A 90,699-nucleotide genomic window follows, 5' to 3' on the forward strand; every position below is an offset into this window, starting at 1 on the left:
TATTTTCCCAGCTCAGAAGCACCTTTCGTCGCTTTAACACACCCGGCGGGCGCCACCCTCATGAAAACCCCGGGCTAGCAGGGCGGCCATTTCGAATTTCCATCGCGTCTGGTTCTGAGCCCAGGTGACCGCCCAAGCCGTGGGCACGCGGGCCCCGGGTATTCTGGAAGGGATGAGTGAATCCCCAGAATCTCCCCAGCCTCCGCATGTCCCGCGCCCGGTAACGCCCGGTACCCAGGCGTCTTTCGGCACGTACGGCGGCAGGCCGGTGAGCTTTGTGCGCCGCGGAACCCGCCTCCAGGGGCGCCGTCAGACGGCGTGGGAAGAGCACTCGGACCGGTGGGCGCTGGACGTGCCCCGGCACATCGCGAACACGTCGGTCCACCCGGACTACACTTTCGACGCCGAGGCCGAGTTCGGCCGCAAGGCACCGCTGATTGTGGAGATCGGTTCGGGGCTGGGCGATGCCATCTGCCACGCGGCCGAGGAGAACCCGGACACGGACTTCCTGGCGGTCGAGGTCTATACACCGGGGCTGGCCAACACCATCATCAAAATCAACAGCCGCGGGCTGAACAACGTCCGGGTGGTGGAAGCCAACGCGCCCGAGGTCCTCGCCACCATGCTGCCGGCAGGATCCGTCAGCGAGCTGTGGGTGTTCTTCCCCGATCCCTGGCACAAGTCACGGCACCACAAACGCCGCCTCATCCAGCCGGAGTTCGCCGAGCTGGCAGCACGGGCACTCACCAAGGGCGGACTGTGGCGGGTCGCCACGGACTGGTCCAACTACGCTGTCCACGTCCGCGACGTCCTCGCGGACTCTCCGGACTTCGAAAACCTCCACACCGGCGAGCGCCACGGGCCGGAAAGTCCGCTCACCCAGGTGTGGCAATCCGGCGTCGAAACTCTCGTGGGCGGCGCGCCCGTCCGCGAAGGCCGGGCGCCGGTGAGTACCGCGCATACAGGCCCCAACGAGGGTGTTGATGAAACGGGCGGCTGGGCGCCACGCTTCGAAGGCCGGATCCGCACGAGTTTCGAGGCGAAGGCCCACGAAGCAGGCCGGCTGATCTTCGACCTCTGCTACCGCCGGCGCTGAGCCACGGAAACTGGGTAGCAGCAGATGCCGTTTTGAGCCGTCATAACGACACTTAGTGCTACTCAGTTGGGGTCAGTTCACGCTGATGGAGGCGACGATCTCCTTGAGCATCCCCAGCCGCGGCTCGATCTCCGGGTTCACGTACGGCCAGATCACCACAACACCGATGAAGCGGCTGTTCTCCCAAACACCCACAGTGGCCGCGACCCTCGCCTCGCCTGCCGGATCCGTGTATCCAACCACGACGGCGTACGAGGACTTACCGGGTACGTTCAGTTCGCCTTCGGTGAGGATGGTCCCGGCCCGGTCTTCAAGGTAGAAGCCTGACATCAGGTGTGCCCAGCCGTTAGCCTGTGCGGCGCCGGTCACGGAGGTGTCGTCCTTGATGACCGTCACCAGGACACCGCCCAGCAGGCCATACTGCTCGGTGTTTGGCCCGGCGGCGGAGTCCTCCAGAACCTGGGTGTGCTCGGGGAAGTCTGCCGTGAATCCCAGCGGGGACTCGATATGAACTGACATGGTTGCTCCTTAGCGGTAAGTCTTGGCTGGGCTGGCTGGAACGTGCTGATCCGGCACGGGTCGTCAGAGCTTCTCGAGCTTGGTGTCGTTCGGGACCTTATAGTACGTGGACACGTTGGTGGTTGCCTTGTTCTCGGTTTTGACCTCCACCTCGCCGGCCTTGAGGTCAACGCCGAACTCGTTGGACGCTGTCACCACACTGTTCACCTGGACTGTGGCGGAACCTGCCGCGTAGAGCTTGGCGGCGTCGTGGCCGGCCGCAACCGTGTCTCCCAACGCCATATTGCGCAGGTAGCTATCGATCACAGGCGCGTTCTCCGGCGAGTACTCAACGTTGATCTTCACGGTGCCCTGAGTGCCCACTGTCACGCTGGACTCAGCCTTTGCGCCCTGGAGGTCGGCACCCGCGCTGGCGCCCTCCGCAACCGTGCCCTCCATGGATACGGCGACCGATTCCATGTTGCCGTTCTTATCCAGGTTCACTTCCAGGCCGCCCTTGCCCGAGGCCTCGAACACCTTGCCGTCAAGGTCCAGCTTGCCCTGGGCCGACACCTCGGCGCTGGCGGTGGCCGTGCCGTCCGTCAGGTTCCGCTCGTAGGCAAGATCCAGCTTCGCCGAGCCCGAAGCCGGGCCGGATTCACCTTTGGCTTCGAGGGAGAGGGTTCCTTTGGCTTTGTCGTCGTGGCCGGTGGAGCCGTTGTCGTCCGCAGCATCGTTGATGGTCTCCAGAATGTAGCCGGGCGGGTTGCCTGCCGCGTCCTTGATCTCACCGACGCTGTCCGGCGGGAGATCCGTATAAATCTGGTTGCGGGCGGCCATGGCCTCTTCCAGGCTGCCGAATTTATACTCGCGCGAGGCCTCTCCGTTCAGCGTGACCCCTGCCGTGCCGGTGGTGTCGTTCACCCCTACGCCCACGTTCCCGTAGACCTTCATGGTGGCCGAACCGTCTGCATTCTCTACGACGACGGTGCCCACCTCCGCGCCGGCGTGGAACCAGGCAACCCGGGCATCAAGGGAGGCCTTGCCAGACTCCGTGTATACAGGAGTTTCCGTCTTGGCGAGTTCCCGGAGGTGGGCGCTCGCCTGATCCTGGGCGGACTGGGGAATCCCGCCGTCCATCCTCATGAGGTCCTCGGCGAACGGGCCGTTCTCGTCTTCGCCTTCGATCAGGTATTTCCGGTCCGCCTCGGACAGGCTGGCCCACCACTTGGCTTGCTCTTCCGGGCTGGCCTTGAGCATGTCATCCATGCCCTGCATCAGCTCCTGGCGATGGGCCTCAGCCGCTGCCGCCTTCGCTACCTGTTCCTCCAGCCAGTTCTGGGCGCGGCTGCCCAGGTCCTTAATCTTGTCCAGGACGCTGGTCCCGCCACCGCCACTGCTGCCGCCGCCGGTCGCGGCAGAGGACTGTTCCTGTTCGTTTGCGTGCTGCAGGAGCAGCTTGGAGTTGTGGCGGAGGCTGGATGCCACTCGCTCCAGGCTGGGGCGGTGGTTGCCGGACCAGTCCTGCCGGAACAGCTCGCCGTCGGCACCCTTCCATGGCGCGGACTGGATCTGGCCCTGCAGGGAGCTGGCCCGGCTGCTGAGCAGCGCGGCCGCCTTGTCAACGGCCCTCGCCAGCTCCCGCAGCTGGCTGACGTCCGCGCCGTAAAAAGTCATGGTGTCTCCCCCGGAGAGTATTAAGAGTTAGTTCTATCGCTGGACATATCGTCGCATGGTGGCAATTCTCCCGCGATGGGGAACACTCCCCATCGCCGGGCACACCAACGCACACGCAGTTAATGTCGGTCCGCGGTGCGCAAAAGTTGGTACTGTTCGCGGCCGGCGTCGCGTGGCACGATTGGGGTTGTGCGGGGGCACACAAATCTGCGCCCGAGCGGCGCTGGCCCGAAGGAAGCGCCATCAAAAGAGAACTCAGAGACGCCGCAGACGCGGCGGAGGACGTCACCAACTCACGCGCACTGGAGTTGCTGGCGAGGGTGGGTTTCGCGGTAAGCGGCCTATTGCACTTCCTGGTGGGCACCATCGCAATCCGCCTCGCCATGGGCGGTTCGGGTAATGCTGACTTCAGCGGTGCTGTTTCCGAACTGGCCAGCCAGCCTGCCGGGCCGTTCCTTCTGTGGGCAAGCTTTTCCGCCTGCGCGGCACTGGCCATCTGGCAGGCCAGCGATGCCGTCTTCGATTACAACCGGCTGCCCACTAAGGACAAAGTCGGTAAGAAGGCCAAAGCGGCAGCGCAGGCCGTGGTGTTTGCCGGGCTCGCCGTGACCCTGGCCAGCTTCGCCATGGGCACAGGGTCCGGGGGCGACAACCAGCAATCAGCGAGCGACCTCACCGTCGCCGTCATGAAGGCTCCCGGCGGCGTAGCACTGCTGGTCCTCGTTGGTCTGGGCATGGCCATCACCGGGATCATCTACGGCATCCGCGGCATCAAGAAGACCTTCGAGGAACACCTCACGATGCCCGTTTCCAGCTCTGCCCGGACGGCCGTCTCAGCCTTGGGCGTGGCCGGCTACGTCGCCAAGGGCATAGTCCTGCTGCTGACCGGGATGCTCATCACCATTGCCACCCTGCAGGCCCATCCGGATGAATCCACGGGCCTGGACGGTGGACTCAGGGCCCTGCGCGAACAGCCCTTCGGCGTGTACCTGCTGGCCGCCGTGGGCGCCGGCCTCATCTGCTACGGCGTGTTCATGGTGGTGCGGGCCCGCCTTGCCAAAATGTAGGGGGCGCCATCTCCGGGGCCCCGGTCTACCCGCCCCACCCGGAATACCGGCTTCCGGTTAGGGTGGGTCCATGCCCCAGGTACGCGCCGAACGCCTTATCAGCCTCGATCCGGAGACAGTCTTTGCCCTCTCCCAGACCACCGGCGCGTTCCGGCTCCAGTGGGACCCGTTCATCTCCTCCCAAGGATTCCTGGACGGCGCAACGTCCGCCGGAAAGGGCGTCCGGACACGGACCGTGTCCCGCCTGGGCCTGGTGATGGTGAGCGAGTACGTTTCCTATGCGCCGCCCAGGAACGTGGGTATGACCATGGTGTCCGGACCGTGGTTCTTCGGGAATTTCGGTGGCGGCTGGCGTTTCACCGCGGACGACGGCGGCACGCGCGCCGTCTGGAAGTACACCTTTTCGTGCCGCCCGGCCTGGTTGCGGCCGGTGGCGGAGCGGATGGGCGCCTGGCTGCTGGGCCGTGAGATCAATACGAGGATCGAAGCGTTTGCCCGGGCCTGCGAAAACCCAGCCCTGGTAGCCGAGTTCCAGGCCCTCCAAGCGCCGTAACCACAGCGCCGTAACCACAGAGCCGTAATCACAGCGCCGTAATCTCCGGCAAAGAGATCACGGCACAGGCATCACGGCACCGTAATCACAGCAACGGCGCGCTGGGTTTCGTCCCGCAGTTCCAGGCTGGCGATGCTGGCCAGCTGAACGGGAGTGGCGCCCATGACCTTCACCCTCCCGCTCGGCGTCGCGGTCCAGGCACATGCCCGGTCCTCGCCGCCGTCGCGGTCCCGGATCCAGAGCGAGAGGGTTCCGTCCAGCGGCAGTTTGCTGCCGTTCACGGCCAGCTCGGTGCCCCATGTTTTCCGGGCAAGGTCGATACTGAACTGCAGGCCGTTGCCGGACTGGACCGAGTAGCTGGCGTCCGGCTCCGGCGGCTGGCTGAGCAGCGGGGCCGCGGCCACCCCCAAGGCGAGGGACGCCGCGGCGACGGCGCCCACCACGGCCGCCCACCGCCGTCGTAATTTACGACGCCGGGTGGCCAGTTCATCCAGGACCGTGCGCGGCACGGAGCTGGCTGGCTCGGGCGCCACCCCGGGGCGGGCGCTCCCAGTGAGCGCCACCGCGTCCGGGACGGGAAGCGCATCCAGCAGGGCCGGTAGGCTTTCAAGCTCGGCGAGTTCGGTCCGGCAGTCCGCGCAGTCCTTGAGGTGGGCTTCGAAACGCTGCGAATCCGCGGGGTCAAGCCCGCCGAGCACGTAGGCGCCCAGCAGCTGGTGCAGCTCAGAGGCGTTCACCGCTCCACCCCCATCTCATCGAGGATGGTCCGCAGGGCCCTAACGGCGTAATAGGCCCGGGACTTCACGGTTCCGCTGGGGATGTTCAGCTGCACGGCGGCCTCGTTGACGGTGAAACGGCGGTAGTGGAGGGCGACAAGGACATCGCGGTGTTCGGTACTGAGCCGCAGCAGCGCCTCTTCCATCAGCACGCGGTTCAGGAGTTCATCCACGCGTTCCACGGCCTCGGCGGGATCGGCGAGTTCGCGTTCCATCACTTCGGCGGGACGCCTTTGGGCTTTGCGGTAGTTGTCGATCATGATGTTCCGCGCTGTACGGAACAGGTAGCTGCGGAGGCTTCCGGTGATGTCCGGGGCCTGCTGCCAGACGCGCAGCACGGTCTCCTGGACCACGTCCTCTGCCAGCTGTGGGTCGCGGGAGGCGCTGAGGACAAAACGGCGCAGGGCGGAGCCGTGTTCGCGGTAGATCGCGGCCACCACGTCCTCGTCCAGCGGCATGCCGCCCTCCTGTCCCTAATCCGGTCTGCGGTTACAAATGCGCGCCTACAACGACGCTGAAGCTCCGTGCACTCATGCGATATAACGTCGGCGGACGGAAAACGGTTCACTTTGAACCATTCTTCACCCTGGTGCGTCGTACCGGTTAGCGTTCGGTGAGCTACGCCGGGCCCCAGACGAGGAGCATCCCATGAAACAGCATTTGTGCACAGGTCTTGCCGCAGCGGCTCTCCTAGCCGCACTTTCCGGCTGCGGCGGCAGCCCCGGAACCACCACCACCACTCCGGCGGCCACCAGCCCGGCGGCCACGTCCGCCGCCCCGACCGCCGGCTCCCCCACCGCAGCGGCCGCCGTCGACCTCAAGACAGCATCCTCCAGCGCCGGCAACATCGTGGTGGATGCCGCGGGCATGAGCGTCTATTTCTTCACCAAGGACGTGAAGGATTCCGGCACCAGCGCCTGCACGGGAGCATGCCTGACCGCGTGGCCACCGGTCCTCACCACCGCAGCCAAGCCTGCCGCCGAAGGCGTCACCGGCACACTCGGGACAATCACGACGCCGGACGGGGCCAAGCAGGTGACCCTGAATGGACAGCCGCTGTACTACTTCGCGCAGGACAAGAAGCCCGGCGACGTGCTGGGGCAGGGCGTCAACGGCGTCTGGTACCTGGCCACGCCGGCCGGGGAAATGATCCGGACAGCGGCGTCAGGCTACTGATAGTTCTGGCTACTTGACGGTTCTGGCTACCGACAGTTCTGGCTACTGGCGGTTCTGGCGCTTACGGATCGACCGCCTACGGACGAACCGCCTACGGATTGACCGCTTAAGGATGGAGGCCGGGCAGCGGGACTGGAGGCGTGGCCGGCAGGGGCAGAGCCGGGGGCTGTCCCTGGCCGTTCAGCGGCCCACCCGGCATACCCGGTGTGACGTTTTCGGGGAGGGGAAGGTCTGGCAGGGGCACTGCCGGCGCTGAACCTGAAGGGGCCGGAGCGGGCTCCGTGACCTGGCTGGAACCGGATCCCGGTACGGCCGGAACCGGCTCAGTGTCAGCCGTCCCAGTGGATCCTACGGCAGGGACGGCGGGCTGGCCCGGTCCCGGAGCCGGGGTCTCCACCGGCGCGGGGGCAGGCCCGCCGCCAACGGTGGACACGAAGGATGTAACTGCGTGGTTGACCTGGCCGAGGGAATCCCGGATCCCCTGGTCGGAGGCCACGGCAACGGCGCCGCCGGCCGCCAGCGAGACGGCCACGGACAGGGTGGTGAGGGTGATCCTGCGCTTGGCACGACGGCGGGCGGCAAGCTCGTCGGTGGCCGCCGTGACCTGGCCGGTTGCCGCGGCTGGGGCTACGGCGGGCTCTGATTGAGGGGATGCCGCCACCGCCAGGTGACGGGTCGCTGCCGCGTGGCTCGGTCCAGGCGTCGGGACAACAGTCTGTGTCACGGCAGGAGTCTGTGTCACTGCAGGCCTCATAAGCGCGGCAACCGCATCGGAAGGTACCGGCTGCTCGGCTGCGAGCGCCCGGAGCTCCAGCAGGACGGGACGGAGGCCGCCGTCGTCGTCCAGCCCTGCCTCCAGCAGCAACCGGTCAACAGACGCGTCCTCGCGGGAACCGTTGCGTGAGCCTGCGGTATCACTCATGATCTGCCTGGTTTCTTCTAAGAGTCTGGTCCTTGAGGTTTTGCAGCGCCCTGCGTTGGAGCTGCTTGATGGCACCCTGGGACTTGCCCATGATGCCGGCCACCTGTTCGATGGAAAGGTCCGCCACCACCCGCAGTGCCAGCACCTCGCGGTGTTCATCGGCGAGGCCTTCAAGCAGGGCAGCCGCGCCGCCGCTGTGGCCCAGGGCGTGGTCCTCCGCGGACGCCGTGCTGCGCGCGTCCTGCAGGGGGTCGTACGGAGTGAAGTCCGGCCGGCGTTCAACCCGCCGGTAGTAATCCACCATCCGGGCGTGGGCGATGGAGAACACCAGCGACTTGGCGCCCTGAAGGCCGCCGGTCAGCTCACCAATCTTGGGGAAAAACGCCAGGAACACATCCTGGGTGACAGCCTCGGGATCATCCACCCCACGGGCCTTGAGGTAACCCAGGACCGCTCCGGACAAGGTTCGATAGACAGCGCCGAAGAGCACAGCCGGATCAGCACCGGCTGTGTCTGCAAATGTATCTATGTCTTCTTCGGCCAAAGTGTCTAGCACCAGTGGCTCCTCCATCCCGGGCAGCGTAGTGGCTCATCCCGGTATTCGGCGCGGCGTGCTCCGCTGCTGTCGGTCAGCTGCGGTCGGTCAGCTATCTGGCTGCCATGTGGACTGCGGGAATCCGGTCCGTCCGGAGCCGGTTCCCGCAGTCCACACTAGCTGAGCAGGTCCTAGTGGCCGGAAACGGCGGGAACGTCTACAACGTCGCCCGGTACGGCGGGAACAGCAGGAACGGCGGGAACGGAAGGCTCGCCGTCGACACCCGGAACTGCCGGCACGGCGGGAACGGCAGGAACGGCGGGCAGCTCGGGGCGCTCAGCCTTGATGGCGGCAGAGCCCTCGCCAGCAGCGTCGGCGTCGGCGGAAGCGGCACCCTTCGCGACGACGTCGGCGCAGAAGGCGTCAACGTTGGTTTCGCCCTCGGCGGCGATGACCAGCGACGAGAAGCCTTCGGAGGCTTCGTTCAGTCCACCGTTGGTGAAGGCGGTGCAGAGGCCAAAGGCTGCGGCACCTGCTGCGTCCACTGCGGTGCCGGCGGCGACGGAGGCGTTGGCCTCGGCTGCGACCTCATCGTCGGAGACGGCTGCTTCGCCAGTTACTGCTGCATCACCGGAAGCGTTTGCGGAAGCCGACTCGGTGGCGTCAGCGGCCAGCTTGGGAGCCGGGGCGCCGAGCAGTTCGTGGGCGGTCTGCTGTGCATCGGCCGGGAGGGCGCCGGAAGCAGCTGCGACGCCGGTTCCACCGACGGCCAGGGTGCCCGCGGCGAGTACTCCGGCGGCGATTTTGCTGGTGGCGAGAACAGTGAACAACGACATATGACACTCCAAAACCTAGAGAATAATTCAGATCCGGCTCCGTGAGGAACCTTTCACCCCCTTCATCGCTGGCCGGACCGGGAAAGTTACGGCGCCTCCCAATTTTCTTTTCCAGGGCCCGGCTCCGGCCCATGGACCGCACTAGCATCGAGGCATGGCGACCAGTCCGGAACAGCAGAAACCGGCCAAGACCTGGCAGACCATGGTGGACAGCAACAAAGCCCTGCTCCTGCGAAAGACGGGGCACGACGTCGGGTACTGGGCCGAGCAGGCACGCTCCGCGGGCATGAGGAACGACGCCGAGCTCCGCCACTTGATGCGCGACGAGCACGGCGTCACGGGCTATGCGCAGTACGCCGTCTCGTGGGAGCTGTTCGGCTATCCCGAAGCCCACGACGGAAGTTCGCCCAGGTCACCCGGACCACCAACACCGCCGTGGACGTCGCGCTGCGCCTGGACACACTCCGCCTCGACGCAGCCGCCGGAGGGCGCTTGGAAGCCCTGAAGGCCCGGGCCGACGATCACTTCGACCGCCGCGTCCGGCTCACGTCTGCGGACCAGGTGGACGAGGAACTGCTGGAAATCCTCGCCAGGGCGCTGGACCAGAACACCTAACAGCTGGAACGACGGCGGGCCGGGTCGCCGGAAAACTTCCGACGACCCCGGCCCGCAGCCGTGGTGAGGGACCTACGCGTCGATCATCTCGTCGTCGTCCGATTCCTCGAACTCAACGGCGGCGACGATTTCCTGGGTCTCCGGGTTGATCATGAACGCCTCGTCGTCGTCCTCGACCATGATGAAGTCGCCGTGGTCCGTGGTGAAGTGCCAGGCCAGCGTCTTCTCGCCGTCGTGCATGTAGTTGGGGTCGCCCATGGTGATCTTCTGCAGCGCATAGCCGGCGATGTCGCACAGTTCGCGGATGATGACCTCGAAGTCCGGGGCGTCCTCCAGCGCTTCCTCGTCGGCCGCGGCTTGGCGTTCCTCCAGGTTGGGGATGAGCGCCACCTGACGCTCGATGTAGGCATCGAGCTCTTCTTCGTCGAGCACCAGCAGGCCCTCCTGGGACAGGAGCCAGGCGGCGTTGAGCGCCGTGATGTTTTCGGTTTCAAACAGTTCCTCGAACTCGCCGTCGAGCTCTTCGATGGTGCGCACGGCGTCGTTGGACTCTTCCTCGGTGTCCAGGTCGCCGTCGAGGTAGCGCTCTTCGTCTTCGTCGGACAAGGCATCAAACGCCGCAACGGTCCGGTTGAAGAGTTCCAGGTGGGCGTTTGCGCCCATGCCGGCGAGGCCCTCGCGGATGAGCGGGTCCACTTCGTCGCGGTCCGCGGTGAACACGTACTGGGCGAAGCCGCCCTCCAAGGACTGCGTGACGTAGAAGTCAACGTAGTAGCTGCCGAGCGCGGCGGGCGCGATCTCGCCGGCGTCGAGCAGTTTCCCGTACATGGCGTTCACCACATAAACGTTGCCATCTACGACCTCCTCGCTGCCTGCTTCGATGCTGGCCTGGGTCAGGACGACAGGGTTCTGGCTCTTGGTCATGGGATTCCTCACTGCTGAATGCCGGGTGCTGCTTGGGACACTTTCACGCTACGTCGGCGCGGGCGGCGCCGTGTTGAGGCGGAAGTGAACGTCAGGCGAAGTTTCAGGCTCCGGCCGGGCGAACTAAGATGAAGCAGATAACCTCCGATCGGACACGGCACCCCCGTGGCCAGCTGAAAGTAGCGCGCACCATGCCATCCCAACCGGACGAGAGTGCGGCACTGGCAATACAGACCCCCGCCATTAACGACCGCTCCCTCGCGGCCGGGTTGGCGTATGCCATGGGAAGCCGGGTTTCCGGAATGTCGTTCGACGCCGCCACCGGGCTGATGCTGGGCAAGGTCCGGGGAGGTGCCGACGTCCCGTACTCCACCACGGCCAAGCTGGTGCGGAAATCGGGCGGCTGGAGCTGCACCGTGGGTGTCTGCAGCTGCCCCGTCCGCAAGGACTGCAAGCACGTGGCCGCGCTGCTGTTCGCCGCCGAGGACAACCCGGCCATCCGCGTCCAGCTCCTGGCCCCGGCTGAAGTGTCCCGGCTTTCCCGCCAGCCCGCCAGCCTGGACCTGGCCGACTGGGAGCAGGCACTGAGCCCGCTCATTTCGCAGCCGGGCATCACGCAGTCCATCAGCGGCATCCCGCTGGCCCTCCAGTTCGAGATCGAGGAACCGGCGCCGCACTTCTCCTACACAGGCCGCCGCGACCCGCTCCGCAGCGTCCGCCAGCTCAAGGCCCGGCCCGTGATCATGGGCGCCAAGGGCAAGTGGATCCGCGGCGACGTCTCCTGGAACACGCTGAGCTACCTGAACTTCCGCCGCGAATGCAACGAGGCGCACATCGAGTGGATGCAGGCGTTCCTGGCCGCACACACCGCGGCCGCCAACCGGGTCCACAACTCCTCCGCGCTGTGGCTGGGCCTGAACACGTTCGCCGGGAAGAACATGTGGGGCCTCCTCACCGACGCCAAGAAGATCGGCCTCGCCCTGGTTCACAGCCGCGGCACCGCGCCGGTGCGGCTCGCGGAGTCTCCCGCCGCCGTCGGGCTTAATTTGAGCCGTTACGGCTCACCCGTGCGTGGGGACGCTGCGGCTCCCGGCGCAACGCACGACGACGGCGGGCTGGAGCTCGCGCCCACCATCACCGTTGAGGGGGAGGACGTTGATCCGGCGTCGGTGGGGACCATTGGCCGCCCCGCGCACGGCATTTTCCTGACCACGGGCGGGGAGGCGCTGCCCGGTGTTTCCGCGGAGAATGTGATCACGCTAGCGCCGCTGGAAAACGGGCTGAGCGAGGAACTGCTGACGTTCGTCACGGCCGGCAGCACCCTGCACATTCCGGCGAAGGATGAGACGCGCTTCCTCACCGGCTTCTACCCGAAGCTCAAGCAGGCAGCCCGGGTCACGGCGACGGATGAGTCGGTGGCGCTCCCCGCCCTGGCCCTCCCGACCCTTTCCCTGCTGGCCAACTACGGCGCGGACCACCGGGTCCGGCTGCATTGGGAATGGCACTACAAGTCCGGAACCCTCGTCACGGCCCAACCGCTGTGGCGGCACCCCGGCGACCACGGCTACCGCGACGACACCGCCGAGGCCCGCATCCTGGAGGGCATCGGCCAGCCGTGGAACGTTGTTCCGGCCCTGGGCGAATCGGCCACCGGCGGCTGGGGCACGCCCCGACTGTCCGCGTCCGCCGAACTGAGCGGGCTGGACACGCTGGCCTTCACCGAGGACGTCCTGCCCGAGCTCCGGAACGCGCCGGACGTATCAGTGGACACTGCCGGGGACATCGCCGACTACCGCGAGGCCGAGGAAGCGCCAGTCGTTTCCATCTCCACCAAGGCCACCGAACAGCGCGACTGGTTCGACCTTGGCATCCAGATTTCTTTGGAGGGGCAGCCGGTTTCTTTTGCCGCCGTATTCTCCGCACTGGCCGCGGGCCAGACCAAGATGCTCCTGCCCAGCGGCGCCTACTTCTCGCTGGACCTGCCGGAGCTGCACCAGCTGCGCGCCCTCATCGAGGAGGCCCGCTCGCTGCAGGACAACAAGGACGCCCCGCTGCAGATCAGCCGTTTCCAGGCCGGGCTCTGGGACGAGCTCGCGCAGCTTGGCATTGTCGATGAGCAGGCCGCCGCCTGGCGTGAGGCCGTGGGCGGGCTGCTTGAAGGCGGGATCAACGGGCTGCCGCTGCCTCCCTCGCTCAATGCCGAGCTGCGGCCGTACCAGCTGGAGGGCTACAACTGGCTCAGCTTCCTGTACCGGCACAGCCTCGGCGGGATCCTCGCCGACGACATGGGCCTCGGCAAGACCGTGCAGGCGCTCGCCCTGATGTGCGCCGCGAAGGAGCAGGCTGCGCCTGTGCCTGAGGGGGCTGATTCTGCCGGGGCGCAAGTTCCGGCGCCCGACGGCGTGACTCCTTTTTTGGTGGTGGCCCCCACCAGTGTCGTGGGCAACTGGGCGGCGGAAGCCGCACGCTTCGCTCCCGGCCTCACGGTCCGTATCGTGAGCGAAACCTTCGCCAAAAATAGCCAGGACGCGGCCGTTGAACTCGCCGGCGCGGACATCGTGATCACGTCCTACGCGCTGTTCCGGATCGACTACGACTCCTATGCCTCCAAAACCTGGGCCGGGCTGGTGCTCGATGAGGCCCAGTTTGTGAAGAACCACCAGTCCAAGGCCTACCAGTGCGCCCGGAAGCTGCCCGCGGCGTTCAAGCTGGCCATCACCGGCACCCCGCTGGAGAACAACCTCATGGAGTTCTGGGCGCTGACGTCCATCGTGGCACCGGGCCTGTTCTCCAGCCCCAAACGGTTCGCCGAGTACTACCAAAAGCCGGTGGAAAAGAACGGCGACAAAGGCCAGCTGGACAAGCTCCGCCGTCGCGTCCGTCCGCTGATGATGCGCCGCACCAAGGACCAGGTCATCCAGGACCTGCCGCCCAAGCAGGAGCAGATCCTCGAGGTGGTACTGAACCCGCGCCACCAGAAGGTCTACCAGACACACCTGCAGCGCGAGCGGCAAAAGATCCTGGGCCTGATCGAGGACGTGAACAAGAACCGGTTCACTATCTTCCAGTCACTGACCCTGCTGCGTCAGCTCAGCCTGGACGCGTCGCTGGTGGATCCGTCGCTGTCCGGCGTCCGCTCTTCGAAGCTGGACGTGCTGTTTGAGCAGCTGGAGGATCTGGTCGCGGAGGGCCACCGGGCGCTGATCTTCAGCCAGTTCACCGGTTTCCTCGGCAAGGTCCGCGAGCGGCTTGTGGAGGAGAAGATCGAGTTCTGCTATCTCGACGGCGGCACCCGGAACCGTACCGACGTCGTCAACGAATTCAAGAACGGCAGCGCGCCGGTGTTCCTGATTTCGCTGAAGGCCGGCGGCTTTGGCCTGAACCTGACCGAGGCCGACTACGTTTTCCTGCTGGATCCCTGGTGGAACCCCGCGTCCGAGGCGCAGGCCGTGGACCGGACGCACCGGATCGGGCAGGCCCGGAATGTGATGGTCTACCGGCTGGTGGCCAAGGACACGATCGAGGAAAAGGTCATGGCCCTGAAAGCCCGGAAGTCGCAGCTGTTCGCGGATGTCATGGAAGGCGACGCCCTGTCCAGCGGGTCGATCACGGCCGAGGACCTCGCGGGCCTGTTCAAGGACTGAGCGCGGTCAAAGCCTAAATGCAGGCTGCCAGGATACCTTCGATCGCGTCCCGCTCGGCCTGGGTGACCCACAGGCTGTAGTTGGCCTTCACGGCGGTCTGGCGGGCTACGTATTCGCACCGGAACGCCTTGTTGGGCGGGAGCCAGGTGGCCGCATCCTTGTCGCCCTTGGCGCTGTTGGTGGGCCCGTCGGCAGCCATGAGGTTCAGGGGATCGTTGGCCAACTGCCTGCGCTGTTCGGCGCTGAGCTGCTGGGCGCCCTTCTGCCAGGCGTCGCTGAGGGCAACCACGTGGTCGATCTGGACGGCGGAGCTGGTGGTGTTGCCACGGACAAAGTCGATGGTTGTTCCTGTGTATTTGTCGGCCAGCGTACCGGCCACAACGACGCAGTTCTGCGTGCCGGGCTTGAACATCTCGCCGACGAGGTCCCTGGCGAGGATGTCGTTTCGGGTATCGCAGCCGTTTCGGTCGACGTCCGCCCACGCGGGTCCGAATTCCTCGCGGGTGTAGCCGGTCTTGGGTGCGCGCCCCTTCACCGGGATGGTCTCCAGCTGGGCGAGGGCCGTTGCCACGTCGGCTGGGCTCACAGATGATTCGCCGGAGTTGCCCGACGGCGGTGCTTCCCTGACCGCTTCGGACACCTTGTTTGCGGCCTGCGTTGCGGCCGAGACTGCGGCGTCACAACCGGTGAGGGCGCTGGCGAGAAGCAGCGTGGTGAACAGCGTCAGTGCTTTGGTGGCGGCAGAGCGGTTGATCTTTATGTCCTTCAGGAGTGCGGCGGAGGTGAACACGCTACTAGCGCGGGGGCGTTCTGACCTGTCATGCCGGGTGTGGAGTCTGTCACCCTAAAATGTCGTACCCCCTCGACATGATGGAGGTATGGACAACACGTCAGCGGCAGAGATTCTGGAGACCATCGCGGCCTCTGCTCTTCAGATGGCCGGTGTGCTTCGTGGGGCGGCCGTGGATCCAGCAGCCAGCCCGGCTGCAACTGGTCCGGCTGATTGCCCTTCAGCACCTGGTCCATCCGCGATGTGTTGGGACCTGGCTCGCCGGCAGGCTGAGCTTTGCCTGACCGTCCTGTCGGGGACCGTGGGGATGGAAGCCATGTTCGCCGCCGTGAAGGTCCATGCCGCCAGCGGTTACGACGACGCCGCCCAGTCCGTCGCGGCGCCCATCACTTCCCCTCAGGAGCAGACCGCCCAGGACATGGGTATCGTGGCCGAGGTCGCCTGCGCCCTGACCGTCAGCGAACGCACGGGTGACGCGCTGCTGGGCGAAGCACACCGCCTGACCACCGCTCTGCCATTGACCCTCGCCGCCCTGGAAGCAGGGACCATCTCGTGGCAGCACGCCCGGATCATGGTGGACGAAACCCTCAACCTGAATCCTGCCGCCGCGCACGCGTTGGAGGCGCACTTCCTGGATCCCGTCGCACCCAACCCGGCGAGGGGTGGCCCGGCCGGGGAGATGATCCCGTCGCGGTTCCGCGCCAAAGCCCGGACCTGGCGCGAACGCCACCACCCGGACAGCATCGAAAAACGCCACACCCGCAGCACAGCGGACCGGCGGCTGGAGTACTCCCCGGACCGTGACGGCATGGCCTGGCTCTCCGCCTACCTCCCGGCCGATCAGGCCTCCGGGATCTGGGACCGCGCCACCACCGCCGCCCGCGCCCTGCAGGGACCCAGCGAGTCCAGGACCCTCACCCAGCTCCGCGCCGACAGCGCCGCGGCTTGGCTTCTGGGCGGGCATGCCGATCTGATCTTGTCACCCAAGGCGCAAGTCCTGGTCACGGTGCCGGTGTTTGCGCTGATGGGCCTGACCGATGAACCCGCGATGCTCGACGGGTACGGGCCCATCCCGCCGTCCATGGCGCGGACCCTCGTCGCCGACGGCACCGAATCGTTCCACCCCGTCCTCACGGACCCCCGCGACGGAGCCCCGCTGGAAATCGGCCGTGACAGCTACCGGATCCCCAAAGCGATGCGCCAATGGCTCAGATTGCGGGACGGGAAGTGCCCGTTCCCCGGCTGCAGCACCCACTCCCTCGACAACGAAGCCGACCACCTCCTCGCCTGGGCCCACGGCGGCAGCACCGGGATCAGCAATCTCGGCCAGCCTTGCCGCCGACACCACCGGCTCAAACACACCACACCCTGGAAACCCACCACGGCGAGTTCCACCGAACCACCCGGCTGGATTTCACCCACAGGCCGCCACTACGCCAGCGAACACCCCGACTGGGAACCACCAATCTGGCCAAACCAGATAGTGGACCAACTCCCCCATAAGGAACCTGGCCCTGCCCTGCCCGAATGCCATCTGCCGGCAGACCCAGAGCCGGAGCGGAAATGGCTGCGCCGCCTCCAAGAACCAGACCCGCCACCGTACCCGTCCGTACCCGACTTCCTCTGGCTGGCACAGCAGCCTGGGGCCGGTGCAGCACCTCCAGGCCCCTGCGCTAACACCGGCTGAGCCCTGTCACGCAGCCGGGAAGCAGCTGCGGGAAAGCACTTTCCCGCATATGCTGTACGAATTCCGACTACGCAGCCACCTGGAGATTCCCGTGCGCACCGAAGCCACCGCTTCAGATTCAATCCGTGAACCTGCAGCATCCAGCGTCTCGCCACTCAGGGCTGATGCCTTCAGGACTCCCTACCGGGATCCCATCTGGGACGGCCCCACAGATCCCGTCCTGGTGCCCGACCACTTGACCGGCGACTGGGTGCTTTTCTACACGCAGCGACGGGCCACCGAAACCGAGCTGACCGGCGTCGAGTGGGTCCACGGCACGGCAATCGGGGTGGCCCGCTCGTCCGATGGCGGACTCAACTGGCAGTATCAGGGCACGCTGGACGGACTGGTCCCGCCAGGAACTGAACTGCCCGCCACACTCTGGGCGCCCGACGTCGTCCGAATCGGCGATCAATGGATCATGTACCTCACAGTCCTCGGCGGAGTCCGGACTGACTGGACCGGCAACGCCTCGATCGTCCAATTGACCAGCCCGGACCTGGTCACGTGGGAGTTCCTCGGTTCCATCGACCTGGAGTCTCCGCGGGTCATCGACGCGGCAGTGGCCCTTTGCGGAGACGGTCTGCACCGGCTCTGGTACAAGGATGAATCCCGGGGATCAAGCACGTACAGTGCGGTAAGCAGGACCCCGGCAGATCCGTCGTCGTGGGTTCTTGAAGGCCTGACCATCGCCGGGCGACCGCACGAAGGACCCAAAGTCTTCAAGCTCGACGGGCACTTCTGGATGATCGTGGACGAATGGCGTGGCCAGGCGATCTACCGGTCCGAGGACGCCTCAGGCGGCTGGACGCGGCAGGAGAATTCTGACGGGCTCATCCTGACGGCACCTAAAACGGCCGACGGCGGTCCAGTAGTAGGACGGCACGCGGACGTGGTGCCGCTGGAGGCCACGGCAGACGGGAAGGAGCGGGCGCTCATCGTGTACTTCACCCATCCGCACTGGAACGGCGAGGATATCGACGGCATGACAGCGGACCCCAAGAGCCACCTCAGCCACATTCGGGCCGCTGTGCTGGAAGTGCAGGACGGCACCTTGCTCTGCTCACACAGCTGATCCGCCTCGTGCAGGGCGGCGATGTCTCGACCGCCGCAAATGCGTGGTCAAGAAACTGCCGGCATGCCGTCAGATAAGCCCCTGCGCGAGCATGGCGTCAGCCACCTTGACGAAGCCGCCGATGTTGGCGCCCAGCACGTAGTTGCCGGGGTCGCCGTACTCGTCCGCGGTTGAAGCGCAGCGGTGGTGGATGCCCACCATGATCTCGGTGAGCCGCTGTTCTGTGTGCTCGAAGGACCAGGAATCCCGGCTGGCGTTCTGCTGCATCTCCAGCGCCGACGTCGCCACGCCGCCTGCGTTCGCGGCCTTGCCCGGCCCGAACAGCACGCCGGCATCCTGGAACACCGAGACAGCATCACGGGTGGAGGGCATGTTGGCGCCTTCGCCTACGGCAACCAGGCCGTTGCGGACCAACCGCGCGGCAGCATCGCCGTCGAGCTCGTTCTGCGTGGCGCAGGGCAGCGCCACCGTTGCGTCGACATCCCACACCGATCCGGCTTCCACATAGGAAACGCCGGGGCGGCGCACTGCATAATCCTTCAGGCGTCCGCGTTCAACTTCCTTGACCTCGCGGAGGAGCGCGACGTCGATTCCCGCCTCGTCCACGATGTAGCCGGAGGAGTCGGAGCAGGCCACCACGCTGGCACCGAGCGTCTGCGCCTTGGCAATGGCGTTGATGGCCACGTTGCCGGAACCCGACACCACCACGCGCTGCCCGTCGAAGGAGGACCCACGGGTTTTCAGCATCTCCTGGGTGAAGATGACGGTGCCAAAGCCGGTGGCTTCAGGCCGTACCAGGGAGCCTCCCCAGGACATGCCTTTCCCGGTGAGGACGCCGGATTCGTAGCGGTTGGTGATGCGCTTGTACTGCCCGAAGAGGTATCCGATTTCACGGCCGCCGACGCCGATATCACCGGCCGGCACATCGGTGTACTCGCCGATGTGGCGGTAGAGCTCGGTCATGAACGACTGGCAGAACCGCATCACTTCGGCATCGCTGCGGCCGCGCGGGTCGAAGTCCGAGCCGCCCTTGCCGCCGCCGATGGGCATGCCGGTGAGGGCGTTCTTGAAGATCTGCTCGAAGCCCAGGAACTTCACAATGCCCAGGTAGACAGAGGGGTGGAAGCGCAGGCCGCCTTTGTAGGGACCAAGGGCGGAGTTGAATTCGACCCGGAAGCCACGGTTGATCTGCACGCGGCCGGAGTCGTCGGTCCACGGGACGCGGAAGATGATCTGGCGTTCGGGCTCGCAGAGCCGCTCCAGGATGGCGGCTTCGAGCAGCTCGGGGTGCCGGTCGTGGACAGGGCCCAGGCTCTCAAAAACCTCAGTCACCGCCTGATGGAATTCAGCTTCACCAGGGTTCCGTGCCAGTACCGTATTCCGGATGGCCTCAAGCCGAGCGTCCACGCCGTCTCCTCAAATTCAACAGTTATTCCACTTCATGGTAGCAAAATTTCATTTTACGGAATCTAAAGCGACGAATATCACAGTCTTCAACGGCTGACCGGCTGCTGGAGCCAAGGCCTTGTTGGTGTTTGGCCCAGCCTGTCGTTGAATTCCTGGGCTTCCCGGTAGTAATCCAGCAGGCTCAGCCGGGAAGCGGCTCCCGGGTCCAGGATGACAACTGCCCGGCGGTGCAGCTGGAGCACCGACGCGGGGCAGTGGGCGCTGACCGGCCCTTCCACCATGGCCTGGACGGCGGCGGCCTTGTTCTCCCCCATCGCCACCAGCACTGCCAGTTTGGCTTCGCGGATGGTCCCCAGACCCTGCGTCAGGCACAGCCGCGGAACATCGCCGTCGGAAAAGAACCGCGCGTTGTCAGCCCGCGTGGCCCCGGCGAGGGTCTTCACCCGGGTGCGGGAAGCCAGTGACGATGTCGGCTCGTTGAAGCCTATGTGGCCGTTGGCGCCGATGCCCAGGACCTGGATGTCCACACCCCCGCCGGCGGCGATGGCTGCGTCATAACGGTCAGCCTCGGCCACCAGGTCCGGCGCGTCCCCCTGCGGGGTAAAGAGCCGTTCCAGGGGCAGGTCCACCTGGTCGACGAACTCCCGCCGGATGGTGGAGTAGTACGACTGCCCGTGCTCCGGCGGCAGGCCCGCGTATTCGTCCAGCGTGAAGCCGGTGACCTGGCTGAAGCTGAGCTGCTCCTCGCGGTGCCGCCGGATGAGCTCCTGGTAGGTGGATCGCGGGGAGCCGCCGGTCGCCAGCCCCAGCACTGCCGGTCCCTGCCGGACCTGGGCTTCGATGATGTCCGCCGCCCGGGCTCCTACGTGATCGGCGGACTCACACAGAACTATCTGCACGGTCATTCCTTTCCTGCGTTTGTGGCGTGCCGGCGCGGTATGCCTGCACGAGTTCAAGTTCTTCGGTGGTCACCAGCACGTCCGCCCGGCATCCCGCGGCGATGGCGCCGACCCGGGCGGCGCCCCGGTCCAGGCCCATCAGCCGCGCCGGAGTGGAGGATGCCGCGACGACGGCATCGGCCAGGGGAACGCCCCAGTCAACGCAGCGGCGGACGTTCTCCAGCAGGTGGCTCGTCGCGCCGGCGATCGCCCCGGGACCGGCGTCGGGACCGGCGTCGGCGGTTCCGGCCAGCCGCGCCACCCGGTCCTGGACCAGCACGTCCAGGCTGCCGAGAGTGTAGTGACCGTCGGACATCCCCGCCGCCGCCATCGCATCCGTGATAAGAGCAATGGAGCGGGGTCCCACCAGCCCGAAGACCATACGGACGATCTCCGGGTCCAGGTGCACGCCGTCGGCAATCAGTTCCAGCACCATCTGCCCGGGTGACTCCTCGGCCGCCTGCAGCAGGACCGCGATGGGTCCGGGCGTGCGGTGGCCCAGCGGGGGCATCCGGTTGAACAGGTGCGTGGCCGACCACGGGCCGCCAACCCCACCGTTTGCGCCGCTCAGGACTTCCCGGGTGCGGGAAGCCGTAGCGGCGGTGTGGCCCAGGGAAGGCACGACGCCGTGATCCCGGCAGAGCTGCACCAGCTCGGCAAAGTGCGGGGTTTCCGGGGCAAGAGTCAGTGACCGCACGGTCCCTCGTCCCGCCTCAAGCCACTGCTGCAGGAGCGCCGGGTCGCCGTCGATGATGGCTGCCGGGTCCTGGGCCCCACACATGCTTGTGGTGATGAACGGCCCTTCCAGGTGCAGGCCGGCCAGGGTGCCGTCCTGCACCAGGTCCCGCAGCACCTCGATCTGTTCCAGCAGTACGTGCGACGGCGCCGAGACCAGCGAGGCGAGTACAGACGTCGCGCCCTGCGATGCGTGGTGGCCGGCAGCCAGGCGCGCGCCGTCCGCATCCGCGGAGAAATTGTGCCCCACGGCACCGTGGCAGTGCACGTCCACGAGTCCGGGCAGGATGAGCGGCACTCGCCGGAAGTCGGACCCGAAACCTTGCGGCAGATCCGCCGTCGGGCCGCACCACACGATGTTCCCGCCGGCCATCACCACGGTGCCGTCGTCAATCACCGCAGCACCGGGGTGGCCGGTGACGAGGCGGCCCCGCAGACCCATCACGCCGTCGGCCCCGCCGCCCCGGGCCGGCAAAAACTCAGCTGGCATCGGCTTTGGCCATTGAGCCGTTCTCGTCGTTTTCATCTTCGCGGCCCATGGTGCGCAGGTTCCAGCGACGGATCACAAAGCGGAACACCACGTAGTACACGGCGGCGTAGCCCAGTCCGATGGGGATCAGCCAGAGCGGATTCTGTGCAATGCCGAAGTTCAGGACGTAGTCGATCGCTCCTGCTGAGAATCCGAACCCGTGATGGATGCCGAGGAAGTTGACCAGCATCATGGACGTCCCGGTCAGGAAGGCGTGGACGACGTACAGCGGCCACGCCACGAACATGAACGAGAATTCCAGCGGTTCGGTGATCCCGGTGAGGAAGGCCGTGAGGCCGGTGGAGAGCATGATGCCGCCCACGATCTTCTTCTGCGACGGCTTGGCTTCCTGCCAGATGGCGAGGGCGGCCGCGGGCAGGGCGAACATCATGATGGGGAAGAACCCGGTCATAAAGACGCCTGCGGTGGGGTCCCCGGCGAAGAACCGGTTCAGGTCGCCGTGGGCGCCGTTGTAGTCGCCGATGATGAACCAGACGATGGAGTTCAGGATGTGGTGCAGGCCCAGCGGAATGAGCAGCCGGTTGAGGACGCCATAGACCCCGCTGCCCACCACGGTGTTGTCCGCAACCGTGTTGCCCACGGCCGTCAGCCCGTTATTGAAAAGCGGATACAGCAGCGCCATGGCCACGCCGATCACGATCGCGGCGAAGGACGTCAGGATGGGCACCAGGCGGCGGCCCGCGAAGAAGCCCAGCCAGTCCGGCAGGGTGGTGCGGTGGAAACGCTGCCACAGCAGCGCCGTCGTCAGGCCCATCACAATGCCGGCCAGCACGCCGTAATTGATGACGGGATCCTTGCCGCCCTCCGGGGCCGCTCCCAGCACCAGCGGGGCCATGACCTTGAAGACGTTGGTCAGGACCAGGTATCCGACGACGGCGGCAAGGGCCGTGGAACCGTCACCCTTTTTGGCGAAACCGAAGGAGATGCCGACGGCGAAGAGCAGCGGCAGGTTCTCGAACAGGGCGCCGCCGGCGGCGCCGATGACCTGGGCGACGGTGGTCAGGGATTCGAACCTGCCCAGCAGGTCGTCTTGGCCCAGGCGCAAAAGCAGCGCCGCCGCGGGGAGGGCGGCGATGGGGAGCATAAGGCTGCGGCCGAAGCGCTGCATGTTCTGCAGCGCTTTTCCGCTGACCTTGCCCTTGCCTGGTGCCGGGGCGGCCAGTGGGCCGGCCCCGGCGGAAGCTGATGGGTTTTCCGTGGTCATAATGTTCCTCGTCTCGAAGAGGGTGGTGCTTGTGCGGGGATGCTTGATTCAGTAGAGTCTAGCTAACTGGTTATAACCAGTGACAACCATCACTGTGAAGGGCGCCGGCCTCAGTTGTCAACCTCAAGCCGTAAAAAGCTTCCGGCCCGGCGTCATTCACCGCGAAACGAACTCAGGAGTGGACATGTCCAAAGCAGAAATCATCCTCGCCGCCCTTGGCGGCGCCGATAACGTCGAAGAAATCGAAGGGTGCATCACACGCCTTCGCACCGAGGTGGTGGACTCCTCCCGCGTTGACGAGGCCGCCCTCAAGGCCGCGGGTGCCCACGGCGTCATGATGTCCGGCACGGTGGTCCAAGTGGTTGTGGGCCCGGAAGCCGAAAGCCTCGCCGAAGACATCCAGGACCTGATGTGAGCAGTCCTGATGTGAGCAGTCCCGAGGTGAGCACGCCTGACGCGAGCACGGAAGCGCCGACCCAGGTCATCAGCGTTGTCTCCCCCCTGCCGGGCCGGCTCATTCCCCTGAACGAGGTCCCAGACCCCGTGTTCGCCAAGGGACTTGTGGGTGGCGGCGCCGCCGTAGTCCCCGACGACGACGCCGGCGTCCTCACCGCCGTCGCACCGCTGGACGGCCGAGTCATCAAGGTCATGCCCCACGCCTACATCGTCCAGCACGCGTCCGGGCCCGCCGTGCTGGTCCACGTCGGCATCGACACCGTCGGCCTGAAGGGCGAGGGCTTCACCGTGCTCGCGCAGAAGGGTGATCAGGTCCGTGCAGGGGATCCCATGATCACCGTGGACGTCACACTGGTCCGTTCAAAGGACCTGAGCATGTGCAGTCCCGTGGTGATCCTGGACAGCGCGGCGGACGCCATCGAACCTCCGGCCTCCGGTGGCCGCGTGGAAGCAGGCGGCCACCTGTTCAAAATTCCCGGAAGATAGGAGACATGGATACGGCAGGGGAACTCAAACACGTCTGGGTCCGCAGGCAACTCCAGGACCTGGTGGCCACCACAATGCGGCCCGGGGACGCCCTGCTGGGTGAGCGGCAACTGGAGGAGCAGTTCGGCGTCTCCCGCATCACGGTGCGCCGCGCCATTTCGGACCTGGTCCAGGACGGCGCGTTGGTGCGGATCAAGGGGAAGGGCACGTTCGTCTCCCACGGGCTGGTGCGTTCCACCCTGCACCTGGCCTCGTTCAACGAGGACATGCGGGCAGCCGGATTCGAACCCAGCACACGGGTCATCAACGCATCCACGGCAGTGCCGCCGGCGGCGGCCGCCGATCACCTCGGGCTGGCGCCCGGGGAAACTGCCTTTCGCGTCCGCAGGCTGCGGCTCGCGAACGGCGCTCCCGTCAGTGTGGACGAATCGTGGCTGCCGCCCGCGCTGGTCCCCGGGCTGCTCTCGGAAGACCTGACGGGGTCCCTTTACCGGGCCCTCGGCGCCGCGGGGCACCCGGTGCAGCATGCGGAACAGACCGTCGAGGCCGCCGCCGCCCCTGCCGAGACCGCCGCGCTGCTGGACATCGAACCGGGGGCACCCGTCCTGCTCTTCCGGCGCCGTTCGTTCACCGGCCAGGAGGACCCCGGCACGCCCATCGAATACGCCGTCTCAACGTACCGCTCGGACCGGTACCAGGTGTCCATGCGGCTGGGTGCAGGCTAAGCCAACACTGCTGCATCGCACCAATGCCTCCGGCTCGGTGTCATCCCGCCCCTGATTCCCCAACTGAGTAGCGCTATCAGTCGTTTTGAGACTCCACAGTCGTTTTGAGCGCCCAAAATGGCACTTGACGCTACTCAGTTGGGTGGGCAGGCACCTGACGTGAAACCATACGGACCATGGCCCAGAAGATTGCGTACCAGGGTGAGCCCGGCGCCAACTCCAATATCGCGTGCATGCAGATGTTCCCCCAGCTGGACAGTGTTCCCTGCGCCAGCTTCGAGGACGCCTTCGAGCTGGTCTCCAGCGGCGAGGCGGAGCTGGCGATGATTCCGATTGAGAACTCGATCGCCGGCAGGGTGGCGGACATCCACATCCTCCTCCCCCAGTCGCACCTGCAGATCGTGGGCGAGTTCTTCCTGCCCATCCACTTTGACCTGCTGGGCATTCCGGGCAGCACCATCGAGGCGGCCACCGAGGTCCACAGCCACATCCACGCCCTGGGCCAGTGCCGCCGCCTGATCCGGGAGGCCGGGCTGCGTCCTGTCATTGCCGGGGACACCGCCGGATCCGCCCGGGAGGTCCGCGAGTGGAACGACCCCACCAAGCTGTCCCTCGCTCCCCCGCTCGCGGCCGAGATCTACGGCCTTGACGTGCTGGCGTCGCGGGTCGAGGACGACCCGTCCAACACCACCCGTTTTGTGGTCCTGGCGCGGGAAAAGCAACTGCCCACCCGGGAAGAGCTGACCGGACCGGCGGTGACCAGCTTTGTGTTCCGTGTAAGGAATGTCCCGTCGGCGCTGTTCAAGGCCCTGGGCGGGTTCGCCACGAACGGCGTGAACATGACGCGGCTGGAGAGCTACATGGTGGGGGACGAATTCGCGGCCACGATGTTCATGGTGGACGTCGAAGGCCACCCCGAGGACCTGCCGTTGCGCCTGGCCCTTGAGGAGCTGGATTTCTTCACCACGGAAGTCCGCATCCTGGGCGTCTATCCTGCTGCCGAGTTCCGGACCGCGCAGACAGTCACTGCCTGATCCTGGGGTCAGCGAATCAGGCCACGGCCGGTGCCCCGCCGGTCATGCCTCCTTGGGCAGCTCCCGCGTCTCGCGGAGCAGTAGGAGGGGAACGAAAAACGCGGCGAGTTCCGCCGTCGCGCCCACGGGCAGGACATTGGCCACGTACTGGTCCGGCCGCACCACCACCACCACGCCGCCGCGGTCCAGGCCGCGGAGCTCGAAGATGTCAGCTGCGGGATCGGTGGCGTAGACCTTCTCGTAGTCCGTCAGCTGGAACGGCCCGACTGATGGCTTGAACGCCGCCGGAACGGCACCGATGTCAACGTTTGTGTGGTCCTGCTGGTAGATAACCTTCACGTCGAACCACGCGTCCCGGTCAGCGCCCGACGGCGTGGCGGCCAGCGGTGATTCCGGCGAGTTCGCGATCCACTCGGCGAAGCCGGCAACGGACGACGGCGGCGCGTGCTGTCCCGCCGTCGGCTGCCCGGCATCCTGTTGTCCCGGCGTCTGTCCCGGCGTCGGGTGTTCTGTAGGCGGCGACGCGGGCTGAGGTGCTGCCGCGTCGGCGAAGACATAGATGCGCCACCGGCCGTCCGCCGTCGCGTGGTGGCCGAGATGCATCGGGGTGCCGTCGCACACCCGCACCACGGGCGCGGACTTGAACCGTTTGCCGATGGGGAAGCCGGAGGTCAAGTGCTGGTGCACCGGTTCTGCGGTAATCATGGACGGCGTGTACTGGGTCATGAAGCCCGCGGGGAACTCGGCGGTGCTGACGTAGAAGTCCTCAAGCTCGGAGGGGCTCGCAAACTCCTCCGGCTTCTTCGCCATCATGGTGGACCACTCTTTGTCGAAGTCGATCAGGTTCTTCGCCACCACCTGCCGCTCGGCCGAGTACGTGGCCAGCAGGCTTGCCGGACTGCGGCCCTCGAGCACATGCCCGAGCTTCCAGCCGAGGTTGAAGCCGTCCTGCAGCGAGACGTTCATGCCCTGGCCGGCCTTGGCGCTGTGCGTGTGGCAGGCATCGCCGGTGATGAACACGCGGGGTGTGCGCGTCCCGCGCTGGTCCGGAAGGACGTCGTCGAACCTGTCCGTGAGGCGGTGGGCGACCTCATACACGCTGTGCCATGCGACATTGCGGACGTCCAGGGTGTAAGGGTGCAAGATGGTGTTCGCGTGGCTGATGATCTGCTCGATGGTGGTGCTGCGCACGGCCCCGTGGTCCTCCGGCGCGACCTCGCCGAGGTCAACGTACATGCGGAACAGGTGCCCGCCTTCGCGCGGGATCAGCAGGATACTGCCGCCCGCACCGGACTGGATGGCGCATTTTGTGCGAATGTCGGGGAAGTCGGTGACGGCGAGAACGTCCATGACTCCCCACGCGTGATGGGCCTGGTCGCCGGCCATGGTGCAGCCGATCGATTCGCGGACCTTGCTGCGTGCGCCGTCCGCGCCGACGACGTACTTGGCCCGGACAACGCGGGTCTTGCCCTCGTCAGGTCCTGACGTGTGGACGAGCCTCACGGCGACTGGGTAGTCGCCGTCGCCGATTTCGAGGCTGCGGAACTCATAGCCGTAGTCGGGCGACATCCGCGCTGGCGCGTTGGCCATGTACTCGGCGAAGTAGTCCAGCACGCGGGCCTGGTTGACGATCAGGTGCGGGAACTCGCTGATGCCCGTGGGGTCGTCCGTTGTGCGGGCGGCGCGGGCGATCCGGGAGTGGTCGGCGGGGTCCGGTTTCCAGAACGCCATTTCGGTGATGCGGTACGCCTCGGCGATGATGCGCTCCGCGAACCCGAACGCCTGGAAGGTTTCGACGCTGCGGGCTTGGATACCGTCCGCCTGGCCGATGACGAGCCGCCCGGGGCGGCGCTCCACGATGCGCGTGGTGACGCCGGGGAACCGGGAGAGCTGGGCCGCGGTGAGCATGCCCGCAGGACCGGTGCCCACGATGAGCACGTCCACTTCGTCGGGAAGCTCGGCAGGCCGGTCCAGACCGACGCCGGATGCTGGCTGGATCCGCGGGTCACCGGATACGTAACCGTGGTGGTGGAACTGCACGGGCTTTCCTCACTTCGTTGTGTGGCTGGCACATTCGAATTCGATAATAGAACTCGGCATTCCATATATGAATCATGTCCTGAAGTGGAATTCTACGCGGCGGTGATGCAGGCCACAACCGGGCTCCTGCGACCGTGTGCCCGGGTCGCCGGAGTCCTACCCCATCGCCGGCGCAACTGACGTTCCGGAGCTGAATTGGCGGCGGGCCCAGCGGGCGAGTTTCTTGCCCTTGCCCTTCCACCAGTTGTCTTCGTCCTTGTCGTCGTGCAGACGGAAGATGATCGCCACCATCACGAACATCGACATGCCAACGTCCATCCAGGACCAGGCCAGCGCGTCGATCAGCACACTCATGCCGGCAGCGATGATGGACGGAACGGCCAGCGTCCGGAAGACAGTGCTGGCCACGTAGCGCCGGTGCGACCTCGGTACGGACAGCGCCCGCACCAGGTCAAAGCACATGCACACCACCACGACGGCCTGACCGGCGGCAAGCAGGATCAGCCCGACACTGGACCCTGCGAACATAACGACTGAAGAACCAAACACGAGAAACCCCCAGAGGCTCGAACCTGCGCTGTGAGACCAGCTGAAGTTCCATTCAAGCCAATGGGGGTCGTCGGGTCACGAGTAGTGAGTACTCGCTTTTCCGGCACGAGACAAGCGTTGTTCTTGCCTCAGATGAGCATTGCCTGCCGCACATTGCCCGCCGATCCGGCGCCGCCGGCTCCCGAGGAGGAGACCTTTCCGGCCGACAGGACGTAGTAGCTGTCCGCCGCATGGAGGGCAAACCCGATGTGCTGCTCCACCAGGAGGATGCTCATGCCGCGCTGGGACAGCTTGACGATGGTCGCTTCGATCTCGGCCACAACGTTGGGCTGGATGCCTTCGGTTGGTTCGTCGAGAATCAGCAGGCGCGGGTCGGTGATCAGCGCCCGGGCAATGGCCAATTGCTGCCGCTGGCCACCTGACAGCAGCCCGGCCCGCCGTGCCAGCAGCGGCCGGAGCGCGGGAAACATGTCGAGGGCCTCGGCCACGCGTACAGTGCCGTTCCTGCGCCCGTCAGCGATGAGCTGCAGATTCTCCATAACGGACAGCTGCCCGAATGACTGCTGGCCTTGCGGTACATAGGCCATGCCGCGCGCCACCCGCTGGTGCGGGCGGAGGGCCGAGATGTCCTCCCCATCCAGGGTGATGCGTCCGGCCATGGGTTTGAGGAGCCCGACGACGGCGCGCAGCAACGTTGTTTTGCCGGCGCCATTGTGCCCCAGCACCGAAACGACGGCTCCCTCCCGGACGGTGACACTCACCCCGGAGATCACCTGGGTGCGGCCGTAGCCGGTCTGCAGATTTTCGATTTCAAGCATCAGTGGCCTTCCGTTCCCGCGGTCCCCAGGTAGACGTCCTGCACCTTTTTGTCTGCCTGCACCTGCGCTACGCTTCCCTCGCTGAGGACCTTGCCGGCGGCAAGGACAGAGACGGACGTGGCGAACTCCCGGACGAAGTCCATGTCGTGTTCAATCACCAGGGTGATCCGGTTGGCCGCGATGCGGCGCAGCAGTTGGCCGGTTTCGCCGCGCTCATCCTGGCTCATCCCCGCAATCGGTTCGTCCAGCAGGAGTACGTCTGAGTCCTGAACCAGGAGCATGCCGATCTCCAGCCATTGCTTCTGTCCGTGGGCGAGGACGCCTGCCTTCTTGTCCGCCGCGCCTGCCAGGCCGATGATGTCCAATGCTTCTTCGACGGCCGGGTCCACGGTCTTCCGGCGGCGGAGCATCTGAAGCGGGCTGCGGCCGGAGCCCGCAGCGATGTCGAGGTTCTGGACTACGGAGAGGTTCTCAAACACGCTTGCCGTCTGGAAGGTGCGCCCCACACCCAGCCGGGCGATCTTATGCACTTTGCGGCCGAGGATCTCCGTGCCGGTGTGGTTCACCGATCCCGTAGCCGGCACCAGCCCGGTGATGGCATCAATTACCGTCGTTTTCCCGGCACCATTGGGGCCGATCAGGAACCGCAGGTCGCCCTGGATCACGTCAAGGTTGACGTTGTCCACGGCGAGGAATCCGTCAAAGGAAACCGAGAGATTGCGGACTTCGAGGTATTTGGGCCGGCCGCGGCGCCATCCCCCGGCCTGTGGCTCCCCGTCAGGGAGCAGCGTGGGCGTCGTCATCTGCTGACCTCCTCAGGCTTGGTGGTTTTGACTTCAACATTGGGATCCGGAGCTTCGGGGCCAGGCGCTGCGGGCAATGGCGCTGCGGGCAGGGTTCTGCGCCATCTGCCCACCAGCGACGGCAAAGAGGCAAGCCCGCCCGGCATAAACCCGATGACCAGGACAAACAGCAGGCCCTGGAAGTACACCCAGAAGGACGGGAAAGTTGAGGACAGGCCGGACTGGGCGGCGGCGACGCAGACAGCGCCGAGGACGGGCCCCAGAAGTGTGGCGCGGCCGCCGATTGCGACGCCGATAAGGAATGCGATGGACGGGATCACGCCCACGTCCGCAGGCGAGATGATCCCGACAAGGGGGACGAACAACGCCCCCGCCACGCCTGCCAGGACGGCGGCAACCACGTATATGACGGTCTTGACGGTCGCCGGATCGTATCCTAGGAAACGGACGCGCTCCTCCTGGTCACGGACCGCCACCAGCAACTCACCGAACCGGCTATGCATCAGCTGCCGGGCAAGGGCGAGCGACAGCAGCAGGACAACCGCCGCGATCATGTACAGCATGAGCTTGTTGTTCGGGTCCTGCAGGTCAAAACCGAAGAAGGAGCGGAACCCGTTGAGTCCGTTGGAACCGCCGGTTGTAGCCTGCTGGCCGATCAGCAACACGGCGAAGGCGGCCGCTAGCGCCTGGCTGAGAATCGCGAAATAGGCACCTTTGACGCGGCGCTTGAAGATCGCCAAGCCCAGGACAAGTGCCACCAGCCCCGGAACCAGGACCACGGCAAGGAGCGTCACGGCGGGGCTCCGGAACGGTTCCCACCAGCCGGGCACCTCGCCGCTGCCGTAGAGGGACATAAAGTCCGGCACACCGGAGCCGCCGAAGAGCGAGGCGTCGGCCAGCTTCATGTGCATGGCCATGATGTAGGCGCCGAGCCCGAAGAACACCCCCTGGCCCAGGGTCAGCATGCCGCCGCGTCCCCACGCCAGGCCGATACCGACTGCCACGATCGCAAAGCAGAGGAACTTCCCCAGCAGGCCAAGGTTGAACGCCGGAAGCACCGCGGGTGCAACTGCCAGGAGCAGGACCGCACCAAGGGTGAATCCGGACGCCGTTCCCAACCGCCCGTGCAACAGGCTTTTCATGCCAGGCTCCTTGTTTTGAGGCTGAAGATGCCCTGCGGCCGAAGCTGAAGGAACACCACAATCACGATCAGGATCAGGACCTTGCCAATGCTGGCCGTCGTCGAGTATTCGAAGACGGCCTGCAGTACTCCCAGGGCAAAGGCTGCGATGACGGCCCCCTTGATCTGACCGATGCCCCCGGCCACCACCACCAGGAAGGCGTCCACTATGTAGTTGGTGCCCAGGTAGGGGCTTGTTGAACCAATGAGGGTGACGGCGACGCCGGCGACGCCAGCCAGGCCCGAACCGATGAAGAATGTCAGCTGGTCGCTGCGCCGGGTTGACACCCCACTCGTCTCCGCGAGGTCCCGGTTCAGGACAACGGCCCGGATTCGGCGCCCGAGCGGCGTGGCCTTCAGGAGGAGGACCAGTCCGGCCAGGCACAGCAGCGAGAGCCCCAGGATGAAGAGTCTGGTCAGCGGGATGGGAGCGCCCAGCAACTCAATGTTCCCCTGCAGCCACGCCGGTGCGCGGACATCGACGCTGGGTGCGCCGAAAATGTCACGTGCGGCCTGCTGCAGGATGAGGGCCACCCCGAATGTGACCAGGAGTGTGTCCAGGGGCCGGTGGTACATGCGGCGCAGCAGCACCGCCTCGAGCACCAGCCCCAGGACACCTCCCACCAGGAAGCCTGCGGGAATGGAAACCAGCAGCGATACGCCGGCGTCGGAGATGGCCCGCTGGACCACAAAGGCCGTGTACGCCCCGGCCATCATGAACTCACCGTGGGCCATGTTGATGACCCCCATCTGGCCGAAGGTCAACGACAGTCCCAGTGCCGCCAGGAGCAGCACGGAGCCCAGGCTGAGTCCGGCGAACATCTGCCCTATTAGGAGTTCCATTCCAGCAGGCCTTTCGTCGATGTTCCGCGGCCGCTACTTGGCCAGGCTCTTGGCCCAGTCGTAGGTGGCCAGATACGGATCCGGTTCAACGGCCGCGGGCGATGACCAGACCGTGTCGATCAGGCCCGCTGAATTGATCTTGCCGATGCGGGGTGTCTTGGTGATGTGGTTGTTCTCCCCGTTGACCGTGACCAGGCCTTCAGGCGCTTCGAAGGTCACCCCGTCCGCGGCGGCCTGCACCTTGTCCACCTCAAAGGATCCCGCCTTCTCCACCATTGCCTTCCAGAGGTACAGCGAGGTGTAGGCCGCTTCCATGGGGTCGCTCGTCACACGCTCGGCGCCGAACTTCGCCTTGAACGCCGCCACGAACTTCTTGTTGGCCGGCGTGTCCAGGGTCTGGTAGTAATCCCAGGCCGTCAGCTGGCCTTCCACGTTGTCCAGGCCGACGCCGGGGACTTCCTCCTCGGCGATGGACACGGAGACCACGGGCATGCTGTCCGCCGTCAGGCCAACGCTCTTGTACTGGCGGAAGAAGGCCACGTTGCTGTCGCCGTTGAGGGTGTTGAAGACCGCATCGGCCTTGGAGTCCCGGACTTTGTTGACGATGGTGGAGAATTCCGTCGAGCCGAGCGGGGCGTACTCCTCGCCGAGGACTTCGATGCCCTTGGCCGCGGCGTAGGCCTGGATGATTTTGTTGGCTGTTCGCGGGAAGACGTAGTCACTGCCAACCAGGAAAAGGGACTTGGTTCCCTGCTCCGCCAGGTAGTCCAAGGCAGGAATGATCTGCTGGTTGGTGGTGGCCCCGGTGTAGAAGATGTTCTTGGACGACTCCAGGCCCTCGTACTGCACCGGATAGAACAGCAGCGCGTCGTTGGCCTCAAACACGGGGAGCATCGCCTTGCGGCTTGACGAGGTCCAGCCGCCGAACACCGCGGCGGTGCAGTCCTGCTGGATCAGTTTCCCGGCACGCTCCGCGAACTTGGTCGGCTCGCTGGCGCCGTCCTCACTGACGACCTCAAGCTGTTTGCCCAGGACACCGCCGGAAGCATTGATCTCCTCGGCGGCCATGGTCAGGGAGTCGAAGACTGTGCTCTCACTGATGGCCATGGTGCCTGAGAGCGAGTTGATGAACCCCACCTTGATGCTGCTGCCTGAGGTGTTGACACAGGAAGTGCCGCTGCTCGCGGTGGAGCCGGCGGACGCAGGATCCGCGATCTGGCTGCCGCAGCCTGCCAGGACCGTGACCATGGCGGCTGCCGCCAGGGGAAGGAAAGCGCGTTTGGTGACCGAAACCCTCATGTGTACCTGCTTCTCACTCCGCCGCTGCGCTGGGCACCGGCTCGCCTCCGAGGTCCTGAGAAGTGACCCCTTGCGATGAACGTAGGAGCGAATTGTTTCGGCGCCTGCCCGATTGGTTTCGAAACCGTTTCGGGGCGGCTTCCCGTCCCGGCCGGGAGTTCAGGCGCACGACAGCTGTGCGGGAGAAAACCGCGGGAAAGCGGGCCTTGGGAGAGTTAACCTGCGGGAAACCTGCCGCGGCGTAACTTTGGCCCGGTAGCCGGACATAATCCGGCCCGGGCACTTATAACCGGCCCTGACATGTGGCTATACGCAGATCCCAAGAAGCGGGAAGGCTGTCCAGGCACCGGCGGGGCTTCCCCGGCGCTTATTCGCCCAGCGCCCTGGGCCTCCAGACCACGACGGCCTGGGACCGCGCGCGGGGGCGCTGGCCGCGGGCCAGGCTCACCACGTCGCCGGCGGCACCGGCTGCGAAGATCCGCGAATCAAGGGGATCACGACGGCGGCCCAGCTCCTCGGTCAGCTCGCTCACCATGCGCTGCAGCGCGGCCACCTGGTTCTCGAGCTCAAGGATACGTTTGATGCCTTCGAGCGAGACGCCCTCGTGGGACAGCTGCTGGACTTCGCGCAGCATGTTGATGTCCCGTTGCGAGTAGCGGCGGGACTTCCCCGGCGCGCGGCTGGGCGAAACGATGCCCAGCCGGTCGTACTGCCGGAGGGTCTGCGGGTGCATGTCCGCAAGTTCAGCCGCCACGGAGATCACGAAGATCGGCTGGTCAGCGTTGATGTCCACGGTCTGCTCCAGCTGCCTACAGCCGGGCCTTGGCGGCCAGGCCTTCACGGACATCGGCGTCGGCGGTGGCTTCGGCAAAGGCCTTCACGGCTGCTTCGGCTTCCTTGTTCAGGTTCTTCGGCACCGCGACGTCGATGGTCACCAGAAGATCGCCGGTGACCTTGGAGGTCTTCACGCCGTGGCCTTTGACCCGGAGCGTACGCCCCGAAGGCGTGCCTGCCGGGACACGGACCTTGACGGTCTCGCCGTCGATGGTGGGGACCTGGATGTCGGCGCCCAAGGCAGCTTCCGGGAAGGTGACCGGGACGTGGATGCGGAGGTTGTCGCCGTCGCGCGTGTAAAAATCGTGGGGCTTGACGGACACGGCCACCATGAGGTCGCCGTTGCCGGCCGGGCCGGGCTGGCCCTTGCCGCGAACGCGCACCTTCTGGCCGTCCTTGATGCCGGCGGGAACGCGGACATCAATGACCTCGCCGCTGGGTTCGCGCAGTCCGATCGAGGTGCCGCGGATGGAGCCCGCGAAGGAAATCGTGGTCGACGCGGTGCGGTCCGCACCCTTCTGCGGGGTCCGCTGGAAGCCGGGCTGGGCCCCGAAGCCACCGCCGCCGAAAAGGTCAGCGAACTCGGGCGGAATCCCGCCGGCCGTGCTGAAGCCGCCGGCGTGGCGTCCGGTGCTCCCGGTAAAGAGGCCACCGAACATGTCCTCGAACCCGCCATTGGCGGCACCGGCGCCGCCTGGAGCGAACCGGGCGCCACCGCCCATTGCCCGGATCGCGTCATACTGCTGCCGCTCATCGGGATCGGAAAGCACCGAATAGGCCTCGGAGATGTCCTTGAACTTCTTCTCCGACGCAACATCCCCCGAGTTGGTGTCCGGGTGGTGCTGGCGGGCAAGTTTCCGGTAGGCCTTCTTAATGTCGGCGTCGGAAGCGTCCTTGGCGATACCAAGGATCGCGTAAAAGTCCTTGTCCACCCAATCCTGGCTAGCCAATGGCGTTTCCTTTCAAAGTTATGGGTCGGTCGGTGGTTGAGCCTGTCGAAACCCGGGTTTCGACAGGCTCAACCACCGAGGCTCAACCACCGGAGGTAATGCTAGGCCGGAACTGCGACGATGACCTGAGCTGCGCGGAGCACGCGGTCGCCTGACCGGTAGCCGGAGCGGAGCACCTGGCTGACGGTGTCAACCTCGATGTCCTCGCCCGGCTGCTGGATGAGGGCCTCGTGGATCGTTGGATCGAACTCCACTCCGGTCTCATCAATGCGGACCAGGCCGTACGTCTTCAGCGCGTTCTCCAGCTTGGTGGCGATCGCGGCGAACGGGCCGTCGGTCAGGTCACCGTGCTGGCGGGCAGCATCGACGTCGTCCAGTACCGGCAGCAGGGAGTTCAGGACGCCGATGACGGCCATCTCCCCTGCCACGGCCCGGTCGCGCTCAACGCGCTTGCGGTAGTTGACGTATTCAGCCTGGAGGCGGAGGAGATCGTTCTTCAGCTCGGCAGCCTCAGCGTTAGTGGGTGAGCCTGCCGAAACACCCTGTGCCACCGATTCCTCGGCCGGCACCTCGATGCCGTTCAGGATTTCCTCGGCCTGGGCGAGTGCATCGCCGTCGCTGTCCACAGGCTCGCCCACTGGAGACTCGCCCACCGGCGCGTCAGCGGGCTGCTCGCCCTCCGGGTGCCGGGCCTTCCCTGTCACCGGATCAACCTTGCGGTTGTCCCGGATGACCGGCTCCTGGTTCGCGGATGAGTTGTGCTCCTCCTCGTTACCGTGGTGCGGCATGGCTACTTCTTCGCTTCGTCTTCGTCGATGATCTCGGCGTCGACGATGTCCTCATCAGCAGCCTTGTCGCCGGCCGGAGCCCCTGGGGCACCTTCGGCACCTGCGGCACCGGTGGCACCGTCCGGCGAACCGGCGTGGGCGTAGATGGCCTCACCGAGCTTCGTCTGGGAAGCCTGCAGCTTCTCGAACGCGGTCTTCACAGCAGCGTCGTCGGTGCCTTCGAGTGCCTTCTTGAGGGCGTCGACGTCGGCCTGGACGTCCGTCTTGACCTCTTCGGGCAGCTTGTCGGCGTTGTCCGCGATCAGCTTGTCCACTGAGTAGGCGAGCTGCTCGGCGGTGTTGCGGGTGTCGGTCGCCTCGCGGCGGGCCTTGTCCTCGGCCGCGTGCTCCTCGGCGTCCTTGACCATGCGGTCAATGTCTTCCTTGGAGAGCGCGGTGCCGCCGGTGATGGTCATGGACTGTTCCTTGCCGGTGCCCTTGTCCTTTGCCGAGACGTGCACGATGCCGTTGGCGTCGATGTCGAACGTGACCTCGACCTGCGGGACGCCGCGCGGAGCCGGCGCGATGCCGGTCAGCTCGAACGTGCCCAGCGGCTTGTTGTCGCGGGTGAACTCACGCTCGCCCTGGAAGACCTGGATGGCCACGGACGGCTGGTTGTCATCCGCCGTGGTGAAGGTCTCGGAGCGCTTCGTGGGGATGGCGGTGTTGCGCTCGATCAGGTGCGTCATCACACCACCCTTGGTTTCGATGCCCAGGGACAGCGGGGTGACGTCGATCAGCAGGACGTCCTTGCGCTCGCCCTTGAGGACGCCGGCCTGGAGTGCGGCACCGACGGCCACGACCTCATCAGGGTTGACGCCCTTGTTCGGTTCCTTGCCGCCGGCGAGTTCCTTGACGAGCTCGTACACGGCGGGCATACGGGTGGAACCGCCCACCAGGACGATGTGGTCGATCTCGGAGAGCTTGATGCCGGCTTCCTTGATGACGTCCTGGAACGGCTTCTTGGTGCGGTCCAGCAGGTCCTTGGTAAGGTCCTGGAACTTGGCGCGGGTCAGCTGCTCGTCCAGGTGGACCGGGCCGTCGGGGGTGACGGACAGGTACTGGAGGGAGACGTTGGTGCTGGTGGAGGAGGACAGTTCCTTCTTGGCCTGCTCCGATGCCTCGCGGAGGCGCTGCAGGGCGATCTTGTCCTTGGACAGGTCGATGCCCTTAACCTTGAGCTGCTTGAGCAGGTAGTCAACAACGCGCTGGTCCCAGTCGTCGCCGCCGAGGTGGTTGTCACCGGCGGTGGAGCGGACCTGGATGGTGGAGAAGTTGTCTTCGTCCTTGCCGACTTCGAGCAGGGAGACGTCGAATGTTCCGCCGCCGAGGTCGAAGACCAGGATGAGCTCGTCTTCCTTGCCCTTGTCCAGGCCGTAAGCCAGTGCAGCCGCGGTGGGCTCGTTGACAATGCGGAGGACGTTCAGGCCTGCGATTTCGCCGGCCTCCTTGGTGGCCTGGCGCTGCGCGTCATTGAAGTACGCGGGCACGGTGACGACCGCGTCGGTGACCTTTTCGCCCAGGTACGACTCGGCGTCGTTCTTCAGCTTCATCAGGATGCGGGCAGAGATTTCCTGCGCCGTGTACTTCTTGTCGTCGATGGAGACGGACCAGTCAGTGCCCATGTGGCGCTTGACGGAGGCGATGGTGCGGTCGATGTTGTTGACGGCCTGGCGCTTGGCGATCTCGCCGACCAGGACTTCGCCGGACTTGGAGAATGCAACGACCGACGGCGTGGTGCGGCCGCCCTCGGCGTTGGCAATAACGGTGGGCTCGCCACCTTCGAGAACGGAGACGACGGAGTTGGTGGTTCCGAGGTCGATACCTACTGCACGTGACATGTGTTGCTTCCTTCTTTCCTTGGAAACTTGCTGGCGCTCGTGTTGAGCGTTCTGCACTCAACTTTACTCAACGCGCAAGCCATGTCAATCCAAAGTTGAGCGGAGTACGCTCAACTTTGGATTTTTGGGTCACGGCAGGCTCAATCGATTCCCCGGATTTCCGGGATTTTTGTGCGCGAAATCCGCTTCCTGGGGAAGTAGTTCGCTGTGCGTGAACGGCTGCTACGTGTTCTTGTCCTCATCCACTTCCACCTCGCGCGCGCTGTCAACAGAGCCGGCATCGCCGTAGTCGCCTTCAGGATAGTGGCCCTCCTCGGGCTGGTTCTCCGCGCCGCCCACCACGCCGGCCTCGCCGTAGTCGCCTTCCTCATACTGGCCACCTTCACCCTCCAGCCCGGGCTCGGTGCTGCCTTTGCGGCGATCTTCCTCAGGTGCGGTGTTCTCACTCATGACGTGATCTCTCCTTTGAGTTTCCGCGTCCATCCGGGCGCATTTGGAGTCTACTCAGCCGGAGGCGGGCTAAACAGGGGTGGCCGCAGACTTCGGGTCGTCCCGCGGGTTTCCGTCCGGCACGAGCCCCGCCATCGCCGCGAGGACGGTGAGGTGGTGTTCAAAGAGTTCGCCCCGGGCACGGAACGTATCCGGGCCATATTGGCCAAAAACCTCAAAACTCACGGCCCCGAAGAGCGACGTCCACACGAGGGCACCGTTCGCCTGGAGTTCGTCCGGCAGGGCCAGCCCGAGTTCGCTGCGGATCGCTTCCAGGTCGGCGGACAAGGCAGAAGGTACGACGGCCGTGCGCGCCGTGGCGGCCAGCGCACCTGCCCGGTAGGCGCCGTCGAGAATGCCGATCAGGCGGTAGATCACGCGCGTTCCCGGGGTTGTGGTCTGGCTCGAGGGGGCCCGGTAGCCGGGGACCGGACTCCCGAAAAGCAGGCCGTAGCGCGCCGGCTCCCGTAGCGCCCAGGTCCTGACAGCCCGGCCGAGCGCCTTGAACCTGCCATCGAAGTCACGCTCCGGCAGCGCGTTCACCGCGGCATCCACGGCGTCGCCGAGCTCGCTGTAGGCGTCCACCAGAAGCAGCGTGAGCAGCTCGTCGCGGTTGGCCACGTAGCGGTAGACGGCGGAGGAGACCACGCCAAGATCCCTTGCCACGGCGCGGAGGGACAAGGCGGCCGCGCCCTGCGTTGCCAGGTGCTCCCTGCCCAGCCTGACGATGTCGGCAATAGTCTGGGCGCGGGCGCGCTCCCGCGGTGTCCGAAGGATGGTTTCCGTGTCCGCGGCAGGGTCATTCATTGCCCCAGCATGGCACAAGTCAGAGCAGTGTCAACAATTGAGAGCACCGATCTTGACAAGTATCATCCGGGGGCGCACGCTATTGAGAGAGCGGTGCTCTCAATAGCGAATTCTTGAAGGGGAAGTCATGAACGATCTATACGTAGTTACGGGCGCGGGGCCTGTGGGCTGGACAGTCGCAGAACAGCTCGCGGGGCAGGGGAAAAACGTCAGGATCGTCACCCGTTCGGGCAGCGGCCCCAAGCACCCGCTGGTGGAGCAGGTGAAGGCCGACGTCCAGGACGCCGCCCAACTGCGGGACGCCTTCGCGGGCGCCACTGCCGTCTTCCACTGCATCCACGGCTCCGCCTACAGCGTGGACGCGTGGCAAGCAGAACTGCCACGGGCCGAGCAAACGGTGCTGTCCGCGGCAGGCGAGGCAGGCGCCGTCGTCGTTTTTCCCGAAAGCCTTTACTCGTACAGCGAGCCTGAACGCCCCATGGTCGAGGCGGGTCCGCGGACTGCCAGGGGCGGCAAGCGGGGCGTCCGCACCGCGCTGCTCAAGGCGCGGGACGCCTCGCCGACCAACACCGTCAGCGTGGTTGCCGGCGATTTCTTTGGCCCTCGGGTGCGAACCTCACATGCCGGAGAGCGCGTGGTCCCCGCCGTCCTGGCCGGCAAGAAAGTCTGGGTCATCGGGAGCGCCGATCAGCCCCATTCATTCACGTACGTCCCGGACCTGGCCGCCGCGATGATCCATGCCGCGGCGACGCCGTCGCTGTGGAACAAGGTGTGGCACGCGCCCACGGGTCCGGCAGTCACGCAGCGGCAGCTGGCCACAGCGTTCACCGAGGCTGGCGGAGTGCAGGCGCCGAAGCTTGGAGCCATTCCGGGCTGGGTGCTCCGGACTATGGGTGTGTTCTCGAAAGACTTCCGCGAAGTTGCCGAAATGCTCTACCAGTTCGAGCGGCCGTTTGTGATGGACTCCGCCGCCAGCGAGTCCGTGTTTGGCCTGCGGCCGACGCCCCTGCCCGAGGCGGCCGCGACCACGGTGGCCTGGTGGCACGCGCAGGGCTAGGTGCCCTAGCGGCGGCTGGCAGACCCTGACGCGGGATGAATGCCGGGCTCGGCCGGGCCAACCTCCCGCCGCACCGCGGCATCCAGCTCCGTCCGGCCCAGCTTGCCGGGCCACCAGATGCGCGGGCCGATGTCGTACGCCAGCGCAGGGACCAGCAGCGAGCGCACCAGCACGGTGTCCAGCAGTACGCCGAACGCCACAATGAAGGCCAGCTGCACCAGGAACATGATGGGGATGACGCTCAGTGCGGCGAACGTGGCGGCCAGCACCACGCCGGCCGAAGTGATCACTCCGCCGGTCACGCCGAGTCCGCGAAGGATGCCCGGCCGGGTCCCGTGCTTCAGCGACTCTTCCCGCACCCGGCTCATCAGGAAGATGTTGTAGTCCACACCCAGGGCAACCAGGAACACAAACCCGAACAGGGGCACGGTGGCGTCGGCGCCGGGGAATCCGAGCAGGCTGTTGAAGACCACGGCCGAAACGCCCATGGCCGCGCCGTACGACAGCACTACGGAGAGCACAAGCAGGACCGGCGCCACCACGGAGCGAAGCAGCAGCATCAGGATGACCAGGATGACCGCCAGGACGATGGGGATGATGATCACCAGGTCGCGCTGGGCGGTGGTGTTGGTGTCCAGGGCAGTGGCGGTCACGCCGCCAACCAAAGCGCCGGCGTCGACCGCTTTTACCTCCTGGCGCAGCGCCTTGACTGCATCCTCCGCCTCGATGGAATCCGCGGCGTAATTAAGCGTGGCGTTGATCAGCACTCTGCCGTCGTGGACGTCCGGGGCGCTGGGAGCGCCGGGGGCACCGGTGATCGGCACACTGCCTTCAGCCAGGAGGTAGGCGTCTCCCATGCCGTCGGCCGCTTTGACCTTTTCCAACACCTGAGCGGCCTTGCTTTCGTCCGCAATTACGACGGCGGGGCTGCCGCTGCCGGCGTCGAAATGCCGCGCCAGTGCGTCCTGGCCGTCCACCGCATTGGACGCGGTAAGAATGACCTCGGTCTGCGGCACGCCGTTGGCCTTCAGCTGCAGCACCCCCGCCGAAGCCACCAGCAGGAGGAGGACCGACGCGACCCAGACCGTGCGCGGGCGGCGGGAGACCAGCGAACCGGTGGCCCGCCAGATGCCCTTCTGCCCTTCCAGGCCGGTGACCAGCTCTGGCTCGCGCTCGCCCGCCGGAACCAGCTTGGGGCGGAACGGCCAGAACGCGGCCCGGCCCAAAAGTGCCATCAGGGCGGGCAGGAGGGTCAGCGCGGCGAAGAGCGAACAGAGGATGCCCGCAGCCGCAACGGGGCCCAGCGCCTTGTTGGAGTTCAGGTCCGAGAACAGCAGGCAGAGCAAGGCAATGATGACAGTGGCGCCGGAAGCCAGGATCGGCTCGAACGACGCCTTCCACGCCGTCAGCACCGCTTCCGTCCGGTTGCGCGTGTGGGTCAGGGCCTCGCGGAACCGCGCCACGTACAGCAGGGCATAGTCCGTGGCCGCGCCGATCACCAGGATGGACAGGATGCCCTGGCTCTGGCCGCTCAGCTGGATCCAGCCGAGCTTGGCCATGCCGAACACCAGCAGGATGGCGGCGCAAAGCGCAAAGACCGAGGTGAGCAGCACGGCGAGCGGCAGGAGGAGCGAACGGTAGACGATCAGCAGGATCAGGAAGACCGCGCCGAGCGCCACGAGCAGCAGGACGCCGTCGATGCCGGCGAAGGCGCTGACCAGGTCTGCGGTCAGGCCCGCGGGGCCGGTGACGAAGGTCTGCATGCCTGCGGGGGTGGAATCCGCCAGGAAGTCCCGCAACTCCTGGACGGATTCCTTCAGCTCGCCGGAGGACCCGATCGGGGCTATGAACTGGACCGCTTTCCCGTCCTGGGACGGGATGGGGCCGATCACGGCGCTGCCCAGTTCCAGGCCCTCCAGCCCAGCTTTCAGGGATGACAGTTCGCCAAGCTCCGCGGGGCTGATGGCGGCGTCGTTTTCGATGACGATTACCGCCGGCACTTCGTCTGAATCGCGGAACCTTGCCTGCCAGTCCTGCGCGGCGGTGGCCTCGGCGCTCGCCGGCAGGAACGAGGCCTGGTCATTCGAGGAGACCTCCTCGAGCCGGCCGAACGTGGGTCCCCCCACGCCGGCAATGGCCAGCCACGTGAGCACCAGCAGAACGGGAAGGAGCCAGCGCAGCCAGAACGGTGCCCTCGCGCTGTGCTGGGGATTTGATGTCATGATTCCTGCTTCGCTCGGGGTGGCCGCGGTACACTTGATTCCATCCTAGAGTATCTCCTCCATGGAGATAAATACTTTGAGTTGGGTTTCCTGCTTGAAACTACTCATCGGGCGTCGCTGCAGTAATATCCGTCAGGGCACCAGACCAGATCTCGGGCACCAGTAAGCGAGCGGAGGCGGGACGAACATGACAGACGAAGCGTTCCAGCGCCCACCGGACTCCGCACCCTTCGCCCTGGTCCGCCTGCTCCAGGACTTCACGCTGGAGGCCAACAGGTATGTGGACACGGCGGGCGGCCGCAACGACATGCACCGCACGGATCTCAACGCGCTGGCGGTGATCATGCGGCACACCGCCAAGGGCCTGGTGGTCACGCCGGGCATCCTGCGCAGGGAACTCAACCTCAGCTCGCCCGCAACCACCGCGCTCATCGACCGGCTGGACAGTTCAGGGCACGTTGTGAGGGAGCGTCTCGGCCCGGACCGGAGGCAGGTCCAGTTGCGCATGACACCCAAAGCCTTCCAGGACGGTAGCGCCATCTTTATGCCGCTTTCGCGCCACATGGGTGCCGCCATGGCGGGCTTCTCGCCCGAAGAGTTGGAGCTGGTCAGCCGGTTCATGGCCGCCATGGTGGACGCCACCATCGCGGCCCGTGAGGAAACGTCCGACGGCGGCCCCGCCTCGTCCACTCCGCCCAAGTAGGTCGCAGTAGATGTCGTCATAAGGGCTCATAACGACATTAAGTGCCACCTACTTCGGGGACGGTTCCGCCTGTTTTTCACTGCGGAGGGGTAGCGTTTTATTATGAGTGAGCAGCAGCCTGACGACGACGATGTGTACACGCACGGCCACCACGAGTCGGTGGTCCGCGCCCACGCTTCCAGGACCGCGGAGAACTCCGCGGCCTTTGTCATTCCGCACCTCACGCCCGGGGTTTCAGTGCTCGACGTCGGCTGCGGCCCTGGGAGCATCACCTGCGATTTCGCCGGGCTGGTGTCGCCCGGAAAGGTCACCGGCCTGGACCGGTCGCCGGACATCATCGCCCAGGCCACGGCACTGGCCGCCGAACGCGGCGTGGCCAATGTGGAATTCCTGGCTGGCAACATCTACGACCTTGACTTCGAGGACGAAACGTTCGACGTCGTCCACGCCCACCAGGTGCTCCAGCACCTGACCGACCCGGTGGAGGCGCTGCGCGAGATGCGCCGGGTAGCGAAGCCGGGCGGCATCGTGGCAGTGCGCGACGCCGACTTCCACGGCATGAGCTGGTATCCCCCCGTCCCTGAGCTGGACGAATGGATGGACCTGTACCAGCGGATCGCACGACGCAACGGGGCCGAGCCCGACGCCGGCCGCCGGCTCGTGTCCTGGGCCCAGTCTGCGGGCTTCAGCAACGTGGCGCCCACCAGCAGCAACTGGCTCTATGCCACCGGGCAACAACGGAGATGGCAGGCCCGGGTCTGGGGCGAACGAGTGCTGCATTCGGCCTTCGCGGAGCAGTCCCTTGAATACGGCTTCGCAAATCCAGCGGACCTGGCCCGGATTTCGGCAGGATGGCACCGCTGGGGATCCACAGACGACGGCTGGTTCCTGATCCCGAACGGTGAGGTCATCGCCCGGGCGTGATTTTCCACGGGCGTAATTTCCACATAGGCATACCCGTGCCTATCCACCCTGTGCTGGCGGCAATAGCGTCGGACTATGAGCCATTACGGAGAGAACGAATACTGGGCAGAGCCTTACACCGCTGAGGTTGACCAACTAGACTTGGTCAACATGGGGCAATACAACGTCCAAGAGGCAAAAACCCGCCTGTCTGAGCTGTTGAACCTCGTTGAAAACGGCGAGGATGTGGTCATCGCCAAGGCAGGCCGTCCGGTGGCCCGGCTGGTGAAAATCGAGCGCCCCCACAAACGCGAGCTGGGCTTCCTGGCGCCCCTTCAAATTCCTGACGGGTTCTATGACCCGTGGACCGACGAGGAAATGGGCGAAGCGACGGGCAGGGATCATTGATGCGCCTGCTGCTGGACACACATGTTTTCCTGTGGGCCCTCGCCGAACCCAGGAAACTGTCCACCAAGGCCAGGAACGCCATCACCAAGCTCGAGAACTCGGTCTACGTGTCGCCCATGACCGCGTACGAACTGTCCTGCAAACACCATCAAGGCAAGCTGCCGGCTGGGGCGGCGATAGTGGCAAGCTTTGGACGGCAGGTGGCCCACCTGTACGCCTCTGAGCTGTCCATCTCCGCACCGCATGCATTGGCCGCCGGCCAGTTGGACTGGGAACACAAGGACCCCTTTGACCGGATCCTGGCTGCCCAGGCCATGGTGGAGGGGCTGACGCTGGTAACGGCAGATGAGGAGCTTCACGCATTCGAGCCCGTGACCACGCTGTGGTGAGGCGGCACTCTTGTTGTGCCGACGGCACTAAACTTGGCAGGTGCAATTCTCCCTTTGGCTCGCCCTCGCGGGCGCCGGCGCCCTGATCAGTTTCACGCCGGGTGCCGGTGCCATCAACACCATGAGCAACTCGCTGACGTCAGGGTTCCGCCGCTCCATCTGGGGCATCCTTGGCCAGCAGGCAGCCCTGGTTGTCCACGTGGTGATCGTGGCGTTGGGCGTCGGTGTGCTGGTGGCAAGCTCCCCGGTGGCCTTCAATGTGATCCGTTACGCCGGGGCCGCCTACCTGGTGTACCTGGGCATCCGCCAGTTCCTGGGCAAGCCGGAGCTGGACCAGGAACAGGCCGCCGCCCTCCGGAACGAGCCCGCCTGGTCAATGTTCCGGCGTGGCCTCTGGGTCAACCTGCTCAACCCGAAGGCCATCGTTTTCTTCCTCGCGTTTATGCCACAGTTCATCCGCCCGGAACAGCCGCTCCTGCAGCAGTACCTTGTGCTCACAGCCACCGTGGTGGTGATCGACATCCTGGTGATGTGGTTCTTCTTCGCCTTTGCCGCCAAGTCCTTCCAGCGGTTCACGCACAACGCCCGTGGCCAGAAGATCCTCAGCCGGATCTTCGGGGTGCTCTTTGTGGCGGTAGGAATTCTCCTTGCGCTGATCCACTAGGCGTGTTCTTCCAGGCCCGTCGTCAAGGCCTGGATCCACTGGCGAGCCTTCCGGCCGCAGATGTCTGACATTTTTGCCCTGAGTATGGTCATGAAGTGGCCACCCGCCGGACATCAATGCCACGATCGATAAATGCTTGAGGCAACCAAATCCCCCACATCGACAGAATCCGGCCCTGATCACGCCCCGGCACCCGCCAACCCGGCGTTGGCCGCCGAGGCGAAAATCGCGCGGCTTGCCGTCACGATCTTCCCGGCGCTGGTGGTCCTGGCGGGTGTCGCCGGCTTCCTTGTGCCAGCCACCTTCCAGCCGCTGGGGCCCAGCGTCCCGTACCTGCTGGGCATCATCATGTTCTGTATGGGCCTGACCCTGACGCCGCCGGATTTTGCCTCCGTGGTGAAGCGCCCGTGGGCAGTGGTCCTGGGCATCGTGGCGCACTACGTGATCATGCCCGGTGCGGGCTGGCTGATTGCCGTGGCGCTCCAGCTTCCGCCGGAGCTTGCCGTAGGCCTGATCCTGGTGGGCTGTGCACCATCCGGCACCGCCTCGAACGTGATGGCATTCCTGGCCAAGGGGGACGTTGCCCTGTCCGTAGCCGTCGCTTCGGTATCCACCCTGATCGCACCGGTGGTTACGCCACTGCTGGTCCTGTTCCTGGCCGGATCGTTCCTTAATATCGACGCCGGGAGCATGGTCCTGGACATCGTCAAGACGGTACTCCTGCCCGTCATCGCCGGGCTTCTGGCGCGGCTGTTCTTCAAGAACCTCATCGCCAAGCTGCTGCCGGCACTGCCTTGGGCATCCGCCGTCGTAATTTCCTTCATTGTCGCGATTGTTGTGGCGGGCAGCGCCTCCAAGATCGTGGCAGCGGGCGGCATTGTGTTCCTCGCAGTGGTCCTCCACAACGGCTTCGGCCTGGGCCTCGGCTACCTGGCGGGCAAACTGGTCCGGCTGGACGATAAAGCACGGAGGGCGCTCGCCTTCGAAGTGGGCATGCAGAACTCTGGTTTGGCCGCCACGCTGGCCACCGCGCATTTCACCCCGCTGGCCGCACTGCCGTCCGCCGTTTTCTCGCTGTGGCACAACATCTCCGGCGCGATCGTGGCAGCATTGCTGGCGCGGCGCCCGCTGCAGGACGCCTAGCAAGGCCGATCCTGGAAGGCAGACGGACGGACGGAGTTTTGACTTCTCGGTCAAATTTCTTACGAATCTGTCACGACATGTGAATGCCAGCTGGCCAAGAATGCCCCGGTCCCGCATGCTTAGCCCCATGAACTCATCGTCGAGCCCATACCGAATCATCGCCGTCTGCACGGGGAATATTCGCCGGTCACCGATGGCTGAGATGATGCTGGGCGCGGCATTCCAAGCAGAAGGCCTGGGCTCGGATGTGACAGTGGATTCGGCAGGAACTACCGGCTATGAGGCAGGGCGGCCCATCGATCCGCGCGCCATGAACAAGGTCCGGATGCTCCGCAGCTTCGACCGCCGCTGCCGGCAGCGAACTGCTGGAACAAGGCATCGAGGATCCCTGGTACGGGGGCCATGCCGATTTTGACGCCGTCTGGGAGCAGATCCGCGGCGCCGTGCCCGGCGTCGTCGCGCATGTCCGCACGGTCGTTGGCCAGGCGGCGCCGCGACCGCAGCTGATGCAGCAGCAGGTACGCTCTATTTCATGACCCCCGCACCTGTGATCATCGCCATTGACGGGCGATCCGGCGCAGGGAAAACCACTCTGGCCATCGAACTCGCCGCCCAGCTGCGGAACCATCACAAAGTCGCGCTCTTCCACCTTGAGGACATCTACCCGGGCTGGAACGGCCTCACCGCGGGCATCGAGCGCTACGTTTCCACCGTGCTCACGCCGTTGAGCCGCGCCGAGCCCGCCACCTGGACTAGCTGGGACTGGGAAAGGCATTACGACGGCGACACGCGGGTCACGCTGCCCGCCGAGATCGTGATCATTGAGGGAGTGGGGGCGGCGGCTGCGGACGCCCGGCCCCTGCTCAGCGCTGTCATCTGGGCAGACTCGCCGGACGACGTCCGCCGGAAACGGGCCCTGGACCGCGACGGCGGCACGTATGAGCCGTTTTGGGACCAGTGGGCTGAGCAGGAGGAGGCCTGGCTCGCCGCCGACGACGTCCCCCGCGAAGCCGATATCCGCGTCCTCAACAATGCCGACGGTTCCGCCACCGCCGACGTTATGCAGGCCCTCGCGTACCTGCCCGCTCTCGGACCTGCCCTTGTTCCCGAGCTTGCCGCCCGCCGCGGCCTCAGGCTGCGCGCAGAACGGCTGGACGCCAGGCCGGATGCCGCGGTGCTCTTCGAGAACCTCTACGGCGGCTCGGCAAATGCCGTCTGGCTGGACTCCTCCAACGCGGACTCCTCCAACCCAGGCTCCTCCGCCAGCGCATCCCCCGGCGCGCCCGCGACTCCGTCGGAAAAGCAGCCCGCCACCGTGCGCAGCCGCTTCAGCATCCTGGCGGACGACGGCGGGACGTACGGCCAGGCGGTCACGCACCGGTCCGGCGAAAGCGTCATCACGGCAGGCTCCGCCACCGCGCGCGTGCCGGGACCGTTCTTCCGCTGGCTGGACACCGTCTGGGGACGCCGGGCGGTCCGCACGCCGGACGGCTACCCGGGCGACTTCACCCTGGGCTGGCTGGGCTGCCTGGGCTATGAGCTCAAGCGCGAAACCGGCGGAACGGACGTGGCGGCGCCGACTCCTGACGCGGCCCTGATCTTCGCGGGCCGGGCCGTCGTTTTGGACCACGTGGAAGGAGCGGCATGGCTCCTTGCCCTGGAAGCGCCCGACGCCGACCACTGGCTGACAGACGCCCGCGCCGCCGTAGCTGTCGCTGTCGCCGCCGCCGTCGCCGCCCCCGTCGCCGTCGCCGCGAGCACGCCAGGCCCAGGGGACGAACGCACGCACGCCGGCGGCAGCAACGGCGTCGTCCGTCCCGTTGGGCCCGCGTTCAGCAGCCGCGACACGGAGCCGTCCTACCTGGCAAAAATCGCGGCCGCCCAGCACGAAATCCGTGAGGGGAACTCATACGAGGTGTGCCTGACCACCACGCTCACGGCCCGGCTGCCGGCCGCCGCGGCGGCCCCCTGGCCCACGTACCTCGCGCTGCGGCGGAAGAATCCGGCGCCGTTCGCCAGCTACCTGCGGTTCGGCGGGCTGACAGTGGCAAGTACGTCGCCGGAGCGGTTCCTGAGGATAACGTCCGACGGCGGCATGCGCGCCGAACCGATCAAGGGCACCCGGCGCCGGGGTGCTGATCCGGAGCGTGACAGGCAGCTGCGGGAGGACCTGGCGACCTCGCTGAAGGACCGCGCGGAAAACATCATGATTGTGGACCTGCTGCGGAACGACCTCAGCCACTTCGCGGAGCCCGGGTCGGTGACTGTCAGCAGGCTGTGCGAGATCGAAAGCTACGCCACGGTGCACCAGATGGTCAGCACCATCGACGCGCGGCTCCTGCCCGGCTCGCCGCGGGCCGAGGCGGTGGCCGCCTGTTTCCCGGCCGGTTCCATGACCGGCGCCCCGAAAATCAGCACCATGGCCATCCTGGACCGGTTGGAGGAGGGCCCACGCGGCCTGTATTCCGGCGCGATCGGCTACTTTTCCCTCAACGGGGCCACGGACCTGGCGGTGGCGATCCGCACCCTGGTAACCACGGCGGTGGCCGGGGACGGCGGCGAACAAGAGTCGACGGCGGAACTCACCCTCGGCGTCGGCGGCGCCATCACTGCCGACTCGGTACCTGACGAGGAGTACGACGAAATCCGTGTGAAGGCGCACGGTGTGCTTTCCGCGCTGGGTGCGGACTTTCCCGACGCCTGACCCCCGGAGTTACTGGAGCGTGGCGGTCAGCCTGGCGACGTTGTCGACATAGCGGGCAGCGAGGGGGCGCTGCAGCCAGTCCTCGAGTATGAGCTCGTTGGAAATGTCGCGGTATGTGTCTTCGACCGCACGCATGTTGTCCACGGTTTCCGCGCCGAGCAGCATCACCGAGACCTCCATGTTCAGCGAGAAGGAGCGCATGTCCATGTTGCTGGAGCCCAGGACGGCCACTTCGTCGTCGATGGTGAAGTGCTTGGCGTGGAGCACAAAGGGCGCCTTGTAGAGATAGATCCGGACGCCGGCCTCCAGCAACGCCTCGTAATAGGAACGCTGGGCGTGGTGGACCAGGAACTGATCGCCCTTCTCGGAGACGAACAGCTCCACGTCCACGCCCCGCTGGGCCGCCGTGGTGATGGCGTAGAGCAGGGAATCATCGGGCACAAAATACGGGCTGCAGATGGAGATACGGTGCTGCGCGGAGTAGATCAGGGTGTTGAAGAGGCGCAGGTTGTTTTCGGTGATGAACCCGGGACCGCTGGGCACCACCTGGGCCGTGACGTTGCCCGGTTCGGGGTTGGCCGGGAGCTGCAGCTGGTGTTCCAGGGACTCGTCGGTTTCGCTCAGCCAGTCGGTGGCGAACACAACGTTGAGCGTAGTGACGATCGGTCCGCGCAGGCAGGCCATCAGCTCCACCCATTCGCGGCCGGCCTTGCGGTGTTTGGGGTTGTTGTAGGAGGGCTCGATCAGGTTCTGAGACCCCGTGAAGGCGAGTTCGCCGTCGATCACCATGATCTTGCGGTGGTTGCGGAGGTCCGGGCGCCGCCACTGGCCGTGGGTCGGCAACAGCGGGAGCATGCGCTTCCAATGGATCTTCCCGGCCCGCAGCCGCTTGAGCAAGTTGCGGTAACCCTTGACCCGGAGCGTGCCTATGTGGTCAAACAGCACGCGCACTTCCACGCCGCGCTCGGCGGCCTCCTCCAGGGCGGTCAGCAGGTCATTAGTGATGTGGTCCGTGCTCATGATGTAGAACTCGGCGTTGACGAACGTCTTGGCTTTGCGCACGGCCTCGGTCATGGCCAGGATCGAGTCCGGGTACCCGGGAAGGAGGTCCACGGAATTGCCGTCCACCATGGGGAGGGAGCCGAGCCGACGGTTCAGTTCCCCGGCGGACTTCACCCATTCGGGTCCTTCATATTCACTGACGACGTCGGCGAGCGCCGAGATGCCGGACCGCACCCGGGTGTTGATGATCTCCTGCTGCTGGCGGCGGCGGCTGGAGAGCTTGAAGTTTCCGAACAGCAGGAAAAGGACCAGGCCCAGGAACGGTATGAAGAAGATACCCAGCAGCCAGGCCATGGCCGTGGTGGGGCGCCTGTTGCCGGGGATGATGCCGATGGCCAGAACCCGGATCACCAGGTCCGCAATGCTGAGCACCACCACCACCCACATCGGCGCGGTACCGACAAGCGAAACTGGCCACAGCACTGGAATACCCCCGGATTGCGCGCACCCGCGGACCGGTTCCGGCGGGGCAATGACCACAGCTTAGCCGCGGCCGGCCCTACTAAGCTGGAGCCATGACTTCTCCTGCGCCCGTGGTGCTCGTTTTCCTTGACCCCGCGTTCCCGGACGGCCGGCTGGCCGACGCTGCGCAGCCCCAGCTGATGGCCACGGACCAGGGCGCCACCCGCGGCGACGGCGTGTTCGAATCGATGCTTGCGGTGGGCGGCGCGGTCCGGAAGCTGCAGGCGCATCTGGACCGGCTCGGCGGGTCCGCGGACGCCCTGGACCTGGTGATTCCGGCGCAGGACGCGTGGCGGGCGGCGATCGCCACGGGCCTCGCGGCGCACCGCACGCAGCACCCCGCGCCGTCGCCCGCCGAGGACGAGGTGGTGGTGAAACTCGTGGTCACCCGCGGCCCGGAAGGGGCAGGGTCCCCCACATGCTGGGTTCAGGTCTCCCCGGTGGGCGCCCTCGGCCGCCGCCAGCGCGAAACCGGGATCGACGTCATCCTCCTGGACCGCGGCTACAACAGCGACGTGGCTGAGCGTGCCCCGTGGCTGCTGCTCGGCGCCAAGACCCTGTCCTATGCCACGAACATGGCCGCCCTGCGGTACGCCCACAAACAGGGCGCCGACGACGTCATCTTCACCTCCTCCGACGGCCGGGTCCTGGAGGGCCCCACGTCCACTGTGCTGCTGGCACATCTGGAAACCTCCGACGACGGCGCCGGCGCCACCCGGACGGTGCGCCGCCTCATCACCCCGCAGCTGGACAGCGGGATCCTCCCCGGGACCTCCCAGGGTGCCCTGTTCGCGGCGGCCAAGGCAGCCGGCTGGGAGCTCGGCTACGGGCCGCTGGAGCCGCGGGACCTTCTGGACGCCGACGCCGTGTGGCTGATTTCCAGCATCAGGCTGCTCGCGCCGGTGAACCACATTGACGGCAAGGAAGTCGGGACGCCTGCGGTGCAGAAGCAGCTGACGGCCGAACTCAACGCATTGTTTGCCGGGATCCAGTAGGTTCCGGGATCCAGTAGGTTCCGGGATTCAGCAGTTTCCCGGATCCCGTAGTTTTCCGAAGTTCAGCAGGGAGACCTTAAGCCATGGTGGTTCACAGTGCGGGGATCCTGCTGTACCGGCAGGGAGCGGACGGGCTGGAAGTGTGGATAGCGCATATGGGCGGACCGTTCTGGGCCCGCAAACAAACCCAGTCCTGGTCGGTTCCCAAGGGCGAGTACCTTCCCGACGAGGAACCATTGCTGGCCGCGCTGCGCGAGTTTGCCGAAGAAATCGGCACGCCGCCGCCAGCTGTGCCCTACTTTGAGCTAGGCGCGTTCAGGCAACCGTCGGGAAAGATCATCACAGTGTTCGCCGCGGAGTCTGACTTCCAGCCCGAACGGATTGTGAGCAACACGTTCCCGCTGGAGTGGCCCAAAGGATCCGGCATCATCCAGGACTTTCCCGAGGTGGACGATGCCCGGTGGGTGACGGAATCCGAGGCCCGCGGCAAACTGGTCAAGGGCCAGCTTCCCCTCCTGGACGCCCTCAGGGAGCATGTTGAGCTGCCCTGAGTCGACCTGCCCAGGCCCGGGCCTGGGGGTTGAAGTGTGGCAATACCCTGTTGGTCCGTCGCATAGGTCCGTATGGTTTGGTGCATGAACTCTTACGCGCAGCCGATCAACAAATTGACATTTGACGAATGCTGGGAATTACTGGCCGACGACACCCTGGGGCGGCTGGCCCTTGTAGTGGACGGCCATCCGGAGATCTTTCCGGTCAACTATGTCCTGGACCGCAGGAGCATCGTCTTCCGCAGCGCCGGTGGCTCCAAACTGTGGGGCGCCCTGGCGGACCGTCCCGCGGCGCTGGAGATCGATGGATATGATCCCCGCACGGAGGTGGCCTGGAGTGTGGTGGCGCGCGGAGACACCGAAGTGATCGAGGCCCAGGCTGACAAGGACGCCGTCGACGCCCTGCATCTGGAGCCCTGGCAGTCTGGACCTAAGAATTACTACATCCGGCTAACCCCACTGGCACTCACCGGCCGCCGCTTCCAGGTCACCAAACCGGATGTCTGGAACACCCGGTTGTCGGACCGCCGTCGTGCTTCCTTCGAATAGCGCGGGAGAGCTTATAGACAGCGAAGCCCCCGCTCCGCTCGTCCCGGGGGTCCGGATCCGGCTGCTGCGGCGGAGCGATGCGGCCGGCCTGAGTAAGGCCTACCTCCGGAACCGCCAGCACCTGGCTGCGTGGGAACCGGAGCGGGACGGAGCCTTTTTCACTCCCAGGCATCAGCTGGACATCATCCGGGCCAAGCTCGCCCAGCATTCCGTGGGCCAGGAAGTTCCGTGGGTGCTGGTGAACCGCGACGATCCCGCGTACATCGTCGGCGCCGTCACCCTTACTGGCATCGTCCGTGGGCCGTTCCTCAACGCCAACCTCGGGTACTGGGTTGATTCCAGCCTCAACCGGCGGGGCATCGGAGCTGCCGCGGTCCGCTTCGCCACGGACCATGCCCGGACAGAACTGGGCCTCCACCGGGTCCAGGCGGCAACGCTGCTCCACAATGAGCCCTCACGCAAGATCCTCAAACGCGCCGGGTTTCGGGAAATCGGCGTGGCGCCGGAGTACCTGAAGATCGCCGGCCGCTGGCAGGACCACCTGCTCCACCAACTGCTCCTCCACGGCTGACGCCAAAGGATCCAGGGCACATTGCCGGTCCCCCGGTCTCGCCTTAGCTGGCCCCAGGCCCCCTGAATCCGCAACCGAAAGTCAGATCATGAGCAACGACGCTCACATCCCCGTCATCCTGGGCGGCGCACGGACCCCTTCGGCAAGTTCCGCGGCGGCCTCTCCGGCCTCAAGGGATGAAGGGCCCGGGTGTGCCCGGGCCCTTCTGCACGACGTCCTTGAGTCCTTGGCCGGAGGCTACTTCCCGGAGGCGGCCGGGTACGCGGCGTCCACCTCCACTTCCACCAGCCAGCCGTTCACCGGCAGATTCTCGATCTCCAGGGCGAACCGCGACGGCCTCGCCGGGTTCACCACATACGGGTCGGCGGGCGCGGCCGAACCCAGCGATACCTTTACCGGAGACCCGTCGGCGAGGCTCGTGTTGGCGAAGTACTGCCGGTACGCACGGTTCCAGCCGTCAAAGTCGGCCCTCTCCGTTCCGGCAGGATTCTGGAGGAAAACCCGCATGGTGATGACGTCGTCGTAGTCCAGTCCCGCCTGGGCGAGGTTTTCCCCGATCCGGCGCAGGGCGTTGATCCCCTGCGCCTCCGTCACGGTCACCCCCGGGGGAAGCAGCCCGCCGGGAAAGACTGCCGTGTCGATGTACCGCTGTTCGCTGCCGGCAGGGGCCGCGGTGTTCAAGGCTGAGGGCCCCAGTCCACTGGTCTTGTATATTGCGGTATTCGCCCCTATGGCCACCCCCGAGGCAATCATCGGATTGTCCTGTCCGGCCGGCAGGTTGGATACCGTGTTGCCCGGCTTGGGGGAGGTCAGGTCCTGGAAGACGGCCGGTGCGGCGAAGGCTGCTGTTGCAGTGAGGCAAACGCCGGCCACGCCAGCGGCGATCAGGGAAGTGCGGCGGATCATGGGCTTCTTTCGTGGGGTTGGGGACATGCCAGTGCCGGATTCCTGCGGGGCGTTCAACCGGCCACCGCCGCTGCCACCCGGGTGTGCAGCGCCGTAACGGCCGCGCGGGCGGAGGTCATGGCCCCGTGCTGCCAGGCAATGGCGTGGCTCAGGTGGTCACCGGCGAAGTAGATGTTGCCGGTGGGTTCCAGGAGCTTGGCGTATTTGGCGTCAGTCTGCGATGGCCAGCCCACCCACGCGCCTTCCGAGAACGCGGTGCATTTCCAGTCAACAGAGAACGACGCCGCAACGTCCTTCCGGTACACGTCACCATGGATCCGCGCGCCCTGGTCGAGGGCACGGCTGAGCCGCTTTTGGGGCGGCAGCGCCTGGTAGATGCGGGCATTGGCGCCGGTGTTGTAGTAGCCCACCATGGTGCCGCGCTGGCCATGGAAGCCCGTGGATGGGTACCACATGTTGCCCAGGTCGATGTTGGTGTTGGTGATGCCGCCGTAGATTCGGTGGTCCTCTTCCCACCACCGGCGCGAGTACTCAATGCCGATCTTTCCGGCGTCGCTGGGGGTGGCAAACTTCAGCGCATCGATAACGTCGGCGGGCAGGTTGCCGGGGATCTTGGCGGCAAGGTGCGGCGGCAGCGTGCAGACCGCGAAATCGGCCTGCAGGGTCTTGGTCTGGCCGCCCGGATTGGTGTAATCCACGGAAACGCCCGCGGAAGTGTTGTTCAGCGACTGAACCTTGGCGCCGTAGATAATCTTGTCCTTGCCGATGGCGGCTTCGAAAGCATACGGAATCCGGTCCATGCCGCCCACCGGCTGGAACATCATCATGGCCTGGTCCCAGCCAAATTCGAACGAGAAGTAGTTCCCCACGCCGCTGGCGAACACATCGGAGAGGGCATCCGGGGCCAGGGGCGTGCCGGCCTCGAGGCCGGCGCCGGGAGCCACGGAGTAACCTTTCCTGCCGGTGCCCGAGTACTTGAAGCTGGCCCCGGCACCTTGGCTCCGATGGCGCCGAAGTTGCCCAGGAAGGAGATGAGGTGCTCCTTGTCGGTCGGGCTCAGGTAACGGTCCAGCGAGCCCTGGTCGGTGGCCTTCGCCAGCAGTTCCGAGACATATCCGTAGACGTCCGCCTTCGCCGCACGGTGCCGAACCGGAGTGTTGGACAGTTTGGTGCTGCCTTCGCGGAACAGGTAGCCGTCAGCGTTCTGGTTGGTGAAGGGCTCGATGGCGACGCCGAGTTCCTTGCAGTAGTCCAGGGTGATGTGGTGCTGCGGAATCCGGCCCGGCCCGGCATTCATGTACTGGTCCTTGGAGAACGTGGCGCGCTGCGGGATCCCGTTGAGGTCGGTCTCCTCCGTGCCGCCGCGGACTGTCCAGTTGCGCCCGCCCGGCCTCATCCGGGCTTCCAGGATGGTCACTTTGTAGCCGGCCTTGCCCAGTTCATAGGCGGTGGTGAGCCCGGCGATGCCGCCACCCAGCACCACTACCGACTTCCCTGCCCCGTTCAGGTCGCCTGCCCGCGGAGCGGCGAACGCCGGCGTCGCCGAATCCGGCGCAAGGCCCATGGCCTCCATGGTCTGGTACATGACACCGGCGCCACCCACCATGCCCACGTAGCGGAGGAAATTCCTGCGAGTCGCACTTGCCATATTGTTTTCCCTTTTCTGTCGGACGTTACGAAGGGAGCGTATTGATTGAATGTTTCGTCAGATGGCGTGACAATTTCGTGGCCGAACCGTTCATATTTCGGTAAAGTAAACAGGCTTTACGCTGGGTAAACGCGATGCCGGCGTCCCGTTCCCAGCCGCCGGTGCCCGTGACATGCTGGAGGAAACGGCAACCGGACGTGCCATCAAGGCGTTCGGACACCGCCGCCGCCACCACCGAAAGGCACCATCATGGGCAACGACGCCATGGCCAACACTCCCCAGGGCATCGAGGACCGCACAGCCGTCATCCTGGGCGGCGCACGGACCCCCTTCGGCAAGTTCCGCGGCAGCCTCTCCGGGCTCACCTCCAGCGAACTGGGTGCCCACGCCATCAGGAACGCACTGGAACGGTCCGGCGTGGCGCCGGAACAGATCCAGGCCGTCATCGTGGGCCAGGTTATCCAGGCGGGCGCTGGCCAGGGACCCGCCCGGCAGGCCAGCCTCGCCGCCGGCATCGGCTGGGATGTGCCCACCGTGACCATCAACAAACTGTGCTTGTCCGGCCTGACTGCTGTGATTGATGCCGCCCGCATGATCCGCGCCGGCGAGGCTGATTTCATTGTGGCGGCGGGCCAGGAGTCCATGACCAACGCCCCGCACCTGCTCCCCCGGCTTCGCGGCGGCGTGGCCATCGGAGATGCGCCGCTGCTGGATTCGCTGAACTTTGACGGCCTGCAGGACCCCGTCTCAGGTGAACTGATGGGCTCCGCCACGGACGCCGGGAACGCCCGCCTGGGCATCAGCCGCGAGGACCAGGACGCCGTCGCCGCCCTTTCGCACCAGCGGGCGGAGGCCGCCCGGGCGGCCGGCATCCTGGCTGAGGAGATCGCTCCGGTGGAGGTCCCGCAGCGCCGGGGACCCGCCGTCGTGATTGATGCCGACGAAGGCATCCGCGCCGGCACCACCATCGAGACGCTGGCGGCACTGAAGCCCGCCTTCTCCAAGGATCCGGCGGCCACCATCACCGCCGGTTCTGCCTCCCCGCTGTCGGACGGCGCCGCCGCAGTGGTAGTGGCCAGCAAGGCAGCTGCGGAAGCGGCCGGCCTCAGCTGGATCGCGGAAATCGGCAGCCACGGCCAGACCGCCGGACCGGACGGATCCCTGCATTCCCAGCCGTCCCGCGCCATTGAGAGAGCCCTGAAACTCGAAGGGCTGACCATTGACGACGTGGACCTCATTGAGATCAACGAAGCCTTCGCCTCGGTGGTGCTGCAGTCCGCCACGGACCTGGGGATCGACGCGGACAGGATCAACGCCGACGGCGGCGCCATCGCCCTGGGCCACCCGGTGGGAGCCTCAGGGGCCCGATTGGTCCTGCATCAGGCACTCGCGCTGAACCGGCGCGGCGGAGGGACAGGCGTGGTTGCCTTGTGCGGCGGCGGCGGCCAGGGCGACGCCCTGATCCTGAAAGCCCGCCAGTAGTCCCGATCCGGTCTCAAACGGCGCGCGCCGTCACGTGGGGATGATCCTGAACAGGAAGCGCGTCCGGACCATGATCCACAGGAGCCCCAGGATCACGGCGTAGGCAGCCGTGTTGAGGAGGATGTCGCCCTGCTGCAGCGCTGGGATATTGGCGACCACTGCGATGAGGACCACGTGGATAACAAAGACGTAGAGCGTGGCCCGGCCCAGCGGGATGAGGAACCATCCGAGGGCACGCTCGGCAGGCTTCCAGTAGGCCGTGAGGAACGCGTAGGCCGCCACCACCAGGACCAGGACGTTCAGCAGCCGTCCCGGCGCCAGGTAGGTGCGGGCAAAGAAGGAGTCGTACATGGTCCGGTACAGGGAATCCGGGATGACGGCCAGGCGGAGGTCAAACCCGTTGGCAAGGTAGGGGTTGCCCCAGGACAGGAAAGCGAAAATCACGGCAGCCCCGCAGCAGGCTGCCACCGCCCAGGGGCGCGCCGAGAGCCACCCTACGATTTTCCGCCGGTGGAAACCGGCCACCAGGCCGATCACAAAAAGCACCTGCCACACCAGCAGCGGAAACGAATCCTCGAACTGGGAGGGCAGCAGCCTGGTCCGGGTGGCCGCGCCCACCGCGTAGACGCCGAGGGTTACCGCCAGCACCCACAGCGTCCGGCCGCGGTTCAGGGCAGCGAGGATCAGAGGGCTGAGCAGCAGCAGGACCACGTACAGGCCCATCACATTGAACTGCCACGGCCCGAACTGCAGGAGCAGGATGGCCGGCAGGACCTGTGGCGGAACGGGGAACTGGAAGAGCGATTCCATCCCCGCATACAGGTTGTAGGTCCGGCCGGACGCGGCATGGCCGGCCCCTCCTGTTCCCTGGTCGGTGTAAGTGGTGAGGGGATCTGTCTGGAAGATCGGCAACAGCGAAACCAGGAAAATGCCCACCATCACCACCAGTGCGGTGACATAGAGCTTGCCCGCCCGCCGCGACGTCAGGTCCACCACTTTGCCAAAGTCGTCGTTGACCCGGGGGCCGTAGACCATACCCACTACCAGGCCCGAGAACAGCACAAACAGCTCCGCGCCGGAGACGAAGCCCACCGCTTCCTGGGTCAGGAGCTGGAAGAGGGACGTCATGCCCAGATGGTTCACCACCACAAACACGATGGCTGCCCCGCGCAGCAGGTCCACGCGGGAATCCCGGTTTGACGGGTCGGTGTAACCCCAGGCAGCCACGGCCGCCACCCTCCGCGGGACCTGCCACAGGGCGACAAGAAGGATGAGCAGGGCCGCGCCCACGCTCCAGGCCGCCGGGCCGGTCAGGGTGTTGGCCTGGACGTACTCCTGGCCGGCGACGATTTCAGTGACCGGCCCCGTAACGAGGCCGGACGCGTTCAGCCGGGCACGTGCCGCTGCAGCCACATCGGCGTTTCCCGTAATGGTCCAGTCGACGCTGGCCACGCCGGTGTCCCGGGTGCTGGTCCGTTCGTCCCAGACCACGGCGGCGGTCTTGCCGAACCGCCCGGACGTCGCCGCTTCGAGCGCCTGGTCCCACCAGTCCCGTTTGATGTCGGCCTCCGCGGCGCCGCCGGTAGCGGGGCCGTAGAAGGCTGCGGTCTGCAGGAGGAATGGCTTGTCGCGTCGCTCCACGTACGTGGCGTAGAAGTCCTCATTGCCGGCTCCGGTCAGCATCCCGGCCAGCTCCCCGGGGGCAGCCACAGTATTGACGGCGGACGCACCGGCGGTGTCGTCATGGTAGGCGGACAGCCCCACCCATTCCACGGCGTCGTCGCCGGGATAGTAAGGCGCGTAGGCCCCGTCCCCGCCGTCCCAGGTACCGTCAGCGTTGGTGTCCAACAGGGCAAAGCCCTCGCTGCCAGCAGCGGGGGCCTTGCGGTTCCGTTCAAAGGGGTAGTCCCGCCCCAGGTACGGTTGCCACACCATCACGGTGCCGGCGTCGTTCGTTTCCTTGAACTCCGCAGCCACTGCCCTGAAGGCGGACCGGAAGGCTGCCGGCTGCTGCCCCCAGTCAAGCCAGCTCCCGTTCATGTCCGGGGCGAAGCGGACCAGCACCTGGCCCCGGAAGCCCGCCGAGATCCTCGTGATCTCTGCGGCAAATGACCGGGCGGCGGCGTCGTCGATCTGCTCCAGCGGAACTGTTGGTTTGACGGTGAGCATGGCATGGGAGCCCAAGGCTTCAGTCTGGTCCAGGAATTGCCGGATGTCGGTGGTTTCCGAGGACCGGACGGGGATGGAAATGTCATGGCCCAACAGGGCCGGTGTCGCCCCTAGCCGTTCGGCAAAGCTCGCCGCCGAATCCTCGCCCCATTCAAGGACCACTCCCAGCAGCGGCTTACCCGGCTCCGGAGCTGTGCCAGCGGCCCGCGCGGTTCCAGCGGCACGGGCGGTGGCGGCGGTTGGCAGCGCCGCCAGGACCGCCAGCAGGAGGGTGAGCAGTAGGACGACGGCGGTCCGCACCCGTGTCCGCCCCGCAGGGCTGGCAGGGCTGGCATTGTTGGCCGGTGCAGTGGCTGTTGGCATACTGGTGATATCCCCCAAGAACGGCTGCTTCAACGACGGTGGCCGGCGCCCCTGCAAACTCTATCGGCCTCAGCCTTTGGTCCGGTTCAGCCCTGCTTGGTCTCGGGTCCAAGGATGACCAGCGGCACCAGGCGTTCCGCACACGAAACCCGGACCAGTCCGGCCGGCCTCTGAGCCGCCCGGTTGTTCACTCCGGTGTCGTCGCACCAGTCCAGGTTGTACGGGTAAGCGGTGACCCCGGCCTTCCCGGGAGCCACGCCAGCCGGGACGGTGAACACGAAAGTGAAGCCGCCGTCGTCGGACATGGGAGCGAGCTCTTCCAGCACCGCGGTACCGGTCGCATCCTTGACCGTCACCTGGACCTGTGCGTCGGTGCCGTAGCGGGCATCGCAGGTGGTATCCGGGGCGCTGACGGTGATCCTGTCACCGGGTTTGGCGGCGGCAGGCGAGACGGTAAAGTCCGGCGGCATGCAGGGCGGCGGCGCGAAAACGCTCCGGCAGCTTGTCACCCCCACCAGCACCGGCACAGCGCACAACGTCACAGCCAAAACGCGTGCCCAGGCGCCCGTCAGTGAACGCCCTCGAAAGTTCCCCATGACCCGATCGTCCCGTCAGCGCCGGCGTTACGGAAGCACGGCGGGATTACGGAAAAACGCATTGGTTACGGAACATGACGTAGGCGGCAGTGCGGCCGGGCGGGCCGGATGTTACGTTTTTGGGGAGTAATGAGAACCGGCGCCAAGCCCTGACTGGCCGGTCGGCAACCCTCCCTTTCGCGGCGGGGTGCCTCAGGTGAATACTCGGCATATCGACCCATTCGAGCTGCAAGCGTGAAAGAAGGAGTTCCGTCGTGTCTGACGCACCCGCCCCTGAAGAGAAACTGTCGTACCGGCTTGTCACCGGGCCGGATGACAGGTCGTTCTGTGAACGGATTTCCACTGCCCTGGCTGAAGGGTATGTCCTGCACGGCAGCCCGGCCGCAACGTCCAACGGCGGCGTTGTGATTGTTGCGCAGGCACTCATCCTCCCGTCAGCCATCGCCACAGCTGATGCCGCCGTCGCCTCCGCCGTGGACGACCTCGATTTCGACGGCGAGGGCCACGCATGAGCTACGCCGGAGACCTCACCCCGCAGCAGGCCTGGGCCAAACTCGAACAGGGCGCCATCCTGGTGGATGTCCGGACCGAAGGCGAATGGGCCCACATCGGCATCCCGGACACGAAGGCCACGGACAACGATCCCCTGTTCATCCCGTGGACGTTCCCGGGTGGCATCCCGAACCGGGATTTCATCACCGACCTGACGCAGCAGGCCCCGGAGGACGACGGCACTGAACTGGTGTTCCTCTGCCGCTCGGGCCAGCGCTCCATCGCCGCCGCCATCGCCGCGACGCAGGCCGGCTTCACCTCCTACAACGTCCTGGAGGGTTTCGAAGGCGAGCCGGACCGCTACGGCGAGCGCACCGTCAACGGCTGGAAGAACCGCGGCCTGCCCACCAACCTGGGAATAGCCAAGTGACCTTCAACCCAGACGCCGCCGGCTGGAGCGCCGAGACGCAGGCGGTCCGCGGCGGGCTGGACCGCACCAACTTCCAGGAGACCACCGAGCCGGTCTTCCTGAACTCGGGCTTCGTCTACGAGTCCGCTGCCGCCGCCGAGCGCGCCTTCACCGGCGAGGACGAACGCTTCGTCTACTCCCGGTACGGCAACCCGTCCGTGGCCACATTCCAAGAACGCCTCCGCCTGCTTGAGGGCACCGAAGCGTGCTTTGCGACGGCGTCGGGCATGTCAGCTGTGTTCACCGCACTGGGCGCCCTGCTGGCGGCCGGGGACCGGGTGGTTGCCGCGCGCTCGCTGTTCGGCTCCTGCTTTGTGATCCTGAACGAGATCCTGCCGCGCTGGGGCGTGGAAACCGTGTTCGTTGACGGCCCGGACTTGGACCAGTGGCGGGACGCCCTGTCGGAGCCCACCACCGCAGTGTTCTTCGAATCGCCGTCCAACCCGATGCAGGAAATCGTGGACATCGCCGCGGTCAGCGAGCTGGCTCACGCCGCCGGGGCCACCGTCGTCGTCGACAATGTCTTTGCCACTCCCCTGCTGCAGCGCTGCGGCCAACTGGGCGCGGACGTGATTGTGTACTCCGGCACGAAGCACATCGACGGCCAGGGACGCGTCCTGGGCGGCGCCATCTTGGGCACCAAGGAATTCATCGACGGCCCGGTCAAGCAGCTCATGCGGCACACGGGCCCGGCTCTCTCCGCGTTCAACGCCTGGGTGCTCACCAAGGGCCTGGAGACCATGGCGCTGCGCGTCAACCACTCCTCCGCGTCCGCACTGCGGATCGCCGAATGGCTCGAACAGCAGCCGGCCGTCAGCTGGGTCAGGTACCCGCTGCTGAAGTCACACCCGCAGTACGAGCTCGCCGCCAAGCAGATGAAGGCCGGCGGCACCGTCCTCACGTTGGAACTTGCGACGACGGGTGGCCGCTCGGGCAAGGACGCCGCCTTTGCGCTGCTGGACGCCTTGCGGATCATCGACATCTCCAACAACCTGGGCGACGCGAAGTCCCTCATCACCCATCCGGCCACCACCACGCACCGCGCCATGGGTCCCGAGGGCCGCGCCGCCATCGGGCTCAGCGACGGCGTGGTGCGGCTGTCCGTGGGCCTGGAGGACGTGGACGACCTCATCGGCGACCTGGAGCAGGCTCTGAAGCACATCTAGGTCTGGTTGACCTGGTTCTGATTGGGCTGCTGCGCGATGATGCCTGGATGGTGGCGGCCCTCCCGGTGGCTTCCGGCGCAGTCCACCGCGGGGTGCTTCGAGAAGAGGCGATCCTGGCAGCGTCATTCCCGGCAGAGTTCAGCCAGTACCGCTTATCCGTTCCCCGGTACGTGCCTCGTGTTCGCCTTGGATCGCGAGCCGGACGGCCACTTCAGCCCCGTCGCTGATGCCCGCCGCGTCCCGGACGGCCTTCTTGACGGGCAACAGGTAGGAGCCGCTTTTGCTGTCCGGAAAGACCGAGGTCTGCCAGGTGCAGCCGGAGATTTCCGCCGTGACTCTGACCGAGCCGAAGCCCTTCCGGAACACCGCCGCCTCTTCCCGGAGGTCGTCGGCGACCTCCACCGGGAGGGTAAGGAAGTGCCAGCCGGATTCGTCGGGATAGCGCCACAGTTCGGCCCGGAATGAGTACGACGACGTCACGGCCTGAGTATGGCATGCCGCGTTGCCGGACGCATCCCCTATCGGGGCCGGCCCAGGCGAATAACGCGTGAGGCAAACGGCGGCTTAGGCGCCCGGCTGGCGCAGCTCCCGGGAGGCCGTCTCCCGGACGGCGGCGGTCAGCTGGTTAAGCACCGGGGAGTCGATCTTCCAGCGCTGCCAGTACAAGGACACGTCAACGGGGCTCGCGGAGGCCAGCTCCACGAGGGCGCCGCTGCGGAGGTCTGCCAGGCACTGTTGCTCCGGCAGCAGCCCCCATCCCAGTCCGAGCCGGATGGCCTGGGCGAACTCGGCCGACGACGGCACATAGTGCCGCGGTGCGTTCAGTTCAGCGCCGGTCATCGTGCGGAAGAACCCGTCCTGCAGGTCATCCTTGCGGTCGAAGTCCACCACCGGGGCCTGGCTTCCGGCAACAAGTTCCGGCCCGTCGGGCCACCAGCGCCGGAGGTAGCCGGGGCTTGCCACCGCACGGTACCGCAGGGAACCCAACGGTTCCACGCTGCAGCCCTGGACCGGTTCCGGCGTTGCGGTTACCGCGGCCATCACCGATCCCGTCCGCAGGAGCTGGGTGGAATGCTGCTCATCCTCCCTGCGGAGTTCGAAGCACGCGCCGAGGTCCGGCGGAAGACTTGCCAGCGCAGGCATGAACCAGGTGGAGAGTGAGTCCGCGTTCACCACCAAGGGGATGGGCGCCATCGGGCGGTCCCGGCTCCCGCCGAGCTCCTGCTGGGCGTCCCACTCAAGCTGCCGGACCTGCCGGGCGAACCGCAGGATGGCTTCTCCGGCGGTGGTGGGGCGGACGGGGTTGGTGCGCTGCAACAGGATCTGGCCTGCCGCGTCTTCCATCGCCTTGAGACGCTGGGAAATGGCCGACGGCGTGACGTACAGGCTGCGGGCCGCCGCCTCGAGCGTCCCCTCGTCTACGACGGCCGCGAAGGTCCGGAGCTGCTCAAACTGGAACATCTTCATTAGCTTTCCTTAATAGAGCTAAGAATATTTAGCTGGTGTAATCCTATGTCCGCCCGTACGTTGGAGGATATGGATCTGACAGCACTTCTAGGCCCCGCCGCGCTGGGCTTCGGCACAGGCCTCGCCCTCATCGTGGCCATCGGCAGCCAGAACGCCTTTGTCCTCCGGCAGGGCATCCGCGGCGAGCATGTGGCCGCCGTCGTCCTGGTCTGCAGCGTCTCCGATGCGCTGCTCATCGCTGCGGGCATCGCCGGAGTGGGGGCGCTGCTCCAGTCGAGTCCCGTAATCGTAGATGTGGTCCGGTTTGCCGGCGCCGCCTTCCTGGTGGGCTACGGCGTTATGGCGGCGCGCCGGGCGGTTCGTCCTGGAGCACTAACGGCGTCCGGGCGGCAGCCCGCCGTCGGCCTCGGCGCCGCCCTCAGCACGGTACTGGCCCTGACGTGGCTCAACCCGCATGTCTACCTGGACACCGTGCTGCTGCTCGGATCGGTGGCCAACCAGCAGGCACAGGATTTGCGCTGGTGGTTCGGGGGCGGAGCCATCGCCGCCAGCATCGCCTGGTTCAGTGCGCTGGGATTCGGGGCCAGGGTCCTCCGGCCGTTCTTCGCGCGACCCTCCTCGTGGCGCATCCTGGACGGACTCGTCGCTGCAGTCATGCTCACGCTGGGTGTGCGCCTGGCGGTCGGTGCGTGACGTCGTCGTTTCTTGGCGCGAACGGACACATGGGGCCCGTCACAGCGCAAGAACATGGCCATATCTGCCCGTTCGCGCAAAGCCTCGGGGAGAACTCAGGACAGGCGCACGCGCAGCAGCTCCGGGACCTCGTCCGCCTCACGCAACCCGGAGGTGCCGCGCATCGTGACACGCACGGCGTGGGCAACCACGGCCCCCAGCCCGCCGTCGTCGGGCGCCGATTCTTCCATCACCGCGTCCCGCACCCTGCGCTGTTCGGTGGAGCCGGTGCCGCGGGCAATGATGTCCTCGATGCCCTGCCGGGCCAGGGAAAGTTCGTCCTGCTCGGCGAGGACCGGAGCCAGATAATCCACCAAGGATCGCACCACGTCGACGGCCGGCGCCGGCCTGAACGTGCCAAAATCCAGCAACTCACCGTTCAGGCCACTGCTGCTCGCCTGCCATGCCGCCATCCGCAGCAGCACCGTGGGCACCGGGGCCGGCTCCACGCCGTCGCGCCATTCACGGCTGGCCGATTCGACCAAGGCCCGCACCAGCACCGCGATCAGGGCAGCGTCCTCGGCGCGGAGGCAGACGTCGGCCACCCGGACCTCAACCGTGGGGTGGTTCCGGGACAGTCGGGCGTCAAAGTAGATCATGCCTTCATCCAGCAACACGCCACTGTCCAGCAGACGCGTGACCACCCTCCGATATGCGGAGTACGTGCTGAAAATGGCCGAAGGGCCGGACATAGGCCAGCGGTTCCAGGCCTGGGTTCGGTAGCTCTCGAACCCTGTGGGCATCCCGTTCCAGAACGGCGAATTTGCGCTCATTGCCGTGAGCACTGCCAGCTTGTCCCGGATCCTGTCCAGCACTGCCACGCCCTCGTCCTTGGATTCGATGAACGTGTGGACGTGGAAGCCGCAGGTCAGCTGCTCCTGCGCGGTCAGGCCGAAGCGTTCCAGCATCCGGGCATAGCGGGCGTCCGGAGTGGTGTGGCTCGCAAGGCCGAACGGAGAAGTGGCCAGCGCGGCGACCCTGGCACCGTTCTTGATGGCCGCCTGGTCCGCCAGCAGCCGGCCGGCCCGGATCTGCTGCAGCAGTTCTTCGTACTCGAGGCAAGGACGGGTCTGGGTCTCGATCTGCTCAAGCTTCAGCTCGGCAGTCAGGCCAGTCCAGTCGTCGTGAGCGGTTTTTTCCTTGGCTGCCAGCGCATAGGGACGTTCCGGGGCGTCGTCGGCTGCCATCCGGCGGCCGGACAACATCGCATCCGCGAGGGCAAGCGGCTCCCCCGTGTCCGGATCAACGATCAGGAGCTCTTCCTCGACGCCGAATGTACGCATTCTTATATTGTGCTGCAACGCCCGCCAGGTTGACCCGGTTACAGCCGATCATGACGAAGCGCGAACCGGCAGATAAAGGGCTCAAATCCGTCTCTAGGGGTCGTTATCTGCCAGTTCGCGCCAGGCGAAGGGCCGCAAGTGTACGTTCGCGTTAGTCCTGGAAGTACTCCACCTTGGCGCCGATGGTGTTAAGCCGTTCCGCCAGGTCTTCGTAGCCGCGCTCGATCACGTAGATATTCCGCAGCTCCGAAACACCCCGCGCCGCGAGCATGGCCAGCAAAAGGCAGGCGGCGGGGCGGAGCGCCGGCGGGCAGCCCACCTCGGCGGCCCGCCACTTCGTGGGGCCGTTGACGTAGATCCGGTGCGGGTCCAGAAGCTGCACCTGGGCGCCGAGCCGGTTGAGTTCGGTGAGGTAGATGGCCCGGTTCTCGTAGACCCAGTCGTGGATCATGGTCTGGCCGTGGGCGTTGGCGGCGATGACCGCGAAAAACGGCAGGTTGTCGATGTTCAGGCCAGGGAACGGCATCGGGTGGATTTTGTCCTCGGGCGCCCGCAGCTCGGACGGTTTGGTGGTCACATCCACCAGCCGGGTTCGGCCGTTGCGCGCCACGTACTCGCCGGAAATCTCCAGCTTCTGGCCCATCTGTTCCAGCGTGGCCAGTTCGATTTCCATGAACTCGATGGGAACGCGGCGGATGGTCACCTCTGAGTTGGTGACGATCCCGGCGGTGATGAGGCTCATGGCCTCGATGGGGTCCTCGGACGGGAAATACTCAATGTCGACGTCGATGAGCGGCTGCCCGGTGATCTTCAGTGTGGTGGTGCCCACGCCGTCGATCTTCACGCCCAGCATCTCGAGGTAGAAGCAGAGGTCCTGGACCATGTAGTTGGGGCTGGCGTTGCGGATTACGGTGGTGCCGCGGCGGTGCGCCGCTGCCATGATCGCGTTCTCGGTGACAGTGTCCCCGCGCTCGGTCAGCACAAAGGACCGGTCGTGGGTGTCCGGCGGCGGAGCCTGCACGGCGTAGAAACCGGCAGTCGCCTCCACGGAGAGCCCGAACTGGCGCAACGCCTGCATGTGCGGCTCCACGGTACGGGTGCCCAGATCGCAACCGCCGGCATACGGCAGGCGGTATTCCGCAGATTCGTCAAGAAGCGGGCCCAGGAGCATAATCACACTGCGGGTGCGGCGCGCCGCGTCCACATCCATGGCCTTGAGGTCCAGGACGGCGGGGCGGCGGAGCTGGAGATCGGTGTCGTTAAGCCACGTGCACTCGACGCCGATGCTGGTCAGGACCTCCACGATCCGGTTGACCTCTTCGATCCGGGCGAGGCGGCGCAGGACGGTGGTGCCGCGGTTGATCAGGCTGGCGCACAGCAGCGCCACACCGGCGTTTTTGCTGCTGTTGACATCCACCGCCCCGGAAAGCGTGCGGCCGCCTTCGATCCGCAGGTGCGTCATCTGCGGTTTGCCCACTTTGACGATGCTGCGGTCGAGAATGGCTTCGAGCCGCTGGATCATTTTCAGGCTCAGGTTCTGCTTGCCCTGCTCCATCCGGGCGACGGCGCTTTGGCTGGTTCCCAGCGCTGACGCGAGCTGACCTTGGGTCCAGCCCTTCTCGGTCCGGGCGTCCCTGAGTGTGGCGGCAACGTGCTCGGCAGTTTGCTGGATCATAGATAAAAAATATCACAGATGAGCTATTTTACGGGATGTGAATCGGAGTGGCGACTGAAATCCCAGCAAATACCCGATTCATGAGATAGCCGCTCCTTGATGTTTGTCCTTGACCCGCCACTCGCTGGGCGGGAGACTAAAACATCGGGTTCACCCGATAAACGGAAGAATGCCCTGCAGGAGGCCTGCCATGTATGGGAATGCGGCCACAGCATCCCATGCTTTAGCGTGTGCCATCTTGTGCCTGCTCATGGCCCTTTGCGGGATTATCGTAGCGCCGGCGTCCGTGGCCGCCCCTTCACCGGGTGAGGGCGCCGAGCAAGCACTGGGCAACGATGTCTCGTGGCCTCAGTGCAACAAGGCGCTTCCCGCCGCTCCAGCTTTCGGGATCGTGGGCGTAAACAATGGCCTGGCCAGCACCACTAACCCCTGCCTCGCCGAACTGCTCCGCTGGGCCAAAGCCATCACGGTGAACCCGACCGATCAGCCGTCCGTGGCCCTTTACGTCAACACCGCCAACCCGGGGCACGCAGGCTCCTGGTGGCCGACCAGTAATAACTACCCCGCAGCCCACGCTGTATCCAACCCCTACGGCACCTGCAAGGACAAGGACGTTGCCCCGGCGTGCGCATACATGTACGGCTACGCCAAGGCGTACGACGACGCCTACATCCGCGGCATCAGCAGCCCCTCGGACTACCTGTGGTGGCTCGATGTTGAAACAGGCAACAGCTGGTCCCTCGACCAGAATGCCAACCGTGCCGTCCTAGAAGGTATGACCGACTTTTTTCACAGCATCGGCGCCGACGTCGGCATCTACTCCTCGGCCTATCAATGGGGACAGATCGTGGGCAGCGTCAGCAGCTCCAGCAACCTTTATACCCTGCCCAGCTGGCTGGCAGGCGCCCGCACGGCCATCGGAGCCACGGCCAACTGCTCGAATGCGCCGCTAACCCCCGGCGGCACGGTCACCCTGACCCAGTTCGTCTCCAGGGGCTTCGACTACGATCACTCGTGCATTTAGCAGGCACAGCGCGCCGTAGCCAGAATCCAGAAGCATGGCCCGCCCGGACTAGCGCCAGACGAAGTTCCAGGTCCCCATTACTGCCGCGGAAACCACTGCAGCCGCCGCGATCAGCACGCCGCCCGCCAGGACCCAGGCGTCCAACGGCGAGTACGTGGATTCCCGCGCCCACGTCCGCTGCCCGGTGCCAAAACCGCGCGCTTCCATGGTGATGGCCAGCCGGGACGCCCGGCGGATGGCCTGGACCAGGAGCCCGAAGCTCTGCCCGAGGGTGGCCCGCAGCCGTTGCAGCGGGCTGCCCTGCGAGCCCACGCCGCGGGCCCGCCGCGCCATGCCGATGGTCTGCCATTCCTCAGCCATGAGTCCCACCAGGCGCATCGCGGCCAGCGTGCCGAGGACAAACCGGTGCGGCAGCCGGGCCTTCTGGGCCAGCGCATCGGCGAGGTCGGTGGGGTCCGTGCAGGTCATGAGCAGGATCGCCGGAAGGGCTATCGCGAGGCCTCGCAGCATAAAACCGATTCCCAGCTGCAGGGAACCTTCGCTGATGGACCAGATGCCGACGTCGAGCAGTCCAGCGCCGCTGTCCGCCGCGACGATCGCCGTGCTCCAGCCGCCCAGGGCTGCCGCGATGATGAGCGGCCAGCCCCGTTGCCACAGCAAGCGAAGGGTGAGGCCGGCCAGCGGAAAGAGCGCCAGCTCGGCCGCAAGCGCCACCGAGGCGGACACCCAGTCGATGGAGAGCGCCAGCGCCAGGGTGATGAGGAAGACGACGGCGAACTTGGCCAGCGGGTTGGCGCCCGTCAGCAGCGCGTGGTTGCCGCGGAGGGTCAGGGCATCCCTCATGCCGCACCTGCTTCCTGGCGGGCGCCACCGCGCGAGGCCGGGCCAAGCCGCAGTTCGGCCCCGCCCAGGACTGCGCTGAATTCCTGGTCGTGGGTCACGGAAACCACGGAGGTCCCGGCGTCGAGCAGTTCTGAGAGGAACGAGGCGAGCTCGGCCCAGGTGTTGGCATCCTGGCCGAACGTCGGCTCGTCGAGCACCAGCACACGCGGGTGCGCCGCGAGGACGGTGGCCACCGACAGGCGCCGCTTTTCGCCGCCCGACAGCGTGTACGGATTGGCGTCCACCAGGTGCGTCAGGCGCAGCCGTTCCAGCAGCTCATCAACCCGCTCCTCGCCATGCCCCAGGTGCCGCGGGCCGAACATCAGCTCGTCCAGCACGCGGCCGGTCACGAACTGGTGCTCAGGCTCCTGGAACACGGTTCCGATGCGGGAAATCAGCTCGTTGGCTTTCCATTTGAAGGGATCGATCCCGGCCCCCTCGGAAAGCTCGACGGCGGCTGACACCTTCCCCGCCACCGGCGCCAGAAGCCCGGCGAGTGTCAGCGCAAACGTTGACTTGCCGGCGCCGTTGGGCCCCGTGACGGTGAGTGCCTGGCCGGAACGGACCTGGGCCGTGATGCCCAGCTGCACCGGTACCGGCGGGATGGTCCGGAAGCCGCGGCGCCGCGGACGCTCGCGGGAGACGGCCAGGTCCTCGGTAGCCAGCAGCAGGTCACCTGAGCCTGTGGACACGCGGCGGCGGGTTGCCGGAACGTAGCCCGGCACCCAGACGCCTGCGCCGATCAGCATGTCCCGTGCCTCCGCGAGCACCTGGTCCGGCGGCCCGTCCAGCAGGACTGCGGACGTAGCGGGGGAAGCAGCGGAACCCGCTGCCGAGCCCGGCTGCAGCACCACAATCCGGTCCACCAGGTCCTTCCAGACGGACACGCGGTGTTCCACCACAACGAGGGTGGCACCGGTTTTGTCCAGGCAGCGGCCCACGGCGTCGCGGACTTCCAGCACGCCAGCGGGATCCAGGTTCGCGGTGGGCTCATCCAGCAGGATCAGCCCGGGCCGCATCGCGAGGATCCCGGCCAGCGCCAGGCGCTGCTTCTGCCCGCCGGACAGGGCCGACGTCGGGTGGTCCAGCGGGAGCCGGCCCGCACCAGCGCCGCCGTCGGCGTTCAAACCGGAGCCGGCATCAGCGCCGTCGCTGGCGTTCAAACCGCCGCCCCCGGCACTCCGCAGCCCGACGTCGTCGAGCGCTTCATGGACGCGCCGCCAGATCTCGTCCCGTGGAACGGCGAGGTTCTCGGCGCCGAAGGCGACGTCGTCACCTAGGCGCGACAGAACAACCTGCGTTTCCGGATCCTGCTGCATCAGGCCCGAGCGGCCGCGTTGCCCGCGGGGCACCACACCGTCGATCAGCAGCGAACCGGTTTCGTCGGCGTCGTCCTCTTCATCCCCCAGTACCCCTGCGAGCGCGTGCAGCAGCGTTGACTTGCCCGCGCCCGACGGGCCCAGCAGCAGCACCCGCTCGCCGGGAGCGATGTCGAGGTCGAGCCCTCGGACGGCGGGGGCGGAACGTCCGGCATGCCGCCAGCCCCAGCCACGGGCGGACACCGCGGCGGGGCGTACTCCGTAAGCGCCGGCGTCGGAAGCGGTCATCAGTTGAAGACGGGCTCCGACGCTGCCTTCCGGGACGCGAACGAGCTCAGCACGCCGGTCCTGGCCAGGCCGCGGGTGGCGATCCAGGACAGCGCGCCCGCAATCACCGCGCCGGAGATTGTGCAGAACACGATGTACGCGAGCTTGTCACCGGGCTCGTAGGCGATGTTCCAGCCCCACGGCAGGAACGAGTCATTGAGGCCGCAGAACAGGCCCGCGCCGGCACCGGCCAGCAGCGCGGCGATGAGGTTGTACTTCTGGTGCAGGAAGGACTTGAACCGGAAGTTGCCGTATACCAGCAGGAAGAACACCAGCTCGGCGCCCAGGCCCTGCAGGAGTCCGGAGATCAGCACCGTGGCGCCGTACTGCGAGCCCATGATGAGTTCGCCGGTGGCGGCCACCGCTTCGCAGAAGAGCGCCGCGCCGGGTTTGCGGATGATGAGCATGCCCAGCACTGCCGGGATCATCCAGCCGCCGGCGATCAGGCCGGTCAGCGGGGGGTAAACGGCGTTCATGGGGGCGGAGACGATGCCGGCGCCCTGGGACCAGGCCCAGAAGATCACGCCGCCGGTGATGGCGATGAGTGCCGCCACCACGATGTCCACAACGCGCCAGGTATTGCCGGTCTTTTTGATTGCTGCAGTTGTCATTTTGGTCCTCCTGAGGAACAGGAGGGGAAAGTGCCCCGGCGTGCGGCGCTGCCGCCGTTTCCGGACACTTCGAGAACTCGACTCCCTTGCGCCGGTACTAACCGGATCAGGTTCGAGGGTCTGCGGCTGTCCGCACTCTCAGCGCCCACCTGCGGTTCCCTGGCAATGCCAGTGATGTCCGACGGCGGCGCTCCCCTGTCGTAATAAATCTGCCCTGATGGGCGTGCTCCAGTTTACACCGCGGGCGGGGTAGATTGTGGGCCATGACTGCCAACAACCCGACTGTGACTGCGTTCAATCCCGATTCGACGGTGCCCCAGCCGGCGGGGCTGCTTGAGGCCCTGATTGCCCGGGTCGGAGCCGAGATCAACGAGCTGCAGTTTCCGCATTTCAGCAAGGACGACTCCCTCAACCTCGGGCTGCTCCTGGTGGAGCTGGGCAAGAGCCGGAAGCTGCCTATCGCGATCGACATCACCAAGGGCGAGCAGGTCCTTTTCCATGTTGCCCTGGACGGCGCCACCCCCGACAACGAGCACTGGATCCGGGCCAAGCAGCGCACCGCCGCCAGGTATGAGATCCCGTCGCTGCTGGTGGGCCTGCGCGGCAGGCTGCACGGCGGCCGGATCGAGGACCACGGCTGGTTCGACGAGTCCACCTACGCCCCGCACGGCGGCTGCTTCCCCGTCTACGTCGCCGGTGTGGGTGCAGTGGCCACGGTGACGGTCTCGGGCCTGCCCCAGCAGCAGGACCACGATCTGGTGGTGGAAGCCCTGCGGGAGATTCTGGAGTCCATGCAGCCGGGTTAGGCTAAAGGAAGTCCCGGATCCGCTCACAAGGAGTTCAACGAATGAACCTGTTCATCAAGCTGCTCGGCACTGCAATCAGCATCGGCGCCGGGTTCGTCGGCACCAAGGTGGTCAATACCGTGTGGGAAAAGTCCACCGGCCGGAAGCCTCCCACCGGCAAGGACGAAGACACTCCCACCACCCTGCGCTCGGCCCTGACGTTCGCGCTCATTTCGGCCTCGGTCAGCACCATCATCCAGGTGCTCGCCAACCGCGGCACCCAGCGGGCCATCACCCGCTTCGCCAAGTCCCAGGACATCGTCTGACCGCATCACCATCCCCTGAGTTTTTGTCCAGATAATCGGTTCAACCCGGCCGAGATACCCGATTATCTGGACAAAAACTCACACGGGACGCTGGGGCTGCGCGTGACGCTTCAGTCCCGCCGGCCGCCGTCGGACGCTTCATCCCTGGACGACTCATCCCGGGCCGATCGGGCCGCCTTCTGAACCACGGCTTCGAGTTCATCGGAGCTGAGCAGCTCACGGTGCAGGTGTTTGGTCCGGTAACCGGCGCGGCCCACCATATGGGCGGAAACCGGCACCGTCAGCAGCTGGAAAATCCAGGCCACCAGCAGCACCGGCCACACCCACCAGGTGCGCAGCTGCAGGCCGATGGCCGCCAGGAGCAGGAACAGCCCCAGCACCTGGGGCTTGGTGGCCGCGTGCATGCGGCTCAGCAGGTCCGGGAAGCGGAGCAGGCCCACGGCGGCGGCGAGCGACATGAGGGCACCCGCCACCAGGAACACCGCCGACACAGTATCGATGACGTTGTCAACCACGCTGGCGTCAGGATTCATTGGCTTGCTCCCGCCGGTCGGCCACGTAGCGCGCCACGGTTACCGACCCGATAAAGCCGACCACGGACAGCGCCACTAGCAGCATCAGGTTGTTCAGGTGCCGGTTGACGGCCATGTCGATGCACAGGGCCGCACCGAGGATCGCGAGCAGGACGTCGGAGGCCAGCACCCTGTCCAGCAGCGACGGGCCGCGGGAGATCCTGATGATGGCTCCCGCCGCTGCCAGCGAAAGAATGACTGCCGTGACAGCCAGGACAGTCTGCATCATGCTGCGGCCTCCTGCCGGATTGCTTCGAGTTCTTCGCGGGTGCCCATGATCCTGATCAGGCCCGCTTCGATGGAGCGGACTTCCTGGCGCAGGTTCTCGACTTCTTCCGGGCTGCTGACATTGAGCGCATGGAGGTACAGGGTGGACGTTGACCGGTCCACTTCCACCACCAGCGAGCCCGGGATCAGCGAAATCACGTGCCCGGTGGCGGTGACCATCAGGTCCTGGTGGCTCCTCAACGGCACCGCGACGACGGCGTTGATGACCCGCGGGCCGCGGACAGCCGCCAAGTACATCACCTCAACGCTGGCTGCCGCCACCCTGCCCAGGAAACGCAGGGCAAATGGCACTGCATAAAGAATGTTGAACCTGCCGCTGAGTTCCACCGGCGGCAGGTAGAAGATCCGGGCCACGAGCACGGCCAGCAACGCGCCGAAGAGCAGGTTGCCGGGGCTGAAGTCCTGCCACAGGGCGCCCCAGACAATCACCAGCCATACCAGCAGGGGCAGTTCCTGGCGGAGGGAAATCCGGCGGCGGCTCATTTGCCCCCACCGTTCTTCAGGGCCAGCGGGGGAACGTCCGTGTCCTCGCCCAGCACGGCCTGGATGTAGGCGGACCTGTCCAGCATTTCGTGGGCGGCCTGGTCCGAGACAGTGAACAACGGGCCCGCAAAAACAGTGAGTGACACGCCCAGGACCACCAGGCCCAGGGTTGAGCCCACCATGGTGCGGGGCAGCAGCGTGACGTTTTTGCGGCCGGCCCGGCTGCCCGTATCCGAATCCTCCGGCTCGGCCAGCAGGACGGGGTCCGGGTGCTCGGCGTCCGAGGGCTTGCGCCAGAAGGCGCGGTTCCAGACCCGCGCGACGGCCAGCAATGTCAGGAGGCTGGTGACCACACCGCCGACCACCAGGGCGTAGGCCAGGGGTGTGCCCAGTTCGATGCCCGCCTGGATGAGCCCCACTTTCCCCAGGAAACCGGAGAACGGCGGGATCCCGGCAAGGTTCATGGCGGGGATAAAGAAGAGCAGGGCCAGGATGGGTGACAGCTTGGCGAGGCCTGCCAGCCGGTCCACGGAGGAGCTGCCGCCACGGCGCTCGATCAGGCCCGTAACCAGGAAGAGGCTGGTCTGGATGGTGATGTGGTGGGCCACGTAGAACACGGCGGCGCCCAGCCCGGCCACCGAGGACATCGCCAGGCCGAACACCATGTAGCCGATGTGGCTGACCAGGGTGAAGGACAACAGACGTTTGATGTCGCTCTGGGCCAAGGCACCCAGGATTCCCACCACCATGGTCAGCAGCGCCGCCACCATCAGCGGGGTGTTCAGGCTGTCCCCGGGGAAGAGCAGGGTCTCCGTGCGCACCATCGCGTAGACGCCCACTTTGGTCAGCAGGCCGGCGAACACGGCGGTGACCGGCGCCGGCGCCGTGGGGTAGGAGTCAGGCAGCCAGAACGAGAGCGGGAACACGGCCGCCTTGATACCGAAGGCCACCAGGAGCATCACGTGCAGCAGGGTCCGGGTTCCCTCGTCCAGGTCCGCGAGCTTGATGGCGAGGTCGGCCATGTTCACGGTTCCGGTGGCGCCGTAGACCATGGCGATGGAGATCAGGAACAGCACCGAGGACACTACGGAGACCACCACGTAGGTGACGCCGGCGCGGATGCGGGGGCCGGTCCCGCCCAGTGTCATCAGCACATAGCTTGCCGTCAGCAGGATCTCGAAGCCGACGTACAGGTTGAACAGGTCCCCGGACAGGAACGCGTTGGAGACCCCGGCCACCAGGATCAGGTAGGTGGGGTGGAAGATCGACACCGGCGCGTCCTGGTCGCCGTCGGCCATGCCCTGCCCCGTGGCGTAGACCAACACAGCGAGGCTAATGGCCGACGACACCACGAGCATGAGGGACGAGAACTGGTCCACCACCATGGTGATGCCCCACGGCGGCAGCCAGCCGCCGATGGTCACGGCGGCCGTTCCGCCGTCCCACACGGAGGCCAGCAGCAGGCACTCCAGCAGGAGGGTCAGGGACAGCACGCCGATGCTGACCGTGCGCTGGGCGCGGGAGTGCCGGATCAGCAGGAAGGCCAGGGCGGCACCGAGGACGGGAAGTATGACGGCGAGCGGGGCAAAACTTGCGATGTTCACTTCACACCTCCGTCGGGACCAGGGGTTACGTTCCGCGAGCCGGGTTGCTCTTCAGCGGCGGCATCCGCGGCAGGAATCTTCTTGGCACCGGCCGTGACGGAACCCCCGGCCCCTTCCGGGCCGTCCGCCGCCGTGGGGTGGTTCGAGACCGTGCTCCCGTCGCCGCCAAGCATGGTCAGGGGAAACTCGGAAGTCTCGGCCGGGATCGGTGCGTCGTCCTCCGCGTCGAAGCGGGGGGTCTCGGCGACGCGGAGGTCCTCGACGTCGTCCTGGATCTCGTCCTGGCGGGCCAGGACCCACGTGCGGTAGATGATGCCGAGCATAAATGCCGTCACGGCGAAGGAGATCACGATCGACGTGAGGATCAGGGCCTGCGGCAGCGGGTCCGCGTACTCATGCGCGCCGGTGTCCTTGTTGTACAGGGGCGCCAGGCCGGCATAGCCGCCGGTGGCCAGGATCAACAGGTTAGTGGCGTTCGCCAGCAGCATCAGCCCGAGCAGGACCCGGGTGAGGCTGCGTTCCAGGATCAGGTAGATGCCGCACGCATACAGGGCACCCATCACGGTCAGCAGGGTCAGGTTGACGCTCATCCTCGGCCCCTCGCAGTGGTTTCGGAGGGGACGCCCACGGGTTCCCGCACCTGGGCAGTCGCAGGGGCGTCGTCGTCTGGCGAGTCCTCGGCAGGCGCAGTTCTCTGCTCTTCGAAGTGTTCGTCGATCTCGGAGCCCAGGCTGCGGAGGACGTCCAGCACCAGGCCGATCACCACAATGTAGACGCCGATGTCGAAGATGGTGGACGTAACGAACTTGATGTCCCCGAACACCGGCAGCCAGAGTTCGATGATGGCGGTCTGGAATACCTGGCCGCCCAGCAGCAGCGGCACCACACCGGACGCCGCCGCAGTGGCGAGCCCGATCCCCAGCAGCGTTCCCGCGCCGACGGGCGTGGCCTCGCGCAGTTCGAACCGGCCGCCGGCCAGGTAGCGGATGGCCAGGGCAAGTCCGGCAGTCAGGCCGCCGGCGAAGCCGCCGCCGGGCAGGTTGTGGCCGGCCAGGAGGAGGTAGAGCGAGAAGATGATCAGGGAGTGGAAGATCAGCCGCGTGACCACTTCAAAGATGATGGAACGCCGTTCCGGTGCCAGGGTGCGCCCCGCCACGATCCAGGCATCCCGGGCGGAGGCGGCGAATTTGCGGCTGATGGCCAGGGCCGCGGCTTCCCGCGACCCGGGATCCACTGCGACCTGGCGGCCTACGCTGCCCTCGGCAATGGTTTCAGAGACCCTGGTCCGGTCGCCGCGGCCGCGGACGAAGATGAGGCTGGCAACACCTGTGGCGGCCAGTGCAAGGACGGATATCTCACCGAAAGTGTCCCAGGCGCGGATGTCCACCAGGGTCACGTTGACGATGTTCAGCCCGCCGCCGCCTTCATAGGCAAGGCGCGGGAATTCCAGGGACACGGGGACGGCCACCCGGGCGCCCATGGCGTGGATGGCGGCGAAGACCATGGTGACGCCGAACGCCGCCCCGATGATCACGCGGACCACCCGGTACTTGCCGCCGGTGCGGTCACGGAGTTCCGCGGGCAGGCTTCGCATGGCCAGGACAAAGGCCACCAGGATGATGGTTTCCACAAGGATCTGCGTGAGGGCCAGGTCCGGTGCGCCCTGGAGCGCGAACATCAGGGCGATCCCGTATCCGGTGACGGACACCATCAGCACAGCGAGGAACCGTTTGTTGGCCTTGACCGCGGCCAGCGCGCCGATCACAATTCCCGCCCCGACCACGGGCTGCAGCGGCGAGTAGGGATCGATGAAGTACAGGTTGTCCGGCAGCGGCTTGCCCGCCAGCACCATGGCGGTCAGCGGCAGCGCAAACGCCATCGTGAGGATCACGGCGAGGTAGAAGTACAGGGAACCACGCTGCGTGCGGCCCGTAATCCAGACCGCGGTGTCGTCCAGGGCGCCGATGGTGAGCTGGTACATGCGGTCGCCGTCGATCCAGCCGGGAACGCGGGACTGCGCGCGGGCCACCAGGTTCCGTCCGCAGTACATCGCCAGGCCGAGGGCAAACGTGAGGGCGGTCAGTCCCAGGGCGGGGGTGAAACCGTGCCACAGCGCAAGGTGGCCGGCCTGCTCGGCCGGTGTGCCGGCGTCGGACGCGGTGGACGCGAACAGCGCGGCGTAGGGCTGGACCCAGGCGTCCACCGACGCCGGCCAGAGGCCGTAGACGATGCTGAGGATGCTGAGGACGGCCGGGGCTGCCAGGAAGGAAGGCTTGACCGCCTTGAACGTTGTCCGCTCAATCCCGGGCTTCACCGCGAACGCTCCCCACATAAAGCGCGCACTGTAGGCGAACGTGAGAACGGACCCGAGGACGATGCCCACGAGCACCACCAGGCTCCAGGCCTCGCCGCCGGAAGCGTGGTGGACAAAGGCTTCCAGCACTGATTCCTTGGCCACAAATCCGGCGAGCAGCGGGACGCCTGCCATCGAGGCGGCACCGATGCCGGCCACTATTCCGAGCGCACGGGACTGCCCGAACACGCCGGACAGCTGGCGCACATCGCGGGTCCCGGCCTGGTGGTCGATGATGCCCACCACCAGGAACAGGGTGGCCTTGAACAGTCCGTGGGCCAGGAGCATCGCGAGGCCGGCGAGGGCCGCATCCGGTGTGCCCAGCCCCACCACCATGGTCAGGAACCCCAGCTGGCTGACGGTGCCGTAAGCCAGGATGAGTTTGATGTCGGCCTGCCGGAGCGCCCGGTAGCCGCCCACCAGCATGGTGGCAAGGCCCAGCCCCAGCACAATGGACTGCCAGTACGCGGTGTCGGAAAATCCCGGGGCGAGCCGCGCCACCAGGTAGATCCCGGCCTTCACCATCGCCGCGGCGTGGAGGTACGCGCTCACCGGGGTTGGCGCTGCCATGGCTCCGGGAAGCCAGAAGTGGAAGGGAACCAGCGCGGACTTGCTGATGGCGCCCGCCAGGATAAGTACGACGGCGGCGGCGACGATGGCGCCGGAAGGTCCGCCGATCAGCGTGGGAGCCTGAGCCAGGATCGCCGAAATCCTGTACGTGCCGGCGCTGTGGCCCAGCATGATCAGGCCCACCAGCATGGCCAGCCCGCCCGCGGTGGTGACCATCAGTGCCTGCAGCGCCGAACGCCGGGCCGCCAGCCTGGTGCGGGCGAAGCCGATCAGCAGGTAGGACAGGATGGTGGTGAGTTCCCAGAAGATGAACATCAGAAGAAGATCGTCAGCGATCACCAGGCCGAACATCACTCCCGCGAAGGCGAGGAACTGGGCGCCGAAGCCTCCGAGATCCTGGTCCTTGAGGCTGAAGTACCGGGCGCAATAGACGAGCACCAAGGCGCCGACGCCCAGGATAAGGAGCGACATCACCCAGGCAAGGGGATCGAGCCGGAAGGCGAATTCAAGATCCAGCCCGGGAATCCACGGGAAGACCTCCGAGACCGCGCCGGCGTCCGAGTATACGGCGCCGTGCTGGAACAACAGCCAGACAAAAGAAGCAGAGGGCACAGCCGCCAGCGCATAGAACGCGTTGCGACCCCACGCCCTGAAGAGAAACGGCGCCACGGCAGCAACCGCAAAATGCACGGCAAGGACTGTGATCACTGGTATCTCCGCAACGTCAGGGATTCGATTGTCAAAAAGTTAGGGCAGGCGGTCATTCGTCAGGTTCGGTGGCCACAGTTTATCAAGGCACCACTGACACTTTTCCCGCACCAGATCGCGGGTCCCTGGAATTTCCCGGGTGTCCGGCGTATCATCACCGCGATGTTCGCCAGGGGCGGATACGATTCAGCCTATGAACACCGCCAGCGCTCCTGAGGCCATGCAGCCGTCATCAGAACTCGCGTCCGGAACCCAAGCCACCGGCAAGGGCCGAGTCCTCGCCTGGGCCGCCTGGGACTGGGGATCTGCGGCCTTCAACGCGGTAATGACCACCTTCGTGTTCACCGTCTACCTCACCTCCAATGCCTTCGGCGGCGAGGATCAGGCTTCGGCCGTTCTTGGCGGCGCACTGGCCATTGCGGGGATCGCCATCGCGCTGCTCGCTCCGGTGACCGGGCAGCGCTCGGACAACGGCGGGCGCCGCAAACTGTGGCTGGGGGTCAACACGGCCGCCGTGGCCATCCTGACGGGCCTGTGCTTCTTTGTGTTCCCACGGCCGGAGTTCCTGCTCCTGGGCGTTTCACTGATCGCGCTAGGGAATGTGTTCTTTGAGTTCGCCGGCGTCAACTACAACGCCATGCTGGCCCAGATCTCCACGCCGAAAAACATCGGCAAAGTCAGCGGATTCGGCTGGGGTATGGGCTACCTGGGCGGCATTGTGGCCCTGCTGATTGTGCTCCAGCTGTTTGTGCAGCCGAGCTTCGACTGGTTCGGCGCCTCCACCGAGGACAGCCTGAACATCCGGCTCGTGGCCGTGTTCTCCGCAATGTGGTTCTTCATCTTTGCCCTGCCGGTGCTGTTCGCCGTCCCGGAGCTGCCGCGGCCGGAGCGGGCCCAACCGCTGGGTGTCCTGGCCTCCTACCGCCTGCTGATCCGCCGGATCAAGGCAATCTACGCCACCAGCCCGCACACCATTTACTTCCTCCTGGCCAGCGCAGTGTTCCGGGACGGCCTCGCGGCCGTGTTCACCTTCGGCGGGATCATCGCGGCCGGAACGTTTGGCTTCGAGTTGTCGCAGGTCATCTTCTTTGCCATCTTCGGCAATGTGGTGGCCGCCGTGGGCGCCATCATCGGCGGGTTCCTGGACGATCGGGTGGGGCCCAAGGCCGTGATCATGGGTTCCTTGGTGGGGCTGCTGGTCGCCGGGACCATGATCCTGGTCCTCGGCAACGAAAACTACATCTTCTTTGGCACGGCGTGGGCCGGCAGCACCACCTTCTGGGTCTTCGGGCTGTTCCTTTGCCTGTTTGTGGGGCCTGCCCAGTCCTCATCGCGGGCTTACCTGGCCCGGCTGGCACCCCACGGCGAGTCCGGCGAACTGTTTGGCCTCTACGCCACCACCGGCCGTGCCGTCAGTTTCCTGGCCCCGGCGCTGTTCACCCTGTGCATCACGCTGGCCACTCCGCTGGTGGCCCCTGGCGAGGCACAGCGCTGGGGAATCCTGGGCATCATGGTGGTGCTGCTCGCCGGCCTGCTGGTCCTGCTGCCGGTGAAGTCGCCGGACAAGACCGCCATCGCCGTCGTTCCAGCCTCCTAGCGCGAACGGACACTTAAGCCCCACCCCCTTGAGGCGCCGAGGGCCGCAAGTGTCCGCTCGCGCCGCCGTGGGCACCCCCGCCCGAAACCGGCCTGCAAAGACTAGGCTGGTGGTATGAACGTGGACGAGACTGACCTCCCCGGCCTGGGCCGGCGGAAGGACTTCATGACGACTTCCGGCCGCCGCATCGGCGTCGTGGAGCTGCGCGAGGGCACGATGGAACTCATCGTTTCCACTTGGGACGATCCCGACACCTGCCAGGCGTCGATTCCCCTGACCGGCGACGAGGCCGCCACCCTGGGTAACCTCCTGGGCGGGCAGCACCTTGCCATGAAGCTGACTGAAGAGCACCGGGAGATCCCGGGCATCGTGACCCGGCAGTTCTCCATCGCCCCGGAATCCCCGTTCCAGAACCAGCCCATGGGGAAGGCCTGCATCCGCACCCGTTGCGGAGTCTCGATCGTGGCGATCATGCGTGAAGGCGAAGTGCTCCCGTCGCCGGGACCCGACGTCGTACTTCACTCCGGTGACCTCCTCGTTGCAGTTGGAACGCAAGAAGGCCTCGATTCGGCGGCCGACATCCTGCGCAACGGCTGAGCGTCATGGACCCGCTGGCCCTGACCCTCATTGAACTGGGGGCCGTTGTGTTCTGCCTCGGCCTCCTGGCCAGGCTGGCCGGACGGATCGGAATGTCACCCATCCCGCTCTACCTCGTTGGCGGACTCGCCTTCGGCGCAGGTGGCGTGGTCAAACTCGAAGGTATGCACGAATTCGCACATCTCTCGGGCGAAATCGGCGTGATCCTGCTGCTGCTTATGCTCGGTTTGGAATATACGGCTGCCGAGCTTTTCACCGGTCTGCGCAGGTCCTGGCAGGCCGGTGTTCTTGACCTGGTGCTGAATTTCCTGCCCGGCGCGGCGCTGGCGCTCCTGCTCGGCTGGGGAACGGTGGGCGCCATGGTTATGGGCGGTGTCACGTACATATCGTCCTCAGGGATCGCCGCCAAAGTCATCACGGACCTGGGCCGGATCGGTAACCGCGAGACCCCCGTGGTGCTGTCCATCCTCGTGTTCGAGGACCTGGCCATGGCTGTGTACCTGCCCATCCTCACCGCCACCCTCGCGGGCGTGAGCTTCCTGGGCGGGCTCACCACGGTAGCAATCTCGCTGGCCGTGGTCACCGTCGTGTTAATGGTGGCGCTGCGGCACGGCCACCGTGTATCAAAAGCGGTGCACAGCGAAAACTCCGAAGTATTCCTGCTCAACCTGCTCGGCGCCGCCCTGCTGGTGGCCGGCGTCGCGTCAGCCCTGCAGGTTTCGGCCGCAGTGGGCGCGTTTATGTTGGGTATAGCGATCTCGGGAGCTACCGCCCATAGCGCCACCCGGATCCTGGAACCGCTGCGGGATCTCTTTGCGGCCATCTTCTTTGTGGCCTTCGGGCTCAACACAGACCCGTCGACCATCCCGCCGGTACTCGGCTGGGCTCTGATCCTGGCGGCCTTCACTGCGACTACCAAGATGCTCACGGGCATCTGGGCTGCCAAGCGGGCCGGAATTGCACGCCCGGGCCGCTTCCGTGCAGGCGCCGCCCTGATTGCCCGCGGCGAGTTCTCCATCGTTATCGCCGGCCTGGCCGTGGCGTCGGGCGTAGTCCCGGACGATCTCGCCGCCCTGGCAACCGCCTACGTGCTGATCATGGCCGTCCTCGGGCCGCTGGCCGCACGCTATGTGGAACCGGTGCTCAAGGCGTTCGGCGGGCCTGTCCGGTTGGCCGCGAAGGCGTAGGCCACCACGCTCCCCGCACCGAGACGTGAGATCTCGGCGCAATATCGGACCGTTAGAGCCGAGACCTCACCCCTCGATGGAAAAGGCTCAGACCTCGGTGCGGTGGAAGTTCAGGTGGCTGCGGCTGGCTGTCGGCCCGCGCTGGCCCTGGTAGCGGTTGCCGTATTCCCCGGAACCGTACGGGAACTCAGCAGCAGAGGTCAGCCGGAAGAAGCACAGCTGGCCGATCTTCATGCCGGGCCAGAGCTTGATGGGCAGCGTGGCCATGTTGGACAGCTCCAGCGTGACGTGGCCGGAAAACCCCGGATCAATGAACCCGGCCGTGGAGTGCGTCAGCAGGCCCAGCCGGCCCAGGGAGGACTTGCCTTCCAACCGCGCAGCAATGTCGTCCGGCAACGTGACGGCCTCGTAGGTGGAACCCAGGACAAACTCGCCGGGGTGCAGGATGAACGGCTCACCGCTCTCCACCTCCACAAGCCGCGTCAGCTCGGGCTGCTCTTCGGCGGGGTCGATGTGCGCGTACTTATGGTTGTCGAAAAGTCGGAAGAACCGGTCGATCCGCACGTCCACCGAGGATGGCTGGACCATCGCGGGATCGTACGGTTCGAGGACGATCCGTTGGGTGTCTAGTTCGGCACGAATGTCGCGGTCAGAGATCAGCACCGTCCCAAATTACCTTGCGTTGTCCACAGCGCACACTTTTTCGTTGTTGCAGTCGCCTAGTGGGGCTAATGTTGCCTCAGCATGTCAGCCGCCGGATGGTCTCCCGGTTGGTACAACTGAACTGATCTGGGGTTGGTTTTGAATAAATATGCGGCGCCCGCCGTTGTGGCCATGTTGTGCGCGCTCGCCCTCGTGTCCCCGGCCGCCGGCATGTATTCCGGCCCGCCGGAGAATGCGCCGTCCGTCCAGGCAGGTGCCTTTGGACCGCGCACGGTCACGTTGGGACCGTCGGGAACAGCGGACGACGGCGGCGCACCCGACGTTAAGACCGGCACCGGGTCCCTGCTCGCCCCAGCCGTGGAACCGGTGATCACACCGGTGACGCCCGCCGGGGACGAAGGCACGTCAGGCACCGCAACGGTGCCGCCGGCCGCGACAGTGGCGGCCCCCGTTGCTACCACCTCCGTGCCCATCGCGCCCGAGCCGCCCTCCCTGCCACCCCTCTGGGCCCCCGACGCGGAACTGCGCCAGAACAAAACCGCCGCCCCCACCCCGCCGGCCCCCGCAACGGAATCCCTCGCTACCGAGTCCCTTGGCACCGAGGCCCTGGTGCCGGACAGCAACACGGCCGCCATCCTCACGGTTTTCACCAAGATCAACGAGTACCGGGTGTCCAAGGGCCTGGCACCGGTCAAGTACCACCCCACGGTGGCGGGCATGGCCCAGGAATGGTCCGACAGCATCGCTTCCCGGGACGTCATTGAACACCGCGCCAGCTTCTGGACCGATCCCCGCGCCCTGAGTCCCAACAATGGCGCCGGCGAGGTCATCGCCATCCGCACGGACCGCAACGCCGCAATGCTCGTTGAGTGGTGGAAAACCTCGCCCGGCCACAACGCCATGCTCCTTGATCCCCGGTTCAACGTCATGGGCGCCGGGATCTCCTACACCAACAACTTCTACACGATCTGGGGCGTGGTGAACTTCTTCGGCTACACCACCCTGCCCGCCGGCACCGTCACCTCCCCCGGAGGAAGCTCCACCGGCGGGGGCGCCTTCCCCCCTCCGCCGCCAACCGTGTGCGATCCGGCCGTCAAGCACATGCCGCCCACCCTGGATTTGATCAGCGCGGCGATCAACAGTGCCGCCGACCTGGTGAGCATTAACGCTTCGGGCCAGCTCATTAACCGCCCCTCCACAGGGAACAGGACCTTTGGTGCTGCCAAGGTCATCGGCTCCGGTTTCGGAACGGCCAAGGAAGTGTTCACCACTGACTGGGACCGCGACGGCGCCTATGACCTCCTGACGCAGTGGAACGACGGCCGTCTGACGCTCCACCGGGGTATCGCCACCGGAGGGTTCCAAACCTCGTTCACGCTGGGCTCCGGCGGCTGGGAAACCATGACGCTGGCTGTGGGCGGCTGGTGTGCCAACAACCGTCTGCCCCAGATCGTCGCGTTGGATACCGCCGGCAACCTGTACCTCTACCCGAATATGGGCCTGGCGGACATATCCTCACGCACAACCATGGCCACTGGAGTATCGGCCAGGAAGCTGAGCATGGTGGACTATGACGCCGACGGTTTCCAGGATCTCCTGGCCATTAGGTCCGACGGCGGTGTGCTGCTCTACCGCGGAGCCGGCACTCCGGCGCCACGCGCCGAAGCCCGGCTCACCGTCGCCATCGGCTGGACCGATGTGACCGGGATCCGACCGCTGCGGGACGTAACAGCCCTGAATTCCACGGGAGTGGCACTCCGCCGGGCCAACGATGTGGTGCAGTACTGGGACCTGAGCACCGGAACCCTGGCGTCGCCGTCGAACATCACCGGAAGCTGGGCGGGCCAGCGGCTGGCGCAGTAGCCCTCAGGCGGCCGTCCGTATTTCCAGGACATCTTTGAGCCGTGCGAGCTGGGACACTTCGGCCCTGATGGTGCGCTGGATGCCGGTGTTCATCAGGCCCAGGAGGCCCTTGGGCTGGTATTCGAGGGCGAACCTGACCCGGGTGCCGGCCGATTCGGTGCTGAGGTAGTACCCGCCGGTGGGCTGCGAGGGTCCGGAGATCACACGGAACTGGATCTCGGCGCCCGGCCGGGCCTGCGTTATTTCAAAGTCGGCGGGGATTGTCCGTCCTGACCGGCCCGTGGTTGTCTGCCGGTACACAGCGCCCTTGGTTCCGGCGGCACCGGACATCAAGTCGATGCTGCGGATGCCCTTGCGCCATAGGGGAAGGTTCATTCCATCCACCAGGAACGCGTACACGGTCATTGCGTCGCACCGGATAAGCACCTCGTGCTCTGCAAATACCATGGGAGTCCTTAGTTAGCGGCTGGTCAGGTGGTAGCCCGCCCCACCCCCATGACACCGCAGCTAACGGGTTCAGAGTAGCCACTCGGCCCGCCCCGGACCTAGCCACCGACAGCGCCGTTATTGAAGAGTTACTGGATGACGCGGCCGGTAGCGGCCATCCCGGCGGACACGGGTCCAGTGCGTGGTCACTGTTGCTGGCGCGTGATCGCATCTGCGCTAAGCTAAGTTCTGCCCCGCTCAAAACGGGGCGATGCGGCTGTAGCTCAATGGTAGAGCGCTAGCTTCCCAAGCTTGATACGCGGGTCCGATTCCCGTCAGCCGCTCCAATCTTTCTCACCACCGTTTTTCGCACCACAGCAGCTGGCGCGCTGGCGCGGCGACTCCCACTCCATACGGCCCATCACCCGGGGGCTGTTAGGCCCAGCCGTGTATCGTCAGAAGTCAGGAACCTCTTCGGTTCCGCTACAGGAGCAATCATGGCTGACAAGTCCCCGCGTCAAGCAGCATCCAAAAAAGCCGGCAAGTCCATCAAGGAAAAGCGCGCCGACAAGCGGGCCGCCGGAGCCCCGGCCACCTCCCTGGACATCACGTCCAAGGCCGCAAAAAAGAAGTGAGTGGCAAACAGAGCCACCTGACCCTGGGCGTCCTGGCGTCCACCCGGAAACCGGACGAACGCCGCCTCCCCATCCACCCCCTGCATTTCGAGCGGATCGCTCCGGAACTGCGCCAGCGCATCATCCTGGAGCAGGGCTACGGCGAGCGCTTCGGCGTCTCGGATGACCACCTCTCAACCCTCGTGGGCAAAATGGCCACCAAGGAAGCGCTGCTGGCGGAGTCCGACGTCGTACTCCTGCCCAAGCCCCAGCCGGAGGACCTCGCGGAACTGCGGGACGGCCAGATCCTCTGGGGCTGGCCGCACTGTGTCCAGGACCGTGCCATCACGCAGTTGGCCATCGACAAGAAGCTCACGCTCATTGCCTTCGAAGCGATGAACCACTGGGCGAGCGACGGCGGCTTCGGGCTGCACGTGTTCCACAAAAACAACGAGCTGGCCGGCTACTGCTCGGTGCTTCATGCGCTCTCACTCACCGGATCCACCGGCGACTACGGCCGCCGGCTCAGTGCCGTGGTGATCGGCTTCGGCGCTACCGCCCGCGGCGCCGTGACCGCGCTGAACGCGCACGGCATCCACGATGTCCAGGTGCTCACCAACCGTGGAGTCGCCGCCGTCGGCGCCCCGATCCACTCGGTCAACATCGTCCAGTTTGATCACGACGACAAGGCCCCCTTCCTGAGCCAGGTCATCACCGAGCGGGGCCGGGTTCCGCTGGCGCCGTTCCTGGCCGAAAGCGACATCGTGGTCAACTGCACGCTGCAGGACCCGAACAATCCGCTGACGTACTTGCGGACTGAGGACCTCGCGGCGTTCAGCCCGGGCAGCCTGGTGGTCGACGTGTCCTGCGACGAGGGCATGGGCTTCAGCTGGGCGCGCTCCACCACGTTCGCCGAACCGATGTTCACCATCGGCGACCACATCAACTACTACGCGGTGGACCACAGCCCGTCCTACCTCTGGAATTCCTCCAGCTGGGAGATCAGCCAGGCCCTGCTGCCGTTCCTTGAGACGGTCATCGGCGGCCCTGAGGAGTGGGACATGAACGAAACCATTTCCCGCGCCATCGAAATCCGCGAGGGCGTGGTCCTCAACAAGGACGTGCTGGAGTTCCAGCGGCGCGAGGCGGAGTACCCGCACCTGCCCGCTTAGCGGGCACCTGTCGGTCCGCGGCCAGCTTGGCCGCGGACCTTTACGCCCCGCCTTTTACGCCGGGGCCACCCGGCTGACGATCCGCAGCAGGTGGCGGCGGTCCTTAAGGTCCACCCTGAGCGCCAGCGCGCCTTTTCGGGCCAGGACGACGGCGACAGTCACCGCGGCGAGCGCCGGCACCCCGCCGGACACCATTAGTGCCACGTGCGGGTCCACGTGCTCGGCGATCCAGCCGAGCATGGGCCCGCCGATAGCCTGGCCGCCGATCAGCACCATGATGTACAGGCTCATGACCCGGCCCCGGATGCCCATATTGGAGCTGATCTGGACCAGCTGGTTGGAACCGGTCAGGAACATCAGGCACCAGAATCCGGACAGGACCATCACCACACTGAACCACACCATGGACGGCGCCAGCGCGGCCAGGCACAGCATCAGGCCATACATTCCGGCGCAGAACACCACGGAGCGGAGCCTCAACTGGCGGCGCCGCGTGGACGCGACAGCACCGGCCAACGCACCGAGTGCCACCAGGGCGTTCAGCAGGCCATAGCCGCCGGCACCGACGTCGTACACGTGGTCCGCGAATGCGGCAAGCAGGACCGGCAGGCTCATGGCGAAGACGGAGATAAAGCCGGCCATCAGCCACGGCCAGTAGATGGTGGGCTTGCTGAGCGCGTACTGCAGCCCCTCACGCAGCATCCCCTTTTTCTTGGGGGCGGGAGCGCTGACGAACAGCTGGTCCTTGCGCAGGAGCAGCAGCATGGTCACCGTGGAGCAGCACGCCAGCGCATTCGCGGCAAAAGCCCAGCCCGCGCCGACGGCGGTGAGCAGCAGTCCTGCCAGAGCCGGACCGATCAGGCCGCCCAGCTGGAACGTGGTTGAGTTGACGCTGATGGCGTTCCGGAGGTACCTGGGACCCACCAGCTCGTTGACGAACACCTGACGCGCGGGCTGATCCAGCACGGTGACCAGGCCCAGCAGCAGCGCGATGACGTAGACGTGCCACACTTCGATGGCGCCGGTCAGGGCAAGCACCGCCAGTGCCGCCGCGAGGACCGCGGCGAGGCTCTGGCACAGGATGAGGATCCTGCGCTTGGCGAACCGGTCCGCCATCATGCCGCCCCACGGCCCCAGAAGCAGCGACGGCATGAACTGCAGCGCCACGGTGATGCCCACGGCGGTGACGGAACCGGACAGTTCCAGCACCAGCCAGTCCTGGGCGATCCGCTGCATCCAGAGGGCGACGACGGCGACAAAGTGCCCGATCGCGAAGATGCGGAAATTGGGGACCCGCAGGGAGATAAACGTGTGCCGCCAGGGAAGGTGTTCACTGACGACGGCGATGGGTTGGGTCTGGGCGGAGGCGGCGGTAGCGGACGCGGAGGCGGAGTCGATGACGGGCTGGCTGACGGTTGCCGACGTTGGCGGTGGGGGTGCCACAGGGATGTCCTCAGGGAAGCGGGCGGACTGGGATGCTTCCCACGCTAGGCTGGTTCCAGGTGATTATGCAGCCCTATCTCGCCTATAAATACCATTACAAAGCGTAATAGCACCCACGCTGACGTGGGTGGACAGTCAGCCCGCAGCCAAAGGAGTCCACTGTGTACGAACCCACCCAGCTCCGTTCCTTCCTGGCCGTAGCCGAGACGCTCAGCTTCACCAAGGCCGCGGAGCGCCTGGGCCTGGCACAGCCCACCGTCAGCCAGCATGTCCGCAAGCTGGAGACGGCGGCGAAGCGCATCCTCATCAGCAGGGACACCCGCGATGTCCGGCTCACGGACAACGGTGACGCGATGGCCGGCTTCGCCCGCACCATCCTTTCGGCCCACGATGCCGCCACCCGTTACTTCTCCGGCTCGGCCATGCGGGGCCGGCTGCGGTTCGGCACGGCGGACGACCTGGCCATCACCGGCCTCCCCCGGATCCTTCGGGAGTTCCGCCAGGTCTATCCACAGATCAACCTTGAGCTCACCGTTGGCCAGAGCGACCAGCTGTACAAGAAACTCAATGCCGGCCAGCTGGACCTCGTGTTTGTGAAATGGGTGGCTGGCGTCAAGGACGGCACCGTGGTCCAGCACGACACATTTTCCTGGGTGGGGCTGGAACAGACGTCACTGGAGCCCGGGCATCCCGTACCGCTGATCTCATACCCCTCCCCCAGCCTCAGCCGGAAGCTGGCCATCGATGCACTGGAATCAAGTGGCCGGACCTGGCGGATCACGTGCACTACCCGGCAGATCAGTGGTGTCCTGGCGGCACTCCGGGCAGGCATCGGCGTGGCTGTGATGCCGACGTCGCTGGTTCCCGAAGACCTCAAGATCATCACCCGCCGGTTCGACCTGCCTCCAGTGGGCGATGTGGATTTCACCCTGATCCGGAACCCGCTGGCCAACGCCGAAGTGATCGATGCGCTGACCCAGACCATCGTCGGGCGGACGCTCAAGAAGTCGGTTTGACCGAATTTGCCGCAGGAATCAGGGCTGGAAACGAACCATTGAAGTAAAAGCCTGCCTCGCCTATGCTGGAATATCCATGGGTCAAGCAGTGGCCGGTTCAACACTACGAGTGCGCCATGCAGCCCATGATGCGGCCGCACTCGGGATAGGCAGCCAATGACGACAGCCGAGAACACCCATTTACACACTGTATATACCCAGCGACATAGCACCGTACGGCCGCTGGTCACGCATCATTCCAGCCATACCGCCGGCATTTCGCGGGCTGCCGAGTACATCGGCAAGCCCACGTGCGACAAATGTGGCACGGATGAATTCATCTATCTCGAGTCCTACATTCCACCGGTTTACCGGCGTGACGGGGCGGTCAGGACACTGGGCGAAGTCGCCTACACCTGCACCCGTTGCGAAGATTTCTCAGCCCACAATGTTCCTGCATCGTGGACTCCCCCAGGCTGGTATCTGGGCTAATTTACGCACGGTCTCCCGGCTCGCTCCAGGCTCGCCGAGCGCAGCCACCGGATCACCACTCAACTATTCAATAGCGAAGGCCCGGCACCCGCCACGGCGGGTTCTAGCGGTCGTTGCAACACCCAGAATTTTTGGGAGTTGCAACGACCGTGTCGTCTTTAACGGAAGAAGCTGCCAGCAGGAGGAAATACACGCCGGAGCAGAAGGTTCAGTTCTTTTCGGTGTTGGACCGGTGTGGGAGT

89 protein-coding genes, 1 tRNA gene, 1 pseudogene and 2 riboswitches are annotated in these 90,699 nt (G+C 66.0%); of the genes and pseudogenes, 42 read left to right on the top strand and 49 right to left on the bottom strand.

Going from position 1 to position 90,699, the window contains the following annotated elements; all coding sequences use genetic code 11:
• Positions 1 to 172: 172 nt before the first annotated feature.
• A complete protein-coding gene (gene trmB / locus CXR02_RS17850) occupies positions 173 to 1,096 on the top strand; it encodes a tRNA (guanosine(46)-N7)-methyltransferase TrmB (RefSeq protein ID WP_104063208.1) in 924 nt (307 codons plus the stop codon).
• Between the two features lie 72 nt (positions 1,097 to 1,168).
• Here trmB and CXR02_RS17855 read toward each other — a convergent pair whose 3' ends face one another.
• Together CXR02_RS17855 and CXR02_RS17860 are read right to left on the bottom strand one after the other, a co-directional pair.
• On the bottom strand, positions 1,169 to 1,615 hold the full coding sequence (locus tag CXR02_RS17855; protein WP_104063209.1) for a hypothetical protein: 447 nt from the start codon (positions 1,613 to 1,615) through the stop codon (positions 1,169 to 1,171).
• A 63-nt stretch (positions 1,616 to 1,678) separates the two neighbouring features.
• A complete protein-coding gene (locus tag CXR02_RS17860) occupies positions 1,679 to 3,271 on the bottom strand; it encodes a hypothetical protein (RefSeq protein ID WP_104063210.1) in 1,593 nt (530 codons plus the stop codon).
• 122 nt (positions 3,272 to 3,393) lie between these two features.
• On the opposite strand from CXR02_RS17860, the gene CXR02_RS17865 reads away from it, so the two are divergent.
• Both CXR02_RS17865 and CXR02_RS17870 read left to right on the top strand, forming a co-directional pair.
• Complete coding sequence (locus tag CXR02_RS17865; protein ID WP_104063211.1) at positions 3,394 to 4,338, top strand: DUF1206 domain-containing protein; 945 nt, start codon at positions 3,394 to 3,396, stop codon at positions 4,336 to 4,338.
• Between the two features lie 70 nt (positions 4,339 to 4,408).
• Positions 4,409 to 4,891, top strand: coding sequence for a type II toxin-antitoxin system RatA family toxin (locus CXR02_RS17870; RefSeq protein WP_104063212.1), 483 nt, complete (start codon positions 4,409 to 4,411; stop codon positions 4,889 to 4,891).
• A 71-nt stretch (positions 4,892 to 4,962) separates the two neighbouring features.
• Here the strand turns inward: CXR02_RS17870 and CXR02_RS17875 are convergent, their stop codons facing one another.
• Together CXR02_RS17875 and CXR02_RS17880 are read right to left on the bottom strand one after the other, a co-directional pair.
• Positions 4,963 to 5,628, bottom strand: coding sequence for an anti-sigma factor (locus CXR02_RS17875; protein ID WP_104063213.1), 666 nt, complete (start codon positions 5,626 to 5,628; stop codon positions 4,963 to 4,965).
• Positions 5,625 to 6,125: a sigma-70 family RNA polymerase sigma factor gene (locus tag CXR02_RS17880; protein WP_058930911.1), complete on the bottom strand. Its 501-nt coding sequence runs from the start codon at positions 6,123 to 6,125 to the stop codon at positions 5,625 to 5,627. Before CXR02_RS17880 ends, CXR02_RS17875 begins: the two co-directional genes overlap by 4 nt.
• 190 nt (positions 6,126 to 6,315) lie before the next feature.
• On the opposite strand from CXR02_RS17880, the gene CXR02_RS17885 reads away from it, so the two are divergent.
• Positions 6,316 to 6,843, top strand: a complete 528-nt coding sequence (locus tag CXR02_RS17885; protein ID WP_104063214.1) for a hypothetical protein — start codon at positions 6,316 to 6,318, stop codon at positions 6,841 to 6,843.
• 106 nt (positions 6,844 to 6,949) lie between these two features.
• Here CXR02_RS17885 and CXR02_RS17890 read toward each other — a convergent pair whose 3' ends face one another.
• From CXR02_RS17890 to CXR02_RS17900, 3 genes are all read right to left on the bottom strand, one after another.
• Positions 6,950 to 7,765 (bottom strand): hypothetical protein, encoded by an 816-nt coding sequence (locus tag CXR02_RS17890; RefSeq protein WP_104063215.1) that lies wholly within the window; start codon positions 7,763 to 7,765, stop codon positions 6,950 to 6,952.
• Positions 7,758 to 8,336, bottom strand: coding sequence for an RNA polymerase sigma factor (locus CXR02_RS17895; RefSeq protein WP_104063216.1), 579 nt, complete (start codon positions 8,334 to 8,336; stop codon positions 7,758 to 7,760). Before CXR02_RS17895 ends, CXR02_RS17890 begins: the two co-directional genes overlap by 8 nt.
• A 155-nt stretch (positions 8,337 to 8,491) precedes the next feature.
• Positions 8,492 to 9,136 (bottom strand): protein tyrosine phosphatase, encoded by a 645-nt coding sequence (locus CXR02_RS17900; RefSeq protein WP_104063217.1) that lies wholly within the window; start codon positions 9,134 to 9,136, stop codon positions 8,492 to 8,494.
• A gap of 154 nt (positions 9,137 to 9,290) precedes the next feature.
• Here CXR02_RS17900 and CXR02_RS17905 point away from each other — a divergent pair, with 154 nt between their 5' ends.
• Together CXR02_RS17905 and CXR02_RS23045 are read left to right on the top strand one after the other, a co-directional pair.
• Positions 9,291 to 9,641, top strand: coding sequence for a hypothetical protein (locus CXR02_RS17905; protein ID WP_258061095.1), 351 nt, complete (start codon positions 9,291 to 9,293; stop codon positions 9,639 to 9,641).
• Complete coding sequence (locus tag CXR02_RS23045) at positions 9,629 to 9,751, top strand: hypothetical protein (protein WP_258061096.1); 123 nt, start codon at positions 9,629 to 9,631, stop codon at positions 9,749 to 9,751. Before CXR02_RS17905 ends, CXR02_RS23045 begins: the two co-directional genes overlap by 13 nt.
• A 72-nt stretch (positions 9,752 to 9,823) precedes the next feature.
• Here CXR02_RS23045 and CXR02_RS17910 read toward each other — a convergent pair whose 3' ends face one another.
• On the bottom strand, positions 9,824 to 10,675 hold the full coding sequence (locus tag CXR02_RS17910) for a hypothetical protein (RefSeq protein WP_104063218.1): 852 nt from the start codon (positions 10,673 to 10,675) through the stop codon (positions 9,824 to 9,826).
• A 191-nt stretch (positions 10,676 to 10,866) separates the two neighbouring features.
• On the opposite strand from CXR02_RS17910, the gene CXR02_RS17915 reads away from it, so the two are divergent.
• The gene (locus tag CXR02_RS17915; RefSeq protein WP_104063219.1) at positions 10,867 to 14,319 is read left to right on the top strand and encodes a DEAD/DEAH box helicase; all 3,453 of its coding nucleotides are present in this window, start codon (positions 10,867 to 10,869) and stop codon (positions 14,317 to 14,319) included.
• Positions 14,320 to 14,332: 13 nt separating this feature from the next.
• Here the strand turns inward: CXR02_RS17915 and CXR02_RS17920 are convergent, their stop codons facing one another.
• Entirely contained in the window at positions 14,333 to 15,109 is a 777-nt protein-coding gene (locus CXR02_RS17920; RefSeq protein WP_258061097.1) for an HNH endonuclease family protein, read from the bottom strand.
• 88 nt (positions 15,110 to 15,197) lie between these two features.
• On the opposite strand from CXR02_RS17920, the gene CXR02_RS17925 reads away from it, so the two are divergent.
• Both CXR02_RS17925 and CXR02_RS17930 read left to right on the top strand, forming a co-directional pair.
• Positions 15,198 to 16,796: an HNH endonuclease signature motif containing protein gene (locus CXR02_RS17925; protein ID WP_104063220.1), complete on the top strand. Its 1,599-nt coding sequence runs from the start codon at positions 15,198 to 15,200 to the stop codon at positions 16,794 to 16,796.
• Positions 16,797 to 16,845: 49 nt separating this feature from the next.
• Complete coding sequence (locus tag CXR02_RS17930) at positions 16,846 to 17,910, top strand: glycoside hydrolase (RefSeq protein WP_258061098.1); 1,065 nt, start codon at positions 16,846 to 16,848, stop codon at positions 17,908 to 17,910.
• 69 nt (positions 17,911 to 17,979) lie between these two features.
• Here CXR02_RS17930 and gdhA read toward each other — a convergent pair whose 3' ends face one another.
• The 4 genes from gdhA to CXR02_RS17950 form a co-directional block, all read right to left on the bottom strand.
• A complete protein-coding gene (gene gdhA / locus CXR02_RS17935; RefSeq protein WP_104063221.1) occupies positions 17,980 to 19,317 on the bottom strand; it encodes an NADP-specific glutamate dehydrogenase in 1,338 nt (445 codons plus the stop codon).
• Between the two features lie 86 nt (positions 19,318 to 19,403).
• Complete coding sequence (nagB, locus tag CXR02_RS17940) at positions 19,404 to 20,216, bottom strand: glucosamine-6-phosphate deaminase (protein ID WP_104063277.1); 813 nt, start codon at positions 20,214 to 20,216, stop codon at positions 19,404 to 19,406.
• Entirely contained in the window at positions 20,197 to 21,480 is a 1,284-nt protein-coding gene (locus CXR02_RS17945; RefSeq protein WP_258061100.1) for an N-acetylglucosamine-6-phosphate deacetylase, read from the bottom strand. Before CXR02_RS17945 ends, nagB begins: the two co-directional genes overlap by 20 nt.
• Positions 21,470 to 22,744 (bottom strand): PTS transporter subunit EIIC, encoded by a 1,275-nt coding sequence (locus tag CXR02_RS17950; protein ID WP_219816445.1) that lies wholly within the window; start codon positions 22,742 to 22,744, stop codon positions 21,470 to 21,472. The genes CXR02_RS17945 and CXR02_RS17950 overlap by 11 nt, the downstream gene beginning before the upstream one ends.
• A 184-nt stretch (positions 22,745 to 22,928) precedes the next feature.
• Between CXR02_RS17950 and CXR02_RS17955 the strand changes: the two genes are divergently transcribed.
• The 4 genes from CXR02_RS17955 (at position 22,929) to CXR02_RS17970 (ending at position 25,445) form a co-directional block, all read left to right on the top strand.
• Positions 22,929 to 23,159 carry a glucose PTS transporter subunit EIIB gene (locus tag CXR02_RS17955; protein ID WP_058930899.1) on the top strand — a complete coding sequence of 77 codons (231 nt, stop codon included), beginning with the start codon at positions 22,929 to 22,931 and terminating at the stop codon, positions 23,157 to 23,159.
• Complete coding sequence (locus CXR02_RS17960) at positions 23,156 to 23,686, top strand: PTS glucose transporter subunit IIA (RefSeq protein ID WP_219816447.1); 531 nt, start codon at positions 23,156 to 23,158, stop codon at positions 23,684 to 23,686. The genes CXR02_RS17955 and CXR02_RS17960 overlap by 4 nt, the downstream gene beginning before the upstream one ends.
• A 5-nt stretch (positions 23,687 to 23,691) precedes the next feature.
• A complete protein-coding gene (locus tag CXR02_RS17965) occupies positions 23,692 to 24,411 on the top strand; it encodes a GntR family transcriptional regulator (RefSeq protein ID WP_104063222.1) in 720 nt (239 codons plus the stop codon).
• 176 nt (positions 24,412 to 24,587) lie between these two features.
• Positions 24,588 to 25,445, top strand: a complete 858-nt coding sequence (locus CXR02_RS17970; protein ID WP_104063223.1) for a prephenate dehydratase — start codon at positions 24,588 to 24,590, stop codon at positions 25,443 to 25,445.
• A 42-nt stretch (positions 25,446 to 25,487) separates the two neighbouring features.
• Here CXR02_RS17970 and CXR02_RS17975 read toward each other — a convergent pair whose 3' ends face one another.
• From CXR02_RS17975 to CXR02_RS18035, 13 genes are all read right to left on the bottom strand, one after another.
• Complete coding sequence (locus CXR02_RS17975) at positions 25,488 to 27,485, bottom strand: FAD-binding monooxygenase (protein WP_104063224.1); 1,998 nt, start codon at positions 27,483 to 27,485, stop codon at positions 25,488 to 25,490.
• A 156-nt stretch (positions 27,486 to 27,641) separates the two neighbouring features.
• On the bottom strand, positions 27,642 to 28,013 hold the full coding sequence (locus CXR02_RS17980; protein WP_104063225.1) for a hypothetical protein: 372 nt from the start codon (positions 28,011 to 28,013) through the stop codon (positions 27,642 to 27,644).
• A gap of 149 nt (positions 28,014 to 28,162) precedes the next feature.
• Positions 28,163 to 28,852: an urea ABC transporter ATP-binding subunit UrtE gene (gene urtE / locus CXR02_RS17985; protein WP_104063226.1), complete on the bottom strand. Its 690-nt coding sequence runs from the start codon at positions 28,850 to 28,852 to the stop codon at positions 28,163 to 28,165.
• Entirely contained in the window at positions 28,852 to 29,655 is an 804-nt protein-coding gene (urtD, locus tag CXR02_RS17990; RefSeq protein ID WP_104063227.1) for an urea ABC transporter ATP-binding protein UrtD, read from the bottom strand. The genes urtE and urtD overlap by 1 nt, the downstream gene beginning before the upstream one ends.
• Complete coding sequence (urtC, locus tag CXR02_RS17995) at positions 29,652 to 30,797, bottom strand: urea ABC transporter permease subunit UrtC (RefSeq protein ID WP_104063228.1); 1,146 nt, start codon at positions 30,795 to 30,797, stop codon at positions 29,652 to 29,654. The genes urtD and urtC overlap by 4 nt, the downstream gene beginning before the upstream one ends.
• Positions 30,794 to 31,678, bottom strand: a complete 885-nt coding sequence (gene urtB, locus CXR02_RS18000) for an urea ABC transporter permease subunit UrtB (RefSeq protein WP_104063229.1) — start codon at positions 31,676 to 31,678, stop codon at positions 30,794 to 30,796. Before urtB ends, urtC begins: the two co-directional genes overlap by 4 nt.
• Before the next feature lie 33 nt (positions 31,679 to 31,711).
• On the bottom strand, positions 31,712 to 32,977 hold the full coding sequence (gene urtA, locus CXR02_RS18005; RefSeq protein WP_104063230.1) for an urea ABC transporter substrate-binding protein: 1,266 nt from the start codon (positions 32,975 to 32,977) through the stop codon (positions 31,712 to 31,714).
• A 367-nt stretch (positions 32,978 to 33,344) separates the two neighbouring features.
• Positions 33,345 to 33,770: a heat shock protein transcriptional repressor HspR gene (locus tag CXR02_RS18010; protein ID WP_104063231.1), complete on the bottom strand. Its 426-nt coding sequence runs from the start codon at positions 33,768 to 33,770 to the stop codon at positions 33,345 to 33,347.
• Between the two features lie 16 nt (positions 33,771 to 33,786).
• Entirely contained in the window at positions 33,787 to 34,761 is a 975-nt protein-coding gene (locus CXR02_RS18015) for a DnaJ C-terminal domain-containing protein (protein WP_181037283.1), read from the bottom strand.
• A 101-nt stretch (positions 34,762 to 34,862) separates the two neighbouring features.
• Positions 34,863 to 35,549, bottom strand: a complete 687-nt coding sequence (locus CXR02_RS18020; RefSeq protein ID WP_104063233.1) for a nucleotide exchange factor GrpE — start codon at positions 35,547 to 35,549, stop codon at positions 34,863 to 34,865.
• Between the two features lie 2 nt (positions 35,550 to 35,551).
• A complete protein-coding gene (dnaK, locus tag CXR02_RS18025; protein ID WP_104063234.1) occupies positions 35,552 to 37,429 on the bottom strand; it encodes a molecular chaperone DnaK in 1,878 nt (625 codons plus the stop codon).
• 222 nt (positions 37,430 to 37,651) lie between these two features.
• A complete protein-coding gene (locus CXR02_RS18030) occupies positions 37,652 to 37,879 on the bottom strand; it encodes a hypothetical protein (protein WP_104063235.1) in 228 nt (75 codons plus the stop codon).
• A gap of 69 nt (positions 37,880 to 37,948) precedes the next feature.
• Positions 37,949 to 38,725: a TetR/AcrR family transcriptional regulator gene (locus CXR02_RS18035; RefSeq protein WP_181037284.1), complete on the bottom strand. Its 777-nt coding sequence runs from the start codon at positions 38,723 to 38,725 to the stop codon at positions 37,949 to 37,951.
• Between the two features lie 127 nt (positions 38,726 to 38,852).
• On the opposite strand from CXR02_RS18035, the gene CXR02_RS18040 reads away from it, so the two are divergent.
• Positions 38,853 to 39,782, top strand: a complete 930-nt coding sequence (locus CXR02_RS18040; protein WP_104063236.1) for an NAD-dependent epimerase/dehydratase family protein — start codon at positions 38,853 to 38,855, stop codon at positions 39,780 to 39,782.
• 5 nt (positions 39,783 to 39,787) lie between these two features.
• Here the strand turns inward: CXR02_RS18040 and CXR02_RS18045 are convergent, their stop codons facing one another.
• A complete protein-coding gene (locus CXR02_RS18045) occupies positions 39,788 to 42,004 on the bottom strand; it encodes an efflux RND transporter permease subunit (protein ID WP_104063237.1) in 2,217 nt (738 codons plus the stop codon).
• Between the two features lie 187 nt (positions 42,005 to 42,191).
• Between CXR02_RS18045 and CXR02_RS18050 the strand changes: the two genes are divergently transcribed.
• The 8 genes and pseudogenes from CXR02_RS18050 to CXR02_RS18085 all read left to right on the top strand — a co-directional run bounded on the left by CXR02_RS18050 (position 42,192) and on the right by CXR02_RS18085 (position 48,918).
• A complete protein-coding gene (locus CXR02_RS18050) occupies positions 42,192 to 42,707 on the top strand; it encodes a MarR family winged helix-turn-helix transcriptional regulator (protein WP_104063238.1) in 516 nt (171 codons plus the stop codon).
• A 102-nt stretch (positions 42,708 to 42,809) separates the two neighbouring features.
• Complete coding sequence (locus tag CXR02_RS18055; RefSeq protein WP_104063239.1) at positions 42,810 to 43,631, top strand: methyltransferase domain-containing protein; 822 nt, start codon at positions 42,810 to 42,812, stop codon at positions 43,629 to 43,631.
• 75 nt (positions 43,632 to 43,706) lie between these two features.
• Complete coding sequence (locus tag CXR02_RS18060; protein WP_258061101.1) at positions 43,707 to 44,018, top strand: type II toxin-antitoxin system Phd/YefM family antitoxin; 312 nt, start codon at positions 43,707 to 43,709, stop codon at positions 44,016 to 44,018.
• Positions 44,018 to 44,407, top strand: a complete 390-nt coding sequence (locus CXR02_RS18065; RefSeq protein ID WP_104063240.1) for a type II toxin-antitoxin system VapC family toxin — start codon at positions 44,018 to 44,020, stop codon at positions 44,405 to 44,407. Before CXR02_RS18060 ends, CXR02_RS18065 begins: the two co-directional genes overlap by 1 nt.
• Positions 44,408 to 44,447: 40 nt before the next feature.
• Positions 44,448 to 45,071 carry a LysE family transporter gene (locus CXR02_RS18070; protein WP_104063241.1) on the top strand — a complete coding sequence of 208 codons (624 nt, stop codon included), beginning with the start codon at positions 44,448 to 44,450 and terminating at the stop codon, positions 45,069 to 45,071.
• Positions 45,072 to 45,203: 132 nt separating this feature from the next.
• Positions 45,204 to 46,214, top strand: coding sequence for a bile acid:sodium symporter family protein (locus CXR02_RS18075; RefSeq protein WP_104063242.1), 1,011 nt, complete (start codon positions 45,204 to 45,206; stop codon positions 46,212 to 46,214).
• Between the two features lie 127 nt (positions 46,215 to 46,341).
• Positions 46,342 to 46,750, top strand: a pseudogene (locus CXR02_RS18080) (low molecular weight phosphotyrosine protein phosphatase).
• Entirely contained in the window at positions 46,747 to 48,918 is a 2,172-nt protein-coding gene (locus tag CXR02_RS18085) for a chorismate-binding protein (protein ID WP_104063243.1), read from the top strand. Before CXR02_RS18080 ends, CXR02_RS18085 begins: the two are co-directional and overlap by 4 nt.
• 9 nt (positions 48,919 to 48,927) lie before the next feature.
• On the opposite strand, the gene cls is transcribed toward CXR02_RS18085, so the two are convergent.
• Positions 48,928 to 50,367 (bottom strand): cardiolipin synthase, encoded by a 1,440-nt coding sequence (gene cls / locus CXR02_RS18090; RefSeq protein ID WP_104063244.1) that lies wholly within the window; start codon positions 50,365 to 50,367, stop codon positions 48,928 to 48,930.
• Positions 50,368 to 50,495: 128 nt separating this feature from the next.
• Between cls and CXR02_RS18095 the strand changes: the two genes are divergently transcribed.
• The 4 genes from CXR02_RS18095 to CXR02_RS18110 all read left to right on the top strand — a co-directional run bounded on the left by CXR02_RS18095 (position 50,496) and on the right by CXR02_RS18110 (position 53,108).
• Positions 50,496 to 51,437 carry an aminodeoxychorismate lyase gene (locus CXR02_RS18095; RefSeq protein WP_104063245.1) on the top strand — a complete coding sequence of 314 codons (942 nt, stop codon included), beginning with the start codon at positions 50,496 to 50,498 and terminating at the stop codon, positions 51,435 to 51,437.
• An 83-nt stretch (positions 51,438 to 51,520) separates the two neighbouring features.
• Complete coding sequence (locus CXR02_RS18100; protein ID WP_104063246.1) at positions 51,521 to 51,988, top strand: NUDIX domain-containing protein; 468 nt, start codon at positions 51,521 to 51,523, stop codon at positions 51,986 to 51,988.
• Positions 51,989 to 52,072: 84 nt separating this feature from the next.
• Positions 52,073 to 52,537, top strand: coding sequence for a pyridoxamine 5'-phosphate oxidase family protein (locus CXR02_RS18105; RefSeq protein ID WP_104063247.1), 465 nt, complete (start codon positions 52,073 to 52,075; stop codon positions 52,535 to 52,537).
• Positions 52,521 to 53,108 (top strand): GNAT family protein, encoded by a 588-nt coding sequence (locus CXR02_RS18110; protein ID WP_308470699.1) that lies wholly within the window; start codon positions 52,521 to 52,523, stop codon positions 53,106 to 53,108. The genes CXR02_RS18105 and CXR02_RS18110 overlap by 17 nt, the downstream gene beginning before the upstream one ends.
• A gap of 237 nt (positions 53,109 to 53,345) precedes the next feature.
• On the opposite strand, the gene CXR02_RS18115 is transcribed toward CXR02_RS18110, so the two are convergent.
• The 3 genes from CXR02_RS18115 to CXR02_RS22670 are packed head-to-tail and all read right to left on the bottom strand — an operon-like array spanning position 53,346 to position 55,662.
• Positions 53,346 to 54,041, bottom strand: a complete 696-nt coding sequence (locus CXR02_RS18115) for a Rid family hydrolase (RefSeq protein ID WP_258061103.1) — start codon at positions 54,039 to 54,041, stop codon at positions 53,346 to 53,348.
• 26 nt (positions 54,042 to 54,067) lie between these two features.
• On the bottom strand, positions 54,068 to 54,841 hold the full coding sequence (locus tag CXR02_RS23050) for an FAD-dependent oxidoreductase (protein WP_308470702.1): 774 nt from the start codon (positions 54,839 to 54,841) through the stop codon (positions 54,068 to 54,070).
• On the bottom strand, positions 54,838 to 55,662 hold the full coding sequence (locus CXR02_RS22670; RefSeq protein WP_258061104.1) for an FAD-dependent oxidoreductase: 825 nt from the start codon (positions 55,660 to 55,662) through the stop codon (positions 54,838 to 54,840). Before CXR02_RS22670 ends, CXR02_RS23050 begins: the two co-directional genes overlap by 4 nt.
• A 249-nt stretch (positions 55,663 to 55,911) precedes the next feature.
• Between CXR02_RS22670 and CXR02_RS18125 the strand changes: the two genes are divergently transcribed.
• Positions 55,912 to 57,144, top strand: coding sequence for an acetyl-CoA C-acetyltransferase (locus tag CXR02_RS18125; RefSeq protein ID WP_258061105.1), 1,233 nt, complete (start codon positions 55,912 to 55,914; stop codon positions 57,142 to 57,144).
• A 30-nt stretch (positions 57,145 to 57,174) separates the two neighbouring features.
• Here the strand turns inward: CXR02_RS18125 and opgC are convergent, their stop codons facing one another.
• Together opgC and CXR02_RS18135 are read right to left on the bottom strand one after the other, a co-directional pair.
• A complete protein-coding gene (gene opgC, locus CXR02_RS18130; protein ID WP_104063250.1) occupies positions 57,175 to 59,676 on the bottom strand; it encodes an OpgC domain-containing protein in 2,502 nt (833 codons plus the stop codon).
• Positions 59,677 to 59,762: 86 nt separating this feature from the next.
• Complete coding sequence (locus CXR02_RS18135; protein ID WP_258061106.1) at positions 59,763 to 60,272, bottom strand: hypothetical protein; 510 nt, start codon at positions 60,270 to 60,272, stop codon at positions 59,763 to 59,765.
• Between the two features lie 125 nt (positions 60,273 to 60,397).
• A riboswitch (SAM riboswitch) is annotated at positions 60,398 to 60,513 on the top strand.
• A gap of 13 nt (positions 60,514 to 60,526) precedes the next feature.
• Between CXR02_RS18135 and CXR02_RS18140 the strand changes: the two genes are divergently transcribed.
• Genes CXR02_RS18140 through CXR02_RS18150 form a run of 3 tightly spaced genes read left to right on the top strand, consistent with a single transcriptional unit; the run spans position 60,527 to position 62,399 of the window.
• Positions 60,527 to 60,784 (top strand): DUF1737 domain-containing protein, encoded by a 258-nt coding sequence (locus tag CXR02_RS18140; RefSeq protein ID WP_056341324.1) that lies wholly within the window; start codon positions 60,527 to 60,529, stop codon positions 60,782 to 60,784.
• On the top strand, positions 60,781 to 61,194 hold the full coding sequence (locus CXR02_RS18145; RefSeq protein ID WP_104063251.1) for a rhodanese-like domain-containing protein: 414 nt from the start codon (positions 60,781 to 60,783) through the stop codon (positions 61,192 to 61,194). Before CXR02_RS18140 ends, CXR02_RS18145 begins: the two co-directional genes overlap by 4 nt.
• The gene (locus CXR02_RS18150; RefSeq protein ID WP_104063252.1) at positions 61,191 to 62,399 is read left to right on the top strand and encodes an O-succinylhomoserine sulfhydrylase; all 1,209 of its coding nucleotides are present in this window, start codon (positions 61,191 to 61,193) and stop codon (positions 62,397 to 62,399) included. The genes CXR02_RS18145 and CXR02_RS18150 overlap by 4 nt, the downstream gene beginning before the upstream one ends.
• A 138-nt stretch (positions 62,400 to 62,537) precedes the next feature.
• Here CXR02_RS18150 and CXR02_RS18155 read toward each other — a convergent pair whose 3' ends face one another.
• Both CXR02_RS18155 and CXR02_RS18160 read right to left on the bottom strand, forming a co-directional pair.
• A complete protein-coding gene (locus tag CXR02_RS18155) occupies positions 62,538 to 62,879 on the bottom strand; it encodes a DUF1905 domain-containing protein (RefSeq protein WP_104063253.1) in 342 nt (113 codons plus the stop codon).
• Between the two features lie 84 nt (positions 62,880 to 62,963).
• Positions 62,964 to 63,866, bottom strand: a complete 903-nt coding sequence (locus CXR02_RS18160) for a LysR family transcriptional regulator ArgP (protein WP_219816448.1) — start codon at positions 63,864 to 63,866, stop codon at positions 62,964 to 62,966.
• A gap of 69 nt (positions 63,867 to 63,935) precedes the next feature.
• Between CXR02_RS18160 and CXR02_RS18165 the strand changes: the two genes are divergently transcribed.
• Positions 63,936 to 64,559, top strand: a complete 624-nt coding sequence (locus CXR02_RS18165) for a LysE/ArgO family amino acid transporter (RefSeq protein ID WP_104063254.1) — start codon at positions 63,936 to 63,938, stop codon at positions 64,557 to 64,559.
• Between the two features lie 95 nt (positions 64,560 to 64,654).
• Here CXR02_RS18165 and CXR02_RS18170 read toward each other — a convergent pair whose 3' ends face one another.
• Together CXR02_RS18170 and CXR02_RS18175 are read right to left on the bottom strand one after the other, a co-directional pair.
• On the bottom strand, positions 64,655 to 65,881 hold the full coding sequence (locus CXR02_RS18170; RefSeq protein ID WP_104063255.1) for a glutamate--cysteine ligase: 1,227 nt from the start codon (positions 65,879 to 65,881) through the stop codon (positions 64,655 to 64,657).
• A 151-nt stretch (positions 65,882 to 66,032) separates the two neighbouring features.
• Positions 66,033 to 67,556, bottom strand: coding sequence for a UDP-N-acetylglucosamine 1-carboxyvinyltransferase (locus CXR02_RS18175; protein ID WP_104063256.1), 1,524 nt, complete (start codon positions 67,554 to 67,556; stop codon positions 66,033 to 66,035).
• A gap of 286 nt (positions 67,557 to 67,842) precedes the next feature.
• On the opposite strand from CXR02_RS18175, the gene CXR02_RS18180 reads away from it, so the two are divergent.
• Positions 67,843 to 68,580, top strand: a complete 738-nt coding sequence (locus CXR02_RS18180; protein ID WP_308470700.1) for a hypothetical protein — start codon at positions 67,843 to 67,845, stop codon at positions 68,578 to 68,580.
• Positions 68,581 to 68,628: 48 nt separating this feature from the next.
• Here the strand turns inward: CXR02_RS18180 and CXR02_RS18185 are convergent, their stop codons facing one another.
• The 3 genes from CXR02_RS18185 to CXR02_RS18195 are packed head-to-tail and all read right to left on the bottom strand — an operon-like array spanning position 68,629 to position 71,719.
• Positions 68,629 to 69,423 (bottom strand): energy-coupling factor transporter transmembrane protein EcfT, encoded by a 795-nt coding sequence (locus CXR02_RS18185; protein ID WP_104063258.1) that lies wholly within the window; start codon positions 69,421 to 69,423, stop codon positions 68,629 to 68,631.
• Entirely contained in the window at positions 69,420 to 71,069 is a 1,650-nt protein-coding gene (locus tag CXR02_RS18190) for an ABC transporter ATP-binding protein (RefSeq protein ID WP_104063259.1), read from the bottom strand. The genes CXR02_RS18185 and CXR02_RS18190 overlap by 4 nt, the downstream gene beginning before the upstream one ends.
• Positions 71,069 to 71,719 (bottom strand): ECF transporter S component, encoded by a 651-nt coding sequence (locus CXR02_RS18195; RefSeq protein WP_058930860.1) that lies wholly within the window; start codon positions 71,717 to 71,719, stop codon positions 71,069 to 71,071. Before CXR02_RS18195 ends, CXR02_RS18190 begins: the two co-directional genes overlap by 1 nt.
• A gap of 65 nt (positions 71,720 to 71,784) precedes the next feature.
• Positions 71,785 to 71,926: riboswitch (TPP riboswitch) on the bottom strand.
• Between the two features lie 56 nt (positions 71,927 to 71,982).
• Here CXR02_RS18195 and CXR02_RS18200 point away from each other — a divergent pair.
• Both CXR02_RS18200 and CXR02_RS18205 read left to right on the top strand, forming a co-directional pair.
• Positions 71,983 to 72,525, top strand: a complete 543-nt coding sequence (locus CXR02_RS18200; protein ID WP_104063260.1) for a heme-degrading domain-containing protein — start codon at positions 71,983 to 71,985, stop codon at positions 72,523 to 72,525.
• Positions 72,526 to 72,566: 41 nt separating this feature from the next.
• A complete protein-coding gene (locus tag CXR02_RS18205; protein ID WP_104063261.1) occupies positions 72,567 to 72,830 on the top strand; it encodes a DUF4235 domain-containing protein in 264 nt (87 codons plus the stop codon).
• A 110-nt stretch (positions 72,831 to 72,940) separates the two neighbouring features.
• On the opposite strand, the gene mnhG is transcribed toward CXR02_RS18205, so the two are convergent.
• Genes mnhG through CXR02_RS18235 form a run of 6 tightly spaced genes read right to left on the bottom strand, consistent with a single transcriptional unit; the run spans position 72,941 to position 79,408 of the window.
• The gene (mnhG, locus tag CXR02_RS18210; protein ID WP_104063262.1) at positions 72,941 to 73,363 is read right to left on the bottom strand and encodes a monovalent cation/H(+) antiporter subunit G; all 423 of its coding nucleotides are present in this window, start codon (positions 73,361 to 73,363) and stop codon (positions 72,941 to 72,943) included.
• Entirely contained in the window at positions 73,353 to 73,631 is a 279-nt protein-coding gene (locus tag CXR02_RS18215) for a monovalent cation/H+ antiporter complex subunit F (RefSeq protein ID WP_058930856.1), read from the bottom strand. Before CXR02_RS18215 ends, mnhG begins: the two co-directional genes overlap by 11 nt.
• The gene (locus CXR02_RS18220; RefSeq protein WP_104063263.1) at positions 73,628 to 74,173 is read right to left on the bottom strand and encodes a Na+/H+ antiporter subunit E; all 546 of its coding nucleotides are present in this window, start codon (positions 74,171 to 74,173) and stop codon (positions 73,628 to 73,630) included. Before CXR02_RS18220 ends, CXR02_RS18215 begins: the two co-directional genes overlap by 4 nt.
• Positions 74,170 to 75,777, bottom strand: a complete 1,608-nt coding sequence (locus CXR02_RS18225; RefSeq protein ID WP_104063264.1) for a Na+/H+ antiporter subunit D — start codon at positions 75,775 to 75,777, stop codon at positions 74,170 to 74,172. The genes CXR02_RS18220 and CXR02_RS18225 overlap by 4 nt, the downstream gene beginning before the upstream one ends.
• On the bottom strand, positions 75,774 to 76,367 hold the full coding sequence (locus tag CXR02_RS18230) for a Na(+)/H(+) antiporter subunit C (protein ID WP_104063265.1): 594 nt from the start codon (positions 76,365 to 76,367) through the stop codon (positions 75,774 to 75,776). The genes CXR02_RS18225 and CXR02_RS18230 overlap by 4 nt, the downstream gene beginning before the upstream one ends.
• Positions 76,364 to 79,408, bottom strand: a complete 3,045-nt coding sequence (locus CXR02_RS18235) for a Na+/H+ antiporter subunit A (protein WP_104063266.1) — start codon at positions 79,406 to 79,408, stop codon at positions 76,364 to 76,366. The genes CXR02_RS18230 and CXR02_RS18235 overlap by 4 nt, the downstream gene beginning before the upstream one ends.
• Positions 79,409 to 79,601: 193 nt before the next feature.
• Here CXR02_RS18235 and CXR02_RS18240 point away from each other — a divergent pair, with 193 nt between their 5' ends.
• The 3 genes from CXR02_RS18240 (at position 79,602) to CXR02_RS18250 (ending at position 82,789) form a co-directional block, all read left to right on the top strand.
• A complete protein-coding gene (locus CXR02_RS18240) occupies positions 79,602 to 81,005 on the top strand; it encodes an MFS transporter (RefSeq protein WP_104063267.1) in 1,404 nt (467 codons plus the stop codon).
• Between the two features lie 114 nt (positions 81,006 to 81,119).
• Positions 81,120 to 81,602, top strand: coding sequence for a cation:proton antiporter regulatory subunit (locus CXR02_RS18245; protein ID WP_056341364.1), 483 nt, complete (start codon positions 81,120 to 81,122; stop codon positions 81,600 to 81,602).
• Positions 81,603 to 81,607: 5 nt separating this feature from the next.
• Positions 81,608 to 82,789, top strand: a complete 1,182-nt coding sequence (locus CXR02_RS18250) for a cation:proton antiporter (RefSeq protein ID WP_104063268.1) — start codon at positions 81,608 to 81,610, stop codon at positions 82,787 to 82,789.
• An 87-nt stretch (positions 82,790 to 82,876) separates the two neighbouring features.
• On the opposite strand, the gene dcd is transcribed toward CXR02_RS18250, so the two are convergent.
• The gene (gene dcd, locus CXR02_RS18255) at positions 82,877 to 83,452 is read right to left on the bottom strand and encodes a dCTP deaminase (RefSeq protein WP_104063269.1); all 576 of its coding nucleotides are present in this window, start codon (positions 83,450 to 83,452) and stop codon (positions 82,877 to 82,879) included.
• A 138-nt stretch (positions 83,453 to 83,590) separates the two neighbouring features.
• On the opposite strand from dcd, the gene CXR02_RS18260 reads away from it, so the two are divergent.
• On the top strand, positions 83,591 to 85,315 hold the full coding sequence (locus CXR02_RS18260; RefSeq protein WP_308470701.1) for a CAP domain-containing protein: 1,725 nt from the start codon (positions 83,591 to 83,593) through the stop codon (positions 85,313 to 85,315).
• A 3-nt stretch (positions 85,316 to 85,318) separates the two neighbouring features.
• On the opposite strand, the gene CXR02_RS18265 is transcribed toward CXR02_RS18260, so the two are convergent.
• On the bottom strand, positions 85,319 to 85,762 hold the full coding sequence (locus CXR02_RS18265) for an SRPBCC family protein (RefSeq protein WP_104063271.1): 444 nt from the start codon (positions 85,760 to 85,762) through the stop codon (positions 85,319 to 85,321).
• A 252-nt stretch (positions 85,763 to 86,014) separates the two neighbouring features.
• Here CXR02_RS18265 and CXR02_RS18270 point away from each other — a divergent pair.
• The 3 genes from CXR02_RS18270 to CXR02_RS18275 all read left to right on the top strand — a co-directional run bounded on the left by CXR02_RS18270 (position 86,015) and on the right by CXR02_RS18275 (position 87,527).
• Positions 86,015 to 86,088: transfer RNA gene (locus CXR02_RS18270), tRNA-Gly, on the top strand.
• A 150-nt stretch (positions 86,089 to 86,238) separates the two neighbouring features.
• Positions 86,239 to 86,376, top strand: a complete 138-nt coding sequence (locus tag CXR02_RS22470; RefSeq protein WP_167349828.1) for a hypothetical protein — start codon at positions 86,239 to 86,241, stop codon at positions 86,374 to 86,376.
• On the top strand, positions 86,373 to 87,527 hold the full coding sequence (locus tag CXR02_RS18275) for a N(5)-(carboxyethyl)ornithine synthase (RefSeq protein WP_104063272.1): 1,155 nt from the start codon (positions 86,373 to 86,375) through the stop codon (positions 87,525 to 87,527). The genes CXR02_RS22470 and CXR02_RS18275 overlap by 4 nt, the downstream gene beginning before the upstream one ends.
• A 54-nt stretch (positions 87,528 to 87,581) precedes the next feature.
• Here CXR02_RS18275 and CXR02_RS18280 read toward each other — a convergent pair whose 3' ends face one another.
• Positions 87,582 to 88,970 carry an MFS transporter gene (locus tag CXR02_RS18280; protein WP_104063273.1) on the bottom strand — a complete coding sequence of 463 codons (1,389 nt, stop codon included), beginning with the start codon at positions 88,968 to 88,970 and terminating at the stop codon, positions 87,582 to 87,584.
• A gap of 161 nt (positions 88,971 to 89,131) precedes the next feature.
• On the opposite strand from CXR02_RS18280, the gene CXR02_RS18285 reads away from it, so the two are divergent.
• Positions 89,132 to 89,986: a LysR family transcriptional regulator gene (locus CXR02_RS18285; protein ID WP_056341377.1), complete on the top strand. Its 855-nt coding sequence runs from the start codon at positions 89,132 to 89,134 to the stop codon at positions 89,984 to 89,986.
• Positions 89,987 to 90,699: the final 713 nt, after the last annotated feature.

The sequence above is a fragment of the Arthrobacter sp. 4R501 genome (assembly GCF_002929755.1).
Classification (GTDB): Bacteria; Actinomycetota; Actinomycetes; order Actinomycetales; family Micrococcaceae; genus Arthrobacter.

Coding starts and splice junctions, on each gene's coding strand:
- trmB (WP_104063208.1), top strand. CDS start 173: ATGAGTGAATCCCCAGAATCTCCCCAGCCTCCGCATGTCCCGCGCCCG.
- CXR02_RS17855 (WP_104063209.1), bottom strand. CDS start 1,615: ATGTCAGTTCATATCGAGTCCCCGCTGGGATTCACGGCAGACTTCCCC.
- CXR02_RS17860 (WP_104063210.1), bottom strand. CDS start 3,271: ATGACTTTTTACGGCGCGGACGTCAGCCAGCTGCGGGAGCTGGCGAGG.
- CXR02_RS17865 (WP_104063211.1), top strand. CDS start 3,394: ATGTCGGTCCGCGGTGCGCAAAAGTTGGTACTGTTCGCGGCCGGCGTC.
- CXR02_RS17870 (WP_104063212.1), top strand. CDS start 4,409: ATGCCCCAGGTACGCGCCGAACGCCTTATCAGCCTCGATCCGGAGACA.
- CXR02_RS17880 (WP_058930911.1), bottom strand. CDS start 6,125: ATGCCGCTGGACGAGGACGTGGTGGCCGCGATCTACCGCGAACACGGC.
- CXR02_RS17885 (WP_104063214.1), top strand. CDS start 6,316: ATGAAACAGCATTTGTGCACAGGTCTTGCCGCAGCGGCTCTCCTAGCC.
- CXR02_RS17890 (WP_104063215.1), bottom strand. CDS start 7,765: ATGAGTGATACCGCAGGCTCACGCAACGGTTCCCGCGAGGACGCGTCT.
- CXR02_RS17895 (WP_104063216.1), bottom strand. CDS start 8,336: ATGGAGGAGCCACTGGTGCTAGACACTTTGGCCGAAGAAGACATAGAT.
- CXR02_RS17900 (WP_104063217.1), bottom strand. CDS start 9,136: ATGTCGTTGTTCACTGTTCTCGCCACCAGCAAAATCGCCGCCGGAGTA.
- CXR02_RS17905 (WP_258061095.1), top strand. CDS start 9,291: ATGGCGACCAGTCCGGAACAGCAGAAACCGGCCAAGACCTGGCAGACC.
- CXR02_RS17910 (WP_104063218.1), bottom strand. CDS start 10,675: ATGACCAAGAGCCAGAACCCTGTCGTCCTGACCCAGGCCAGCATCGAA.
- CXR02_RS17915 (WP_104063219.1), top strand. CDS start 10,867: ATGCCATCCCAACCGGACGAGAGTGCGGCACTGGCAATACAGACCCCC.
- CXR02_RS17925 (WP_104063220.1), top strand. CDS start 15,198: ATGGACAACACGTCAGCGGCAGAGATTCTGGAGACCATCGCGGCCTCT.
- CXR02_RS17930 (WP_258061098.1), top strand. CDS start 16,846: ATGCTGTACGAATTCCGACTACGCAGCCACCTGGAGATTCCCGTGCGC.
- CXR02_RS17945 (WP_258061100.1), bottom strand. CDS start 21,480: ATGCCAGCTGAGTTTTTGCCGGCCCGGGGCGGCGGGGCCGACGGCGTG.
- CXR02_RS17950 (WP_219816445.1), bottom strand. CDS start 22,744: ATGACCACGGAAAACCCATCAGCTTCCGCCGGGGCCGGCCCACTGGCC.
- CXR02_RS17955 (WP_058930899.1), top strand. CDS start 22,929: ATGTCCAAAGCAGAAATCATCCTCGCCGCCCTTGGCGGCGCCGATAAC.
- CXR02_RS17965 (WP_104063222.1), top strand. CDS start 23,692: ATGGATACGGCAGGGGAACTCAAACACGTCTGGGTCCGCAGGCAACTC.
- CXR02_RS17970 (WP_104063223.1), top strand. CDS start 24,588: ATGGCCCAGAAGATTGCGTACCAGGGTGAGCCCGGCGCCAACTCCAAT.
- CXR02_RS17980 (WP_104063225.1), bottom strand. CDS start 28,013: ATGTTCGCAGGGTCCAGTGTCGGGCTGATCCTGCTTGCCGCCGGTCAG.
- urtE (WP_104063226.1), bottom strand. CDS start 28,852: ATGCTTGAAATCGAAAATCTGCAGACCGGCTACGGCCGCACCCAGGTG.
- urtD (WP_104063227.1), bottom strand. CDS start 29,655: ATGACGACGCCCACGCTGCTCCCTGACGGGGAGCCACAGGCCGGGGGA.
- urtC (WP_104063228.1), bottom strand. CDS start 30,797: ATGAAAAGCCTGTTGCACGGGCGGTTGGGAACGGCGTCCGGATTCACC.
- urtB (WP_104063229.1), bottom strand. CDS start 31,678: ATGGAACTCCTAATAGGGCAGATGTTCGCCGGACTCAGCCTGGGCTCC.
- urtA (WP_104063230.1), bottom strand. CDS start 32,977: ATGAGGGTTTCGGTCACCAAACGCGCTTTCCTTCCCCTGGCGGCAGCC.
- CXR02_RS18020 (WP_104063233.1), bottom strand. CDS start 35,549: ATGCCGCACCACGGTAACGAGGAGGAGCACAACTCATCCGCGAACCAG.
- dnaK (WP_104063234.1), bottom strand. CDS start 37,429: ATGTCACGTGCAGTAGGTATCGACCTCGGAACCACCAACTCCGTCGTC.
- CXR02_RS18030 (WP_104063235.1), bottom strand. CDS start 37,879: ATGAGTGAGAACACCGCACCTGAGGAAGATCGCCGCAAAGGCAGCACC.
- CXR02_RS18035 (WP_181037284.1), bottom strand. CDS start 38,725: ATGAATGACCCTGCCGCGGACACGGAAACCATCCTTCGGACACCGCGG.
- CXR02_RS18040 (WP_104063236.1), top strand. CDS start 38,853: ATGAACGATCTATACGTAGTTACGGGCGCGGGGCCTGTGGGCTGGACA.
- CXR02_RS18045 (WP_104063237.1), bottom strand. CDS start 42,004: ATGACATCAAATCCCCAGCACAGCGCGAGGGCACCGTTCTGGCTGCGC.
- CXR02_RS18050 (WP_104063238.1), top strand. CDS start 42,192: ATGACAGACGAAGCGTTCCAGCGCCCACCGGACTCCGCACCCTTCGCC.
- CXR02_RS18055 (WP_104063239.1), top strand. CDS start 42,810: ATGAGTGAGCAGCAGCCTGACGACGACGATGTGTACACGCACGGCCAC.
- CXR02_RS18060 (WP_258061101.1), top strand. CDS start 43,707: ATGAGCCATTACGGAGAGAACGAATACTGGGCAGAGCCTTACACCGCT.
- CXR02_RS18065 (WP_104063240.1), top strand. CDS start 44,018: ATGCGCCTGCTGCTGGACACACATGTTTTCCTGTGGGCCCTCGCCGAA.
- CXR02_RS18075 (WP_104063242.1), top strand. CDS start 45,204: ATGCTTGAGGCAACCAAATCCCCCACATCGACAGAATCCGGCCCTGAT.
- CXR02_RS18085 (WP_104063243.1), top strand. CDS start 46,747: ATGACCCCCGCACCTGTGATCATCGCCATTGACGGGCGATCCGGCGCA.
- cls (WP_104063244.1), bottom strand. CDS start 50,367: ATGTGGGTGGTGGTGGTGCTCAGCATTGCGGACCTGGTGATCCGGGTT.
- CXR02_RS18095 (WP_104063245.1), top strand. CDS start 50,496: ATGACTTCTCCTGCGCCCGTGGTGCTCGTTTTCCTTGACCCCGCGTTC.
- CXR02_RS18100 (WP_104063246.1), top strand. CDS start 51,521: ATGGTGGTTCACAGTGCGGGGATCCTGCTGTACCGGCAGGGAGCGGAC.
- CXR02_RS18105 (WP_104063247.1), top strand. CDS start 52,073: ATGAACTCTTACGCGCAGCCGATCAACAAATTGACATTTGACGAATGC.
- CXR02_RS18115 (WP_258061103.1), bottom strand. CDS start 54,041: ATGTCCCCAACCCCACGAAAGAAGCCCATGATCCGCCGCACTTCCCTG.
- CXR02_RS23050 (WP_308470702.1), bottom strand. CDS start 54,841: ATGATGATGTTCCAGCCGGTGGGCGGCATGGACCGGATTCCGTATGCT.
- CXR02_RS22670 (WP_258061104.1), bottom strand. CDS start 55,662: ATGGCAAGTGCGACTCGCAGGAATTTCCTCCGCTACGTGGGCATGGTG.
- CXR02_RS18125 (WP_258061105.1), top strand. CDS start 55,912: ATGGGCAACGACGCCATGGCCAACACTCCCCAGGGCATCGAGGACCGC.
- opgC (WP_104063250.1), bottom strand. CDS start 59,676: ATGCCAACAGCCACTGCACCGGCCAACAATGCCAGCCCTGCCAGCCCT.
- CXR02_RS18135 (WP_258061106.1), bottom strand. CDS start 60,272: ATGGGGAACTTTCGAGGGCGTTCACTGACGGGCGCCTGGGCACGCGTT.
- CXR02_RS18145 (WP_104063251.1), top strand. CDS start 60,781: ATGAGCTACGCCGGAGACCTCACCCCGCAGCAGGCCTGGGCCAAACTC.
- CXR02_RS18160 (WP_219816448.1), bottom strand. CDS start 63,866: ATGAAGATGTTCCAGTTTGAGCAGCTCCGGACCTTCGCGGCCGTCGTA.
- CXR02_RS18165 (WP_104063254.1), top strand. CDS start 63,936: ATGGATCTGACAGCACTTCTAGGCCCCGCCGCGCTGGGCTTCGGCACA.
- CXR02_RS18170 (WP_104063255.1), bottom strand. CDS start 65,881: ATGCGTACATTCGGCGTCGAGGAAGAGCTCCTGATCGTTGATCCGGAC.
- CXR02_RS18175 (WP_104063256.1), bottom strand. CDS start 67,556: ATGATCCAGCAAACTGCCGAGCACGTTGCCGCCACACTCAGGGACGCC.
- CXR02_RS18185 (WP_104063258.1), bottom strand. CDS start 69,423: ATGAGGGATGCCCTGACCCTCCGCGGCAACCACGCGCTGCTGACGGGC.
- CXR02_RS18190 (WP_104063259.1), bottom strand. CDS start 71,069: ATGACCGCTTCCGACGCCGGCGCTTACGGAGTACGCCCCGCCGCGGTG.
- CXR02_RS18195 (WP_058930860.1), bottom strand. CDS start 71,719: ATGACAACTGCAGCAATCAAAAAGACCGGCAATACCTGGCGCGTTGTG.
- CXR02_RS18200 (WP_104063260.1), top strand. CDS start 71,983: ATGACTGCCAACAACCCGACTGTGACTGCGTTCAATCCCGATTCGACG.
- CXR02_RS18205 (WP_104063261.1), top strand. CDS start 72,567: ATGAACCTGTTCATCAAGCTGCTCGGCACTGCAATCAGCATCGGCGCC.
- mnhG (WP_104063262.1), bottom strand. CDS start 73,363: ATGAATCCTGACGCCAGCGTGGTTGACAACGTCATCGATACTGTGTCG.
- CXR02_RS18215 (WP_058930856.1), bottom strand. CDS start 73,631: ATGATGCAGACTGTCCTGGCTGTCACGGCAGTCATTCTTTCGCTGGCA.
- CXR02_RS18220 (WP_104063263.1), bottom strand. CDS start 74,173: ATGAGCCGCCGCCGGATTTCCCTCCGCCAGGAACTGCCCCTGCTGGTA.
- CXR02_RS18230 (WP_104063265.1), bottom strand. CDS start 76,367: ATGAGCGTCAACCTGACCCTGCTGACCGTGATGGGTGCCCTGTATGCG.
- CXR02_RS18240 (WP_104063267.1), top strand. CDS start 79,602: ATGAACACCGCCAGCGCTCCTGAGGCCATGCAGCCGTCATCAGAACTC.
- CXR02_RS18245 (WP_056341364.1), top strand. CDS start 81,120: ATGAACGTGGACGAGACTGACCTCCCCGGCCTGGGCCGGCGGAAGGAC.
- CXR02_RS18250 (WP_104063268.1), top strand. CDS start 81,608: ATGGACCCGCTGGCCCTGACCCTCATTGAACTGGGGGCCGTTGTGTTC.
- CXR02_RS18265 (WP_104063271.1), bottom strand. CDS start 85,762: ATGGTATTTGCAGAGCACGAGGTGCTTATCCGGTGCGACGCAATGACC.
- CXR02_RS22470 (WP_167349828.1), top strand. CDS start 86,239: ATGGCTGACAAGTCCCCGCGTCAAGCAGCATCCAAAAAAGCCGGCAAG.